At 38.6% G+C, this 84,655-nt stretch carries 84 protein-coding genes (1 of these 84 cut by a window edge); 55 read left to right on the forward strand and 29 right to left on the reverse strand.

All coding sequences use genetic code 11. The features are described 5' to 3' along the window. The 12 genes from AC1ECF_RS05160 to AC1ECF_RS05215 all read left to right on the forward strand — a co-directional run. On the forward strand, positions 1–1,080 hold the 3' portion of the coding sequence (locus AC1ECF_RS05160; protein ID WP_480388333.1) for a hypothetical protein. The gene continues 189 nt to the left of window position 1, outside the view; the window shows 1,080 of its 1,269 coding nt (coding positions 190–1,269); its start codon lies off the left edge, out of view; the stop codon is at positions 1,078–1,080. 22 nt (positions 1,081–1,102) lie between these two features. Continuing rightward, positions 1,103–1,612 (forward strand): ankyrin repeat domain-containing protein, encoded by a 510-nt coding sequence (locus AC1ECF_RS05165; protein ID WP_480388334.1) that lies wholly within the window; start codon positions 1,103–1,105, stop codon positions 1,610–1,612. A 275-nt stretch (positions 1,613–1,887) separates the two neighbouring features. Further along, positions 1,888–3,249, forward strand: a complete 1,362-nt coding sequence (locus AC1ECF_RS05170; protein ID WP_480388335.1) for an AHH domain-containing protein — start codon at positions 1,888–1,890, stop codon at positions 3,247–3,249. Then, positions 3,246–3,734 carry a hypothetical protein gene (locus tag AC1ECF_RS05175; RefSeq protein ID WP_480388336.1) on the forward strand — a complete coding sequence of 163 codons (489 nt, stop codon included), beginning with the start codon at positions 3,246–3,248 and terminating at the stop codon, positions 3,732–3,734. The genes AC1ECF_RS05170 and AC1ECF_RS05175 overlap by 4 nt, the downstream gene beginning before the upstream one ends. Positions 3,735–3,875: 141 nt before the next feature. Further along, a complete protein-coding gene (locus tag AC1ECF_RS05180; RefSeq protein WP_480388420.1) occupies positions 3,876–4,349 on the forward strand; it encodes an SMI1/KNR4 family protein in 474 nt (157 codons plus the stop codon). A gap of 386 nt (positions 4,350–4,735) precedes the next feature. Continuing rightward, positions 4,736–5,386, forward strand: a complete 651-nt coding sequence (locus AC1ECF_RS05185; RefSeq protein WP_480388337.1) for an SMI1/KNR4 family protein — start codon at positions 4,736–4,738, stop codon at positions 5,384–5,386. Positions 5,387–5,460: 74 nt separating this feature from the next. Then, positions 5,461–5,781, forward strand: coding sequence for a hypothetical protein (locus AC1ECF_RS05190; RefSeq protein WP_480388338.1), 321 nt, complete (start codon positions 5,461–5,463; stop codon positions 5,779–5,781). Positions 5,782–5,928: 147 nt separating this feature from the next. Next, positions 5,929–6,345 (forward strand): immunity 70 family protein, encoded by a 417-nt coding sequence (locus AC1ECF_RS05195; protein WP_480388339.1) that lies wholly within the window; start codon positions 5,929–5,931, stop codon positions 6,343–6,345. 307 nt (positions 6,346–6,652) lie between these two features. Continuing rightward, positions 6,653–7,087: an SMI1/KNR4 family protein gene (locus AC1ECF_RS05200; RefSeq protein ID WP_480388340.1), complete on the forward strand. Its 435-nt coding sequence runs from the start codon at positions 6,653–6,655 to the stop codon at positions 7,085–7,087. 261 nt (positions 7,088–7,348) lie between these two features. After that, on the forward strand, positions 7,349–8,308 hold the full coding sequence (locus AC1ECF_RS05205) for a phosphotransferase enzyme family protein (RefSeq protein WP_480388341.1): 960 nt from the start codon (positions 7,349–7,351) through the stop codon (positions 8,306–8,308). Between the two features lie 83 nt (positions 8,309–8,391). Beyond that, complete coding sequence (locus tag AC1ECF_RS05210; protein WP_480388342.1) at positions 8,392–8,655, forward strand: CPCC family cysteine-rich protein; 264 nt, start codon at positions 8,392–8,394, stop codon at positions 8,653–8,655. Positions 8,656–8,765: 110 nt separating this feature from the next. Then, the gene (locus AC1ECF_RS05215) at positions 8,766–9,113 is read left to right on the forward strand and encodes a DUF7957 family protein (RefSeq protein WP_480388343.1); all 348 of its coding nucleotides are present in this window, start codon (positions 8,766–8,768) and stop codon (positions 9,111–9,113) included. A gap of 168 nt (positions 9,114–9,281) precedes the next feature. Here the strand turns inward: AC1ECF_RS05215 and AC1ECF_RS05220 are convergent, their stop codons facing one another. Next, positions 9,282–10,574, reverse strand: a complete 1,293-nt coding sequence (locus tag AC1ECF_RS05220; RefSeq protein ID WP_480388344.1) for an acyl-CoA thioesterase/bile acid-CoA:amino acid N-acyltransferase family protein — start codon at positions 10,572–10,574, stop codon at positions 9,282–9,284. 55 nt (positions 10,575–10,629) lie between these two features. Continuing rightward, positions 10,630–11,379, reverse strand: coding sequence for a helix-turn-helix domain-containing protein (locus AC1ECF_RS05225; protein WP_480388345.1), 750 nt, complete (start codon positions 11,377–11,379; stop codon positions 10,630–10,632). 361 nt (positions 11,380–11,740) lie between these two features. On the opposite strand from AC1ECF_RS05225, the gene AC1ECF_RS05230 reads away from it, so the two are divergent. Then, entirely contained in the window at positions 11,741–11,908 is a 168-nt protein-coding gene (locus AC1ECF_RS05230; protein WP_480388346.1) for a hypothetical protein, read from the forward strand. A 92-nt stretch (positions 11,909–12,000) separates the two neighbouring features. Here AC1ECF_RS05230 and AC1ECF_RS05235 read toward each other — a convergent pair whose 3' ends face one another. After that, positions 12,001–13,194: a M24 family metallopeptidase gene (locus AC1ECF_RS05235; RefSeq protein ID WP_480388347.1), complete on the reverse strand. Its 1,194-nt coding sequence runs from the start codon at positions 13,192–13,194 to the stop codon at positions 12,001–12,003. A 1,130-nt stretch (positions 13,195–14,324) separates the two neighbouring features. Between AC1ECF_RS05235 and AC1ECF_RS05240 the strand changes: the two genes are divergently transcribed. Then, positions 14,325–22,628 carry a COG1361 S-layer family protein gene (locus AC1ECF_RS05240; protein ID WP_480388348.1) on the forward strand — a complete coding sequence of 2,768 codons (8,304 nt, stop codon included), beginning with the start codon at positions 14,325–14,327 and terminating at the stop codon, positions 22,626–22,628. 601 nt (positions 22,629–23,229) lie between these two features. Here the strand turns inward: AC1ECF_RS05240 and AC1ECF_RS05245 are convergent. After that, on the reverse strand, positions 23,230–23,592 hold the full coding sequence (locus tag AC1ECF_RS05245; protein WP_480388349.1) for a type II toxin-antitoxin system RnlB family antitoxin: 363 nt from the start codon (positions 23,590–23,592) through the stop codon (positions 23,230–23,232). Positions 23,593–23,603: 11 nt separating this feature from the next. Then, complete coding sequence (locus AC1ECF_RS05250; protein WP_480388350.1) at positions 23,604–25,046, reverse strand: ribonuclease H1 domain-containing protein; 1,443 nt, start codon at positions 25,044–25,046, stop codon at positions 23,604–23,606. Positions 25,047–26,107: 1,061 nt separating this feature from the next. Here AC1ECF_RS05250 and AC1ECF_RS05255 point away from each other — a divergent pair. From AC1ECF_RS05255 to pflA, 5 genes are all read left to right on the forward strand, one after another. After that, positions 26,108–27,016 carry an EamA family transporter gene (locus tag AC1ECF_RS05255; RefSeq protein WP_480388351.1) on the forward strand — a complete coding sequence of 303 codons (909 nt, stop codon included), beginning with the start codon at positions 26,108–26,110 and terminating at the stop codon, positions 27,014–27,016. Positions 27,017–27,725: 709 nt separating this feature from the next. After that, the gene (locus AC1ECF_RS05260) at positions 27,726–30,545 is read left to right on the forward strand and encodes a SpaA isopeptide-forming pilin-related protein (protein WP_480388352.1); all 2,820 of its coding nucleotides are present in this window, start codon (positions 27,726–27,728) and stop codon (positions 30,543–30,545) included. 104 nt (positions 30,546–30,649) lie between these two features. Then, on the forward strand, positions 30,650–31,393 hold the full coding sequence (gene srtB / locus AC1ECF_RS05265) for a class B sortase (RefSeq protein ID WP_480388353.1): 744 nt from the start codon (positions 30,650–30,652) through the stop codon (positions 31,391–31,393). 953 nt (positions 31,394–32,346) lie between these two features. Beyond that, a complete protein-coding gene (gene pflB / locus AC1ECF_RS05270) occupies positions 32,347–34,572 on the forward strand; it encodes a formate C-acetyltransferase (protein ID WP_480388354.1) in 2,226 nt (741 codons plus the stop codon). A gap of 210 nt (positions 34,573–34,782) precedes the next feature. Further along, entirely contained in the window at positions 34,783–35,520 is a 738-nt protein-coding gene (pflA, locus tag AC1ECF_RS05275; RefSeq protein ID WP_480388355.1) for a pyruvate formate-lyase-activating protein, read from the forward strand. 53 nt (positions 35,521–35,573) lie between these two features. Here the strand turns inward: pflA and AC1ECF_RS05280 are convergent, their stop codons facing one another. Next, entirely contained in the window at positions 35,574–36,026 is a 453-nt protein-coding gene (locus AC1ECF_RS05280) for a hypothetical protein (protein WP_480388356.1), read from the reverse strand. A gap of 195 nt (positions 36,027–36,221) precedes the next feature. Between AC1ECF_RS05280 and AC1ECF_RS05285 the strand changes: the two genes are divergently transcribed. Beyond that, on the forward strand, positions 36,222–37,280 hold the full coding sequence (locus AC1ECF_RS05285) for a nitric oxide synthase oxygenase (protein ID WP_480388357.1): 1,059 nt from the start codon (positions 36,222–36,224) through the stop codon (positions 37,278–37,280). 81 nt (positions 37,281–37,361) lie between these two features. Here AC1ECF_RS05285 and AC1ECF_RS05290 read toward each other — a convergent pair whose 3' ends face one another. The 9 genes from AC1ECF_RS05290 to AC1ECF_RS05330 form a co-directional block, all read right to left on the reverse strand. Then, the gene (locus AC1ECF_RS05290) at positions 37,362–37,754 is read right to left on the reverse strand and encodes a hypothetical protein (RefSeq protein ID WP_480388358.1); all 393 of its coding nucleotides are present in this window, start codon (positions 37,752–37,754) and stop codon (positions 37,362–37,364) included. 38 nt (positions 37,755–37,792) lie between these two features. Further along, positions 37,793–38,047 (reverse strand): helix-turn-helix transcriptional regulator, encoded by a 255-nt coding sequence (locus AC1ECF_RS05295; protein WP_480388359.1) that lies wholly within the window; start codon positions 38,045–38,047, stop codon positions 37,793–37,795. Between the two features lie 222 nt (positions 38,048–38,269). Then, positions 38,270–38,650: a hypothetical protein gene (locus AC1ECF_RS05300; RefSeq protein ID WP_480388360.1), complete on the reverse strand. Its 381-nt coding sequence runs from the start codon at positions 38,648–38,650 to the stop codon at positions 38,270–38,272. A 28-nt stretch (positions 38,651–38,678) separates the two neighbouring features. Continuing rightward, the gene (locus AC1ECF_RS05305; protein ID WP_480388361.1) at positions 38,679–38,858 is read right to left on the reverse strand and encodes a hypothetical protein; all 180 of its coding nucleotides are present in this window, start codon (positions 38,856–38,858) and stop codon (positions 38,679–38,681) included. A 27-nt stretch (positions 38,859–38,885) separates the two neighbouring features. After that, positions 38,886–39,323 carry a hypothetical protein gene (locus tag AC1ECF_RS05310; protein WP_480388362.1) on the reverse strand — a complete coding sequence of 146 codons (438 nt, stop codon included), beginning with the start codon at positions 39,321–39,323 and terminating at the stop codon, positions 38,886–38,888. Positions 39,324–39,828: 505 nt separating this feature from the next. Then, on the reverse strand, positions 39,829–41,313 hold the full coding sequence (locus AC1ECF_RS05315; protein ID WP_480388363.1) for an S-layer homology domain-containing protein: 1,485 nt from the start codon (positions 41,311–41,313) through the stop codon (positions 39,829–39,831). Positions 41,314–41,479: 166 nt separating this feature from the next. Beyond that, a complete protein-coding gene (locus AC1ECF_RS05320; RefSeq protein WP_480388421.1) occupies positions 41,480–41,854 on the reverse strand; it encodes a hypothetical protein in 375 nt (124 codons plus the stop codon). Between the two features lie 62 nt (positions 41,855–41,916). Beyond that, positions 41,917–42,276, reverse strand: a complete 360-nt coding sequence (locus tag AC1ECF_RS05325; protein WP_480388364.1) for a hypothetical protein — start codon at positions 42,274–42,276, stop codon at positions 41,917–41,919. Positions 42,277–42,413: 137 nt separating this feature from the next. Beyond that, positions 42,414–43,610: a CynX/NimT family MFS transporter gene (locus tag AC1ECF_RS05330; RefSeq protein WP_480388365.1), complete on the reverse strand. Its 1,197-nt coding sequence runs from the start codon at positions 43,608–43,610 to the stop codon at positions 42,414–42,416. A gap of 139 nt (positions 43,611–43,749) precedes the next feature. Between AC1ECF_RS05330 and AC1ECF_RS05335 the strand changes: the two genes are divergently transcribed. The 14 genes from AC1ECF_RS05335 (at position 43,750) to AC1ECF_RS05400 (ending at position 59,261) form a co-directional block, all read left to right on the forward strand. Beyond that, the gene (locus AC1ECF_RS05335) at positions 43,750–44,544 is read left to right on the forward strand and encodes an ABC transporter ATP-binding protein (protein ID WP_480388366.1); all 795 of its coding nucleotides are present in this window, start codon (positions 43,750–43,752) and stop codon (positions 44,542–44,544) included. After that, complete coding sequence (locus AC1ECF_RS05340; RefSeq protein ID WP_480388367.1) at positions 44,537–46,183, forward strand: hypothetical protein; 1,647 nt, start codon at positions 44,537–44,539, stop codon at positions 46,181–46,183. The genes AC1ECF_RS05335 and AC1ECF_RS05340 overlap by 8 nt, the downstream gene beginning before the upstream one ends. Further along, on the forward strand, positions 46,176–46,724 hold the full coding sequence (locus tag AC1ECF_RS05345; protein WP_480388368.1) for a nucleotidyltransferase family protein: 549 nt from the start codon (positions 46,176–46,178) through the stop codon (positions 46,722–46,724). The genes AC1ECF_RS05340 and AC1ECF_RS05345 overlap by 8 nt, the downstream gene beginning before the upstream one ends. Before the next feature lie 712 nt (positions 46,725–47,436). After that, positions 47,437–47,991, forward strand: coding sequence for an outer spore coat protein CotE (cotE, locus tag AC1ECF_RS05350; protein WP_480388369.1), 555 nt, complete (start codon positions 47,437–47,439; stop codon positions 47,989–47,991). A gap of 76 nt (positions 47,992–48,067) precedes the next feature. Then, positions 48,068–50,647 carry a DNA mismatch repair protein MutS gene (mutS, locus tag AC1ECF_RS05355; protein WP_480388370.1) on the forward strand — a complete coding sequence of 860 codons (2,580 nt, stop codon included), beginning with the start codon at positions 48,068–48,070 and terminating at the stop codon, positions 50,645–50,647. A gap of 16 nt (positions 50,648–50,663) precedes the next feature. Continuing rightward, on the forward strand, positions 50,664–52,538 hold the full coding sequence (gene mutL, locus AC1ECF_RS05360) for a DNA mismatch repair endonuclease MutL (RefSeq protein WP_480388371.1): 1,875 nt from the start codon (positions 50,664–50,666) through the stop codon (positions 52,536–52,538). A 10-nt stretch (positions 52,539–52,548) separates the two neighbouring features. Further along, entirely contained in the window at positions 52,549–54,057 is a 1,509-nt protein-coding gene (gene glpK / locus AC1ECF_RS05365) for a glycerol kinase GlpK (RefSeq protein WP_480388372.1), read from the forward strand. Between the two features lie 16 nt (positions 54,058–54,073). Continuing rightward, positions 54,074–55,711, forward strand: coding sequence for a glycerol-3-phosphate dehydrogenase/oxidase (locus AC1ECF_RS05370; protein WP_480388422.1), 1,638 nt, complete (start codon positions 54,074–54,076; stop codon positions 55,709–55,711). Continuing rightward, the gene (locus AC1ECF_RS05375; RefSeq protein WP_480388373.1) at positions 55,711–56,628 is read left to right on the forward strand and encodes an alpha/beta hydrolase; all 918 of its coding nucleotides are present in this window, start codon (positions 55,711–55,713) and stop codon (positions 56,626–56,628) included. Before AC1ECF_RS05370 ends, AC1ECF_RS05375 begins: the two co-directional genes overlap by 1 nt. After that, entirely contained in the window at positions 56,618–57,556 is a 939-nt protein-coding gene (gene miaA, locus AC1ECF_RS05380) for a tRNA (adenosine(37)-N6)-dimethylallyltransferase MiaA (protein WP_480388374.1), read from the forward strand. Before AC1ECF_RS05375 ends, miaA begins: the two co-directional genes overlap by 11 nt. 48 nt (positions 57,557–57,604) lie before the next feature. Next, positions 57,605–57,829: an RNA chaperone Hfq gene (gene hfq / locus AC1ECF_RS05385; protein WP_480388375.1), complete on the forward strand. Its 225-nt coding sequence runs from the start codon at positions 57,605–57,607 to the stop codon at positions 57,827–57,829. Between the two features lie 60 nt (positions 57,830–57,889). Then, complete coding sequence (locus AC1ECF_RS05390; protein ID WP_480388376.1) at positions 57,890–58,189, forward strand: rhodanese-like domain-containing protein; 300 nt, start codon at positions 57,890–57,892, stop codon at positions 58,187–58,189. 386 nt (positions 58,190–58,575) lie between these two features. After that, complete coding sequence (locus tag AC1ECF_RS05395; RefSeq protein WP_480388377.1) at positions 58,576–58,875, forward strand: AbrB/MazE/SpoVT family DNA-binding domain-containing protein; 300 nt, start codon at positions 58,576–58,578, stop codon at positions 58,873–58,875. Beyond that, positions 58,875–59,261, forward strand: a complete 387-nt coding sequence (locus AC1ECF_RS05400; protein ID WP_480388378.1) for a type II toxin-antitoxin system PemK/MazF family toxin — start codon at positions 58,875–58,877, stop codon at positions 59,259–59,261. Before AC1ECF_RS05395 ends, AC1ECF_RS05400 begins: the two co-directional genes overlap by 1 nt. Before the next feature lie 104 nt (positions 59,262–59,365). Here the strand turns inward: AC1ECF_RS05400 and AC1ECF_RS05405 are convergent, their stop codons facing one another. Beyond that, positions 59,366–59,608 carry a hypothetical protein gene (locus AC1ECF_RS05405; RefSeq protein ID WP_480388379.1) on the reverse strand — a complete coding sequence of 81 codons (243 nt, stop codon included), beginning with the start codon at positions 59,606–59,608 and terminating at the stop codon, positions 59,366–59,368. Between the two features lie 62 nt (positions 59,609–59,670). On the opposite strand from AC1ECF_RS05405, the gene AC1ECF_RS05410 reads away from it, so the two are divergent. From AC1ECF_RS05410 to AC1ECF_RS05430, 5 genes are all read left to right on the forward strand, one after another. After that, positions 59,671–60,261 (forward strand): hypothetical protein, encoded by a 591-nt coding sequence (locus tag AC1ECF_RS05410; protein WP_480388380.1) that lies wholly within the window; start codon positions 59,671–59,673, stop codon positions 60,259–60,261. An 83-nt stretch (positions 60,262–60,344) separates the two neighbouring features. Further along, positions 60,345–61,595 carry a methionine gamma-lyase family protein gene (locus AC1ECF_RS05415; protein ID WP_480388381.1) on the forward strand — a complete coding sequence of 417 codons (1,251 nt, stop codon included), beginning with the start codon at positions 60,345–60,347 and terminating at the stop codon, positions 61,593–61,595. A gap of 138 nt (positions 61,596–61,733) precedes the next feature. Beyond that, positions 61,734–62,117, forward strand: coding sequence for a MerR family transcriptional regulator (locus tag AC1ECF_RS05420; RefSeq protein WP_480388382.1), 384 nt, complete (start codon positions 61,734–61,736; stop codon positions 62,115–62,117). 41 nt (positions 62,118–62,158) lie between these two features. Then, positions 62,159–63,493 carry a type I glutamate--ammonia ligase gene (gene glnA / locus AC1ECF_RS05425; RefSeq protein ID WP_480388383.1) on the forward strand — a complete coding sequence of 445 codons (1,335 nt, stop codon included), beginning with the start codon at positions 62,159–62,161 and terminating at the stop codon, positions 63,491–63,493. Between the two features lie 304 nt (positions 63,494–63,797). After that, complete coding sequence (locus tag AC1ECF_RS05430) at positions 63,798–64,280, forward strand: hypothetical protein (RefSeq protein WP_480388384.1); 483 nt, start codon at positions 63,798–63,800, stop codon at positions 64,278–64,280. A 373-nt stretch (positions 64,281–64,653) separates the two neighbouring features. On the opposite strand, the gene AC1ECF_RS05435 is transcribed toward AC1ECF_RS05430, so the two are convergent. Continuing rightward, positions 64,654–65,286, reverse strand: coding sequence for a DUF421 domain-containing protein (locus tag AC1ECF_RS05435; protein ID WP_480388385.1), 633 nt, complete (start codon positions 65,284–65,286; stop codon positions 64,654–64,656). A 256-nt stretch (positions 65,287–65,542) separates the two neighbouring features. Between AC1ECF_RS05435 and AC1ECF_RS05440 the strand changes: the two genes are divergently transcribed. Both AC1ECF_RS05440 and AC1ECF_RS05445 read left to right on the forward strand, forming a co-directional pair. Further along, positions 65,543–65,746, forward strand: coding sequence for a YqaE/Pmp3 family membrane protein (locus AC1ECF_RS05440; RefSeq protein WP_480388386.1), 204 nt, complete (start codon positions 65,543–65,545; stop codon positions 65,744–65,746). Positions 65,747–66,009: 263 nt separating this feature from the next. After that, positions 66,010–66,834: a methyl-accepting chemotaxis protein gene (locus AC1ECF_RS05445; protein WP_480388387.1), complete on the forward strand. Its 825-nt coding sequence runs from the start codon at positions 66,010–66,012 to the stop codon at positions 66,832–66,834. Between the two features lie 206 nt (positions 66,835–67,040). Here AC1ECF_RS05445 and AC1ECF_RS05450 read toward each other — a convergent pair whose 3' ends face one another. From AC1ECF_RS05450 to AC1ECF_RS05465, 4 genes are all read right to left on the reverse strand, one after another. After that, a complete protein-coding gene (locus AC1ECF_RS05450) occupies positions 67,041–67,628 on the reverse strand; it encodes an Ltp family lipoprotein (RefSeq protein ID WP_480388388.1) in 588 nt (195 codons plus the stop codon). Positions 67,629–68,141: 513 nt separating this feature from the next. Next, positions 68,142–68,276, reverse strand: coding sequence for a hypothetical protein (locus AC1ECF_RS05455; RefSeq protein ID WP_480388389.1), 135 nt, complete (start codon positions 68,274–68,276; stop codon positions 68,142–68,144). A gap of 214 nt (positions 68,277–68,490) precedes the next feature. Then, positions 68,491–68,805, reverse strand: a complete 315-nt coding sequence (locus tag AC1ECF_RS05460; RefSeq protein WP_480388390.1) for a hypothetical protein — start codon at positions 68,803–68,805, stop codon at positions 68,491–68,493. A 321-nt stretch (positions 68,806–69,126) separates the two neighbouring features. Then, on the reverse strand, positions 69,127–69,336 hold the full coding sequence (locus AC1ECF_RS05465) for a YjcZ family sporulation protein (protein ID WP_480388391.1): 210 nt from the start codon (positions 69,334–69,336) through the stop codon (positions 69,127–69,129). Positions 69,337–69,557: 221 nt separating this feature from the next. Here AC1ECF_RS05465 and AC1ECF_RS05470 point away from each other — a divergent pair, with 221 nt between their 5' ends. After that, on the forward strand, positions 69,558–69,779 hold the full coding sequence (locus AC1ECF_RS05470; RefSeq protein WP_480388392.1) for a hypothetical protein: 222 nt from the start codon (positions 69,558–69,560) through the stop codon (positions 69,777–69,779). Positions 69,780–69,831: 52 nt separating this feature from the next. Here AC1ECF_RS05470 and AC1ECF_RS05475 read toward each other — a convergent pair whose 3' ends face one another. Both AC1ECF_RS05475 and AC1ECF_RS05480 read right to left on the reverse strand, forming a co-directional pair. Then, complete coding sequence (locus AC1ECF_RS05475) at positions 69,832–70,290, reverse strand: ImmA/IrrE family metallo-endopeptidase (RefSeq protein ID WP_480388393.1); 459 nt, start codon at positions 70,288–70,290, stop codon at positions 69,832–69,834. A 14-nt stretch (positions 70,291–70,304) separates the two neighbouring features. Then, positions 70,305–70,631: a helix-turn-helix domain-containing protein gene (locus AC1ECF_RS05480; protein ID WP_480388394.1), complete on the reverse strand. Its 327-nt coding sequence runs from the start codon at positions 70,629–70,631 to the stop codon at positions 70,305–70,307. A gap of 388 nt (positions 70,632–71,019) precedes the next feature. On the opposite strand from AC1ECF_RS05480, the gene AC1ECF_RS05485 reads away from it, so the two are divergent. Together AC1ECF_RS05485 and AC1ECF_RS05490 are read left to right on the forward strand one after the other, a co-directional pair. Further along, a complete protein-coding gene (locus AC1ECF_RS05485) occupies positions 71,020–71,184 on the forward strand; it encodes a DUF3954 domain-containing protein (RefSeq protein WP_480388395.1) in 165 nt (54 codons plus the stop codon). Between the two features lie 72 nt (positions 71,185–71,256). Next, entirely contained in the window at positions 71,257–71,679 is a 423-nt protein-coding gene (locus tag AC1ECF_RS05490; protein ID WP_480388396.1) for an ArpU family phage packaging/lysis transcriptional regulator, read from the forward strand. Between the two features lie 1,076 nt (positions 71,680–72,755). Here the strand turns inward: AC1ECF_RS05490 and AC1ECF_RS05495 are convergent. From AC1ECF_RS05495 to AC1ECF_RS05505, 3 genes are all read right to left on the reverse strand, one after another. Further along, positions 72,756–73,061 (reverse strand): hypothetical protein, encoded by a 306-nt coding sequence (locus AC1ECF_RS05495; protein ID WP_480388397.1) that lies wholly within the window; start codon positions 73,059–73,061, stop codon positions 72,756–72,758. A 14-nt stretch (positions 73,062–73,075) separates the two neighbouring features. After that, entirely contained in the window at positions 73,076–73,513 is a 438-nt protein-coding gene (locus AC1ECF_RS05500; protein ID WP_480388398.1) for a hypothetical protein, read from the reverse strand. A gap of 91 nt (positions 73,514–73,604) precedes the next feature. Further along, positions 73,605–73,802, reverse strand: coding sequence for a hypothetical protein (locus AC1ECF_RS05505; RefSeq protein ID WP_480388399.1), 198 nt, complete (start codon positions 73,800–73,802; stop codon positions 73,605–73,607). 891 nt (positions 73,803–74,693) lie between these two features. Here AC1ECF_RS05505 and AC1ECF_RS05510 point away from each other — a divergent pair. From AC1ECF_RS05510 to AC1ECF_RS05520, 3 genes are all read left to right on the forward strand, one after another. Further along, on the forward strand, positions 74,694–74,984 hold the full coding sequence (locus tag AC1ECF_RS05510) for a hypothetical protein (RefSeq protein ID WP_480388400.1): 291 nt from the start codon (positions 74,694–74,696) through the stop codon (positions 74,982–74,984). Beyond that, on the forward strand, positions 74,981–75,250 hold the full coding sequence (locus tag AC1ECF_RS05515; protein WP_480388401.1) for a phage holin: 270 nt from the start codon (positions 74,981–74,983) through the stop codon (positions 75,248–75,250). Before AC1ECF_RS05510 ends, AC1ECF_RS05515 begins: the two co-directional genes overlap by 4 nt. 115 nt (positions 75,251–75,365) lie before the next feature. Beyond that, on the forward strand, positions 75,366–76,055 hold the full coding sequence (locus tag AC1ECF_RS05520; protein ID WP_480388402.1) for an N-acetylmuramoyl-L-alanine amidase family protein: 690 nt from the start codon (positions 75,366–75,368) through the stop codon (positions 76,053–76,055). A 42-nt stretch (positions 76,056–76,097) separates the two neighbouring features. On the opposite strand, the gene AC1ECF_RS05525 is transcribed toward AC1ECF_RS05520, so the two are convergent. Both AC1ECF_RS05525 and AC1ECF_RS05530 read right to left on the reverse strand, forming a co-directional pair. Beyond that, a complete protein-coding gene (locus AC1ECF_RS05525; protein ID WP_480388423.1) occupies positions 76,098–76,475 on the reverse strand; it encodes a ferritin family protein in 378 nt (125 codons plus the stop codon). Between the two features lie 135 nt (positions 76,476–76,610). Next, a complete protein-coding gene (locus AC1ECF_RS05530) occupies positions 76,611–77,252 on the reverse strand; it encodes a hypothetical protein (protein ID WP_480388403.1) in 642 nt (213 codons plus the stop codon). A gap of 418 nt (positions 77,253–77,670) precedes the next feature. Here AC1ECF_RS05530 and AC1ECF_RS05535 point away from each other — a divergent pair, with 418 nt between their 5' ends. Further along, the gene (locus AC1ECF_RS05535; protein ID WP_480388404.1) at positions 77,671–78,069 is read left to right on the forward strand and encodes a hypothetical protein; all 399 of its coding nucleotides are present in this window, start codon (positions 77,671–77,673) and stop codon (positions 78,067–78,069) included. Positions 78,070–78,173: 104 nt separating this feature from the next. Here the strand turns inward: AC1ECF_RS05535 and lexA are convergent, their stop codons facing one another. After that, on the reverse strand, positions 78,174–78,794 hold the full coding sequence (gene lexA, locus AC1ECF_RS05540) for a transcriptional repressor LexA (RefSeq protein ID WP_480388405.1): 621 nt from the start codon (positions 78,792–78,794) through the stop codon (positions 78,174–78,176). A 175-nt stretch (positions 78,795–78,969) separates the two neighbouring features. Between lexA and yneA the strand changes: the two genes are divergently transcribed. The 7 genes from yneA (at position 78,970) to AC1ECF_RS05575 (ending at position 84,407) form a co-directional block, all read left to right on the forward strand. Further along, positions 78,970–79,296, forward strand: coding sequence for a cell division suppressor protein YneA (gene yneA, locus AC1ECF_RS05545; RefSeq protein WP_480388406.1), 327 nt, complete (start codon positions 78,970–78,972; stop codon positions 79,294–79,296). Further along, complete coding sequence (locus AC1ECF_RS05550; RefSeq protein ID WP_480388407.1) at positions 79,293–79,940, forward strand: YneB family resolvase-like protein; 648 nt, start codon at positions 79,293–79,295, stop codon at positions 79,938–79,940. Before yneA ends, AC1ECF_RS05550 begins: the two co-directional genes overlap by 4 nt. Positions 79,941–80,004: 64 nt before the next feature. Further along, positions 80,005–80,238 carry a DUF896 domain-containing protein gene (locus AC1ECF_RS05555; protein ID WP_480388408.1) on the forward strand — a complete coding sequence of 78 codons (234 nt, stop codon included), beginning with the start codon at positions 80,005–80,007 and terminating at the stop codon, positions 80,236–80,238. An 86-nt stretch (positions 80,239–80,324) separates the two neighbouring features. Further along, positions 80,325–82,328 carry a transketolase gene (gene tkt / locus AC1ECF_RS05560; protein ID WP_480388409.1) on the forward strand — a complete coding sequence of 668 codons (2,004 nt, stop codon included), beginning with the start codon at positions 80,325–80,327 and terminating at the stop codon, positions 82,326–82,328. Between the two features lie 151 nt (positions 82,329–82,479). Beyond that, the gene (locus AC1ECF_RS05565) at positions 82,480–82,701 is read left to right on the forward strand and encodes a YneF family protein (protein WP_480388410.1); all 222 of its coding nucleotides are present in this window, start codon (positions 82,480–82,482) and stop codon (positions 82,699–82,701) included. Positions 82,702–83,499: 798 nt separating this feature from the next. After that, positions 83,500–83,883, forward strand: coding sequence for a VOC family protein (locus AC1ECF_RS05570; protein ID WP_480388411.1), 384 nt, complete (start codon positions 83,500–83,502; stop codon positions 83,881–83,883). A 59-nt stretch (positions 83,884–83,942) separates the two neighbouring features. Beyond that, on the forward strand, positions 83,943–84,407 hold the full coding sequence (locus AC1ECF_RS05575; protein WP_480388412.1) for an NUDIX hydrolase: 465 nt from the start codon (positions 83,943–83,945) through the stop codon (positions 84,405–84,407). Positions 84,408–84,655: the final 248 nt, after the last annotated feature.

The following is an 84,655-nucleotide window of genomic DNA, read 5'->3' on the forward strand; positions in this document are numbered from 1 at the left end:
AAAAGAATGAATACAATCGAAGAAAATGTGGGAGAGGATATCAAGTACCACCAATATGCCAATGGTCTCCTCATAAAAGAATACGCCGAAAACGGGACAGTATACTACGAGATTGTTTCTAAAGTGGAATATAAGGAAGAGGTAGTCCCAGCCGAAAAACCAAAGGGAAACAAACTGGTGGATGGTCTACAGTTAGGATTAGATTTAGTAGGACTGGTGCCCGGGATTGGTGAAATAGCAGATGGTTTAAATGGAGTTATTTATACTGCTAGAGGGGATAAGTTGAACGCATCGCTCTCCTTTGCGGCTATGATTCCAATTGCTGGTTGGGGAAGCACTGGCGCCAAATTTGCAAATAAAGGTACTCAGTTATACCAATCCAGAAATGTATTAAGTAATGAAAAAGTGACATCTATCGTGACACCGACGTACCAAGAAGTGGTCAATGTCCCACTAGGCAGGACCCAGGCCAACATGAATATGTTCAAAACAGACATCAATAATATGACACCGAAGTCTGTAACTTTCAACAATCCACTTACTGTTGGGAGTAAGGGTACGGTTAATACTGTAAGTGATTATATTGATGATGTAATTGTGAACGGTAAAGTAGATGCCGACAAGATGAATAAGCTTAAAAACGCTATTCAGAATAATACTTTTAATGTAGATGAGCTGTCTGAGATTAGAAAAAAGATGTCTGAATTAGGCATTACTAAAGAATATGATGAAGTATTAATTAAAATGGATTTTGGTAAGTATCTCAGAGGACTAATAGGTGACCCACCTACTGCTATGATAAATCCTCATGCACATCATATTCTTTTTAAAAAAGGCCTTGGCCAGAAACAACAAGAAATAGTTCGAGAAGGTCAGGAAATATTAAGAAGGTATGGGATAGATCCGATAATTGGCGAAGAAAACCTTGTCTGGGCACCAAATGGCGTAGTAGGACAACATAGTCTTGATGCTTTAGAGGAAGTAGTGAATCGGTTAAGGACTATTGAAGAAATGGGGGGTGACTTTGATGATATGGTTGAAGCGCTTGATGATTTAGGAGACATAGCTAGTACAAGGTAGTAGGAAATTAGGAGGTAAAATTATGGATGAAAAAAGTCTAAATAAAACTATAAGAAATGCTATTAAGGTTGGTGATATTAATGAAGTAAAACGTATAATAGAAGATAATCCAGAATCTTTACATTCAATGACACCATTTGGTACGTGGTTACATGTTGCAGCAAAGAAAGGACATTTTGGAATAGTACAATATCTAATCCATAAAGGAATTGATGTAAATACAAAAGGTGATATATTTGATGCTTCTCCTTTAAGAGTAGCTGCTGGAGCTGGCCATTTGGAGATAGTAAAGTATTTAATAGAGAATGGTGCAGATTTAGATGTGAGCTTAGCAAAAAGAAATCCGTTATTTGGAGCGATTTATGGGGGGCATAAAGAAGTAGTTGAGTTTCTAGTTGAAAAAGGAATAGATATTTCAATTAGATATACTGGAGAGAATATCAAGAATATGGATGCATATGAATATGCTAGACAATTTGGACAAACAGAAATTGCTGAATATTTAAAATGGAAGATGGATGAAAAAGAATAAAGTAGTGTTATAGCTGCGGAGACTGTAAATTTTGAAATTAATATGCTCACCAGTTTAGAGATGAGATTAACAATTGATAAAGCACTTGATTGCCTTCAAGCGCACTGACCTAAAAAAGTGAGACAAAAAAAACACCTTTTATTGAAAAAACGGGTATAAGATACCAACAAATCAATGTAGAGGTGTTTTTTCTATTGGAACGAGAGTCGGTTACCCTGCAGAAGTATAAATGAAAGCCATAGAAACCAGCCGAAAAACCAAAAGGAAATAAACTGTTGAATGGTCTACAGTTAGGATTAGATTTAGTAGGACTAGTACCCGGGATCGGTGAAATAGCAGATGGCTTAAATGGAGTTATCTATACGGCTAGAGGAGATAAGGTGAATGCAGCGTTCTCCTTCTCAGCTATGATCCCACTTGCTGGTTGGGGTAGCACTGGAGCAAAATTTGCGAATAAAGGACGTCATTTTTTTCAGCCCAAAAATGTCCTAAATGATGAGGTGGTAGAATCTGTATCTACTTCCGTTTACCGGGATATGGTCAATAGTCCACTGATTGGATCACAGTCACGGTTAAAACTGTTTACTAGCTTACAGAATGGGACACCGAATGCCAATAATAGTCCATTCATGTTCAACATGCCAACAGTGAAAACGGATATCCCAGCAACATCTAAAAGCGCTAGTGGCGGTGTTAATCCAGAGATTCAGAACCAAAACGTTGCCAATAAGAACCCCGAGTTGGACGGCAATGGAGATCACATAAACCTAAGCAACACTACAATTCCAAACAAACCTACTAAAACAGTCACTACACCAACGTCAAAAGCAAACAACCCAGCACCAGTTAGTAGCGGGAAAGCCAATGTGAAATCAGAGACACCAAATTCGAATATACAGGCTAAGCCAAAAGTTGTTGGAGGGAATGCAGATTATACAGCTCCTCCTAAAAAGACGAATACAATTAATACGCCATCAACAAAGGTGGATACTACACCAACAAATAAGAATATTGATAGTAATGTGAATACAGATGTAAAGAGTGTGGATGTTGAGACAAAGGGTACGGGTAAAGGTAGTAGGCTTATTCCTGGTACTCCTGGTAAAGTAACAGGTGGAAGTTCTTCAAAACTTGGTAAGAATATGTTCGAAGAAATGGGACTACGTCGATCAACCAAACGTTCTCCTTATCAAGCACAACATATTATTCCTGCTGAATTCAACGAGCATCCAGTTATTGAAAAAATAGGAATGGACATGGATCATGCTTCCAATGGGTTTTTCCTTCGTGTTCCTGATGAGTACGTAAGCTCAACTTCGCGTCATCAAGGTTATCACTCTGTTTATAGTGATTTTGTTGAACGGAAATTAGATGAAATAGATATAAATCAAGATATTAGTATTATTGAAAAACAAGTGTTTGAGTTACAACAAAAGCTAAGGAAGCTTCAAGAAGAAGGATTGCCACTCTATATGACGAATGATTATCTACAGAAAGAATTGAAAATATTAAAACAAAAAGGCTTAGATGATTATTTGCTTGACAGAGCCAACAATAAGGATAGAATTAGACCTGTTTGGGACAGAGGTGGAGGAGCAACAATAGACTTATGGGAAAGGTGGTTTAATAAATTATGAAGTATGGAATTCATACTAAATTAGTTGAAGAAGTTATTCAATTTGCAAATTCTATGCAAGATATTCAAAAGACAGTGGTCCCTGAAGATGTTGCTATTATTAATGATTTTATTGAGGCAAAAAAATATGCTTTTTATGAGATTTTTGGTGAGGATGAATACACATGGTCAGATATTAGGCAAATTGAAATGGGGAAAGTTAAGGGAAAATTGTATAAACTAGACCCTAGTCAAAAACCTAATGGTTTAGAGGAAGTGACAGAAGAAATTGCTAATGGACTTAGAAACCAACTTCCGGACTCGTATAGTGATTTTTTTGAGAATGTTGTGGTAGATTTAAGAAATTGCGCGATAAATCGCGCGATAAATGGTAAAAGTGAAAATTTTTACGAACAAATTTTCAATATTTACAAAGCTGGTGGTCTTCCTTGTGGCTGGAAAGGCGATTATCCAGACAACGGAAAAATAATTTCTTATTTTGTATAAATTTGTTATCTAATGTAGCTTTGTAAAAAATACAGATATTTATATAAACTTAAAGCACTTGTTTCCTACGAGTGAACTGAACCCAAAATAGTGGACACTTTATAAAAGTCACTATCTGGGTTTTTCTGAGGAGGTATAGGAATAGAATTTAAGGTTGGATCAATAATTTATCCCTTGCCGGACGATACTTTGCTTTCTGAAAAGGAAGCTAAGTGGAGAATAAACTTACCAGAAGCGTATAAAGAATTTATAAAAAAATATAATGGCGGTACTCCTATAAAGGATAGTTTTAAATGTAATAACCATCATTATGCGATTGATAGGTTTTTATGTATTTTAAAAGTAACCGGGGAAAGAGAAGACGAGTATTACGATATAGGGGTAGTTAGAACACAACTAGACGAAAGAATTGTTTTTGATGAAAATTTAGTAGGTACTGAATTGTTACCAATTGCTGTTTTATTTGCAGGTGACTTTGTTTGCTTAGACTATCGTAACAATGTAGAAGAGCCTATTGTATGCGTTTGGAAGCATGAAGAGTCTTCAGATTTAAATCCTATAACATATAAAGTAAGTAACAGCTTTAAAGAATTTTTAGATATATTAACAGAATAGATACTGTTGGTAGTGAATTAACCTTACTGTTGAATAAATAGTTAAAACCTTGAATGGCAATATGCTTTCAAGGTTTTTTTATGCATAAGCAAACTTAGGAGATTAAGGTAGATTACCCGATGACGATGATTATTAAAGAGGTGCACAATTTAATGAGTTATAGATGGGGTGTAGTTTGGAATAATATGGATATGTGTGTAAAATGACGTAAAAGAGTTGTCTCCAAAGAAAGTCTCGGTTAATATTAAACGAATTTATTGTAATGGAATCATATTGTTACCTTGTTAAATTGATCGAAAAATTGATAGATGAATTTAAATAAAAAGGAGTGATTTCGGTTGGATAAATTATCTTTTTTAAAATAATACAGAAAAAGTATTGAGATTGTGTCTATCAGTGACATACTCAATAATGAAAAGAGAAATATTCCTGAAAAATGGATAGAGATATTTAAAGAAACAGATAAAACTAGAAAGAAAGATAAATTAATAGCTTTATGGAATAGTGTCTGTGAAAAAGAATTGAGTAATACTATCTCATACTTGAAAGAGAATTTAATAGAATTTGAATTAATTTTAGATAATGGAGAATATGCAGTACTTTACAGCGTAAAGAGTGAAAAGGACGAAATTCTTTATTATGAAGGTGGTATACCGACAAATTCTATTTATACTTCAGAAATGCAACGAGATTGGTCAAATGTTCCAGAATCTATTAAGGAATTCTATGAAAAGTTACACAATGGTTTTTATTATCTGCCAAGTAGAGCTATGGGACTTGTACCAGTAGAACGCATTACTCATTTTGAGGATCATGAATGGGGAATACTTGAAGAATTAGATGGACCACTAGGAGTTAATATGGCTACAACATATGGTTTTTTTGAAAATGGCATGGGAGGATATGTTGCTATAGATTTAAACAACTGTATAGGTGATATAGCGACATTGTGGTTTACCAATGATAACCCTGAATATAATGTGGATTTCTGGGATATTGTAGATGAATGGATTGTAATAGGGCTTCAAGATAATTAAAAAATATATGTAAATTTATATTGGCTGCACCACAATATCAAATTGGATTCCAATATGTAGGGGGGAGCAAATCAATGATGGGTAATGAACAGAACAAAATTAATAGAAATTTAGAGAAACAGCAAGATAAAGTGATTAATTTAATAGATAAAGTTCTAGAGGACTTATCTGGAGAAATTGAGGCTAGAAAAAAAGGGCTGATTGGTAGTAATGAAATTCCCTCTGCATCGCAACTAGAGTCTATATCTAATGAATTAATTAAAATGAAGAGAATATTATCTCCAGTAACTTATTACTCGACTTATGGGAGACAAATAGTAGACACATGGGATATACATTCTAACCTTGGTGATAAGTTACTAGCTGTAGAGCAAGAGTATAAAAAATTGAAGTAATTGAAAACCTTGATAAGCTTCTATACCTTTCAAGGTTTTTTTAGAATTTTTATCAGTTATAAATTAGAGGGTTAAAATGGATTCTATCGAACAAGATTGGCTTACGGATTTGTAGGGAATGTTTAATGGATTAGAGGTGAAATTTAGATGGCGGTAGGATTATTAGTAGATTGTTTTTTCTATGAATTAGGTCATGGCGATTTTGTACATTCATTCTTTTCAACAATAACATACCATTTAGAAAAAGATGGATGGGGGACAAAATACCCGTTCTTGATGAATGAGTTATATAATGACAAACTAAATTGGGAAGATGTTTCTGTTGTTAAGGCTGAGTTAATCGAAATTGAACAGGAATTATCAAAACACTCTCCAGAACATGTTATATGGGATATTGATGACTTATCACAAAGACCTCCGTGGGGGGATAAAATAAGTTCAAAAGTAACTAATTTAACGAATTTTTTTGCAAAATATGATGGAAAAACATTTTTTGAAGTGATACGTACAGCGATGGATATAGCAGAAGAAGATAAATGTGATTTGAAAATTCATAAACTATAATCTATTAAAAACATGGGACACTTTCCTATGGTTTTTACGATACGGAGTGCCGAGTACATTGCGAAATACGGACTTGCTCCTATTCTTGATGATTCAGGTAGTGTTGCAACATTACATCTTTCACAACAAAAATAGATGGAGAATATCAAATTTCTTGGACCCAGGGACCCTATAATGAGCCAGTTTTTTATCCTATTTCTAAGCAAAACATGGACAAAGCGTTTAAATCAGATCAAGACGCTCATGAAGTAATGATTTACGTAGAAACAGGACAATGGCCTATAGGAATTGAAAGGAGGAAAAGCAAGTGACAAGAGATGAGATTGCAAATTTATTAGATGGTATATTAGATAAAGAATTAGGAAATTTAGATACTCCATCGGTAAGTGAGTGGGAAAATATCGAAAATAAGTTTGGATGTCATTTTCCATCAGAATTTAAGTTCTTTATAGAATTAATGTCTGAATATTCATTTCCAGGAGATCTCTTAAATGTTTCCAATGGTAAAACAAATGGAAATGATACTATTGAATTTACCTATGACTATGAAATGAAACAGGGCGGATGGAAGGAAGAATTAATCCCATTTTATAGTATAGGTAATGGGGACTACTTTTGCCTTCTTTCTAATGAGTGTCCAAACACAGGAGTCTACTATTATTCACATGAAGAAAATAATATAGATAAAGAAGCTAATAACTTTGAAGAATGGTTAAAACAGTTGCAGACTTTTTTGGGTTAATTAAGAAACCTTGATTGGCTTCATGCCTTTCAAGGTTTTTTTAATGGGCTATTTGATTCAAAAACGCATGAAATTTGGTTTAATCAAGGAAACCAGTATAGTCAGGGAGCTAGGAAGAATAGTGAAAGTATTTTTACATTCATTTGATTTCTTGGAAACATAATGTTTATATTTAAAGATGAGTAACTTAACTCCTTAGAAAAGCAACCACGATCAAAATTGCTCAAAATAATATAGTTATTTAGATAGGAGATAGCTGGTATGGAACAAAAAATACTAGGGTTGCTCAACACAATATATCCAATAGATATTATGAAAGTTGAAATAGTAACAAATGAAATGTTTCGCTGTACGGCAAAACAAGGAGTTTATTTTGCAAGAATTACAAACTATAAAAGTTATGAAGAACAATTAGAAGAGGTTACATATACAAATTACCTACATAAAGAAGGTTTAGGTGTCTCACCTGCAATTGTTTCAAAGAATGGTAAAGAAGTAGAAACGATTAGCTTAAATAACAAGGAAGTATTAACGGTACTTTATGAGTCTGCAAAGGGAGAACACTTATCCCGAAATAAATGGAATGCAACTGTGTTAAAAGAGTTAGGGAAGCAAATAGGGAAATTACATCGACTCTCTAGAAGATTTGAAGAGATACATCAGGTAAGATATATCAATGATTGGTATCAAAATGAGGAATATGCTTTCTTAAAATATATTCCTGAGGAAGAGACTATAGTCAGAGAAGTTGCACAAGAAATTTTAACAAAGATTCATAACATCCCAAAAGATGATGCGAACTATGGATTGTTACACGGTGACTTATGGTTAGAGAATGTAGTGGTAGATCATGATTTGAAACTGTCTATGGTTGATTTTCAAGATTGTGAGAAGCATTTTTATATATTTGACTTAGCTGTTCCGATATATAGTGCAATAGAGTATTCATTCGTAGGTGGCGGGAACATCGTGGATTATGGTAGAGATATCACAAAAGCAATCATAGAAGGATACCAAGAGGAAAACGATCTCCCGATGGAAATGCTAGAAAGACTCCCTTTATTTATAAAACTAAAAGAAGTGTTTGAGTACAGTTTAATGCATATGTATTGGAATAAAGAGAAGTTAACGGAAGAACAAATAAGAATCATGAACCATTTTAGAATGAGAATTGAAAGAAACCATTCTCTTCTAGACACAAACATTTTCTTATTAAACTAACTTTATCCCGCAGTCTGTGGTGTTGCGCAATAAAACTTATGTTTCGTGAACCCCCATCTAAATATGAAAGGGGAGAATGTTGAGTGAAATACGCTTGTCCTTGCTGTGGCTATAAAACATTGGATGAAGAGCCTCCAGGAACATACGAAATATGTAGTATCTGTTTTTGGGAAGACGATGGAGTTCAATATGATGATCCAGATTATGAGGGTGGCGCAAACATCCCATCTTTAAGGCAAGCGCAGAAAAACTATATGTTAATGGGAGCTTGCGAGAAAAGATGTGTTGAGTTTGTAAGAGAACCTAATGAGTATGATGTGAAGGACCTCAATTGGAAACCATTTTAGGGAGGTTGTGAAGATGAAACTGAAAAATGATGATGACCCGGACAGGCACTGGAATTCGCTCGTCAGTCTTAAATCAGATTCAAATCCTTTACAGTAAAGGAGTGAATAAATTGTCAATAAAGTTTAGCCTTTATGATAATGAGCTTGTAGTAGAAAATAATAAAATAGTTTTTGACCACCATATACGTTATGTAAAAGAAGTAAATGCCATTTTAATCGTATTACTTGAGATACCTAACAATATTGACTATGTAAATAATGTATTTGGTGTTAATAGATATGGAGAAATAAAGTGGCGTATTCAGAGTGTTGAGGATATTTTTCCTTTAAAGAACCAGTTCCCATTTGAAAATCTAATGGTGAGTGGTACGGAAATTTTTGTGTCTGACTTTTATGGTAGAAGGTTCTCAGTGAATCCTTCTAATGGGGATATTTTATCTCATGATATGAAAAGATGATCTTCATCTTGGGAAAGGGTAGACGCAGAGAATCCTTCACTTAAAAACGAAAAAGACCCATTTCCGTCACCCCTAATACATCCGTGAAGAATGGAAAAGCATTTAATGAGTATGCACTGGTACATGGAGAAGAGCTAGGTGAGCTTACCGAAAGGCAGGCTCACTTTATTATAGACAATTACTAGAATGCTCCTTAAAAAACTCAATTGTTTTCGCCCAAGAATCAATGCTTGCTCTAGCAGTATCTCTTTTATTTCCGCCAGTAAACTTATTGGTGGCTAGGTTTATATAAGGTACGCCAGCTTCATGACCTGCTCCTGGATAAACTAGATGCTCATATGGAAATGAAAAGTGTGCATCTTTTAAGCGTTTTAGCCCCGGCTCATTGGTTGCAACTGAATCGTAAATGGCATCTGCGTCACCAGAAATCATGAGAATGGGGCCATTTATTTTCTCGAGTGGGATTGTGGCGCCATCAGTAATCGCTTGATCAGCGAGTAAAAATTCATACCATTTCTTCAATGGGTTTTCTCCTAGTTTTCTTAATCGTAAGCATTCCATCGCGACCTCCGGAGAGTTCGTGGGGCGAGCATAGGGCACCGCCTTCCCTTCATATGTCCAAGATGGTGGCAAGTGATTATCGGTAGACCAGGGAACGATACCACTCATGGAAACAGAAGAACCATGTAAGGAAACGACGGCTGTAATCTCAGGAAAGCGACTGGCTGCTAATAAAGCAAGCTCTCCGCCCTTCGAGGTGCCGTGAACCCCCAGCCATCCTTCCTTTACCAACTCGCAATTCTTCATCCAAGTGATTGCAGCTTGTATATACTCTAGAGGTATTTCAACTAAATGCTTGGGTAGGTACTCAACACCCCAATAACCAAGTGCCAGCACATGAAACCCATGCGAAGCGAGTAAGACGGCAGGATATTCGTAAATACCTCCCTCAGAACCACCGAAGACAATGATTCCAGGTCTTGGCTTTTTATCTTGGTGTGTAAAAAAGGTACCTACTAATCCCTGTTCTCTAACATTCTGTCGCATAATATCAGGAGCCTTCCATAGACGAGTGATTTCCTTTTTATCAACAACGTGACCATTAGAGAGCTCCAGAGATAAAAGCATGTGTTGAGGAGCAAGTTTAGAGTAACTTTCGTTTAGAAACGGCTCTGTCTTCTTAAGCTCTTGGGTATAAAATAATCCCATCCCGTCGATATAGGAATACGTGCCGCCGATTGGTGCAGCAGTTTCCAAATCTATTACTCCCTCATCATTTACTTCAAAAATTGCATACGATTCGAAATGAAATAGCTGACTCTGAGTAGCAGCTTGCCTTTGCAAGCGGATGGTTGCTTGTTCTCCCGGTGATAAATGAATAGCTTTTATCGAGATCGGTTTATCTATCATGCTTATTGGCTGGCTAATCAATAGCTGTGGCTTTGTTACGTTCTCTCCCAAAATTATTTCCCCCTTTCGTTTAACTTTCCACTAAACAAGGGTTTTTTCCTTCTATTTATTCATTCTCCTGATAAAAATAAAACATATCCTGGAGAGATAGCTTCTCAAATACACCAACAAAATAGCCCACTGGATTTTTTACGTTCTTGTCTTTCATTGCCTGCAAGGAAATAATCAAGGCACGGTAGCCAATTCTCTCATAATCGCTTTGAAACTGAGGGAATTTGGAGATACCCTTGTAGGTGATGCTCCTATAAGCGCCATATAACTTCCTGACTAATGCTCGATTATTCCCGAGCTTAGCGAAGATTGCTGCTTTAAAATGGTCATAAAAGGTTTGGGCAGGGGGATACGTAGTATTTAATAATTCATTAGAAAAGATTAAAGGAAGTAAGGATTCTTTTTCGTCAATTGGTTTCTCAACCTTAGGCACTACTAAGGTTATATTCTCTGAGCGACCTGTCATTTCCCCCTTGTCATCAGCGGGCAAGATACGTAAAATGTTCGCTCCATGTCCTTTCGTCACTCTACGAATAGTAGCTATCTTTTGGATAATAAAAAGACTCTCCAGCTTCCGCAATGCTCTCCTTACTGTAGACTCGGATTTTTCAACGAGTCGACAAATAGTCTCCACCTTTAAATGTGCAGCCCCAGGGTATTTACAGCAATAGTTTGCGAGCAGCGATAAGATAGTCCGGTCCGTATCATGAAGCTTGTCTCCATGTTGAATCAAATGCTTGTTAATATGAATATCCATTTCCTCAACCGTAGCAAAAGTTTGATAAGAAGTAAGATAAAGAGTCATCTAATGTCCCCCTGAAATTTTGTTTCCTTCATCAATTAAATAGAAAGAAAACAGGGGAATGGATACAAAGAAAGTTGATATTTTGGCTATTTCCTCAAATTAGTACAATTGTATTAGTGAGGAAGGTTATGGCGTTTCATAAGAAGGGGAGGAAAGTTAGTGAAAAGTGTAGGTATTCTTCTTATAGCATAATCATTATTATCTTTAGCAATGACTTCGGTCATTTCAGATTTAATTCCTGCATTGTATAGTGCGGGTGGATTTAATCTTTCATACCAAATATCAATCTTTGTTTATATTGTCATAGGTTTGGCATTTTTATTGGGGTTATATTCTATGTTTAATAAAAGAACAAAATAGAGTGGCATTCATCAGTCAAGACGGAAGAATCGTTCTAGTGTTGGATAACTTTGAAGAATGGCTAACGATCTTCTGGGAAGCAAATAAGGATGAGGATTATATAGGAATGCCGGTTTTCCATTATTTTTATCCGACATTTGATGAAAGAGTGAAAATCCTAGATGCATAATTCACTATTGCAGCCTAATAGGAGAAACGAACGCGCTCTCTCTTATTAGGCTCTTTGATTGTCTCCTGTTTGTCTGTAAAGATAATGGATTATCAGCTTTCCTTCTTATTCATTTTTAAGGATCTTTGAATGATGTTTCCTTTTATTTTTGCTAATGTATTTGACTTCTTGATAATGACTTCGGAAAGTTCTCTAGGAGCTGTTGTTAATAATTCATACCCATCCTTTGTTATAAGAATCGTATCAGAATGTCTATATCCTCCGACTCCTTCTATATAAATACCTGGCTCAACTGTTACGATCATATTTTCTTGCAAGATTTCCTTACTACCTTGAGCTAGGAAAGGTGCCTCATGGTTACCTAAGCCTACACCGTGGCCCGTACGGTGTAACAAATTTTCCTTCATGCCATTTTGAACAAGATATTCCCTCGCCTCTGCATCCACGTCGGCAGCTCTTACCCCAGCTTTTAATATTGTTAATGCCTTTTGACGAGCTTGCATCATGTGGTGGAATAATTCCTTTTCTTCTTTAGTTGGGGTATCTAAGAAAAACGTTCGCTCACATTCAGAGGCATAGCCGTTTATCCTAAAATAAGCCATCGCTACATTCGGTCCCTCACCCAAACGGTCGTTCAAGCTAGGGATACTATGTGGCATAGAACTAATCGGTGCTGGCCAGACAGCAGTTAGGAGCGATGTAGTGATTGGGTCGAATTGTTTGGTGCGAATGAGCTCTGTTTGTACGCTTCTTGACAAAGCGAAGGGTTCTACAACGGTAGCACCTTTGTATGCAGATTTAAAAATCAAATCCATCGCCTTATCAGATATCTTAGAGCTTGTTCTGATCATTTCTATTTCATAGGAGCTTTTTATTTTCCTTTGTGTTTCGACTAGTCCGCTTGGAACTAGCTCTTTTGCTTTTATATTTAAGAATACATTGGTTTTCAAATTATCTTCTAACCCGACTCTGTTATATCTTTTTAAATATTCCTCTAAGACTTCATACCAGTTTTCTCCCTCTGGAGAAGGGTAGTCCCAATAAGTAATAACTCTACAGTCTAAGATTCCTTTATATACATGAGATTCTTCTAGTTTAGGAACAACTAAGACAGGTTGTTGATTGTGGGAAATTATAAGGAAAAAAGGACGTTCTTCTGGTTTATAGGTAATGTTTGTGAAGTACCAAATGTCATCTTCGGCGGTAATAATATAAGAATCCATGGATTCTGCTTTCATTGCTTGTTGAAGGCGCTCTATTCTATTCATTAATTCATCCTTTAACATACTTATCTCCACCTTTTTGTCCTTCTATTTTTAATTCCACTTGTTCATATAGCTGCTTATCTTACCCTCCTATATTTTTTTATTGTTTGTTTCAACGATTAAAGGAAAAAATTTGATTAGTGTTTGTATTAACTATTTTATTCTGTTAGTCTTCAACACCAAAAATTGGTGGATGACATATAAGAAAATGTTGATTGAAGTGTCGGCTGGCGACTCCTTGGGGAGATAGCGAATTTATTTGCGACGAAAATGTAACGACAGGAGCACCGTGCGGAAAATCCAATTGTTTCGGAAGCATCCGAAACAAGATGGAAAACTAAGAACGGCACATCGTATGCCAACGTTTTCCTGACCAACATCCTGTTGCCCCGTAGCCGCGCCCCCAGGAAAGCGTCCAGCCAGAACGGAAATCAACCTGAACTCTTTATACCCATTTTACCATTATATGTAATTCTGTTAAGGGGATATAAAAAATAAATTAATGTATATCCATTTATAAATTTGAACGATTTTTAACAAAACTATATATTTAAAAATTATTTCACAAATAATAAATTGTGCCTGTATTAGAGATATTTTATAATGTTGATGAATTACAGAGGGACAAGATTTACTCTGACCTGCAAGCTAGTCGTAAATAAATCATTGGGACTGAAGTCTGATATATTTTCAAAGAAATTTCAGAATTTCTCTACATTTTGAAGTCGAAGAGTGAGGCGGAATAAATCCTTAAAGTACTGAAATTTGTGAGAAAAAGGATATGATCTGTAGGAAGATATTAGATGAAAGAACAACGCACCCTGACGATAAAGGTTTTAAGGTAATAATATTTATGTATAACTATGTAAAAAGATTTGTATATTTTTTTGAGTATACTTGTGAAATTTTGCACAAAGTTGGCTGGATAGATACCTGTGAAATGAACGTTTTGTCCGAGTTCGCTTTATTCATACGACTAGATTGGTTTATTTAATAACTTTGGTCTTGGTAACTCATTATCCTCTGTTGATTTTGATGATGTAGTAAGGAGGACTTTAAATGAAAAAGTCAATTTTACTTAGTGGGGTCCCCCCTTAATTTATACAACAGTATAAGCATTGAATCGAAACCACTTAGAAGGAGGAGCGTCGATGAGGCAGAGCCAACAGAAGGTAGGCTTAAACTACAATCAAAGACATCACCTCGTCAAGATGATGTCGATTGTCACGCTTATCTGTTTATTAGTACAAACGATTTTAAGTCCCATTAGTCAGTATGTTTATGCAGAAGGGAATGGACTTGGAATTAATCTAAGTACCACTTCTGTTAATGAAACAGAGGGTTTGGTTGCAACATTGATTGATTTGGGCGAGGATTCAAACGGTCCTTTGAGTTTTACAGTACCTGACGGATTGACGATTTCAGGTGTTGTAGCAGGACAAGAAAACATGGAAGAGATTAGCAGTGGCAATCAAACATTGCAATTTAATTGGACAGAGAATAGCAACAAAGTAGTGCAGGTTCAATTACAAGCTCAAAAAGCAGGGGATTATACTGCGACATTTTCTTCGTCAGATTCTACTGTTTCAGCAAGTGTGACTGTAGTTGCAACCGAAACAGATGAAGTGGAATCAACTCAACCCGAAACAGAGAAGATAGCTACAGAAGAGCAAAGCATTGAGGATGAAGATGATGAGGCAGACACGACAGTAACTCAAGATAAAGAGGAATCAGAAACGGTAGCTAAAGAAGATGCTGAAACACCATCCTCCTATGCTGATAACCTTGATTCAAGAGACCAACATGATCATGATTATTCTGCAGGTTGGCCATTTGATCACATCGATATTGAAGCTGTAGGGTCATTCCAATATAAAGTGGATAATGAAATAAAAACAGTTTCTATTAATCTAGATAGCCTTAGTGATTTAGGGACGTTAGCAATCTATGAGGGCACTAGCGAAGATATTGTTAATGGAACTGCAAAAAAAATTACGGTAGAGCCTGAAAAACAGCCAAGTACTACGCCTGGATATGATTATGAATGGCGCTATAAAGGTGTTTTTGATAAAAGTAAAACTTATACCGTGGTTTATGATTTTTCCGTAGATGTGAACGGAGAAACACACTATTTCCACTTTGAGCAAGAATACACTTATGATGGGTCAACCAATATTTGCCCTGGTGGTTTTGGCATGAAAGGTCTTGATATTGCCATTAATGCCTCTGATTTAGAGAATATCGTAACAAAAGGAAGTTTGACTTTAACTAAAGAAGCAGTTGATACAGAAGGTAATAAGTTAGAGGGGAACTTTACATTTGATATTACAAGTGAAGCTAATAACTACAGCCGAACTATTGAGGCTCAAGCAAAAAACGGTAAGTTCAGTACGGTAATCAATGGGTTAAAGGCCGGAGATTATACTATTACAGAACGCAACCCTAACGGTGCTATGAGTGGATACAAATTAAATGATGTTAATGTAAAAGTGGGCGGTACAGAAAGTGATCTTGCGGAAGCAAATGGTCATTATTCAACCAGTGCAACCATTGCGCAAGGTGGGCAACAATCTGTGACATTCACAAATGTTTATGAACAGATTAATCCAAGCGTGAGTGTGGAAAAGAACATCGTCAACAAGGACGCGGTAGATGGAGAGTATGTATTTGCTCCTGGTAAGACAGTGGAATATGAGATTAAAGTGAAGAACGATGGAAATGTCGATCTTACGAATGTAACGCTATCGGATGAATTGCTACGAGATAATGTACTTTCAACCAAACAACTAACAGTGAATGGATATGAAGGGGCATTCTCATTAGCAGTCGGCGAAGAAAAAACATTCACAGCTACTTTAGTCGTTCCGGAAAAAGAAGTCGGCGGCACTGTATATAAAAATACAGCGACAGTACAGGTCGACAACCTAGAAATTTCAGATGATGCAGAATTTATTGTTGAGTCACAGCCGGCAATGGAAGTTGTTAAAAAGGTTGATCAAAACAAAGTGATGCCTGGTGACAAAGTTACTTATACCATTACAGTGACAAACACAGGTAATACAGTATTGAAAAATGTTACATTAACTGATGTAATGCAACAAAACAACGTAGTAATGGATAAACAGCTTGTGCTTAAGGACGGAGAGAATGAATACGACGGAGATTCTTTCAGTCTCGACCTTGAAGAAAGCAAAACATTCACAGCGGAATTTGAAGTTCCTGAGAAAACAAAAGTAGATACTGTTTTCTACAATGTTGCTACTGCGACTTCTGGTAATTTAACCGCTTCTGATGATGAAACGGTCCTAGTAGATGAGGATCCAGGTTTAGCTGTAGATAAATCGGTAAATAAAAACGAAGCAAAACCAGGTGAGACGGTAACGTATACGTACAAGGTTACCAATACAGGCAACAGCGACTTGAGAGTGAAACTTTCTGATGTATTGAGTAAAGATGGCATAAAGCTGCCGGATAATGAGCAGCTAGTGCTAAAAACTGCTAGTGGTACTGTCTATAATGGAGAAGTATTTACACTGGCGTATGACAAAGAAGTTGAATTCACAGCAGTATTTACTATTCCTGAGAAAACGAAAGTGAATACTTTATTCTACAATGAAGTGACTGTTGAATCGGAAACTTTAAAGGTTACGGATGATGAAACCGTAAAAGTAACGGAGGATCCTAGCCTGACTGTTGATAAAACAGTAGATAATAAGGTAGCAAAACCAGGAGATACCGTAACGTACACTTATACAGTAAAAAACACTGGTAACAGTGATCTAAAAGTGACATTGGCTGACGTATTCAGTAAAAACGGTGAAGAATTGGAAAAGCAGCTTGTTATCTATGATGAACAAGGGAAAGTCTACAATGGAGAAGTATTTGATTTAGCTTATCAAGGTGTTGCTAACTTTACAGCGAAGTACACAATTCCAGATAAAACAAAAGAAGGCACAACCTTTAATAACGTCGTAACCGTTAAATCTGGAGAGCTTGAGGCAACAGATAATGAAACAGTAACGGTTGATAAAGATCCAGCATTATCAGTCGATAAGTCAGTTGATGAAAACGTCGTAAAACCTGGAGATATAGTAACCTATACATATGAAGTCAAGAATCTAGGTAATAGTGATTTAGAAGTGACATTAGCTGATGTGTTCAGTGAAAACGGTACAATGATGGACAAACAGCTAGAACTAAAAGATGAGGATGGCAACCTCTACAAGGGCGAATCCTTCACATTGCCGTACGAAGGAACCAAAACATTCACTGCGGAATTCCAAATCCCTGAGAACACGAAAGTGGATACGATTTTCCACAATAAAGTGACGGTAACATCTGGGGATATTGTAAAAACGGATGAAGAAAATGTAACTGTGGCGAATGACCCTAGCCTTTCCGTGAAAAAATCCGTGGATAAAAACGAGGCATTACCAGGAGAAACGGTAACGTACACATATACAGTGAAAAACACTGGGAACAGTGATTTAGAAGTGACTTTAAGTGATGTATTCAGTGAAAATGGACAAGTGATGAATAAACAACTTGTACTCAAAGATGAAGCTGGCAATGTCTACAAGGGCGAATCCTTCACATTAGCGTACGAAGCGGAAAAAACATTCACTGCGACATTCCAAATTCCAGAGAACACGAAAGTGGATACCATCTTCCACAATGAAGTGACCGTAACATCTGGGGATTTAACTGAAACAGATACAGAAGATGTGACAGTACTGAACGACCCTGGTTTATCCGTGAAAAAGTCCGTGGATAAAAACGAGGCATTACCAGGAGAAACTGTAACGTACACATATACAGTGAAAAACACTGGGAACAGTGATTTAGAAGTGACTTTAGCTGACGTAATCAGTGAAAACGGTACAGTGATGGACAAACAGCTAGAACTAAAAGATGAGGATGGCAACCTCTACAAGGGCGAATCCTTCACATTACCGTACGAAGCTGAAAAAACTTTCACTGCGACATTCCAAATCCCAGAGAATACAAAAGTGGATACAATCTTCCACAATGAAGTGACCGTAACCTCTGGCGATATTGTAAAAACAGATGAAGAAGATGTAACTGTGGCGAATGATCCTGGTTTATCCGTGAAGAAATCCGTGGATAAAAACGAAGCCTTACCAGGAGAAACCGTAACGTACACTTACACTGTAACGAACACAGGTAACAGTGATTTAGAAGTCACATTAGCTGACGTAATCAGTGAAAACGGACAAGTAATGGACAAACAGCTCGAACTAAAAGATGAGGAAGGCAACGTCTACAATGGAGAATCCTTCACATTGGCGTACGAAGCGGAAAAAACATTCACGGCGACATTCCAAATCCCGGAAAACACAAAAGTGGATACCATCTTCCACAATGAAGTGACGGTAACATCTGGGGATTTAACCGAAACAGATGAGGAAGATGTGACAGTTCTGAACGACCCTGGTTTATCCGTGAAAAAATCCGTGGATAAAAATGAAGTATTACCAGGCGAAACGGTAACGTACACATACACGGTGAAAAACACTGGGAACAGCGATTTAGAAGTCACATTAGCTGATGTAATCAGTGAAAATGACAAAGTAATGGACAAACAGCTTGAGCTAAAAGATGAGGAAGGCAACGTCTACAACGGCGAATCCTTCACATTAGCGTACGAAGCGGAAAAAACATTCACGGCGACATTCCAAATCCCGGAAAACACAAAAGTGGATACGATTTTCCACAATGAAGTGACGGTAACGTCCGGAGATTTAACTGAAAAAGACTCTGAAGATGTGACAGTACTGAACGATCCTGGTTTATCCGTGAATAAATCAGTAGATAAAAACGAGGCATTACCAGGAGAAACAGTAACATACACATACACAGTGAAAAACACTGGGAACAGTGATTTAGAAGTAACATTAGCTGACGTAATCAGTGAAAATGATCAAGTGATGGATAAACAGCTAGTACTGAAAGACGAGGATGGCAACATCTACAACGGTGAATCCTTCACATTAGCGTACGAAGGTGAAAAAATCTTCACTGCGACATTCCAAATCCCAGAGAATACAAAAGTGGATACGATTTTCCACAATGAAGTGACGGTAACCTCTGGAGATATTGTAAAAACAGATGAAGAAGATGTAACTGTGGCGAATGATCCTGGCCTAACTGTGAAAAAATCAGTGGATAAAAACGAGGCATTACCAGGAGAAACAGTAACATACACATACACAGTGAAAAACACTGGGAACAGCGATTTAGAAGTCACATTAGCTGATGTAATCAGTGAAAATGACAAAGTAATGGACAAACAGCTTGAGCTAAAAGATGAGGATGGCAACATCTATAAAGGCGAAGCTTTCACATTAGCGTACGAAGGTGAAAAAATCTTCACTGCGACATTCCAAATTCCAGAGAATACAAAAGTGGATACGATCTTCCACAATGAAGTGACGGTAACATCTGGGGATTTAATCGAAAAAGATACAGAAGATGTGACAGTACTGAATGACCCTGGTTTATCCGTGAAAAAATCGGTGGATAAAAATGAAGCATTACCAGGCGAAACGGTAACGTACACTTACACAGTGAAAAACACTGGTAACAGTGATTTAGAAGTAACATTAGCTGACGTAATCAGTGAAAATGATCAAGTGATGGATAAACAGCTAGTACTGAAAGATGAGGATGGCAACATCTACAACGGCGGATCCTTCACATTGGCGTACAAAGCTGAAAAAGTATTCACTGCGACATTCCAAATCCCGGAGAACACGAAAGTGGATACGATCTTCCACAATGAAGTGACGGTAACATCTGGGGATTTAATCGAAAAAGATACAGAAGATGTGACAGTACTGAATGACCCTGGTTTATCCGTGAAAAAATCGGTGGATAAAAATGAAGCATTACCAGGCGAAACGGTAACGTACACTTACACAGTGAAAAACACTGGGAACAGCGATTTAGAAGTCACATTAGCTGATGTGATCAGTGAAAATGATCAAGTGATGGACAAACAGCTAGTGCTAAAAGACGAGGATGGCAACATCTATAATGGAGAAGCCTTCACATTGGCGTACGAAGCTGAAAAAATCTTCACTGCAACATTCCAAATTCCAGAGAACACAAAAGTGGATACGATCTTCCACAATGAAGTAACGGTAACATCTGGGGATTTAATCGAAAAAGATACAGAAGATGTGACGGTACTCAACGATCCTGGTTTATCCGTGAAGAAATCCGTGGATAAAAACGTAGCAAAACCAGGAGAGACAGTAACATACACTTATACTGTATCAAACACAGGTAACAGTGATCTAAAAGTGACACTGGCTGATGTATTCAGTAAGAACGGTACAGAATTAGAAAAACAGCTTGATATCTATGATGAACAAGGGAAAGCCTATACAGGAGAAGCATTTGATTTAGCTTATCAAGATGTTGTAACCTTTACAGCCAAGTATACAATTCCAGATCATACGAAAGAAGGCACAGCCTTTACGAACGTCGTAACAGTGAAATCTGGGGAGCTTGAGGCTACTGATAATGAAACAGTTACGGTTGATAAAGATCCAGCGTTATCGGTTGATAAGTCAGTAGACAACAATATCGTAAAATCTGGAGAAATAGTAACCTATACGTACAAAGTCAAGAACCTAGGAAATAGTGACCTAGAAGTGACATTGGCGGACGTGTTCAGTAAAGACGGTAAAGAATTGGAAGAGCAGCTTTTATTAAAAGACGAGGATGGCAACATCTACACAGGTGAATCCTTCACATTGCCATACGATGGCGAAAAAATATTCACTGCTCAATACCAAATCCCAGAGAAAACAAAAGTGGATACCGTATTCCATAACGAAGTGACGGTAACATCTGGGGATATTGTAAAAACGGATGAAGAGGATGTAACTGTAGCGAATGACCCTGGTCTATCCGTGAAAAAATCGGTGGATAAAAACGAAGCATTACCAGGAGAGACAGTAACGTACACATACACAGTGAAAAACACTGGTAATAGTGATTTAGAAGTTACATTATCCGATGTATTTAGTGAAAATGAACAAGTGATGGACAAACAGCTAGTGCTGAAAGACGAGGATGGCAACATCTACAATGGAGAAGCCTTCACATTAGCGTACGAAGGAACAAAAATATTCACTGCGGAATTCCAAATCCCAGAGAAAACGAAAGTGGATACAATCTTCCATAATGCAGTAACAGTAACATCCGATGAATTAACGGAAACAGATACAGAAGATGTGACTGTTGCTAATGACCCTGGTTTATCCGTGAAAAAATCCGTGGATAAAAACGAAGCAAAACCAGGAGAAACTGTAACGTACACTTACACTGTAACAAATACAGGTAACAGTGACCTAGAAGTCGCATTATCCGACGTATTCAGTGAAAATGGTACGGTGATGGATAAGCAGCTAGTAGTGAATTATGAAGATGGCCGCCCATACAACGGGGAAGAATTCACTTTAGCTTACGAAGAAACAAAAGTATTTACTGCAGCATTCACGATTCCAGAAGATGCTATAGCTAACACCGTTTATCACAATGTTGTAACTGTAACATCTGGTGATTTAGACATTTCTGATGAGGTAGATGTTACTGTCGATGAAGTACCAAGTCTTACTGTAGAAAAAACAGCAGATAAAACGCAATATCTGCCAGGTGAAACGGTAACTTATACAATCAATGTGACAAACGATGGAAACGTTGATTTGGAAGGTATCACGCTAGACGACGTCTTTAGTAAAAATGACGTTGTAGCAGAGCAACAATTAACGCTGGAAGGCTATGAGGGTGCATTTAATTTGGAAATCGGTGAAACAATGAGCTTTATTTCCAAATTTGTCATCCCTGAAGATGATCTTGCAGATACAACCTATAAAAATGTCGTAACTGCAACAACAGGTGACAATTCAGACATTTCTAGTGAAGACGAAGTAGAGATTGTTATCGATCCAACCTATGCATTCACCATTGAAAAAACAGTAGATAAAGACGAAGCAACAGTTGGGGAAACAGTAACATATACAATCGATGTAACGAATACAGGCAATAAAGCCTTAACGAACGTTCAAGTGAAGGACGATATGATTGGCCTTGACACTGTTATCGACCAATTAGCTGTTAATGAGTCTAAAACATTCACTAGTGAGTATGAAATTACAGCTGATGACATTGGTGAACTAGAGAATATCGCAACAGCTACTGTAGAAGTAGATGGCGAAACAATCACCCATGATGCTTCTGCAATCGTGAAAGTATCTGCAAAAATCGAAGCAGCAGGGAATGAAAATCCAACACCAATTGACAAGGTTGTAAACCCACAAACTGGTGATAATACAATCAGTACTCTATTAATCCTACTTGTTTTCGTACTAGCTGGAATCGGCTTATACGTATATATAAGAAGACATAGAGGATTATCGAGTTAAGTAAATAGCTTAAGAGATTAAGAGACAGGGAGCTTCTAAAATTATTTAGAGGCTCTCTGTTTTTGTTTGTGAGAGTTTTAATCGTCTTTTGGTTTTTTGGTAATACTGTAAAAATAGTATCTTGTGAAAAAGGAGATAGTGGATAGATGGAAACAAGTAAAAAAGTGCACGTTAGAATGTCAGTTTTTGGGTGCGGTTTCAACACTCGTAGTCTCCATATAATGAAATCAACTGATTTTTAACAGTGATAGAAGCCTTGAAATATAAATACTATTGGATAAAATTAAATGCCACTGCAGGAAATATTCCAAAAAGAGAAAGCTTTAATTTCCACTCAAATTCTATCTAAAGAGTTCGAAAAAGCATAAATGCTTTAGTGTAGGTTTATATAGTGAGTCTATAGTTTTACGAACTATAAAAATCATTCAATATAGGGAAATTAAAATTGTTTGTAAAAGTGTAGTTTAACGAACAACCTAGAATAAGGGTTATCCTTTATTAAAGGTTTAGGTGATTATTGTGAGTACATTAGTCGTGACATTTACTTATTTATGCAATAAAAAAAGGCCCTCCTAAGGTACTCCTAGAAAGGGTTTTAAGTTTATATAGAAACTCCATTTAACAGTAATTTCTTTTGTGCACTATTTAAAATTGAATTATTAATTATTGCTGGGTATTTTCTTAGGGTATCATTTGCAGTAATTCTAATTACATCTTTTCTATCAATTTGAACATAGTTAGCAGAAAAGTAATCAATTTTTCCTTTTTCACATTTAAATTCTAAAAAACGATCCGAATTATTGCCTGAATTCAAAATATTGTCAACTAAAATCTTATTTCCTAAACATTTAAAATCTTCTTCTGTATTCTTTAATATATCAATCGGACTTGATGCTTCTAAAGTAGTTAGAAGTGCAAAATAGCGGAAATCGTCATTTAAAATATTTATCACGACATTTCCCATAAACTAACCTCCTAAAAAGTTAAATAAAAACGATTTATCAATTCTAAATTATTCTTAATTAAATCACGGGCTTCTTGCATTGTTTTGAGGGTTCTAGTAGTACCATCAATATTCCAATGATTTAGTGTGTGTCTGTGGTTGTAATAAAAGTTATATAATTCATTAACATAATTGAGTTCCTCGGGTGTAAAATTAGGCTGATGAATAGGTTGAATGTAATATATATTATTAGCATCTTTATCAAAACAATTAATACTATTCTTAGCATCTTTATAAGGAATAATACCTTTTATATTTATAAGGATTTCTTTAAGGTAAAATTCAAGTACTCTAAGACCTGGTGTAGCTAGGTCGGTATAGTCCGGTCGCTGACCTTTTAACATTGTATTATATGCAGCTTGCTTTAATACATTTAACAATTTAGGATTACCTGTTTTTGTTGAAGAGAAATTAGGCACTAAAGAATCAAAAGTTAACTCTAACTCATCTTTAGGGATACTAACATCGTGATAATCATTTAAAATTTCTACTACTTCATTTTCATTGGGTATTAATTGAATTACTAATACCATTAAGGCTTCTAATAATTTTGATTGTTTTCCTTGTATAGTAGTAGTGCCATTATTAAAAATGGTAATAGTCACCTGTTCTTTATTTAATTTCAGGTTAACAACTTTCCTGTTTTTAAATGAAGTATTTATTAAGGGCTTTATATCTTGGTTCTCTTGTTGAAGTAAGTCAATAATAATATTAAAATCGTCCATGTCTATTCCAGAGAGAGAGATAGAACCGTTAGAGTTTCCTTTGATACCTTTATTTAGCAAAGATTTGCGAGCTAAGGCATCAGCTCTTTCATTATATTCAATACCTGAGTGAGCTTTTACTTTGCGAAATTCAAGTTGTACACTGTGTTCTATACCCTTTATAAAACTAACATAATCTTTTGAGATCTTTTTATTAGCTTTCCATTCTCCTTGAGCCCACTTTTCTATTCCTTCATAATCGTAAAAAATTACTACCTTTTTATAACTATTAACTATAGCATAATTTATTGCGCTCTGTACACCTGCAATTTCTCCAGCGACGTTTCTTGAATCTGTATAGTCTTTATTATCTTCATTTCCTAGTAGTTCTTCTTCATTTCCCTTACTGTCTATTAGTATAACACCATATCCATATTTCTGTGATGTACTATCAAAGCTACCGTCAACGAAAGCGACAATAGTATCATCTGATAGTTGTTTTAAATAACTCTCAATTTCATTCGTACTGTTATTTTTAGTAGTAGGAGTAGAGGCATCTATAAATTGAATGTAAAGTTCAGCTTCTTCCTGAGTTGAAAAACTTTTAAATTCCGCACCTTTATAACCACTTGTTTGTTTTTGACACTCTCCCCAAGTCAGATATATGCCAGGAACCTTACCTTGACGAACAGCATAGAATTTTTTAACCATTTTCCCTAACCCCTTAGATGTAATTTTTTATGTTATAAGGATTAATATACCAAACATTGAACTATAGTTAAATCAATTTTTAACTGTATAGGATTATATGATATTAATCAGCGAGTAAAGGGATATATACAAATATAGTGCCAAGACCCACTATAGGCCATTTCTGCTTATTAAAATAACCTGAAAACTATGTAATACGTAAATATTGTTTGTCGCAAAAATTTCGCAAAAAAATATGATATTAAACAGAAAAGGGTATAAAACAACCTAACTAGAAATAAGAAAAACCTTAATATATAAGGACTTAAAGTATATAACTGTACGTTAAAACCACCACTCCATCAAATCTGAGGAGTGGTGGTTTAATAGCTAATTAAAAAAGGTTCTTAATGAAACAGGTGAACAAGCATTATTACTTTCTAAATTAGTTAATTTGTCCCCCGAAACGCTAATTTATTGATAAGGCATTTAGTTTGGCATTCAACGAATTCAAAAAATTTTTAAAACTCTTATAAATGTATGTATTATAAGGTTTCTAATAGATAGCAGTTCGACTCCCGGCGTCACCATATTGTTAAATGTACTAAATTTCACGGATTGCTGTTACGTAAAACATAAATTTTCCAAATGGAAAGCTTATACTTTATTTTATTACGGAAAACTTATGGCTGATCTTTAAAAAAAGCTTTTATTATCATTAATTTATTGGTAAGCACGTTATTCAACAAAAAGGCACAATTCTTGAAAAGGTGTGTGCCTTTTTCAGGTGCACCCGGCATGCGCATGAACTATAGGGTGCTAGTCCCGATACTCGATGACAAAAGTAGGGTTAGTCAAGAGCAAGGGTGCACATGGCAATGTGAAATCAAAGCACAATTCGAGGAACACAAAACTCATAGAGGGCTAGGTATGACTGAGGGAGTTTGCTAAACAAACCAAAGCTCTACCTGTCGAAGGTCATATCAAGTAAATGAGACAGTTTTTCCAAAATATCGCTGTATGCTTTATAAGATGCAATGCTATAATTTAGAAGGTTAATCATTGTTAAAAAGGAGTCTATTATGTGGTTTTTATTTGCATTATTAACAGCTCTAGCATGGGGCTGTGCGGATCTTTTTTATAAAAAAGGGTCAAATCCAGAAGATAAGTATAGCCATTTCAAAATCGTCATTATGGTCGGGATTGTCATGGGTGTACACGGATTATTTTATATGCTTTGGAACGATTTAACGTTTGAGTTTTTTGAGCTTGTAAAATATTTACCTGTATCGTTTTTCTATATTTTATCGATGACGATTGGCTATATCGGTCTACGTTACATCGCCCTTTCTATTTCTTCACCAATTCAAAATTCTTCAGGTGTTATTACGAGTCTCTTATTATTTTTCTTTTTCTCGCATACGTTTAGTGCGTTAGAGTTAATTGGGATTGCATGTATTACGATTGGTGTCGTATTCCTGGGTGTTCTTGAACGTCGCTATGAGTTAAATGAAATTCGGCATACATTAACCGCTGATGATAAAAAGTATCAAATTGGCTTTATTGCGATTTTATTTCCGATTTTATATGCGATTTTAGATGGTGTCGGTACGTTTTTAGATGGTATTTACTTAGATGAGCTGAAGCTAATTAGTGAAGATAACGCCTTACTTGCCTATGAATTTACATTTGCGATTTGTGCGTTCCTTATTTTCTTATACTTACATTTCTTGAAAGGTGTTACTGTAAATCCATTTAAGGAAGGTACTCGTATTTCAGCCGCTATTTTTGAAACGATCGGTCAATTTTTCTATGTATTTGCAATGGCAGGTAACGCGATTATTTCAGCACCGATGATAGCGTCATATAGTATTTTCTCGATTTTACTATCGCGTATTTTCTTAAAAGAAAAGCTAACAAAAGGTCAATATTCGGTCGTGGCGTTAGTCATTTTAGGGATTATTATTCTTGGTGTATCTGAGGAATTATAATCCAAGATCTACTCCCATGATCCCCATATAAACAAAGCCTCGATTCCTTTGTGAATCGAGGCTTTTTTATATAGCAGCTAAATAATTTGTTGTCTCGAAATCCGACATACCATTCCAATTAATTTAACAAAATCGTACGATTTCTACTAATTTATTATTTGTTAAAAATTATTCACAAATAATAAATTGTGCCTATCTTAGAGATATTTTATAATGATGATTACTACAGAGGTACAGGATTTACTCTGACCTGCAAGCTAACGGGTTATATCCCCGTAAATAAATCATTTGAGCTTAGATCTAATATTCTTGCCGAAGAAAAATGAACATTACTCTATAATTTGAGCCTAACAGTGGGGTCGAATAGAGCCTCGAGATGCTGAAATTTTGAGAAAAGAGTGCAAATAGGAAGATGTTAGATGAGAGAGACAAAACAAGGCTCTTAGAAAGCTAAAAGTTTTTGTAGTAATAATATTTTTGCGAAAATATGTGAAACGATTAGTATATTTTTTGAGTTTACTTGTGAAATGTTGCACAAAGTTACCTAGATAGATTACTAGAAAAATTTTCGTTTTGTCCGTATTCACTTTATTCATTTGTACAAACTGATTTATTTGATTGTTATGGCATCTTGGTTTTCACTTCAAGGAATAAATCAAGGGTGGGTTATCCTCTGTTGATAGTGATGGAGTAGTAAGGAGGACTTCAGATGAAAAAGTTTTTAGAAGGATTGTCGGTTTTGTTGGTTGTCTGTTTGATTCTGACGATGATGCCAACGGTGGATTTTGCAGATGAAGAAGCCGTGAACAGTGTCACAGCAAAACTGGAAGAGATTGATACACTGCAGGAAATGCAGAACAAGAGAGCGAGCTTCAAGGCATCCGGTACATATTCTGATAAAACCGCAGCGAATCATGAGCAGAAGAGAGCAGAATATGAGCAATATCTTGCAGATATGCGAGCTGCTCGCAAAGAAGCTGCCGAGGCATATGCAGCACTGACGGACAAGGAGAAAGCATCCATTGATCCTGAGCTTGTGAAAAAGCTAGATGACAACCTAAACACAGTTTTTACGCAAGTTTCTGATACTGTAAATACCGGTGTACAAGACTATCAGTATCAGGCTGTATATCCGAAATATGCATATGAGCTTAGTAACCATATGCTCAGCACAAATGGGGGCAAGGACACTGAGATTCCTCAAACACTGGTGCTAGTGGATACCGCTAAATATGCAGGAGAATGGACTCCGAATGGACAGTATTCTTTTGGCAAAAGCAACTATGAAGTTGTCTATTGCAGTGACGCTATGGTCGGTTTAGAAAATGGTACCTTTTATCAGCGTGTGAATTTGGAGGACAGCACCTACTACGGGGCAGAGGCTGCTGAACATATTCGTGCGATTGTTTCCAATTCCTATCCTTATCTTTCTCTGGATCAGATGAAGGCAAATCTGGCAGCGGCAAACTTTGAAGGTGCCGATCAGCTTACTCGTAGCGATATTATCGCTGGAGTACAGATGGCAATCTGGAATTATTCAAATGGAACAGAAATAGGGGAAAACGTCTACCAATATAGCAGGACGTTCGATTTGAATGCCAATACACAGTGGGGAAGCGGAATGCACGATTATACGAACGAGCTGTGGGATTGGTGGAGTGTTGGGAAACGTCATTTAACTGTTAATAAAGAAGCTGGTGAAAGAGTCAATAGATTGGCAAACTACCTAGCAGGGCTTAAAGGAGAAAAGGCTAACCAAAATCAGATCGTCATTAACCATGTGAAGATTGAAGGGGCTGAGCCTGTTCAAGCTAAGCAGGACGCTTACAATGTAGCGCTTAAAGTACAGCTAAACAATGGTGGTACTAGCGAAGAGGATAACATTGTCATTACCGCAACAACAGCCTCTGAGTCAATCACGAAAGAAGTGAAGCTGGGTACTTCCGAGTACGATATGGTGATTGAGGCAAAAGCAGGAGAGACCATCAGTGTAGTAGTGGAAGGAAAACAGTTACTGCCTAAGGGTGCATACCTTTACGAGCCACAGCCAGCTGACAAGGATGGAGACGGTGTTGCAACTGGACGTGAGGTTTCTCAGGTGCTAGTTGGTGTTGCGGAAGGCTTGACTTCTATCCGAGCAACCGACTCTGTAACGCTAGATATTCCAGTGAGCAATCCTGTTACGGCAGACCTGAAGCTTCAAAAGACGAACGAGAAGGATGAAGCACTGACGGGTGTTGCTTTCGATCTTTATTTCCTCGGAAAAGAAGGTACCTACAACATGGGAACCTATCCAGTAGATAAAAATGGAATGGTAGTTGTGAAAGATCTTCTTCCAGGTAAATACGAGCTGGTAGAGAGTGTCGTGAAGGAAGGATATGTGGATCCTGAAAAAGCCATTGCGTTCAGTATTGATGAAAAGGGCGTATTGACGTTAGCTGATTCTGCGGATGCAAAACTTGTAGATGGTGTTGTGGTCGTGAAGAATTATCCAACTAACTATAAACCGGTGGGATCGTTGAGCATCAAGAAAGTAGATTCAGTAAGTAAGGAGAGCTTGAAAGGTGCTACGTTCACATTAAAGGGCAAGGACTTCGAAAAGACACTTACAACAGGTGAAGATGGTACTCTTGTATTCCCGGAATTAGCATTTGGAGAGTATACGTTGACAGAAACAGAAGCCCCAGCAGGATATATGAAAGACGCAACCGAATGGCCGATTAAAATTGGCGATGGAGAAGGCGAGAAACATGAGTGGGTACAAGAAGTGGAAAATACACCTGTAGGTTCTCTTGAGATTACCAAAACAGATATGGACACGAATGAAGCGCTGGGAGGAGCAGAGTTTCAGCTTACCAATCAAGAAGGAAAAGTCGTTGATACATTAACGACTGATGAAAATGGGATGGTATCATTTGCGAACCTTCCATATGGTGAATATCTAGTGGAAGAAACAAAAGCGCCAGCAGGATATATTTTAAATAAAGAAAGTAAAGTCATTAACATTGAAGAGCCTGGTCAAAAAGAAGAGCTCACGTATGAAAATATGCGTGAAAATGTAAGCCTCGCTATAGAAAAAACAGCAGATAAAACAGAAGCGGAAGTTGGCGAAACAGTAACCTACACAATCGTTGTAACGAATACAGGAAATAAAGCTTTAACAAACGTGCTTGTGAAGGACGAGTTGCTTGGTCTTGATACTGTCATCGACCAATTAGCTACTAATGAGTCTAAAACATTCACGCAAGAGTATGTCGTTACTGCTGAGAACGTAGGCGAACTAGAGAATATCGCTACAGCTTCTATTGAAATAGATGGAAATCAAGTTATCCAAGAGTCTTCCGTAGTTGTGAAAGTATCTGAAGATGAGGGAGTAGTAGGTGGGGTTTCCACAACAATAGATAAAATTATCGACTGGGGTAAAAACCCTCAAACTGGAGACGCTACCACTAACACCTTAGTCATCCTATTTGTTTTTGCTGTAGCTGGAATCGGCTTATACGTATATAAAAGAAAACAAAGAGGCTAAGGATGGCGGAAGGTTTAAATAGTTTCAAAAATTAAGATACAGGGAGCCTCTAAATGATGGTAGAGGCTCTCTGTTTTCATTGCAAAAAGAAGAGGTGGGGATAGATGAAAAAGTTCTTTTCTGGACTCATATTTATGAGTCTCTTGATTGTTTTTATTGGATCAGGAGTTATGTTGGTTCAAAATGTTGAGGATGAGGTTCAATATCATGAGATGGAAGAGCATATCGAAGAAGAAAAACAACTAATAGTAGAGGAAGAATATGAATTTGAAGAACTGGAAGAACAGGAAGAAATTGATGACGATATAATCGGTTGGATTACAATCGCAGATACAGCTATCGATTATCCGATTGTTCAAGCGGGTGACAATAGCTACTACTTATCGCATACCTGTTCAGGTGAAGAGTCTATTTATGGAAGCATTTTTATGGACTACCACAATGCCGCGGACTTTTCCGATAAACATACGATTCTATATGGGCACAATATGAAAAATGGATCCATGTTTCATGATTTAAATGACTACAGCGACCATGATTTTTTTGACGAGCATATTTATATTGACGTGTATAGTCAGGATGTTTACCGTAAATGGATGATTTTCTCTACTTATAATACAGAACCAAATTTCAATTACTTGGAGACGAAATTTGATTCAACGGAAGAATACTCAAATTTCTTGGACGAGATATTAGCCCATTCGCAGCTTAGTAATGAAAAAGTACAAGTAACCCCAGAGGATAAAATCCTGACCCTCTCCACATGCAGTAGAGAGCTAGAGAATGGAAGAAGAGTAGTCCATGCCAAATTGGTAGAAGAGGTAAGGGGCGTTGAAAAGACAGAATAGGTAGAAGGACGATTTATATAAACCTTCCTATAAATAGTGAAATTACTGACAAGGCTAAATCACTGGTTGTGGTTTAGTCTTTATTATGCAGATTAGAACTTTAGATGGAAAGGCTCCATGTGGTTTTGCTCTCGTCATAACAACAGTATTGGTAACGAAAAAGACTCTAGTTGAGTGGTTGCATAGTGTTACTTTGGATGACTGGATTCGTTTTTCAACTGTAATCCTATCCATAGCAAACCATAAAACAACCAAGTTAGGATCAAGAATCGAATCTATTCTTTTCATAATAGGTTCGATTCTTGTTCAAATTTATTTATCTAATATTTAAGTCTAGTAGGGAACAATAAATGGTTCGGAGTAGCGTCGGCGACTCCGGCAGGGGTAGGGAGACAGGTGAGACATAGCAACGGTACGCGACAGCGTTCGGCTATGGCTTACCCGCTCCCCCTGCGGAAAGCGTCCGTCGCAGCAGAGAACCACAGGTTCAAAGTTAGGAAAGCACTTATGACCTTCTTATCACTAGGAGGAATCGTAAGTGCTTTCACTTGTTTTATTCAGTATTTTGTAGTGGGCAAGATGTTGTATATAACATCCTTTTATTTTTTGTAATCGCTTTCAAATTGTTTTATAACAAATCTGTTTGACTCATTCTTTTTATAGTACAGTTTATTTTACTTATATGGTACAGATTTTATTTTTTCAGAAAAAACTTTGACTTATATTCATTTCTAAATAGAATATAATATCAGAAAAATGGCAGAAAATCACTGCTGCCAGTAGTTAAAAACCCTTTAAAACAAGATATAGTGGAAGTAATTGGACTCGAGTCCACAAATTGTTCAATATTTTTTTGATGATAGGGCTTTCATCTTTTTTCGGTTGGTTATATAATCTGTTACATAAGAAATTTACTTTCTGTTATACAAACAACTAGAGAGGCGGATAAAAACATGGAACAATGGAAAGGCTTTCAATTAGGAAATTGGAACAAAGAAATTAATGTTCGTGACTTCATTGTAAACAACATTACTGTATATGATAAAGACGATTCATTCCTAGCTGGACCAACAGAAGCTACTACAAAACTATGGGCACAAGTTATGGACCTAAACAAAAAAGAACGTGAGGCTGGTGGCGTTTTAGATCTAGATTCTAAAGTCGTTTCTACAATCACTTCTCACGGTCCTGGATACCTTAACAAAGAATTAGAAACAGTTGTAGGTTTCCAAACTGACGCTCCATTCAAACGTTCTTTACAACCATTTGGTGGAATTCGTATGGCTGAACAAGCTGCGAAATCTTATGGTTTCCATGTAGATGAAGAAGTAAAAGAAATCTTTACAAAATACCGTAAAACACACAACCAAGGTGTATTCGATGCTTACACAGATGAAATGATGTTAGCTCGTAAAGCTGGTATCATCACTGGTCTTCCAGATGCTTATGGCCGTGGTCGTATCATCGGTGACTACCGTCGTGTAGCTCTATACGGTGTAGACTTCTTAATTAACGAAAAGAAAAAAGACATGAAAAACATGGGCAAAGTTATGTCCGAAGACACAATCCGTCTTCGCGAAGAGCTTTCCGAGCAAATTCGTTCTTTAGGCGAATTAAAAGAAATGGCTGCTGCACACGGATTTGATATCTCTGCTCCAGCATCTAACGCTCGCGAAGCATTCCAATGGTTATACTTCGGATACCTTGCAGCGATTAAAGAGCAAAACGGAGCTGCAATGAGCTTAGGTCGTACATCTACTTTCTTAGATATCTACATCGAAAGAGATTTACAAAACGGTACATTAACAGAAGTGGAAGCACAAGAATTAGTTGACCACTTCGTTATGAAATTACGTCTTGTAAAATTCGCTCGTACACCTGATTACAACGAGTTATTCAGTGGTGACCCAACTTGGGTAACAGAATCAATCGGTGGTATCTCATTAGATGGAACACCTTTAGTAACGAAAAACTCATTCCGTTTCTTACACACATTATCAAACCTTGGACCAGCTCCAGAGCCAAACTTAACAGTTCTTTGGTCTACTAAGCTTCCAGAAGGCTTCAAAAAATTCTGTGCGAAAATGTCTATCCAAACAAGTGCGATTCAGTACGAAAACGATGACATCATGCGCTTAGAATACGGCGATGACTATGCAATTGCTTGCTGTGTATCTGCAATGCGTGTAGGTAAACAAATGCAATTCTTCGGAGCTCGTGCAAACTTAGCAAAAACATTACTATATGCAATCAACGGCGGTGTGGATGAAAAACTTAAAGTTCAAGTTGCTCCACGTTTCGCACCAATTACTTCTGATATCTTAGATTTCGATGAAGTAATGGCTCGTTTTGATACAATGATGGATTGGCTAGCTGAATTATATATCAACACATTAAATGTAATTCACTACATGCACGACAAATACGCATATGAAAGAATCGAAATGGCACTTCACGATACAAAGATCCTTCGTACAATGGCAACTGGTATCGCTGGACTAAGTGTTGTAGCTGACTCTTTAAGTGCTATTAAATATGGTCAAGTAAAAGTAATCCGTGACGAAAACGGTATTGCGGTTGATTTCGAAACAACTGGCGAATATCCTAAATACGGTAACAACGATGATCGCGTAGACCAAATGGCAGTAGACTTAGTAGAAACATTCATGACTAAGCTACGCAAACACGCTACTTACCGTAATTCTTTAACAACAATGTCTATTTTAACAATCACTTCTAACGTAGTGTATGGTAAGAAAACAGGTAACACACCTGATGGACGTCGTGCTGGTGAGCCATTCGCTCCTGGTGCAAACCCAATGCACGGAAGAGATACAAAAGGTGCATTAGCTTCATTAGCATCTGTTTCTAAGCTTCCATATGCACACGCTTTAGATGGTATCTCTAACACATTCTCTATGGTACCAAAAGCATTAGGTAAGGACGATGAAAGTCAAATTGCTAACTTAGCTGCAATTCTTGATGGATATGCATCTAAAGAAGGTCACCACTTAAATATCAACGTATTTAACCGTGATACTTTATTAGACGCTATGGAGCATCCAGAAGAATACCCACAATTAACAATTCGTGTATCTGGTTACGCAGTTAACTTCATTAAATTAACTCGTGAACAACAAATCGATGTAATTAACCGTACTTTCCACGGAAGTATGTAATACAGAAAGCAGTAGTGCCCTGTTTAAATCCTTCTAGACGAAAATCCACCTCCTAAAGCTTAGGAGGTGGGTGAGTCTACTAGGCGCTGTAGCTAGACAAAGACCAAATTCGGATGACACGCTGATAACAGTTGTTATTCTTTTTGGTCTTTTGTTTTACTAGGAACTATTTAGCTTCTTTGTGTATCTAGAACATAGGAGGAGAATTTTATGATACAAGGGAATATTCATTCCATCGAGACATGTGGTACAGTTGATGGTCCAGGAATCAGATATATTGTATTCACGCAAGGCTGCTTGCTTCGCTGTCAATATTGCCATAATGCCGATACTTGGGAAATCGGCACTGGTAAAACAATGACGGTGGATGAAATCATTCAAGATCTAGAAAGCTATCGTCCATTTATGGAGTCTTCAGGCGGTGGTATTACAATAAGTGGTGGAGAGCCTTTATTACAAATGCCTTTTATAACAGAGCTATTCAAGGCGTGTAAGGCGAAGGGGATTCACACAACGATTGATTCCTCCGGCGGGAATTTCTCTGAGCGTCCTGAATATCTAAGTCAATTAGATGAATTGCTTCAGTATACAGACCTTATTTTAGTTGATTTAAAGCATATTGATCGAGAGAAGCATAAGCGATTAACAGGTAAATACAATGACCATATTCTGAAATTCGCACAATATTTATCCGATAAAAACATTCCAGTTTGGATTCGCCACGTACTTGTACCAGGCGTAACAGATTTTGATGAATATCTAGATCGATTAGGTGAATTCATTGGTACCTTGAAGAACGTAGAGAAAGTGGAAGTGTTACCTTACCACAAGCTTGGGGAATATAAATGGGAAGCACTCAACTTGAAATACCCTCTAGAAGGTACAGAGCCACCAACAGAAGATCGCGTAAAAAATGCATACGAAAGACTAACTCGTCATTTGAAATAACCTGTTGGTTTAAGCTAATAAGAAGGACTCCGCTTTTGTGCAGAGTCCTTTTTTCATTGGTGGTATTTACGTGTTATTCGGAATATAGTTCCAAATAAAATCAATACAATTAGTACAATAGAAATGATGAATAATGGATGAGTTAAAATGTTCAATAGATGAAAAGGTGCTTTATGAACATAGACACACTTTATCCAATAATCGTCTTCTTTAACTGCAATTGCAGAAGAAGTTGATATGCCTTTTATCTCATAATATTTTGTTCCTATTGGATAAATGTTGGAGGCGTTACCGTGATAATCACCACTATTCCCATCAGGCTGTGTCTTTACTTCTCCTAGAACTTTACCGATTTTATCATTTTCGATAACGTCCTCTTGTTTCACTTCATAAACCTTTCCTTCCCAAACAACAAAATCGATCGCCCATGTCAATGCCTGAACCGAGAAAGAAGACATAATTACAAGTAATAGAGATAGAAAAGCAATTTTTTTAATATTACTCATCTCCTAACGTATTGTTAAATTAAATAGACGAAATTCCCCCTCTTTTCGTTACAAACGAATAAAAACATTAATTCCTTAAAACGTATTACTCTGCCAGCACATTTCATAAAACCATCACAACTTTCTGCCTAAACGTGCTTGTTTCATTGATTCCATTTCCCTAACATGAAAAGTAAGGTTAAGGGGGAAGGTCAGATGATGAGCGAGGCGTTGGAGTATCTTCAACTATTTTATAGAGAAACGGGCAAGTCGGAAGAAGAGCTTACTGAACGGATCACCCAAGTGAAAAAGGAAATAGAAGAAAAGGAAACTTACAATCAAACCGAGGAAGAGCTGGCGTATGGTGCGAAGGTTGCTTGGCGTAATAGCAACAAGTGCATTGGTCGTTTATTTTGGCGAAGCCTGCATGTGATAGATAAACGGGAACTAGTGGATGAAGATAGCATCTTTCAAGCATTGCTAGAGCATATTCAATTCGCTACAAATAAAGGGCGCATCAGACCAACCATCACCATTTTTTCTCCCGACCGGGTGAGAATTTGGAACCACCAGCTGATTCGCTATGCAGGATATGAAACGCCCGATGGGATAGTTGGAGACTCGGATTCTCTTGCATTTACAAAAGCTTGTGAACAGCTTGGATGGAAGGGGAGGGGCGGGCGCTTTGATGTCCTACCTTTAGTCATTCAAGTAGATGGAAAGAATCCTAGGTTTTACGATATACCGGAGGAGTATATTTTAGAGGTTCCGCTTAGACACCCGGAATATGACTGGTTCGAGGAACTAGAGTTAAAATGGTATGCGGTTCCGATGATTTCTAGCATGAAGCTGGAGATTGGCGGGATTTCTTATCCAGCTGCTCCTTTTAACGGCTGGTACATGGGAACGGAGATAGGTGCGAGAAACCTAGCGGATGATAATCGCTACAATATGCTGCCGGTGATTGCGGAGCGGATGGGATTACATACGAAATCGAATGCCTCCTTGTGGAAGGACCGAGCATTGGTGGAGCTTAACGCTGCAGTCCTTTATTCCTTTAAGGAAGACGGCGTGAGCATTGTCGACCATCACACTGCTGCTCAGCAATTCAAGAAATTCGAGGAGCTTGAGCAGGGGGCAGGCAGAGAAGTGACTGGCAACTGGTCTTGGCTCATTCCACCAATGTCTCCCGCAACCACTCATATTTTTCATAAGCCCTATGATAATAAAAAAGTTACACCAAATTATGTTTATCAAAAGCAGCCATATAAATAGGTGGAAGCGGATTTAATTCTGTAACAAAGTTTCCATAATCATTATTACTTACGCACTGAACGAAACGCTCAGTGCGTTTTTTTATTTATTAAATTCTATGCACCAGGCAAGAGCGTATGCAATACTGGAGGCGATTATGGTTGCGGCAAATAAATATAAAGGGAAAGCGGGATGTTCATATATGAGCCCAGTGGAAAAAACCATCATTGTCATTGCCAATATGGCAGAAAATGTGAAAGTCACATGAGAAGCTCTTGCTGCCTTATTAGTGATAACCAACTCCCGTTCATCAGCTTCCTGGAATTCTTCAAACTTTAATAGGAAGTTAGCCCGTTTTCTTGGCTTTAATTTAACAGAGATTACCATATAAATGATTATTAACATAAAGCTGACTACAAATGGCCATATGCTAAATTTCACTTCATCTAACACTATTTCTCCGCTTGCCAAGCCTCGATCAAATTCATCCATCAACCAGATATTCTCATACGCAAACCCCAATGTATATGCCATTAAGCCAACAATAATAATCTTGCTAAAAGTTTCGAAAATAACAATTCTGACTTTCCATCCTCCTTGAAAAAGATTTGTTCGATGGGTTCCTGAAACACTTCCGCAATATTCATCGCAAGTAATAACGAAGGCACATAGGTTCCTTTCTCCAACGCTATAATGGTCTGACGTGTTACACCTACTCTTTCAGATAAATCCTTTTGCGTAAGGTTAGATCTTGCTCGCAGTTCCTTCAACCGATTTTTTATTTCCATTTCTATCCTCCCCATCATATACCTTAAATGTAAAGAACTTCTTACAAAAAGTAAAGTATTTCTTACATTATACGCATAGGAAAATAAAAAAGTTTAGTTAGATCAGGTTGGGGATAAAGGTGGAAGAGGATTTTGGTACACTTCATGAAAAGCCGCTGGAGCAGTAAACATAAGGTTTCACAAAAAAATTACCGTCTCAGATTCAAGGCTGGACGGCTCATTCTATAAGTGCTGGTTCCTTGTATTTTTCTTTTTAATAAGGAAAAACCCACCTATGAAAGGGCAGAGAACCATAAAAAGCAGCAGTTGATCTAGACGAGTAACTTCGTCGATTTGATTATTGACCATCGAAACAACTCGGAAAATAAGCAGGATAGCATAAATGCTCAATGTATATAGTATATATTTTCGTGTAAATAGTAGTAGAAGAAAGAGTACCATACTCGTGACGATCGCCAGGATGCTCAAATCCTTCAGCTCTTCCAAGCTATAGCTTACAGGGATGTCTGCGGTCATCAATGTCTTCTTTATAAAAATCATGATCAATAAATTCAGCAATACGACCAAGCAGGTAGTGGATGAAATCATTTCTTTTAGCTTCATATTAATCTCCCGTCATATTGGGTGTATATTAATACATAGACATCAGCATCCAAGTAATAGTAGTGACAATAAAAATCCCTGAAAAGGTTAGCCAAAAAGCATTTTTCGTTATTTTTTCTTCTCCTTGATGCAATCTTTTCAACATCCCAATAAGGTTTAAACAGAAAACCATAGCAAAGATTGGGTTTAACAAAAATACTAAAAACACTTTTCCATCATCTCCCCATTTCTCCTATTACACATTCGCTTGAACGCTCGTTGTTTTATTATCTATACCTGGGAATTTCCTTTTTATTAGTTCATCTATTAACCAAAAACAGAAAGCGGTTATTGGGGAAGCTACCATAGAAAGATTTAATGTAAACAGGCCTATTGGAAAATCAATATTCGATAGAAGAAGGAGTCCGAAAATGATTCCGAAGATTAAGTGTATAATTAGGGCGATTACTGTACGGCTCTTAGCGGAAAGTCTTCTAGTGACATAATCCGATAGAATGGATACTGGTGCCCCGAATATAAGAACAAGTGGAAAAAGCCATAAACAGTTTTTTATAACGAGAAACGGGAAGTCGCTAGCTTTTCCGCCTTCATATACGAGGTTCAAAAGCAATATTCCCAAAGTAGTGGATACAAACGTACATAGGGAGGCTGCTATCAGTTTCCTTTTAATCACATTTTCACTTCTTTCGGTTTGGTTCCTTATAAACTGTTTTTCTCCTAATGTTTCATCCCATATTCATTTCCGCACTAATCATCCAAGTGATTGACGTAATGATATATACACCCGAAATGGTCAACCATAGGAAATTTTTATCAATGGCTTTTTCGCCCTGATTCGCTTTCTTGATGATTTCGACGAGATTAAAACAAAATACAATAGCTAAGATAGGATTTAATGAAGCTCATTTGAATGATTGAAAATAAAATATCTCCCATTTTAAACCTCCTTTAATCAATATTACCATTCAAGCGTATTTGTTAAAAGAAAAATCAGACTATTATAATAAAAAAACAAGCAGCCATGGAAACTGTGACTGGCTGCTTATCATGTAAATGGTTCATCGTGAAATTTCTTCGAGTGTATAAGGGGAAGCCTCTAGGATTTCTTTTAATCTAAAAAAGGCATCCCATAAGTAGAAACTTATGGAACACCTCCCAGCATTTATCTTCTTCATTTATCAATGAAATATGTCCTCGTAGGTATAGTATTCAACTTCTACTTGGAACTGGTTTGCCACTTTTTTTACACTGATATAAAGTCCCAAGACGCCATCTTTCTTTCGATCACTTTTTGGGAAGTCAATATAGGCGTATCCTTCACCGATTCCTTCAATTTGAAAGATATTAGCCTTAGCATCTTTTTTTACTTTGATGATCTTTTCGTCTTCCTTTCGGAGAACGAACTCACTAAAGTCGCCTTGCTCCTTCGTTAAGTCCACGGTCACCTTTGGTATAACTAAGATGGAAGCGGTTCGATAATAAAAATTATTTGGCTGAGCGCTACTTGATAGTGCGTAATTTACTTTTTTCCCGTTTTCATATTCAACTACCGCTAAATTTTCTGTTGGTTCGCTCAGTGATATACAAATCAGTGTTAAGTCCGCTAGATTACTATTCTCTGGACAAATCTTGAATGGAACATTTTCTTTTATTATTTTTCCGTCAGTCGACATCAGTGAGATTGCTTTCACCTTATCTTTAGCAGCTCTCAACCGAACATCTGTCGTCAAAACATCCTTTGTTTCTTCCATATCAGCGACTAACTTACCGTTTTGATTACTTACATGCACATAGAATTTTTTCGATTCAGACCCATTTTGTGTTTCATTTGCCCCAGAAATGACAAGCTTTTGAGTGCCGGTTTTTAAAGGGATAATTTGAAGTGCATCCGAGAAGGTTCTTGTTGGGATCACTTTTATAATAGAAGGTTCTACTTGCTCTGACGGGACATATTTATCCGCTTGGTAGTCATTGTAGCCCCTAAACTCAGACCAACCAAAATCCTTCCCTTTGAGCGTAATCTTATTAGCAGCTGTTTTTTCTGTGTTTGTAATGAGAACAGCGGCCTGTGCTCTAGTAATCGGTTGGTTGGGACTAAATGTAGTAGGGGAGGTGCCTGACGTAATACTTAGCTCATGTAACGTCATAATTGCATTTTGGTGACTCATCGCTTTATCAATGTCAGTAAATGGTGAAGATTGATAGTGATATTGATAGGAATGGAATCCAAATGTCTTTATTAGAATAGAAGCCATTTGTCCACGTGTGATGGGATCGTTTGGTCCAAAACGGCCATTCTCATATCCTTTGAAAATTCCTCTATCAACTGTTGCGGCAATTGCTCCATAGCTCCAAAGATTTTCATTTACATCTTGAAAGCCAGGGTTTTTCACATTCTTTGTTGGTAAATCTAATAGCTTGGCAATAATAGAAGCTGCCTGGCCACGAGTAATAGAGGCACCTGGATTGAAAGTGCCGTCGGGATAGCCCCCGATAATATTACGTTCAGCTAAATCATAAACAGCCTTGGCATAAGGTTTATGGGCAGGTACATCGGAAAATTCACGTTTCGTATTCTCTGCATCTGCAAAAACTTGAGTAGAAAGCATGGTAATACAAAGACTAAAAGCTACTAGATAGGAAAGTATTTTTTTAGTAACCAATGATATTCCTCCTTTTCAGTCTTGTAGTAACAATTTTCCGAAATTTTTTAAAGGATTGATAGGATGATAATAAGAGGCTAAGCTCTCCCTGACTAGTTTTATCCCTATTCTCGTGTGCTGAAATTCTATTACTTATAATAAGAGAGATAGGACTGTACTTTTTCTATCAACTGTCTTTTATTTCGAGAAAAAACTGCTCCACAGAAATTTTTAGTTCAGGCTCTGTCTCATAATAATGGTCACCAAGAGTGTTTAAGCTAAAATAAAATGTTCTCTCGCTATTTTCATAGAAATTGATTGAATAAAGGTATCCTTCTCGTTTCTCTTGATTTTCATCTGGAGTGAATACGATATCCTTAATCTCACTGATGAAATGGCTAATTTCTTCTTTCTCCTTGGTGTAAACTAATTCTCCGGTACTTCCATCTACTATTTCTATTTTCGTCACTTGATCTAGCCTTCCTTCATATTCCTTTTCTATGGTTGTAGGCTCAAGCCCACATCCTGAAAGAAATGTACAGCATAACAAAGGAATAAGCATTCGCTTCACAGTAATCCCTCCATATGAGATTAGACGGCCTTTGAAACTGAGCGTTACAGTTTTTAGTTATCTTCATTCATTTCTCTTAAGTACTCTGCGATATCCTCAGGCAGCTCCTCCGTATGGAGAATGTATAGCTGGTTTGTACCTGGAGAGGTCTCCAATAATATGGACCCATTTTTACCGTATTCTAAAATAGTAAACTGTCTGATTTTGGAGGGACTGACCCTATCCACCATGATATTTTCATATTGTTCTCTTGTAAAACGGCTTTCTTCTTTATCGAGAGCAAGTTTCTTCACATCCTCATATTCATCGGAGCGAATGATATGGTAGTATAAATCCAATGAATTTTTTGGCTTAATTAAAATAGGGTAAAGCAACACACAGATAGTCACTAGAAACAATGTAATAATAATCATGAATTGGTATTTTCCTAATTGGATGGTGAACAACCCCTCTCTTTATTTCTATAATAAACCAATTTTTAGCAAAAAAGGTATTTGGAGTGTAAAAAATATACCGCCAAGTATTTTGGCGGTTTAAATTCTTTCCTAATCTATTCCTCTGATACAAAGCAATCCTTACCCGCATGCAGACCAGCAAGCAATAGTAAGATGGACGTCAAGATGAACAGCAGAATCGGACCATTCCAGCTGTCGGTAACATCATGTATATAGCCAAAAAACACTGGACCAATTGCAGCTAGCAGGTAGCCTAGCGATTGAGCAATTCCTGATAGTTCCGCTGCCTCCATGGGCGTTCGGGACCTTAGAGAGAAGAACATCATAACAAGTCCGAATGATGCGCCACCTGCTAGACCTAATATAATCATCCACAACAAGGTTTGGGACACATCCCCAAATAATAAGCCGGTAAAACCAATAACATTGAGGATGGAAAATAACCAGACTAGTGATCGTTGATTCTTCATTCGTCCTGCTAAAATCGGTATTAAAAAGGTCATAGGAAGCTGAGCAAATTGCATGATGGATAGCATCCAGCCGGAAAGATCAGCATCCATTCCTTTTGTTTGTAAAATTTCAGGTATCCATGCCGCCATCGTGTAAAAAATCAAAGACTGGAGCCCCATAGCTAGCGTAATGGTCCAAGTTAGTGGTGATGTTAAAATGGAGCGATGACCTGTCTCGCCTGCTGGAGAGGATTCAAGTGATTCTTTTTTCTTTCCGCCAAGCTGCGGAATCCATATAATACATGCGAGCACTGCTAGAATCGCCCAGCATCCAAGTGCTCCCTGCCAGCCAAAATTTGTACCTGAGGCAATGGGATAGCTAATCCCTGCTCCAAGTCCGGCAGATAAATTCATGGACACTGTAAAAATTCCAGTCAGTAATCCAATATGCAAAGGAAACTTTCGCTTGATCAAGCTTGGAAGCAGAACGTTCCCAAAAGAGATTGCTACTCCGATAAGAACTGTCCCGAATAATAAAAGAAAGGTAATTCCTGATGAGCGGGTGACAATTCCAACTGCAAGCAGGATGGTGGAGAGAAACAATGTCCATTCAATTCCAAACTTTTTTGCCACCTTAGGAGCAAAGGGAGAAACGACAGCAAATGCTAAAAGTGGAATAGTCGTAATAAAGCCAGCCAACACATTGGAAATAGATAACGCATCTTTTATGATAGAAATAATTGGGCCTACTGAAGTTAGCGGGGCCCTTAGCGTAGAGGATAGGAAGATTACTCCGAGTATTAATAGGAGCATTGTTTTTTTGTCCATTACTTTTGATGTCATATTCAGTTCACCTCTATACATCTCGATAAGTCACACTCTACACCCTCCAATTTAAAACTTCAACTAACTCATAAAATGATGAAATATACATAAAAACACATAGTAAATTATGGTAAAATAGCAGGAAGGGGGTTAGAGGATGACAAAAGAAAAAATCCTTTCATTACAAGGTCTTTCCAAGAAGTTTGGCAGTAAGCAGGTATTAAACGGTATCGATTTAGATGTATATAGTGGCCAAATCATCGGCTACATCGGGCCAAACGGAGCGGGTAAGTCAACTACAGTAAAGTTAATGCTTGGATTAATTGAAGGTTATAAAGGCAAGATCGAGATATTTGGAAAGGATATTGCGGATGGAGATATTTCCTACAAAAAGAGAATTGGCTACGTTCCCGAAATAGCGGATATGTATGAAAATCTAACTGCCAGTGAATACCTTACGTTTGTTGGAGAGCTATATGGGCTTACATCTGAGGAGGCGGAACAGAAGGCCTCAGCACTAATGAAAGAGTTTCAGCTGGCAGAAGTCTTCCATCAGCGTCTTGCCTCTTATTCCAAGGGAATGAAACAAAAAGTGATGATTATCTCCAGTCTGCTCCATGACCCTGACCTGTTATTTTTGGATGAGCCGCTTAGCGGATTAGACGCTAATAGTGTGATGGTCATCAAAGAAATCCTTGCAAAGCTTGCAAGCAGCGGGAAAACCATCTTTTATTCCTCGCACATCATGGATGTGGTGGAGAAAATCAGTAACCGGATTGTCTTGCTAGTGGATGGGAAGGTGGTCGCGGACGGAACCTTTGAGGAACTTCAAAACCAAGATATGGAGCGTTCCCTTGAGGAAATCTTTAACCAGCTGACCGGGTTTCATGAGCAAGAGGAGATTGCCAATCGATTTGTTGGGATTGTAAGTGGAGGTAAAGAAAATGGATGATTTTCGCCTCCTACAATTTTTAGATAAGTTCCAAGCCTTCTTTCGCAAGATGGATATCGACTACGGTGCAATGCGAGCAATACTCCAGTTGAAGCTTACGATGGATGGTCGTCGTATGCCTGCCATCATTGAAGGAACGAAGCAGAAGAAAGAAGGCAATAAGTTTTACAAGTCTCTCTGGATTTACGGCTTGTACGGGCTGCTCATGCAGACACCGTTTCTATTCTTTGGAGATAATTATATGTTTGGCATGGGCATCATGTTTAGTGTGCTGCTTTTTTTCTTAATGAGCTCCATGGTATCCGATTTTTCCTCTGTTTTATTAGATGTACGAGATAAAAACAATCTATTGGCCCGACCGATCAATAAAAGAACGTTGAATACTGCGAAAGTGATACATGTTGGCTACTACATATCGCTTCTTACTTTATCTTTTGTCGCAGTGCCTCTAGTCGTCAGTATCTTTGTACAAGGAATCCTTTTTACACTTATTTTCTTACTATCAGTAATACTTGTTGCATTGCTATCTTTGACGCTAACGGCACTTGCTTATTATGTAATTTTACGATTCTTTAGCGGAGAAAAGCTGAAGGATATGATTTCTTATGTACAGATTGCACTAGCTATCTTTATCATGGTTGGCTATCAATTTTTCGGGCGGGTATTTGAAATCAGCAACCTGGATCTGACTTATACCTTCCAGTGGTGGCATGTCATTCTTCCTCCGCTCTGGTTCAGTGCCCCATTTGAACTTTTCTTGAATCAACAAACTGACTCACCAATTATACTTCTCTCTATTCTAGCGATCACCATACCGGCTGTAGCCATCATCGTTTATGTACGCAGTATGCCTGGCTTCGAACGGGGCTTGATTAAGCTACAAACAGATTCTGCTAAAAGGAAAAAAGAGAAAGCGATATTCACAAATTTATGGGCAAAGCTAATTTGTACTTCTCCAGAGGAACGCACGATTTTCCGCTTTTCTTCTAAGATGATTACAAAAGAACGAGAGATGAAAATAAAGCTCTATCCATTGCTGGCCTTTTCTTTTCTTATTCCAATTATTTTCTTCTTTAATAACTACCGAGTGTCTTCATTAGAGGAAATTAAACAGGGGAGTGGCTTTTTAAACATTTATTTCTCCTTGCTAATGATTCCGACCATTGTTCATATGCTGCAGTATTCTCCTGCGTATAAGGCAATCTGGGTCATGCGGGTTGCTCCTATTGCGAACAAGAGCATCTTTTATTCAGCGACCTTAAAGGCAGTGCTCGTTAAATATTTCTTGCCGATTTATCTACTTCTATGTATTTTTCATTCTTGGTTATACGGATGGGGGATTCTACTCGACTTGGCAATTGTCCTGCTAGCAGCCATTTGTACGACCGTTTTAACATATAAAATATTAAACGGAGAAATATATCCTTTTTCAGAGTCAGCTGAGACAATAGAAAATACCAGTACGATTAAAACCTTTACTACTATGGCGGCCATTGGTGTGTTCGCTGTTGTGCATTTTATGATTGGTAAGTTGCCGTACGGTAAACTAGCTCTCGTGTTTCTTCTACTATTGGGGATTCCGATCATGTGGAAGCTAGTGTTCCCAAGTGCCAAGAAAGGGGCTGTGACGAATGGATAAAGAAAGCATCCTTCGACTAATCGAACAAGATGACTGGATGATGGGCATTATCCAGACAGCAGCAAGCCTTGGCCTGCCAGATTGGTGGGTCTGCGCTGGCTTCGTCCGCTCTAAGATATGGGACGCTCTGCACAATAAAACAGAAAGAACCCCCCTAGCCGATATCGATGTCATCTATTTTGATCCATCCTGCCTAGACGAGCAGGTGGAAAAGCAATATGAGGAGCAGCTTAGAAAAATACATCCTGGCGAGCCGTGGTCTGTGAAAAATCAAGCGAGAATGCATACAATCAACCATCTTCCGCCGTTCACTTCTGCTGTCGAAGGTATTGCAAGCTTTCCAGAAACCGCAACAGCGGTGGGAATAAAAATAGAACAAGGAGCACTCATCCTAACTGCTCCACACGGCATACAGGATTTAGTCAGCCTAACCATCTGTCCCTCACCCGGCTACGAAAGCGGCCCACTCCACAACATCTACCAAACGAGAGTGACAAAGAAAAATTGGCAAAAGGCATGGCCAGCGCTTCAGTTTAAATAGAGAGTAAAGAGCTTGGAGAACCAAGCTCTTTTTTATTTTGGGGGGGATTGCGCAATATCTAATTACCAATAAACCCCTTTTGTCGACTAAATAACCAATAAACGCAAGTAAACTGGCTCCAATCGCAAGTAAAGGCTACGATATCGCAAGTAACCAATCGGTAACCGCAAGTAACACCCTGGTAACCGCAAGTAATGAGGGATATGTCGTACGTATTGCCAGTTTGTTGCCAATCTGGAGCTTTCTGAATCGAATGGTACAACAAATAATTTCCAGTAAATTTCCGATAAGTGACTAAATCGCCAACGAAAGCGACTAAAACTTATGTGAACGCGACTAAATCCTCCGCGAAAGCGACTAAATTGAAGTTGAAAGCGACTAAATTGATAATGAGGGCGACTAACGAGAAATTCACCCTTGCCAATGGCTGTGCGAGCACAAGAATTATGGGGCTCACCTCATTAATTATCATACATCTTCCAATTATCTGTTTTTCGAATGAATTGCCACGGTTTTTTCGGTAATTTCCGTTTGGCAATCAACCGACCCACCCCCAACCACGGTACCTGCCGAATCTATCAAGCATCCACTAACTCTAACAACCCGACACATCCCAACCCCCCACACCATTTCCACAAACATCCACCAAGATAAGCACCCATTGGGCACATGTTGCATATGATGTTATGACTTGAAGACAAGGAGGAAAAAAATGAAATACTTACGCCATATTGTAACGAAGGCTGTTGTTGCCAAAGGTAAAAAGAGAACGGAATCAAGTGAAACACTTCGTCCACCGAATGCACCATCTAGCATATTAGGGTGTTGGGTAATTAATCATTCGCACCAGTCCAAGAAACACGGGAATTATGTAGAGGTAACTGGTAAGTACGATGTAAACGTATGGTATGCACATCATGATCATTCGAAAACTTCTGTTTACACTGAAACGATTAATTATAAAGATCGTGTTAAACTGCACTATCGTGACAAAGATACAACAGGTGAAGAGGTGCATGTGCGTGTTCTTCAGCAGCCAAATTGCACAGAGGCGATTATTGCAAACAATGGCTCTTGCTTCCAGGTAACAGTGGAGAGGGAATTGCTGGCAGAGGTAGTGGGGGAAACGACGATTGTGATTCAAGTGCATGACCAAGATTTCGAAGAGGAATGGGCATTTAATGAGGAAAGCTCCAGCTCTTCCAGTTCTTCTAGCTCTTCTAGCTCTTCTAGCAGTGCAGAGCATGATGAGTCATCTTCGCTTTAAAAAGCCGGGTTCGCTCGGCTCTTTTTTTGTGCATTTTTGTTATAATAAAGAGAAGTACAAAGAAAGAAGGAACAATATGTCTACGATTACGCCAATGATGAAACAATACTTAACGATTAAAGAAGATTACATAGATGCTTTTTTGTTTTTTCGATTAGGAGATTTTTATGAGCTTTTCCATGACGATGCAATCAAAGCGGCATCTATTCTAGAAATCACCCTGACAAGCAGGAAGGATGGCATCCCAATGTGTGGGGTTCCGCACCATTCCGCGCAGAGTTATATTGAGACGCTGATTAGCAAGGGGCATAAGGTTGCGATTTGTGAGCAGGTGGAGGATCCGCGTACTGCGAAGGGTGTTGTGAAGCGAGAGGTTGTCCGCTTAATTACCCCTGGGACGATGATGGACGGGAAGGCAATGCAGCATAAGACGAATTATTTCATTGCCTCCGCTGATATTGTGTCCCCACACGAGATTTCCTTCTCCTATTTGGATATTTCTACTGGTCATGGCTTCACCTCGCTGATCAAGGGGGATGAGAAGGAGGTCGTGCAGCAGCTGCTTGCGATTGAGGCGAAGGAATTGATTGTGAGTGAGCAGATGTATGTCTTAATTAGTGAGCTTTCTGCCATCCACGATTTTACGCTTTCCATTGAAAAAGAAGAGCTGACCGATGAGGAGGTCGCTCCGTATGCGCCTAACCATCCTGCTGCTACGCTTGGAACGGTAAAAAGACTGCTAAAGTATATTGAGAAAACGCAAAAGCGTTCGCTACTCCATATTCAGCCGTTTACCTACCAAGAAAGAGAAGCATATCTAGAGCTGGATTATCATTCAAAACGAAATCTTGAATTGATTTCCTCTATTCGCAGTGGTGATCAAAAAGGAACCCTCCTTTGGCTGTTGGATGAGACTGTTACTGCGATGGGAGGTCGAAAGCTGAAGCAATGGATTCATCAGCCGCTTGCAAACAGAAGGGCAATCGAGCATAGGCTGGACGTTGTGACTGCTTTCCTTGATGACTTTATGCTTCGAGAGGAAGTGAAGGAGCTGTTCAAGGAGGTTTATGACCTAGAGCGTCTAGTGGGTCGTATTGGCTTCGGCAGCGCGGGTGGTAGAGATCTTGCCCAGCTTAGACAGTCACTTTCGAAAATCCCTTCTATTAAGCAGCTGTTAGTAGAATCCGGCAGCAGCACCTTGCAAGCATTAGGGGAGCAGCTAGAGGACTGCCACCACATTTGGCAAAAGCTCGAGGATGCAATCAGTGAGCAGCCGCCGATTTCCGTGAAGGACGGTGGGGTAATAAAAGAAGGGTACCATGAACGTTTAGACCAGTTACGCGACGCATCTGTGAACGGCAAACGATGGATAGCGGAGCTGGAGCAAAAAGAAAGAGAGCTGACTGGTGCTAAAAACCTGAAAATAGGGTATAACCGAGTATTTGGATATTATATTGAGTTATCCAAAACCAATATCCATTTTGCAGATGAATCCAGATATATTCGAAAGCAAACGCTTGCGAATGCGGAGCGCTATATTACGGATGAATTAAAAGAAAAGGAATCACTGATCCTTTCCGCAGAGGATGAGAGCTTAGAGCTGGAATATCAATTGTTTACACAGCTGCGCGAGGAAATAAAACAACATATCCCGCTTGTACAAAAGCTGGCAAAACAAATTAGTGAGCTGGATGTATACATTGCCTTCGCGCATGTGGCAGACCGTTACCGACTAGTGAAGCCGGAATTCCATGATTCACAGGCGATGATTATCAAAGAGGGGCGTCACCCAGTCGTTGAAAAGATGCTGAACAATCAGCTTTATGTACCGAATGATTGTGTGCTTACCGAAAATGAAAACATGCTGCTAATCACTGGTCCGAATATGTCCGGGAAAAGTACGTTTATGCGTCAAGTGGCAATCACGGTCATTATGGCGCAGATTGGCTGCTATGTGCCTGCCCAAAGTGCAACGCTTCCTATTGTAGATAAGATTTTTACACGTATAGGGGCAGCGGATGACCTTGCCGGTGGACAAAGTACCTTTATGATTGAGATGATGGAATCTCAGAATGCCATCGCAAATGCGACAAGCAAAAGCCTTCTTTTATTTGATGAAATCGGAAGAGGGACTTCCACTTATGATGGGATGAGTCTTGCGCAGGCGATGATGGAGTATATCCACCATCATATAGGGGCAAATACGTTGTTCTCTACTCATTACCACGAGCTGACAGAGCTTGAAAATACACTGTCTAAGCTAAAAAATGTGCATGTTTCTGCTACAGAGAAGGACGGTAAGGTGGTCTTCCTACATAAATTGAAGGACGGACCGGCAGATAAGAGCTATGGTATCCATGTGGCAGAGCTTGCTCAGCTTCCGAAGGAGATCATTGTCCGTGCACGTGATATCCTTGCTACTTTTGAAGCGAAGGATAAGAAGGAGCAGGAGCCTGTCGAGGCATTGCAGCTGTCTTTCTTTGAAGAGACGCCAGTGAAGGAAGCACCTGCTCCTACACCTGCACCAGTTCAACAGGTTGCAAACGAAAAAGCAGAAACCATCATGAAAAAAATTAAGAAGATAAATATATCTGGTACGACACCACTAGAAGCACTTCAGCTTCTTTATGAATTACAGAATGAACTAGATGATTGAGCGGGAGGTGAACTAATTGGGAAAGATTGTTGTAATGGAGGAGCTTCTGTCCAATAAAATCGCAGCTGGTGAGGTAGTAGAGCGGCCTGCATCGGTTGTCAAAGAGCTTGTAGAAAACTCTATTGACGCAGAAAGCACCTCGATTGAAATCACGCTGGAGGAGGCTGGACTTGCGAAAATCCAGGTAACGGATAACGGGAACGGCATGGACGAGGAGGATGCCCTTCGCTCGTTCTCAAGACATGCTACCTCTAAAATAATGACAGAGCATGATCTGTTCCGAATCCGCTCCTTAGGGTTCCGCGGGGAGGCGCTTGCCAGTATTGCCTCCGTATCCAAGATCGAGCTATGGACCTCTGACGGGGAAAATGTTGGGACGCAGGTGGAACTAGAGGGTGGAAGAGTGATCTCCTCTGGTCCTGCTGCTATTAGAAGAGGGACCGACATCGTGGTCAAACAGTTATTCTACAATACCCCGGCTCGTCTAAAATATTTAAAAACGATTCAAACGGAGCTTGGCCACACCATCGATTTGATCAACCGTCTGGCAATCAGCTTTCCACATATCGCGTTCAAGCTGATCCACAACGGGCAAACGATTATTCAAACGAGTGGCAGAGGGGACCTTAAACAAGTACTTACCTCTGTGTATGGCATGGCGAATGCACGGAAGATGGTCTACTATGAAGGCGAATCCCCTGATTTCCGCATTTCGGGATACGCTACCTTACCAGAAATTACGAGAGCCTCGAAAAACTATATGACCGTCCTAGTGAATGGTCGCTGGGTAAAGCATTATGGGGTGAATAATGCGATAGTCGAGGCTTATCATACACTTCTTCCGATTGGAAGGTATCCAATTGTGGTATTAAATATTGAGGCAGATCCCATGCTTACCGATGTAAACGTCCATCCGGCGAAGCATCAGATCCGTTTAAGTAAGGAAAAGGAATTAATGGAGCTGGTCAAGCGGACGATTCGTTCTGTCATGCACCAAGTCCAGCAGCCGCCGAAAGTTACAGAAAAACCGGCTGTGAAAAAGCAGCCTAGCTATCAATTTAATTTCTTCAAGGAAACCTTTGAACCGGTAGCTCCTCCTCGACAGGAGGAGGAGAAGGCACCGGAGATGAGCACAACATCTACAAAAGACACGATTGTTTTTGAAGAGCGGGAGCCACTTCGGGAGGAGCCGGCCCAAACATCCGGTGCGGAGCTTGTGAATGAAACCTATTCAGAGCCCGTTCAGTCAGAGCAGGATAACGAAACGTACCTAGAAGACGTCCAAGTACCGGTCGAGCAGCGACCACCATTTCCAGACCTGCATGTAGTAGGTCAAATCCATGGAACGTATATTGTGGCGCAAAGTGATGATGGCTTTTATTTGATTGACCAGCATGCTGCCCAAGAACGTATCAAGTATGAGTATTATAAGGAAAAGGTCGGAGAGGTGGATGCCGCGGAGAGGCAGGCGCTTTTATTGCCACTAACCTTCCATTATTCCTTGGATGAGGCTTATCGAATAAAGGAATCCATTGAGGAGCTTCACCAAGTCGGAATATTTTTAGAGGATTTCGGAACGTCGAGCTTTGTCGTGAGGGAGCACCCGACCTGGTTCCCGAAGGGGCATGAAACCAAAATCATTGAGTCTCTTATCGAGCAGGTGCTCACAAATAGAAAGACCGATATTAAAAAGCTTCGTGAAGAGGCAGCAATCATGATGAGCTGTAAGCTATCGATTAAGGCGAACCACTATTTAACCATGAGAGATATGGAGCAGCTCTTAGAAAGCTTGAAAAATGCCAAGCATCCGCTGACCTGTCCGCATGGTAGGCCGGTAATCGTTCATTTTTCTACTTATGAGATTGAAAAGATGTTTAAACGAGTAATGTAGGAGGGGTTTGATGGGAAACTATATTTTAGCTATTGATCAGGGGACTACAAGTTCAAGAGCGATTATCTTTGATAAGCAGGGCAATATCGTCCATTCGGCACAGCAGGAGTTTAAGCAACTCTTTCCGAAGTCTGGCTGGGTGGAGCATGATGCGCAGGAAATTTGGGGATCTGTGCTTTCTGTTATCGCCACAGTGTTGACGCAAAGTGGGAACCAGCCGGAAGATATACATGCTATCGGGATTACGAACCAACGAGAAACGACGGTGGTTTGGAATAAAAATACGGGGAAGCCTGTTTATCATGCGATTGTTTGGCAATCTAGACAGACACAACCGATTATTGAAGAGTTAAAGAAGCAGGAGCTGGAGGATTTATTCCAACAAAAAACTGGTCTGAAGCTCGATCCGTACTTTTCTGCAACCAAGATCAAGTGGATCCTGGACAACGTAGAGGGAGTGAGGGAACAGGCTGAAGCTGGAGACTTACTTTTCGGTACGATCGATACGTGGCTTATTTGGAAGCTATCCAACGGAAAAGCGCATGTGACGGATTATTCTAATGCTTCTCGAACGATGCTCTATAACATTTATGAGCAAAAATGGGATGAGGAAATTTGTCAGCTTTTAGATATTCCGATGTCTATGCTTCCCGAGGTTCGTTCGTCCTCTGAGGTATATACCAAAACAGATCCTAGTGTCTTTTTTGGGAAAGAGGTGGACATTGCTGGAGCGATTGGCGACCAACAGGCGGCACTTTTCGGACAATGCTGCTTTGATAAGGGAATGGCGAAAAATACGTACGGTACAGGCTGCTTCATGCTATTAAATACAGGGGAAGAAGCGATTCCAAGTGAATCTGGTCTTCTTACGACGATTGCTTGGGGGATAGACGGGAAGGTCACTTACGCACTGGAAGGTAGTGTGTTTGTGGCAGGCTCCGCGATACAGTGGCTACGTGACGGCCTGCGAATGCTCAAAAAAAGCTCGGATTCAGAAGAATATGCCAAACGAGTGGACTCCACGGATAATGTTTATTTCGTCCCGGCTTTTGTCGGCCTAGGAACTCCTTACTGGGATTCTGATGCAAGAGGCTCTATCTTTGGGCTTACGAGAGGAACGACCAAGGAGCATTTCATTCGGGCAACCTTGGAATCCCTTGCCTACCAGACGAAGGATGTGCTGGATACAATGGAAAAGGATTCTGGGGTGAAGGTAGAGGCACTTCGAGTAGACGGTGGAGCTGTCGGCAACGAATTTCTTATGCAGTTCCAAAGCGATATGCTAAAACTTCCGGTAGAGCTAGCAAAGCTAAACGAGACAACTGCACTTGGAGCAGCTTATTTAGCTGGGATTGCAACTGGCTTCTGGAAGGACATCGATGAGCTTTGTGCGATGCGAGAAAGTCAGAAGATCTATGAGCCAGATATGAATGAAGAGACAAGAAAAAGGTTATATAGAGGATGGGAAAAAGCTGTAGAGGCAACAAGGATGTTTAAATTAACAGAAGAAGAGGTGTAGATTAGTGAGATCTTCTATGGAACGAGAACAAATACTAAATACCTTAGATTATTATGAATTTGATGTCCTGATCATTGGTGGCGGAATCACGGGAGCAGGTATCGCTTTAGATGCCGTAACAAGAGGGATGTCTGTTGCACTTGTGGAAATGCAGGATTTTGCAGCAGGTACTTCTAGTAGGTCCACCAAGCTGGTCCATGGAGGATTACGTTATTTGAAGCAGCTGGAAGTGAAAATGGTAGCAGAGGTAGGGAAGGAAAGAGAAATCGTTTATGATAACGCAGTACACGTTTCTAAGCCTACGGGCATGCTGCTTCCTTTCCATAAGGGAGGAACCTTTGGACCGTTCACGACAGCTGCAGGTCTCAAGCTATATGATTTTCTCGCTGGTGTGAAAAGGGAAGAAAGAAGACTAATGCTTACTCCAGAGGAAACAGTAGAGAGAGAGCCTTTAGTCAAACAGGATAAGCTCCTCGGCGGAGGGTTATATGTTGAATATGTAACGGATGATGCAAGATTGACCATCGAGGTAGTGAAAAAGGCAATGGAACGAGGGGCAGTTTGTCTTAATTATGCGAAGGCAAAATCCTTCCTATACAATGACAAGAACCAAGTAGTTGGTGCTGAAATCTTAGATGTCGTTAGCAATAGACGTATTCATGTCCATGCTAAAAAGGTTGTCAATGCAACTGGTCCATGGGTGGATACTGTTCGTGCCTTGGATAGAATCGAGAATAAGAAAAAGCTTCGACTGACAAAGGGCGTTCATATTGTCGTTGATCAATCTATTTTTCCGTTACAGCAGGCAGTATATTTCGATACACCAGATAAACGAATGGTCTTTGCGATACCACGAGAAGGAAAAGCATATGTTGGTACGACAGATACCTTCTTTGAAGGGAAAATCCATAATCCAGTCGCGACTAAAAAAGATGTCGAGTACTTATTAGATGCGATCCATTATATGTTCCCTGAGGTCCGAGTGGGAATGAAGGATGTAGAATCAACGTGGGCTGGTGTTAGACCGCTCATTTATGAAGAAGGCAAGGATCCCTCTGAAATATCCAGGAGGGATGAAATTTGGGAGTCAGAAGCTGGTCTACTGACAATTGCCGGAGGAAAACTGACTGGATACCGAAAAATGGCAGAGATGATTGTCGATAAGATTTCCAAGCAGCTTGGGGATGAAGAATACGGTCCTTGTATTACGAAGCATCTTCCACTTTCAGGAGGAGATATCGGAGGGGCGGATCAGTTCGAGGCATTTGTTTATGCAAAAGAACAAATTGCGCCACAGTATGGGCTAAGTCATGAAGAAGGTAGAAGACTAGCAAAGCTATACGGCTCTAACGTGGATAAGGTTTTTGAATATGCACATATCCTTTCCGCTGTCTCCTCTCCGCTTCCATTAGGATTGCTGGCACAGGTATATTATGCCGTACATCACGAGATGGCATATTCCCCTGTAGACTTTTTAGTTAGAAGAACAGGTATGCTTTATTTCCATATAGACCATTTTAAATTATATAAGGATGACGTCTTACAGGTAATGAAGCAGCTTCTGAACTATTCAGAAGAGGAAACAGCTTCTTTCCGAAAGCAATTAGATGAAATCCAGGAGGATGCGACTTTATCGGAAAGCAGGGAAGAATAGTGAAAGAAATAATGGAAGGGTCAATGTCTGATGGGCACTTGGTGCATATCGTTCGGTATAATGCAGAAAATCCGGTAGCGCATGTACATATTTTGCATGGGCTAGCGGAGCATGTTGGAAGGTATGAAGAGTTTGCGGAATTTTTAGTGGCTAACGGCATTACTGTCAGCGGACATGATCACCGTGGTCACGGAAGGACTGCCGAAAAAAATGGGCAATATGGGTATTACGGTGACGGAGACGGCTTTGACCGAGTAGTAGAGGATGTCCGTGAGGTCCTGCATATCGTATATGAAAATAAAGAAGTTCCGCTCATCTTGTTAGGGCATAGCATGGGCTCCTTCATCGCAAGAAGATATATGCAAAAGTATAGTCACACACTTTCAAAGGCGGTATTAAGCGCCACGATGTATAGTCCTGGTATAATGGGTGACGCTGGAATCCTTCTAGGGAAGTTCCAATCTAAGATTCATTCCCCACAGACAGAGAGTCCATTATTAAATTCACTAGTCTTCGGTGCCTTCAATAAGCAAATCACCAATCCGAAAACTCCTTTTGATTGGCTATCAAGAGATGAAGCGAAGGTGCAAGAATACATTGAAGACCCGATGTGTGGTTTTATTCCTACCAACAAGCTGTATACAGATATGTTTGGCGGGTTAAAGACCATTCATCTAAAAGAGGAAATTGACAAAATCAGAAAGGATATCCCTGTTCTCTTAATCGGTGGTGAGTACGATCCAGTCGGGAAAAACGGCAAGGATGCATTTAGCGTCGCTGAAGGAATGAAAAAGGCAGGGATGACCAATATCACCGTGCATATTGTAGAAAAAGCGCGTCATGAAATTTTAAATGAAATAAACAGGCAGCAAACATATGAGTACCTGCTAAATTGGATGTTGAAAAATGAAAAATAAACCAGCAGTAATAGCAATAGTCGGCCCAACCGCGGTCGGAAAAACGGCGCTTAGCATTAAGCTTGCGAAGGAAGTAAATGGAGAAGTAATCAATGGAGATTCCATGCAGGTCTATAGAGGCTTGGATATCGGGACAGCCAAAATTATGAAAGAAGAGATGGCGGGTGTCCCTCATCATCTCCTTGATATAAAGGAACCTGACGAAAGCTTTTCGGTAGCGGAATATCAGCGTCTGGTAAGAGCAAAGATAGAGGAGATTTCTTCGAGAGGAAAGGTGCCGATCATCGTCGGAGGTACGGGGCTTTACGTTCAATCCGTTTTGTATGATTTCCGTTTCACGGAGCAGCCAGTGAAAGAGGCGGGGCTTGTAGAGAAGCTAGAGGTTCTATCGTCGGAAGAGCTTTATGAAAAATTGAAAAAGCTTGATGCGGAGGCAGCCGACTCTATCCATCCTAATAATCGGCAGCGTGTCATCCGTGCGATTGAACGAGTGATTCTGTCAGGGAAACAAAAGCATGAGATCGAACAAGATCAGGGCCAGGAAAGTGTCTATCCGCATTTCATCATAGGTCTTTCCATTGATCGGGAAGTCTTATATGAACGAATCAATAAACGAGTAGATATCATGATGGAAAATGGCCTGTTAGAAGAGGTGACAGGTCTCTATAAAAGTGGGCTGAAGGATGTCCAGTCCATACAAGCGATCGGCTATAAGGAAATCTATGCTTATCTAGCTGGACAACTGACACTAGAGGAAGCGGTCGATAAACTGAAGCAAAACTCTCGGAGATATGCGAAGCGACAGCTCACCTATTTCCGAAACAAGATGGATATCCACTGGTACAATCCATTTACAGAAGAAGAAAGAATTTTAAAAGAAATTCATGCATTCTTGCAGGAAAATCCAGAAATAGCATCGAATAATTAAAAAAGGTACAGAATTTTTATGTAAAAGCATACAAGTGGGGGTATTGGGATGAAACCGATGAATATTCAAGACAATTATTTAAATCAATTACGAAAAAATGATATTTTCGTAACGGTGTTTTTATTAAACGGCTTTCAGTTAAAGGGGCTTGTAAAGTCATACGATAACTTTACGGTGTTATTTGAGTCTGATGGAAAGCAGCAACTAATCTATAAGCATGCGATTTCCACATTCGCACCTTCTAAACCAGTAAAATTGTCTGAAGAGGAATAAGAAATGAATCAGAACGATTCATTTCTATTCTATTATCTATAAAGAAATGGAGAGTTCATCATGAAAACGATCACCGCACAAGAATTACTAGAAAAGGTTGATAACGGCGAAGAGGTAAGCGTTATTGACGTTCGAGAAAAAGAAGAGGTTGCGACTGGAATTATTCCAGGAGCAGTACATATCGCACTAGGTGATGTAGAAGCAAGCATGGATTCAATCGACAAGTCGAAGCCGCATTATATTATCTGTAAGGCTGGAGGCAGAAGCGCCATGGCTTGCCAAATCCTAGAGGAAAACGGCTTCGACGTAACCAATGTTGCTGGCGGAATGCTGGACTGGGAAGGCGAAGTAGAGTTATAAGACATTGACAGAGAAGCCCTTACGATTTTAACATCGTAAGGGCTTCTTTCATTTTGACCGCAGTGAGAAGTCTGAGTCTGAACGAGAGTAAAATTGACTTGAACTAGAGTAAAGGTCACTCGAACGAGAGTAAACTCCTCGAATGAGAGTAAATTGCTCCTATCCGAGAGTAAACCCCGGCTGAGTGAGAGTAATCTCGTCTTGAACGAGAGTAACTACTCTTTAAGTGAGAGTAACCCCATTTAAATAACGAAGATTGAGATGTTGCCGACATGGTGATGCTTCGGTTTTTTCTATAAAAATTATTTATATGTTGATAGGACCACGAATATTTTTATCTTGGATGTATATACTATGTATATACATTTGGGGAAGAGTGTGATAATATGAAAAAAAAGGAAAACCGATTAAACCATAATAAAGGGGTTGACTATATGTCTACAGTTATTGCTCAAAAATGGGGTAACAGTTTAGGTATTCGCATCCCGAAAGAAGCTGCTGACAAAATAGGAATTGACCAAGGAACTGAATTAGAATTAAGCGTAAGCTCCCAGCAAGGAGTTATTACGATAAAACCAAAAAAGGTAAAAAAAGAATATAGTTTAGATGAACTTCTTTCTCGGATTACTGCTGAAAATCGTCATGCTGAAATTGAATTAGGTAAAGAGGGTCGTGAGCTAATATAATGGAATCTAAAGTGCCGAAAAGAGGCGATTTAATTGTATTAAGCTTCTATCCACAAGCTGGTCATGAACAAGCTGGCAGAAGAAATGCTATAGTCTTATCTCCGAGAGAATTTAATGAGGCGACGGGATTTGCGGCAGTTTGTCCCATTACAAGTAAAGAAAAAGGATATCCTTTTGAAGTCCCCTTACCCAAGGAGGGGATTACCCTAGATGGCGATGGTTTTCCAGTAACAGGGGTAATACTAACGGATCAAGTAAAAACGTTAGATTGGAAAGCTAGAAACATCAAAATTCTTAAAAGTTATCATTTGGATGATGCTCAAACTGAGATAATGGATGAAATAATCGAGGAATGTCTTGCAAAGATACAGACATTTTTATCTTAAACCTCTTTCTTTTGAAAGAGGTTTTTAAATAGAAATTTGGACTACCCTTAGTGGATAGCTACCACAAAGACTTAAAATTATATATGGAATCTTGTGTTCTTCTTTCAAGTAAACAAAATACGATTTATTTCTTTTGAAAATGCATACATAAGGATTAGCAGACCTGTACCAAGAAAGATCCATACAAACCAGTTTTGAAAATAGAAAATCTCTGGTTCTGGCTGATACTGATTATGCGCTGCTTGTGCTAGCCAATAGATGTAAGAGCTTAGTCGTTCGATTGTAAATAAAATGCCACTAGCTACGATAAGACCTACCCCTATAATTACTTGCGTGCCTTTATTCAAAATAACACCTCCTTCAAGGAAATAATTGGAATATATTTCATTTTAACAAAAGGAGTGAGCAAATGTTGATGTTTACCGAAGAGCAATTGAGAAATCTAATTGCAGGGAAAATGATTGGTGACTCCTACCCTTATGATACAAATGACGATGATGAGGTAGAAGCACATATTCGTAGGTTGTTTTACCGGATCGATAGGATCCCTGGCATCATATGTGAAGCAGAGTGGAAGCATTTTGGGAGCGGCTATGCCTCCTTTGTAGAGTTTTATTGCTACCGTGAGGAGGATAAGCGAAGCTCGGAGAATAAATGGACACGAGAAGAGGAGACAGAGGGGCTTCTTCTCTATATCTGTCGTCTAGCGCCTGTAGCAATTATGGGAGAGGATACGAGATATAAAACGTTTCGGATTGAGACTGGTGAGATGACTGGCGGCGCTTACGGCTCTCTAACAAGTCCAAGCCAACTGCGTATCAGCGATAAATTCCTTCCGGTCGCAGATAAGATAACGGATGCGTTAACCGAATTTGGTTATGAGCTGTTGAGGGAGGAATTGATCAACATGCCTTTGCCGTTTCAAGCGGAAATTCCAACTATCTATAGTGAGCCTCGGGATTATGTCCTCATGCATGCCATTTTTTACTGGGAGGACTAACTGGTTAATTTCCAAAAGGAAATTAGCCTTTTTTTGTTGATTCCTTTATCATATAGAAGGAATAAAAAAAGGAGAAAGATATCATGATATTTACTACGACACTAACAGAACAAACACTTACATTAGCAGCAAAAGCAGAAGAAAAAGTAGCTGCTTACCATAAAGAGGTGGAAAAAATTGCCTTCCATAACCAACAAAAGGTCCTTCATGCATTTAAAGCTCACCAGGTGGGTGACCATCATTTCCAAACGTCCACTGGATACGGCTACGATGACGAAGGTCGAGATACATTAGAAAAGGTGTACGCGATGACATTTGGAGCAGAGGCTGCACTAGTTCGCCCGCAAATTATCTCGGGTACGCATGCGATTTCCATCAGCCTGTTTGGTGTACTACGACCAAACGACGAGCTGCTTTACATAACAGGAAAGCCATACGACACGCTTCAATCGATTGTAAGCGGAGGGGAAGAGGACACTGGCTCTCTAGCAGATTTCGGAATCAGCTATCAGCATGTGGATTTACTTTCTACAGGAGAGATTGATTGGGAAGCTGTAGAAAAAGCAGTACATAGCCGCACGAAGGTTATTGCGATCCAACGCTCTAAGGGATATGCGGTAAGACCATCCTTTACGATTGATCAAATCAAGGAGATGGTGCAGCGTATTCGTGCAATAAAAGAAGATGCGATTATTTTCGTGGATAACTGCTACGGAGAATTTGTGGAGGAGCTAGAGCCGACAGATGTGGGAGCCGATTTAATGGCTGGATCACTTATTAAAAACCCAGGTGGTGGATTAGCAAAAACAGGCGGTTATATCGCAGGAAAAGAAAAGTTTGTGAAAAAATGTGCTTATCGGATGACTTCTCCGGGTATAGGAGGAGAGGCAGGAGCTTCTCTTGGTACATTACTTGATATGTATCAAGGTTTTTTCCTGGCACCTCATATCGTTTCCCAAGCCGTAAAAGGAGCTATCTTTACTTCTGCTGTGCTAGAAGAGGTAGGGATGACAACTGAGCCCCATTATACATCTAAGCGAACCGATTTAATTCAATCCGTCTCCTTCCAAACAGCGGAGCAGATGATTCAGTTCTGTAAAGCTATTCAACAGCATTCACCTGTTAATGCACAGTTTGCACCTGAGCCAGCCTACATGCCTGGTTATGAGGATGACGTCATCATGGCTGCCGGTACGTTCATTCAAGGCTCAAGTATGGAATTAACTGCAGATGGCCCAATTCGTCCACCATTTACCGCTTTTATTCAGGGTGGTTTGACATATGAACATGTCAAATATGCGATTTTAGGCGCAGTTCAATCCATCAAATCCTAACAAATTTATACCACTTTCTAAAAATTTAGAAGTGGTATATTTTTTTAAAAAAATTTATGTTAGAATTGCTTACATAGTGTTGACATGTTAGCTAACGTGACATATACTATCCATATAACCTACATAGGAGGTGCGGCGATGGAAAAAGAGTGGAGACGTTCCATGCCACTGCTATCAATGAATACAGTCATGCAGCTAACAGGTCTAACAGCTAGACAAATACGCTACTATGAAGAACAAGAACTGGTACAGCCTGCACGTACGGAAGGTAAGCAGCGGATGTTCTCGCTAGATGATATAGATGTCTTATTAGAAATAAAAGACCTCTTAAAATCAGGCGTGAATATTGCTGGAATCAAACAGATTTTTGAAATGAAAAAAAATCCAGCAGTCTCTAAAAATGCCCACCAAGTCATCTCTGACCAAGAATTACGAGCAATTGTCAAAGAAGAGATGCAACTGGCACAAAGACAACAAAGAGCTTCATTACGACAAGGGGACCTATCTCGCTTCTTTCGATAAGCGAGGTTCACATATTATCAAATATTTAGGAGAGTGGAAAAATGAGCAAGTATACTAAGGAAGATATTAAAAAGTTCGTAAAGGAACATGAGGTAAATTTCATTCGTCTTCAGTTCACAGATATACTAGGTACGATTAAAAATGTTGAAATTCCAGTAAGTCAGCTCGATAAAGCTCTCGATAACAAAATGATGTTCGATGGCTCTTCAATTGAAGGCTTCGTACGTATCGAAGAATCTGATATGTATCTTGTACCAGATTTAGATACTTGGGTAGTATTCCCTTGGATCACAGGAAAAGGGAAGGTTGCTCGTTTAATATGTGACGTAAATAAAGCAGATGGTACTCCATTCGCTGGGGACCCACGTAGTAACTTGAAACGTATTATGAAGGAAATGAAAGAATTAGGGTTTACTAGCTTCAACCTAGGACCAGAGCCAGAGTTCTTCCTATTTAAATTAGATGCTCAAGGTGAGCCAACTCTAGACTTAAACGACCATGGCGGATACTTTGACTTAGCACCAGTGGACCTTGGGGAAAACTGCCGTCGTGATATCGTGCTTGAGCTAGAAGAAATGGGCTTTGAAATCGAAGCTTCTCACCATGAGGTAGCTCCAGGACAGCACGAAATCGACTTTAAATATGCGGATGCAGTAACTGCATGTGATAACATCCAAACCTTTAAACTAGTAGTAAAAACAATTGCTCGTAAGCACGGCTTGCATGCAACATTCATGCCAAAACCATTATTCGGCGTAAACGGATCTGGAATGCACTGTAACGTTTCTTTATTCAAAGGAAAAGAAAATGCATTCTTCGATGAGTCTGCAGAGCTTCAACTAAGTGAAACAGCAATGCAATTCATGGCTGGTATCCTGAACCACGTGCAAAGCTTCACAGCTATCACGAACCCGACTGTAAACTCATACAAACGTCTAGTTCCTGGCTACGAGGCACCATGTTACGTAGCTTGGTCAGCTCAAAACAGAAGTCCACTTATCCGTATCCCAGCTTCTCGCGGACTAAGCACTCGTATCGAGGTTCGTTCTGTTGACCCAGCTGCAAACCCATACCTTGCAATGGCAGTAATCCTACAAGCGGGTCTTGATGGAATCAAAAACAAAATGACTCCACCACCAGCAGTAGATCGCAACATCTACGTAATGACAGAAGCAGAAAGAGAAGAAGTAGGCATCCACAACCTCCCGCCAACATTACACGCAGCAATCAAAGAATTGTCTAAGAGCGAAGTAATCAAAGGTGCACTAGGCGAGCACATCTACGCAAACTTCCTTGAAGCAAAAGAAATCGAGTGGGATATGTTCAGAACTACTGTACATCCATGGGAACGCGAGCAATACTTGAAGATGTATTAAGATTGATAGACTTTTAGAACAGATATGAAGAAAACACCGTTTGGTCATTTGTATGACTGGACGGTGTTTTTCTTTGTGAGGGAGTCTTATATTGTACCTTGATTACTGGCGCTATTGGGAAAAATTGTGTCAATATCTAATAAAAAGGGAGCTTTAACCGATATTAATAATGAGTATATTTATAGTTTTTCGTTATAAATTAAGGTGGATATACAAATTCATTATAAAATCTAGGTTTTCATGCAGATTTTTTTCATTTTAAATAATACTATTTAAGAATATTACAAAGGTGATGAGGGATTGTATGAGAATTAATTCTTTAGGAAACTTGGCAACATATCAACGACCACTAACGAAATCGCAAGCTGATGGAAATTTTGAAAAATCAATGGCAAGAACAAGCGGAGTTAAAAATAAGGAAATCGAAAATAAATCGACTGACGATATTTATGAGGATCTTTCTAATAAATATAATATAAGAAAGTCAACATTTGAAGATTTAGTAGATATCGCTGATTCTTTATACTCGGCAGGTGAAATTTCTTTAAAGGAAGTTGCCGTTATAACATTTGATTATGAAAGAGCTACAGAAAACATAAAGAGAAAGCTGAATAATGGTGATTCCACTAGCTTTTCAATGTATGAAACAAAAGTCAATGAGATGGGACAAAGAGATTGGATTGCAGAGTTTGAAGCTCGAGCTTCAAAAGATTTTAAGTACGGAAATCTAATAGGATATTCGGTTAAAATGAAAATACTTAATATTTTTCACAAGCTCGATTCTTGAAGTGTATTAGTGCAACCGAAGCTTTCTGTCAATTCGTAAATCCAGATAGAAAAAATGTGAGCTACCGACTATTCATATTGTTGACTAGCAGGATTGAAAGCGTTAAAAAATAAATATCGCATAACTATTCATCCATAGGAACGTGAGCAATATATGATGATGATTAAGATTAACAGGATTATAAGGTCTTACATAACACCGTTCGGTCATAAAGCATGCCTGGGCGTTGTCTTTTTGTTTAGGAAGGAATGTGAGAAATAGAATGGAATCAATTGTTTTACCCAATGGACAATCCACTTAATTAATACATGAAGACACATAAAGGATGCATCTCTAATTTTTATTATTGTAAGTCATACACCATTAAAAACCCTCACTCTAGCAGCTCAGGATGTTCAGTAGTATGACCTTCCTCTATTTCAGAAAATAAATTAGAACTAGCTTCTTTTGCTTTATTTTTCGATTGGGGTAGTAAGGTATTAATCTGATTTTGAGCTATTAGCTGGGAGAGCAATTCATGGATTTTATCAATGTCTTCCTTGGTGGCGGGCTTCTTTTTCTCCATTAGGGAATAACCTAATTGTCCGCTGGGTTCGATTGTTGCCCATTCTACGTCTGTTATTTTTTCTATTCCTTTCTGTCGTAAACGCATTTCTAGTTTATCGACAGAAAGTCGTAATTTACGTAAGTTTTCTTCGTGTAATGTACCGTTCTCAATGACAACCTTAGCGCGGCCCGTTAACAGTTTTTCGCTAAAGTCCCATTTCATCTGAATAAATTCGATTACCAGTAAGGTTGCTACAAGTATAGATGCAATTACAAAGGTGACCCAGATATTTTCTCCACTCACAGGCTGTATCAAAAGTGTGCCGATAGAAATCATAATGACTGTTTGAGAAATGGTCATTTGAGAGATTGATCGTCTTCCTGATAAGCGTATTAATAATATGCCGAAGATAATGATAAGAATAGATTTCCAAATTAAGTTAGTATCCAACAATGTCACCTCGATACTGATAAGTTGCATTAGTATTAGTAAATTGGTTTATTTCTATCCATAGAATCCTTTGAAAGTTTAAAATCTGGTTTCTACTATAAGAAAAGAATAGAGGAGCTGTTTCGTGCGCATAACTATAAGTGTATAGGAAAGAAACTTTGATCTAACTATGCTAAATAAATGATTATTGTCAATATTTTATTAAGTTGATGTGGAAATGTTATGTATAGTATGATATTTATACTACATAAGAAGGAGAGAGACGATGTTATATTTACTAGCAATCTTTTTACCACCAGTTGCAGTGCTGCTTGTAGGGAGACCATTTCAAGCGTTTATTAATTTATTATTATGTTTCTTAGTGTGGATACCTGCTGTGATCCATGCGGTCCTAGTGGTGAACGAACACAAAGCAAATCAAAGAATGAAGAAACAAGCTGAATTAATTAGCAAAGCGAACAGACATTAACCATCAAGTCATGCCTCACAAGGTGTGGCTTTTTATTTTTGTTAAAATAGGGTTTTAGAATAAAGAGAAGTAAAATACTTCCCATATATAAATAGACATTCTTTACTTAGCTAGTCCGACAATAACAGTAAGTTAGTTGGGTCAAAATACCTTTCAGGGAAAGTGGTATATCACAGTCATTTTATAAATTTTTATTTAGTTGTAACGCATGGGATTTTTTGGTGATATAATCAAGTGGAAGTACAAACAAAGGGGTAAATTATATGGTATTAGCGATCAATAAAGGTATTAGCACACAGGTTTTGGATGGAAATAATGTTTTATCTGCATTAGAGTCTAATCTAGCAATGATTGAATTTGATATGAACAAAAGAGTTATTTGGGTTAACGAAAATTTTGCTCAAACGCTTGGATATAAAGTAGAGGAAATCTTATATGCTAGCCATATGCAATTTTGTACAAGAGAATTTGTGGAAAGTGAAGAATATGAAATACTGTGGTCAAATCTAGAAAAAGGGCTAAAATTTCAAGAAAAAATCAAGCGAGTTGGTAAAAATGGCAATATAATTTGGCTGGAAGCTACTTATATCCCTATTCTTTCAAGTGAAAATACGGTCGAGGCTATATTAAAAATAGCTACTGATATTACAGAAAGAGAGAACACGACAACCGAAGTAATTTCCAGGTTGAAAAACATGACAGAGGAGCTAGTGAACTTAGTAATCGATAACTCCAGCGAAAAAATGAAAGCGATTGATTCCTTAAAAGTACAAACTGACCTAATAAATGATACTTCCATTGGAATTCGAAATATTTCTCGGCAAACAAATATGGTTGCTTTAAACGCGGCAATTGAAGCAGCTAGAGTTGGTGTACATGGGCAAGGATTTAAAGTAGTAGCAGATGAGGTAAGAAGATTGTCCGGTAATGTGGACCAGGCGATTAATGATGTAAATGAAAACGTGAGCAATATTGTAGGAGAAGTGATGAAAGTTAGTGAGGTAACGGAAGCACTACAGAAATCCATCATAAAAACTCAAACAAAATTCGCTGAGTATCTCGAGGAATTTGAAGACCTGACTAGATAATGAAGTCAAATCACCTACCAGGAAGGAAGGTGGTTTTTCTCATATGTAAATCTGGAAAGTAGGGGTTATATGAAAAAGGCAAAATATTTAGGTTTTAGAGAAGGGCGTTTTCATTGGAATTGGAGAGTAAAACGGCTTAGGTCCTATTAAAATGTAAAAGGAAACCTTCAAGTGATTTCTCTTTAGGTTTCCTTTTTATGATTATATTATTGTAAGTTATCTACTGCGTATTGAGCTTCTTCTGGCGTAAATTTTTCTCCGTGTTCAGAAATTAATTGATCGTAAATAGCGGAATCTGACATGCTCATAGTATCAGCATATATTTTTGCCTTTTCTAACGCATTTTCTTTCCAATCACATACAATGTTGTCAATAGCGTATTGAGCGGCTTCAGGTGGGAAGCCTTCCCCATATTCAGATGTCAACTGATTATAAATCCCTGCTTTTGACATGTGCATTGTTTCAGCATATATTTCAGCTTTCTTTAGTGCAGCTTTATATTCTCTTGGAACACTTTCTTCTTTAGCTTGTTCTTGAGCTTCCTTTTCTTCAGCTTTTTCTTCTGTTTTCTCTACTTCAGTATCTACTGCTTCTTGAGTAGTCTCATCCGTTTCCGTATCTACTTTTTCTTGTGGCGTTTCTTCTACAAGCTCTTCGTTTTTTGAGGAACTAGTTTCGACTTGTTCAGTTTCATCGCCCATTGATGCTATTGCTGAGATAACAACTATTACTGCAATAACGATGAACCACCACTTTTTGTAAAAAGGTTTTTTAGTTTGGTTTTTTTCAGACATTTTTACTACCTCCCTCATTTACTGAATCTATTATACTGTGTGTTTAAATTCTTTCCAGATTAAATCAGGATTATTTATCTAGGAAAATTAGTTAAATATATATATATGATGCTTTATTTTAGCCTGAATATAAGGTCTGTTTCGATTAATTTTGATGTTTAAAAAGATTATAATTACCTAAAATTATTTTAAAAATAATAATATTTAGGTGTATATCTTTGTAGAGGAGAGGGGGAAATGTTTTTGCAGAATTGAACTGAAAAAAGGCCATCACACTTACTCATGATGACCTTTCTGCTCATAAATCTTATTCCAGAATATAAGGTAACTCTAAGTCATTCGGTAAGTTGATGCCATGTGTTTCCGTGTAGGATTTGATGCCTTCTAACTCGTATTCACGGCCGACGCCTGATTGTTTCACTCCGCCAAAAAAAGTAAACCACCGTAGCCCAGTAGGCAATGGTGGTTTACAAAAAGGTATGCTAATTTTCATTAAGTCTATAGAATGTGTAGTTACAACGAATACTCGGACATTAGATGTTCCAGAGCTTCTGCTGCATCATCCAAGTTATCAAATAGCGTTACTGAGTTATCAGAAAGATTGGTTAGCTCAATGGTAGTTGTATCTTTTAAACAACGCACGGTCAAGACAGGTTCATCCTTTAAACTGAAGGTATGTTTAATTTCGACGTTGTTATACATGCAGAGAGTCTGTAGCATTTTCATGATATTATCTTTGATCATTTAAACTGCCTACTTCCTACTAGTGGAAGGTGACTAAGAAAAGTCAAAAAATTTCCATTAATTGTTTAATGATTTGACTATCTTAACATAAATTAGATGAAAAGTACACTTATCGAACTTATAAAGGGGTGGAGGGACTTGTCTTGCTTTTCGGTGCAAGCTCAAGTATCCAGAAATTGATAGTCGTTAGAATTGGAATAAAAAATATAAATACGACTATACCTAAACTGCCAAATAAACCTTCCGCTTCTTTATGAAAAGTTTGAACGTCCAACTTATATAGTAGGAGGCTGGCAAAGGACAAAATAAAAGCATTTATTCCAAATGCGATCAACCTTGCTTTCCTTTTTTTATTCCTTTTCATCATCCAAACGGAAGAGACTGTCGAGACTAGGAAAGAAACAATTAAAATGATAAATGTGATGAAATTCAAGAAAATCCTCCTATCTCAAAGAACAAACTAACAGATGATGGCTTTTATATAATTTACCGTAATAATCCATTAAATGATAGGGTAGCATGAAAGAAATTAGACCGATTCATCTTGCGATTATGTGGAGGGATCTTGTGATTTGGACCATCTATTTTGCTATTAAGTCCAGGTATCTTGTGATGTTGGGTATTGGTCGATGCACTTAAGTATAAGTTATGAACGTAGGCGTAGAATATTCAATTAAAAAAGGACAGGTTTTTTTAGAAACCTGTCCCAAAGATTGTTTACACATACAAAGAACAACGGTTAGGTCACACGATATTAGCAGTCGTGCCCGTCGTGACGATTATTTGAAAATGTTGCACCAATGATGATTAGAAGGATAAATAAAACAACTAGTAATGCAAAGCTGTTGTTTTTACGGGACCCTCCACCTCCATATGATTGGTAGTTACATCCACTATAATCAGATTGATAGTTACAACCGCAATTATTAGACTGATAGTTTTGGGAATAGCCTTGATTATACATAATTAAGCACCTCCTTTGTAGTTGATATGATATTGTACGCACAAATGAATGGAACACATAATGAAAACGTTTAGATTGAAGGAGAATAGCAAATTATTTTTAATAATTTAATTAGTAGTCCCTAAGGTAATGAAAGCATGATTTAATAGGAAAATAATGAGAGACATATTTAGATAAATAGGGGAAATGCTAGTGAAAGGAATTAGTTGGGAGGTAAGAGTATGGAGATGGTAGTAAATAGAATGAAGGACGGATTTGATTATTTAACCGAGCAGGGGAAGCAGATAACGAAAATAATCATCAACCAAGAGGTATATAAAAAATTACTCAAAGAAAACAAGGCGGATATCAAAATGACGACCAGTGGACCGCTACTTTTTGGGGTGCCGATAGAGGCGGGAGAAGTAGAAAAATTTGAATACATCCTCAGCGAAGCCACTTGACACGAAGTGGCTTTTGTTTTGGTATCCATTTATTCATGACGAATAAAAGATCTTATTTATCCTCCTTAAGTTGTTCCACATTAAAAGGATCAAAGGACAGCAGGAAATCTTTATATTGTACCACAATCCCATATCGTTGCTTATAGACCTCTAGCGCTTCCTTTAGATAGTGGGACGTAATTTCTAAATGGACGCAGATCTCCTCTACATTCGTCAATCCCAGCTCATAGCATTCAATTAGGTGGTCAAATGATACAATTTTCTCAAAGCCCCATCTTCTTGCGACCTGTTCCAGCTTGCGATTGTGTAAATTGTCTAGGTCTGTAATGTCTCCAACAGTGGTCTCGTAATGTCCTAATTCTTCTGCAAGAATGCAATGCTTCTCATAAATGCTTTGGAATTTATTGATTTCAATATTTTGATCGTAATATAGTCCTGATAATCCCTTAGGCAAATCTTTTTCCACGATTCGGATGTGTGGGTATTGAGTTATTAGTTTTTCATAGCTCATTCACGGTCACTCCTTTACTTTCTTTGTGACTTGATAAATGCGATATATTTTTTTATGTCATTTAGCTCTTCCTCTGTCACGTCCTCATCGATATGCGCTGCAATCGTTTGGATTGTTTCTTCTTTTTTATGTTCCAAAGGAGGAAAGAATTCACTTACGGAAACCTCTAATAGCTTAGCTAGCTCATATAACACTTCTTGATTGGCCTTTCTTTCTCCTTTTTCATATCGAGAGATCGTTTGTTTCGTCGTATGTAATTTTTCAGCTAATTCCTCCTGGTTCAAATTCCTTAGTAAACGCCATTTTTTTATTTGCTCCCCCACAAAATTACTTAGCTCCATTATTGCAGAAGGCCTCCTTTTCAGTTTTTTAACCAGTATAACTTAATAGTCACCATATTGGAAACATAATTTTCGAATAATTCAAATTAACCATTTACTTATAACCATAGTGGTGATAATATTAGCTAAAAATAGAACATATGTTTTTATTTAGTCACCATTTCGGAAAAGGGGGAAAGGGGTTTGAAAGTAACTAATTATATAGTTAGTAGATGGGTTTTAGAGAAGGGGTTAACGGAGCACAAGATTGCATTTGTTATCAAGAGATAGGGGTATGAAGAATATAGAAAGGTGAGACAGCAGAATACCAAGCCGATATATAGCCGTTACTCGAAAAGCTTGCTAAACAGTATGTTTAAGAAATGGTTATAGAAAGGGGGACAAGCACTTGCGAGAAAAAGAGTTACATGATCTGGATCAAGGCGTTTATTTAATAAAAGAAGGGGATTGCAAGAAAATTGAAAGCCCGTCAAATGGATTTGGAAAACAAATCATCACCTGGCAAAATGGAAAGCCAACACTGGTAGAGGTTCAATCTACGAAAAGAATATAACGTTACTGGAACAACCAGGACACACGGACTTTTATAGTCGTGTGTCCTTTTTATTTTAAAGGAGGGAAGCAGATGCAAATAAATACAATGCAAACGAAAAAGGCCGCAGAGAAAATGTTAGGGGAATACCGCAGATACCTGCTACAGGCAACACTTGATCAAATGCCAAAGCTGACATCCACTTATTCACTTGTTCCTCCGTCGGGAAGCTTTACTCGAAACTCCTCCACTGAAAAAGCAGCTATTGCAAATGTAGATTATGAACGAAGAAGAGAAGAGGTGATGGAACTAGTCATACATGCAGTGAACAAGCTAAACGAACGTGAGCGATCCATTATCGCCATGAAGTATCTTGGGGAGGAAGAAATATTCGACTACGAGGTATATACAGAGCTGAATCTTTCCCACCGACACTATTACCGTATTAAGTCGCAGGCCTTGCAGAAGATGGGGATTGCTATGGGAATAGCGGTTTATGCGGGAGAGGCAATGTGAAAGAGATTGGTGTGAGGTTAGTGGGGCGGTTGAAGGGAGTTAAGTGCGATTAACAACATAATATAGATATCTAGTAAAAGTGAAGGTAACAGCCCTTATGATTCTTCATCTTGATATGATTATAAGGGCTTTCTGACTTTTTACGTTTAGGTTCTCCGCTGTGTCTCGAATTCATCAATATAAAGTATCTATGTGTTGATGCAACAATAAAAAAGAGACAACAATTCATATAAGAATTGTGTCTCTGACTCTGTTATTTATGTTAACAACTCTTCTTCCTTTATAAACAGTTTATTTAACAGTTTATAAATCAATAGAAAAGTGATAATAAAAATACCGAAATCAACTGCGAATAATAACAGATTAAATTCATCTTTAAACACATTATAATGAAAATCGATCAAATCAAATAGTAAATTTGTAATGATATACGTAAGTATAACTGTTATAAAAGTGACTGTTCCTTTTTTCAAAATACCACCCCCTAAAATTGGAGATAGTTATCATTTTCGCTTCCTCACTGCAACCAATGGGTGATTATTGACATAATAATCATAGGCTATATAAGTGCACAAGTGAAACTCTCTCTTGATAACAATATTTTAACATAATTTAATAATTATTTGCATTATTTTGAGTTTTATCTTTGATAATACTTTTGAATATGACTTGGAAAAGCAAATGATACTTTTTCGTGTCTCAACGTCCTCTAAGTTAGGACCCATTGATTATCTTAGACATGATGCGTGTATATTGCAGAAGCTGTGATTGCAATGGGGATAGATGTTTTCAAGAAGGAGGCAATGTGAAAGAGAGTGGGGTTAGGTTAATGGGTGCAGTTGATGGTGAGAAAATTGCGATTAACAACTATAAGCGAACGAGACAAAACAAGTGAAAAGCCATCCATCTTTAAGGTAAGCCACAGCCGATCGCTTGCATGTACCGTTGCAACGTCTTACCAATTTCTCTCATCTTCTAGTAATCACCGACGCTGCTACGAGCTAATTATTGATTATAACAAGATTCCAAATGAATTTGAAAGAAAGCCCCGTTACTTTATAAAATGTACTTAATTTTTACCCCATCCACATCGCCCAAACAAAAATTGACCATAGAGAAATCGTAAAAGCAATCAGGATAGATATACCTAGGAAAGCTGATTGCTTGATAATAGCTAAAAATACCGATACAAGAATATATAATCCAATGCTAGTAAAAGTTATGACAGTTATAGCTGTCGCTAACTTAATTGTTGGAAACTGTTCATGCAAATAATAAGATATACTTTGAGCAAAGATGCCTAAGAAAGTTGCAATTATCAGAAGTGTTATAGTCACATAATGAAATTTCCCTTTCATTACTAGTCCTCCTTTTTCTCTCACAATCTTAGCTCTTTTTAATAGCCCCAGTCTTCCACTCGCCATTTATCAGCTTTGCTATCTCTTATCAGTATCCAGTTCCAATCCGTATAAGTAGTATTTGGATTGAACCCTTTTTCTGCACCAGTAGAATCAACATGAAAGTTCGAGAACAAGACAATAATATTTTCTTTCTTTACAGTACTTTCAGAACCACTGCCAGAACGAAGATAGCCTTCAATCACTTCATTTGACTCTTCTTCCGAGTACCATAATTTAGTCATCTCGGATCCATTAAATTCCCTAAATTTTTTCTTTACAGCCTTTATTGCCTTATTTATTTCGTCTTCGGTAAACTTGTCAGATTCCTCGATGCTAACTGCAACAGTATCCATTTTACCACCTTGAATATTAGAAATAAGAAAAAACGCTATTAGTATGAAGCAAAGGGAAATTAGAATTTTCATTTTAGCCATAGCTAGCTCCTCTTTTGATTAAAATATTAAAATATTTCTCAACATACTTCTATCTAGAAACCGCCAAGGGTAAGTACTATTCGACGCTTAACTAGGACGCTTTGATAATCTTATAAACGTGATGCGTGGATATAGCAGATGCTGGGATCAGAACGATACCTATGAATAGTAGTGATAAAAGGTCCGTGAAAGTATTCCATGGGATATATCGATTGAAGATAAATTGAAAAATGTTAAAGTAAATAACAAAAAATACAACCGTCAAAAATAAGTAAACAAGTCTTTCCATGTTCCTCTCCACCTCACATAAACTCACTTTAACATAACTTGATATTTATGGAAATAAAAGATAGCTTCTTGAGTTGGATTAGGGGAAGTGCACGCAGAATCATGAGTAAACACTAAGCAGCCGAGCCTAGTCGCCAGCTATGCACAAGTAAAGAGGTGGATTGCGTAAGTAACAGGAGACAAGAAGGAACTGCCATTTTATCGGTGTCTTAGGCCATGCATTTGAGCAAACAAAATTGGTCATCTTGTTTCAGTGATGCTCGTGTCGAGGATTTAGTCACGTTCATTCCTGGTTTAGTCGCTTTCGCTCAGTGGTTAGTCACGTTCATTGCAAATTTAGTCGCTTTCACTCCGGAATTAGTCGCTCTCATTACCGATTTAGTCACTAATCGGAAATTTACTGGAAATAACTTATCGCCCCATTCGTTTTAGATAGCTCTAGATTGGCAATAAACTGGTAACACTTGCGGTTAGTCCTTCCTTACTTGCGGTCGCCAGCGTATTACATGCGTTTCCAGATCGGTTACATGCGAAATCGTGACCTTTACTTGCGATAAGAGTCAGTTTACTAGCGTTTGTCAACATATTGGTTCAGGTTAGTGTTAAATCCGATTGATAACCCCACTATTGCTTCTAAAGTATGTATCCTTTTCCCAGAAAATCTTCTATATAACTAGTAAAGGGGGATGGCACAATCATGGCATCATTTCCTCCAAATCTTATGTTTTAATATAAACTAGGAAGAATAAAACAACAGCAGCTGGCCTGGCACAATGATGGCACTAATTATCGTGTTTTATATGATTTACTAGTAAGTAAGAAAAAGTGGATAGTAGAAAGAAACGTCTCCCCAAGGAGGCGTTTTTTTATTCCCAAAATGAGGAGGAGCGAAATGGAAGCATTTATTGGGATGAGTTGCACGGTGCTTGGGTTGGTCATTGGCTTTTTGACCTTTGGGCGTTCTCGAGATAAGGAGTTGAGAGAGGAAGCTGAAAGAAAGGCGGTAATGGAAACAAAGCTAGATACGATCAGCAAGGGTATTGAGCAGCTGCAGGAGACAATCAAGGAACTGGAAAAGGAGATAGATGTGTTAACGGAGCAGGTGATTCGTATGGAGGAGGCCATCAAGCAGAGTCAGCAAAAGAAGGCAGATGTTATTTTACAGGAGGTGAGTCCGATATGAGGATAAATTGGAGGGTTCGGTTTCAAAACCGCTTGTGGGTCACAGGTTTTCTAGCGCAGTTGCTCATTCTTCTTGAGCTACTGTTAATCGGTGGCCAAGCAATGGGGTGGACGGAATTTCAACTGACGGACGAAGTGCAAAATTGGATACTTGCCGTTGTCAACACGGCTCTTGGTATCTTATCTACGCTTGGCATTATCCAGGATCCAACAACCTCTACACTTGCGGACAGCAAGCGAGCATTGAACTATAAAAAGCCTAACTAAGCTACCTGCTTAAGGTGGCTTTTTCTTATGACATGAAAGGGGGTGATTCCCATGGAGTAGCTAAAGGTAGTAGACGTGGAATAAACAAAAAAACAAAAAAAGAGGAGTGTTTATTATGGTAAAAATTTTTATTGATCCAGGTCACGGTGGTTCGGATCCAGGTGCAACAGGTAACGGGTTACAGGAGAAAAACCTGACCCTCCAAATTGCGAAAAGAGTTCGAGATATTTTAGTGGGAGAATATAATAATGTCAACGTATTGATGAGTAGGACAGGGGATACCTTTCCCTCATTGGTGGACCGAACAAACCAAGCAAATGCATGGGGAGCAGATTTCTTCCTATCTATCCATATTAATGCAGGTGGGGGAACAGGCTATGAGGATTACATTTATCCGGGCAGCGGCGCCCCGACTACTACGTATCAAACAAATATCCATTCAGAGGTCATGAAGCTCGTGAATTTTACGGATCGTGGAAAGAAAACAGCGAATTTCCATGTGCTACGAGAGTCTAATATGCCAGCGATGCTAACTGAAAATGGCTTTATCGATAATTCAAATGATGCAGCAAAGCTAAAAACCACCTCTTTCATCGAATCGCTGGCACGTGGTCATGCAAATGGACTGGTGAAATGCTTTAACCTGCAGAAGAAAAGCTCAGCGGTGTATCATACGGTTGTCAGCGGAGACACGGTGTACTCACTGAGCCAGCGTTATGATAGCACAGCGCAACAAATAAGAGACTGGAACGGACTGGATGCCAACTACACAATCTATGTTGGACAAGTATTACGAGTGAAATAAAAGAGGAAACCCCTATCTGCATATTGCGGATAGGGGATTTTTTTATTTCTTCCCTTGCATAATAAAATACAAAAACCAGACAGCGTGGTTCTGCTCATCAGCGGCAGCTTGGTTGAAAGCATCCTTAATCACAGGATCGGGTGTACTTCTAGCGATTTCATGATAAAAATCAACCGTTTTTTGTTCATCTAAAAATGCTGCATGCAGACCAGAAAGAAATTGGTCCGGACATTTTTCCGTTCGCTTTGGGGTATGCTGTTTTCCTGTAATGGCTTGATACAAATAAGAAAAAGTCTGGAAATGGCGTATCTCATCTTTCCGAATATCTTCAATCTGCTTTTTGATGTTACGATTATCCGTTTGACCAGCTAGCTTTTCGTAGCAATGAATAGCCGTGTATTCACCATCAATTGCCTTCATAAGATTTGCAATTAAAGTATCTGGTGCATACTGAGTAAATTGATTTGTCAATTTCCTATCACCTCTATCGGTAAAATATGCATTTAGTAGGCGTATGGTTATTTGTCCAGTGAAAAAAGGGCCGATTAGCCCCTTTTAGTAAACCCCGTATTTTTCTATCAGTGCTTCCATTTGACGGCTGAATTCGCGGTCCATTTTTCTAACCTCAGCAAGAATTTCATTTGCCTTGGTGATTTTCGTATAATCTCCTGTATATACTGCATCCATTACCTCACTAAACGCAAGATGCTGCTTGTTCATTGCATCGATAAGCATTTCATGTAAAAGGATTGTTTCCTCGTTGGGTGGTAGGATTGCTTCTAGCTCTTCGATTAATACCATATTCCAAGGTAGTATTTCTATAGCGATAAGGTCAGCAAAATCATAGTCCGTAATTGTTTGATTCGCAGAAGCCTCTCGAATCTCATCCCATCTTCCGCCTAGCTCAGCGATTTGTAAATATGCATTACGTACTTGATCGACATAAACCTGCACTTGCTCCTTATCTTGTAGGATAGTGTCCATTGGAGCTTCTGTTTGAGTTTCCTCTTCCGTGTTCGTACCCTCATCGACAACTGTTTCCTCTTCTTCAACCTTTTCTTCTACTGCTTCTTTTTCTTCTTCTACAACTACTTCCTCTTTCGACTCTTCTTTCTTATCCTCAGACTTGTCGAACAATCCGCAGCCGGCTAATCCGAAAATAAGGGGCAGCGTTAGCACTATGAACCATTTTTTCATTTACACTTCTCCTTCTGAACATTTTTGGTGCCCGAAAGACACAGCTTTTTTTACTATATTCAAGAAGTAAGCGGTTGGTACGGATTATGTCTAATAAAGCCTTATCTGTATCCAGCAAGAAACTGCAAACATGGTCACCATTTGGACTCGAGTAAGGATAGCTTTCACCAAAAAATGGATCCAAGAAGGAAGGAATACTTTTATTGCCTAAAAGTCAGATTTTTTCTACCTTGTCTTCTTCCATTTCAAAGGTAATTAAAAATTTTTATTTTGCATGTTTAGAGTTGAAAAAGGGGGGGTATAGTTAACAGGTCCTTCAGCTAATAAGAAAGTTCTAGATGGAGGCTTTGAACCAGTAATAAATAGTGAGTTCTTAAATGGACTATTTGCTTATTAGACGTGTTCGAGGAGTGGAAAAATGAATAATATAGAAGAAATAATTAAGAAGATAAATGAGAACATGGAGAAGTTAGACATACTAGCTACCAAAAAAATGATGGAGGATTACATGCTTCAGCTGGATCGAAGAAGACACCATCTTGTAGCTTCAGCAAGAGAGCTTTACGATTCGATGAAACAGCAAAAGGAGAGTGGATTGCCACCACTAACTCGAAACGAAGTAAGCATTCTTTATACGATTAATATATACTCCTCCAAATTCGATATTCGAGGTATAAGAGCAGTGATAAAAGCGCATCCTGAGTTATGGGTACGTGATGATATCGAACATTATTTCAATGAGGATGCAAAAATTCTTTTACAAGGGATGAATGTTATCCCTAGAATACAGAAAAAACAAACCCCCCTTAGCTCGTAAGCAAGGGGGGTTCTACGGTCTAAACAAAATGTCCACTTTTTGTTTAGACGTGATATCGGCTCTTTTAGAATCTTACTTTGTTAGTCATGAGATGTCAATGAAAATCATTGAATATGACGGTAGACCCCAACCACTTTCCCTAAAATAGAAACCTGATTCACAATAATTGGATCCATAGAAGAGTTTTCAGGCTGAAGACGGAAATAACTCTTTTCTTTGAAGAAACGTTTTACAGTAGCTTCGTCATCCTCCGTCATAGCAACTACTATATCTCCATTATTGGCAGATTGCTGTTGCTTGACAACAACATAGTCTCCATTTAAGATTCCAGCTTCCATCATACTGTCTCCCATAATTTCTAGCATGAATAGGTGGTCTTCTGATGTCCCAAAGGTCTCAGGAAGAGGAAAAAATTCTTCAATATTTTCAATAGCGGTGATAGGTAGACCAGCAGTTACTTTCCCTACTAATGGAACATGAACAACTCCTTGTCTCTCCACAGGTGCTTCTAGACCATCTAATATTTCAATAGCACGTGGCTTCGTTGGATCTCTTCTAATTAATCCTTTGCTCTCTAGTCTAGCTAAATGTCCATGCACAGTAGAGCTAGAAGCTAGTCCAACCGCTTCACCAATTTCACGTACGGATGGTGGATAACCTTTTTTACGTACTTCCTCTTTTATAAATGCAAGAATATCTTCCTGTCTTTTGGACGCTTTCTTCAATGAATTCACCTCTTTAAGTATTAATCCAACCTTATATTATTTTCTTAATAGTAGTATACCAGTATCATTGTCGAAATGCAAACATAGGTTCTAATTGTTGTTGACAAAAACAAATGTTCGCATTATGATAATAACATACATACCGAACAAGCATTCTGTTTATGGAGGGACTTTTATGATTACTTGGATTAAAAACAATTATTTTATAGCACTTTTCTTTGTTCTTAGCTTATCTTTCATTAGCTTATTTAGCCTTTCTCAAGCTGTTCATGGCGATGAGGAAAAGGTTATTACAATAAAACAGGGTGACAATCTTTGGAGCCTAGCAAATAAATATGCATCTAATCAGCCGAAAACTGACTGGATTGACACTGTGATTCACTTAAATCAGCTACAGGATTCAAACATTAAAACTGGACAGGTGCTAAAAGTGCCTGGTGAAAAAGATTACGATGATTACCTTCTTATAAAAAATACAGAGATTGCGGGTTCTGAACAATGAAATCTGTTATCTATTGTCGTGTAAGCACCGACAAATCAACCCAGGAGACTTCTTTAATTAGACAAGAAGAAGAGCTAAGAGATTTTGCCGAGAGCAAAGGCTTTCAAGTGGAACAAGTATTCCTAGACCAGCATAGTGGCTATGATGTGGAACGAGAAGGTCTTTTAGAAATGCTTAGCTATATAAAAGAGCATGAAATTACGGCAGTGTTCGTTCAAGACGAAACAAGAATTGGTCGAGGAAATGGTCGTATGGCCGTGCTCCATCTTTTGCAAAAGACCAATACCACTGTATACACCTTGCAAGATAAAGGAGTCATTAATTTAAATGAAATGGATTCCATGCTATTAGAAATCCTGGCTCTTGTGGAGGAGTATCAACGCAAAATTCATAATGCGAAGATTAAACGTGGTATGAAAAAGGCGATATCAAATGGCTATCGACCGGAGAAAAATTTAAAAACAAGAGGAAATCCAGAGGGAAGAGATAGAATTGATATCCCTATTGAAGAGATTGTTCGCCTGAGAAATGCAAATATGACCTACGAAGAAATAGCTTCCACTTTAAACGGCCTAGGTTTTTCGATTAGTAAAGCCACCGTTCATAGGAGATACAAAGAATATGAAGAAGCACACAGAGAGTAATAACTTGCACTCTGTGTGTTTTTTTCATACCTTTATATAAGGGATAATGGAAAGGATGAAAGATATGTTAAGTAAAGAAAAACTAGCAAGAATCAGTCAGCTATCTAAAAAGTCCAAAACGGTTGGACTTTCGATAGAAGAAGCGAAGGAGCAAAGTGCGCTTCGTAAGGAATATTTAGAGACTTTTCGTGCAACCATGCGTGATACAATAGAAAGCGTGAAGGTTATTGATCCAGAAGGCAATGATATTACGCCTGAGAAAGTCAAAAAGGCTAAGAAAGATAAATTTCTGAATTAATGAATCATTGCATAAATCATTGATAAACCTGAAATAGTTGGTAAACTAAAGCTGTAGAAAAAAATTGATCGAGAGGATGTCATTTAATGTCGTTACAATCTGATTTGTTAGCAATTACTACAATCCGAACTTTATCTATTGATGCAATTGATAAAGCAAATTCTGGTCACCCTGGCTTACCAATGGGGGCAGCACCAATGGCATATACCCTATGGACGAAGCACATGCGCCATAACCCATCTAACCCTAAGTGGTTTAATAGAGACCGCTTCGTTTTATCAGCTGGTCACGGCTCCATGCTTCTTTATAGCTTACTTCACTTGGGTGGATATGGACTGCCAATGGAGGAAATCAAGAATTTCAGACAATGGAATTCCAAAACACCTGGACATCCAGAATTCGGACATACGGTTGGAGTGGAAGCTACAACAGGTCCATTAGGACAAGGAATTGGAATGGCTGTAGGGATGGCAATGGCTGAGGCACATCTAGCAGCAACGTATAACAAGGAAGGCCATGAAGTGGTAGATCATTATACGTATGCTTTATGCGGAGATGGCGATTTAATGGAAGGAGTGGCTGCGGAGGCTATTTCTCTTGCAGGACACTTGAAACTAGACAAGCTAATTGTATTATACGATAGCAACGATATTTCTTTAGATGGCGATCTACACAAATCATTCTCCGAGAATACAGCGAAGCGCTTTGAATCTTATGGCTGGAACCATATTTTTGTAGAAGACGGCAACGACATAGAAGCAATTTCTGCTGCTATTGAACAAGCGAAAGCTCAAAAAGACAAGCCGACGATCATTGAAGTAAAAACAATTATCGGCTATGGATCTCCTAATAGAGCTGGTAAATCCGACGTGCACGGTGCTCCACTTGGAAAAGAAGAAACGCTTTTAGCGAAAAAAGAATATAAGTGGCTATTCGAAGAAGACTTCTATGTACCGGAAGAAGTTTATGAAACATTCAAAAAAGCTTCTGACCGTCTTGGAGTTCAAGAAGAGGCAGCTTGGAATGAAAAATTTGCTGCATACGAAGCTGCTCATCCAGAGCTAGCAAAAACATTGAAACAAGCAATCAGCGGAGAAATGCCAGCAAACTTTGCAGATGCGTTGAAAGTATATGAAGAGGGCACATCAATTGCAACACGCTCGGCTTCTGGTGATGCTATTAACGCAATCGCACAAAACCTACCATCCTTCTTCGGAGGAAGTGCCGACTTAGCAGGCTCCAACAAGACAACAATGAAAAACGTTGGAGATTTCTCCGCAGAAAACTATGCAGGGAAAAATATCTGGTTTGGCGTGCGTGAATTTGCAATGGGAGCAGCATTAAACGGAATGGCACTACACGGCGGTTTACACGTATTCGGTGGAACCTTCTTCGTATTCAGTGACTATGTACGCCCAGCAGTTCGTCTATCTGCTTTAATGGGTCTTCCTGTAACATATGTCTTCACACATGACAGCATTGCGGTAGGGGAAGACGGACCAACTCATGAACCAGTCGAACACCTAGCATCTTTACGAGCAATGCCAGGATTGACAGTTCTACGCCCAGCCGATGCAAATGAAACAGCGGAAGCTTGGAAGCATGCAGTATCTTCTAAAAACAGACCAACTGCATTAGTGCTTTCTAGACAGAACCTACCAATCTTAAAAGGATCTGCTGAAAAAGCGAAAGAAGGAATTGCAAAAGGAGCTTATGTGATTTCACCAGCTAACGGAAATGCAGAAGGTATCTTACTTGCTACTGGATCTGAAGTGAGCCTTGCAGTGGAAGCGCAACAAGTACTTGCTAACGAAGGTATCCAAGTATCTGTAGTGTCCATGCCTTCTTGGGATCTATTCGAACAACAAGATCAAGCATATAAAGACTCTGTATTACCTCCAACAAATAGAAAGCGCCTAGCTATTGAAATGGGTGCATCCCTTGGCTGGCATAAATATACTGGCTTTGAAGGGGACGTAATTGCAATCGATAAATTTGGTGCAAGCGCTCCAGGTGAGATTGTCATGAAGGAATACGGATTCTCTGTTGAAAACGTTGTTTCTAAAATGAAAAACTTACTTCAAAAATAAAGAAGATTGAAAAGCAATTCGAGAGCTTTGAAAAAAGTTCCTCGAATTGCTTTTCATCTGTAATTTATCTATAGTATGCACATAGAATCTATAGTATAATTTTCATTGGTGTCTTGTACACGTAGACAAGAACGTAAAGGAGGAGAAAGCTATGCCAACATGGGGTTGGATAATAATAATCATTGTTGCTTTGATTCTAGGTCTTGTAGGAGGGTTCTTTGGAGCTCGTCAATATATGATGAAATACCTAAAAGATAACCCACCGATCAATGAGCAGATGCTTCGCATGATGATGGCTCAAATGGGTCGTAAACCATCCGAAAAACAAGTAAAACAAATGATGAACCAAATGAATAAAATGCAAGGAAAATAATCTTGCCTAATTACTGCACTCCAGAAGGAAGTGCAGTTTTTTTGTGGAATCAAATGCATATGGAAATAAATGAGAAGAGAGGGAGAAGGGAGGGGTATAAATTGTCAGGCAAGCTGTTGAGTGACGCCTGCGATTGAGGGTTGTAAAAAACCTAGGCTTTAGCAAAAATGTAGTCGCTACTAGATTAGAGCTTGAAAGTCGTAAAAACGGGTTAGAAAGTCGTAAAAATAGAGGCGAAAGTCGTAAAAATAGGGATCAAAGTTGTAAAAGTGAGCTCGCAACTAGATTAGGAGCTTGAAAGTCGTAAAAACGGGTTAGAAAGTCGTAAAAATAGAGGCGAAAGTCGTAAAAATGGGGATTAAAGTCGTAAAAGTGAGCTTGCTTCTTATATTAGGAAATCGATTGTAGCAAAAATGCCCTTGATTGTAACAAAAACAGCGTTCATTGTAGCAGAAATAGGCTTGATTGTAGCAAAACTGAAATCGCTATAGATTAGGAGATTGATTGTAGCAAAAATGCCCTTGATTGTAATAAAAACAGCGTTCATTGTAGCAGAAATAGGCTTGATTGTAGCAAAAATTAAACCGCTACTAGATTAGGAAGGTGATTGTAGCAAAAAGTTCGTTCATTGTAGCAGAAATAACCTTGATTGTAACAAAAATGCCCCTGTCTGTAGCAAAATGAGACCGCAACTAGATTAGGAGCTTGAAACCGCTACATACCACTAAGATTGTTTTATAGATAGTAGCCCGTAGTATCTTAGGGAAAATAGTTTATATCTTACTCGGAGGTGTTCTTATGAAAATAATTCAAAACAGAGTGGATACTGTTTTTATCCATGTGAAAGATTTAAAAAAATCGGTACGTTGGTATTGTGATTTATTTGGTATAGAGGCAATCCCTGCGGAGAAGCTTTCAGGGCACATTTATACATTGAGCATGGGCGAAGGTAGACCGGGTATCACCTTTGATGATCATAGTCAGGATGAGGAATATCATTTTGTCCCGTCTAATCAAGCCCTCATGAATTTTAGTACAGCTGATATCCACAAGGCATATGAGCATGTAAAGGAAATTGGCGGGGAAATTGTAACGGAGATTTTTATACATCCAGATTTAGAGGATTTCTCTTTTAAGGATCCTGACGGTAATATTTTAATGGTTTGCTCTTGTTTTACTTAATCGAGGAAGTCTATTAATTCGGATTGGACCTGAATAAACAAATAGTGAGGAAATGTAGAATGAATTATATAAAAGATATGAGAAAGCTGATAGGACACGAAACTCTCTTGACTGTAGGCTGCGGTATTCTACTAGAAAAGGGGGAGAGTATTTTATTGCAGCATCGAACAGATGAAGATAACTGGTGTATCCCCGGTGGCGTAATGGAACTCGGAGAAACCTTCGAACAAACAGCCACAAGAGGGACATATGAGGAGACAGGACTTAAAATAAATAGATTAGACCTGTTTGGCATCTATTCAGGAGCAAGCTGTTTTGTGGAGTATCCAAATAAAGATAGATGCTATAGTGTGCAAATTATATTCAAGTCAAGTGATCTTGATGGAGAATTAATACAGGAGGGGACAGAAAGCAGAGAGCATAGATTCTTTCAAAAGGACAACTTGCCCGATAACTTAAATCCACGCCAGCGACAGTTTATCAGAGACTGGGCAGATGGGAAGAAGACTCCAATTATTAGCTGACATCAAAACTGAGAATATATAGAGATACCATGACTGAGTAATCGTGGTATTTTTTTATTGGCCTTCTCCAGCTCTAGCACTCAATCTAGATATAAGTCGCCTAGGAGGAACGAATAGTGTCCCCTCTATCGAGCAATACCTCGTCATTACCGAGCGATAGCCCTCCATTTTCGCGCAGTAGAGCCGAGTTACCGAGCAGTAGCCCCACAGCGTCTCTGCTATCGCGCAATACCTCGTCATTACCGAGC

The organism is Psychrobacillus sp. Z3-81 (assembly GCF_056620325.1).

What these genes read in the sequence shown, in the direction of transcription:
- AC1ECF_RS05165 (WP_480388334.1), top strand. Translation starts at nt 1,103, where the DNA reads ATGGATGAAAAAAGTCTAAATAAAACTATAAGAAATGCTATTAAGGTT.
- AC1ECF_RS05175 (WP_480388336.1), top strand. Translation starts at nt 3,246, where the DNA reads ATGAAGTATGGAATTCATACTAAATTAGTTGAAGAAGTTATTCAATTT.
- AC1ECF_RS05190 (WP_480388338.1), top strand. Translation starts at nt 5,461, where the DNA reads ATGATGGGTAATGAACAGAACAAAATTAATAGAAATTTAGAGAAACAG.
- AC1ECF_RS05195 (WP_480388339.1), top strand. Translation starts at nt 5,929, where the DNA reads ATGGCGGTAGGATTATTAGTAGATTGTTTTTTCTATGAATTAGGTCAT.
- AC1ECF_RS05205 (WP_480388341.1), top strand. Translation starts at nt 7,349, where the DNA reads ATGGAACAAAAAATACTAGGGTTGCTCAACACAATATATCCAATAGAT.
- AC1ECF_RS05225 (WP_480388345.1), bottom strand. Translation starts at nt 11,379, where the DNA reads ATGACTCTTTATCTTACTTCTTATCAAACTTTTGCTACGGTTGAGGAA.
- AC1ECF_RS05235 (WP_480388347.1), bottom strand. Translation starts at nt 13,194, where the DNA reads ATGTTAAAGGATGAATTAATGAATAGAATAGAGCGCCTTCAACAAGCA.
- AC1ECF_RS05240 (WP_480388348.1), top strand. Translation starts at nt 14,325, where the DNA reads ATGAGGCAGAGCCAACAGAAGGTAGGCTTAAACTACAATCAAAGACAT.
- AC1ECF_RS05245 (WP_480388349.1), bottom strand. Translation starts at nt 23,592, where the DNA reads ATGGGAAATGTCGTGATAAATATTTTAAATGACGATTTCCGCTATTTT.
- AC1ECF_RS05250 (WP_480388350.1), bottom strand. Translation starts at nt 25,046, where the DNA reads ATGGTTAAAAAATTCTATGCTGTTCGTCAAGGTAAGGTTCCTGGCATA.
- AC1ECF_RS05255 (WP_480388351.1), top strand. Translation starts at nt 26,108, where the DNA reads ATGTGGTTTTTATTTGCATTATTAACAGCTCTAGCATGGGGCTGTGCG.
- AC1ECF_RS05260 (WP_480388352.1), top strand. Translation starts at nt 27,726, where the DNA reads ATGAAAAAGTTTTTAGAAGGATTGTCGGTTTTGTTGGTTGTCTGTTTG.
- srtB (WP_480388353.1), top strand. Translation starts at nt 30,650, where the DNA reads ATGAAAAAGTTCTTTTCTGGACTCATATTTATGAGTCTCTTGATTGTT.
- pflB (WP_480388354.1), top strand. Translation starts at nt 32,347, where the DNA reads ATGGAACAATGGAAAGGCTTTCAATTAGGAAATTGGAACAAAGAAATT.
- pflA (WP_480388355.1), top strand. Translation starts at nt 34,783, where the DNA reads ATGATACAAGGGAATATTCATTCCATCGAGACATGTGGTACAGTTGAT.
- AC1ECF_RS05280 (WP_480388356.1), bottom strand. Translation starts at nt 36,026, where the DNA reads ATGAGTAATATTAAAAAAATTGCTTTTCTATCTCTATTACTTGTAATT.
- AC1ECF_RS05285 (WP_480388357.1), top strand. Translation starts at nt 36,222, where the DNA reads ATGATGAGCGAGGCGTTGGAGTATCTTCAACTATTTTATAGAGAAACG.
- AC1ECF_RS05295 (WP_480388359.1), bottom strand. Translation starts at nt 38,047, where the DNA reads ATGGAAATAAAAAATCGGTTGAAGGAACTGCGAGCAAGATCTAACCTT.
- AC1ECF_RS05300 (WP_480388360.1), bottom strand. Translation starts at nt 38,650, where the DNA reads ATGAAGCTAAAAGAAATGATTTCATCCACTACCTGCTTGGTCGTATTG.
- AC1ECF_RS05320 (WP_480388421.1), bottom strand. Translation starts at nt 41,854, where the DNA reads ATGCTTATTCCTTTGTTATGCTGTACATTTCTTTCAGGATGTGGGCTT.
- AC1ECF_RS05325 (WP_480388364.1), bottom strand. Translation starts at nt 42,276, where the DNA reads ATGATTATTATTACATTGTTTCTAGTGACTATCTGTGTGTTGCTTTAC.
- AC1ECF_RS05330 (WP_480388365.1), bottom strand. Translation starts at nt 43,610, where the DNA reads ATGACATCAAAAGTAATGGACAAAAAAACAATGCTCCTATTAATACTC.
- AC1ECF_RS05335 (WP_480388366.1), top strand. Translation starts at nt 43,750, where the DNA reads ATGACAAAAGAAAAAATCCTTTCATTACAAGGTCTTTCCAAGAAGTTT.
- AC1ECF_RS05340 (WP_480388367.1), top strand. Translation starts at nt 44,537, where the DNA reads ATGGATGATTTTCGCCTCCTACAATTTTTAGATAAGTTCCAAGCCTTC.
- AC1ECF_RS05345 (WP_480388368.1), top strand. Translation starts at nt 46,176, where the DNA reads ATGGATAAAGAAAGCATCCTTCGACTAATCGAACAAGATGACTGGATG.
- cotE (WP_480388369.1), top strand. Translation starts at nt 47,437, where the DNA reads ATGAAATACTTACGCCATATTGTAACGAAGGCTGTTGTTGCCAAAGGT.
- mutS (WP_480388370.1), top strand. Translation starts at nt 48,068, where the DNA reads ATGTCTACGATTACGCCAATGATGAAACAATACTTAACGATTAAAGAA.
- glpK (WP_480388372.1), top strand. Translation starts at nt 52,549, where the DNA reads ATGGGAAACTATATTTTAGCTATTGATCAGGGGACTACAAGTTCAAGA.
- AC1ECF_RS05370 (WP_480388422.1), top strand. Translation starts at nt 54,074, where the DNA reads ATGGAACGAGAACAAATACTAAATACCTTAGATTATTATGAATTTGAT.
- miaA (WP_480388374.1), top strand. Translation starts at nt 56,618, where the DNA reads ATGAAAAATAAACCAGCAGTAATAGCAATAGTCGGCCCAACCGCGGTC.
- hfq (WP_480388375.1), top strand. Translation starts at nt 57,605, where the DNA reads ATGAAACCGATGAATATTCAAGACAATTATTTAAATCAATTACGAAAA.
- AC1ECF_RS05390 (WP_480388376.1), top strand. Translation starts at nt 57,890, where the DNA reads ATGAAAACGATCACCGCACAAGAATTACTAGAAAAGGTTGATAACGGC.
- AC1ECF_RS05395 (WP_480388377.1), top strand. Translation starts at nt 58,576, where the DNA reads ATGAAAAAAAAGGAAAACCGATTAAACCATAATAAAGGGGTTGACTAT.
- AC1ECF_RS05400 (WP_480388378.1), top strand. Translation starts at nt 58,875, where the DNA reads ATGGAATCTAAAGTGCCGAAAAGAGGCGATTTAATTGTATTAAGCTTC.
- AC1ECF_RS05410 (WP_480388380.1), top strand. Translation starts at nt 59,671, where the DNA reads ATGTTGATGTTTACCGAAGAGCAATTGAGAAATCTAATTGCAGGGAAA.
- AC1ECF_RS05415 (WP_480388381.1), top strand. Translation starts at nt 60,345, where the DNA reads ATGATATTTACTACGACACTAACAGAACAAACACTTACATTAGCAGCA.
- AC1ECF_RS05420 (WP_480388382.1), top strand. Translation starts at nt 61,734, where the DNA reads ATGGAAAAAGAGTGGAGACGTTCCATGCCACTGCTATCAATGAATACA.
- glnA (WP_480388383.1), top strand. Translation starts at nt 62,159, where the DNA reads ATGAGCAAGTATACTAAGGAAGATATTAAAAAGTTCGTAAAGGAACAT.
- AC1ECF_RS05430 (WP_480388384.1), top strand. Translation starts at nt 63,798, where the DNA reads ATGAGAATTAATTCTTTAGGAAACTTGGCAACATATCAACGACCACTA.
- AC1ECF_RS05440 (WP_480388386.1), top strand. Translation starts at nt 65,543, where the DNA reads ATGTTATATTTACTAGCAATCTTTTTACCACCAGTTGCAGTGCTGCTT.
- AC1ECF_RS05445 (WP_480388387.1), top strand. Translation starts at nt 66,010, where the DNA reads ATGGTATTAGCGATCAATAAAGGTATTAGCACACAGGTTTTGGATGGA.
- AC1ECF_RS05450 (WP_480388388.1), bottom strand. Translation starts at nt 67,628, where the DNA reads ATGTCTGAAAAAAACCAAACTAAAAAACCTTTTTACAAAAAGTGGTGG.
- AC1ECF_RS05465 (WP_480388391.1), bottom strand. Translation starts at nt 69,336, where the DNA reads ATGTATAATCAAGGCTATTCCCAAAACTATCAGTCTAATAATTGCGGT.
- AC1ECF_RS05470 (WP_480388392.1), top strand. Translation starts at nt 69,558, where the DNA reads ATGGAGATGGTAGTAAATAGAATGAAGGACGGATTTGATTATTTAACC.
- AC1ECF_RS05475 (WP_480388393.1), bottom strand. Translation starts at nt 70,290, where the DNA reads ATGAGCTATGAAAAACTAATAACTCAATACCCACACATCCGAATCGTG.
- AC1ECF_RS05480 (WP_480388394.1), bottom strand. Translation starts at nt 70,631, where the DNA reads ATGGAGCTAAGTAATTTTGTGGGGGAGCAAATAAAAAAATGGCGTTTA.
- AC1ECF_RS05490 (WP_480388396.1), top strand. Translation starts at nt 71,257, where the DNA reads ATGCAAATAAATACAATGCAAACGAAAAAGGCCGCAGAGAAAATGTTA.
- AC1ECF_RS05500 (WP_480388398.1), bottom strand. Translation starts at nt 73,513, where the DNA reads ATGGCTAAAATGAAAATTCTAATTTCCCTTTGCTTCATACTAATAGCG.
- AC1ECF_RS05505 (WP_480388399.1), bottom strand. Translation starts at nt 73,802, where the DNA reads ATGGAAAGACTTGTTTACTTATTTTTGACGGTTGTATTTTTTGTTATT.
- AC1ECF_RS05510 (WP_480388400.1), top strand. Translation starts at nt 74,694, where the DNA reads ATGGAAGCATTTATTGGGATGAGTTGCACGGTGCTTGGGTTGGTCATT.
- AC1ECF_RS05515 (WP_480388401.1), top strand. Translation starts at nt 74,981, where the DNA reads ATGAGGATAAATTGGAGGGTTCGGTTTCAAAACCGCTTGTGGGTCACA.
- AC1ECF_RS05520 (WP_480388402.1), top strand. Translation starts at nt 75,366, where the DNA reads ATGGTAAAAATTTTTATTGATCCAGGTCACGGTGGTTCGGATCCAGGT.
- AC1ECF_RS05525 (WP_480388423.1), bottom strand. Translation starts at nt 76,475, where the DNA reads ATGAAGGCAATTGATGGTGAATACACGGCTATTCATTGCTACGAAAAG.
- AC1ECF_RS05530 (WP_480388403.1), bottom strand. Translation starts at nt 77,252, where the DNA reads ATGAAAAAATGGTTCATAGTGCTAACGCTGCCCCTTATTTTCGGATTA.
- AC1ECF_RS05535 (WP_480388404.1), top strand. Translation starts at nt 77,671, where the DNA reads ATGAATAATATAGAAGAAATAATTAAGAAGATAAATGAGAACATGGAG.
- yneA (WP_480388406.1), top strand. Translation starts at nt 78,970, where the DNA reads ATGATTACTTGGATTAAAAACAATTATTTTATAGCACTTTTCTTTGTT.
- AC1ECF_RS05550 (WP_480388407.1), top strand. Translation starts at nt 79,293, where the DNA reads ATGAAATCTGTTATCTATTGTCGTGTAAGCACCGACAAATCAACCCAG.
- AC1ECF_RS05555 (WP_480388408.1), top strand. Translation starts at nt 80,005, where the DNA reads ATGTTAAGTAAAGAAAAACTAGCAAGAATCAGTCAGCTATCTAAAAAG.
- tkt (WP_480388409.1), top strand. Translation starts at nt 80,325, where the DNA reads ATGTCGTTACAATCTGATTTGTTAGCAATTACTACAATCCGAACTTTA.
- AC1ECF_RS05565 (WP_480388410.1), top strand. Translation starts at nt 82,480, where the DNA reads ATGCCAACATGGGGTTGGATAATAATAATCATTGTTGCTTTGATTCTA.
- AC1ECF_RS05570 (WP_480388411.1), top strand. Translation starts at nt 83,500, where the DNA reads ATGAAAATAATTCAAAACAGAGTGGATACTGTTTTTATCCATGTGAAA.
- AC1ECF_RS05575 (WP_480388412.1), top strand. Translation starts at nt 83,943, where the DNA reads ATGAATTATATAAAAGATATGAGAAAGCTGATAGGACACGAAACTCTC.